Here is a 103,983-nt window from a genome sequence, read left to right on the forward strand (position 1 = left end):
TTATAATGCTCTTCTATTGATAAATGTACATCTCGATGTATCGGCTCATTGATATCCATAAACTTCAAAATGGCTGTCCAATGATCTTTTTCCATCCCCCCAAAAGTGGCAATGGTTGGTCGCCACCAAAACTTAGCTGGGTATTTAGTCAACACTAAACCACCCGTTCCCATTTCACCTCCTCCTCTCGCCGCTTGAATGATTGGGCCTTCACACATTTCAACGTCTTCAATCGGGACATAAAATGGCCGTCGCAATAGAGTATGTGAGGTACGCACAAGTCCGGTATGGCGGTTAAACTCAATTCTGTCTAACCAATCCAGCTGTTCCCATAATTTATAAGTCAACCAAGGGCCGATAATAAATAATGCTATACCTGCCAGAATCCACCAAGCGGGCCCTGTAATTAGTCCAAAAACAAAAAAGCCAAAACCACCCAAAAATCCAAAAAGAGAAAGAAAAAAACAAACAAGCCAAATGCCGGGGGCTCTGCGCAAAGCCACCACTTGTCCATCACAATCGCCAATATGATGGAATTCATCAGTATGTTCTCTATCACTAAATGGTCTTTTAAAAGGTTTTGCAACTTTGAATTCACAGCCATTAAGTTTTGCAGCCATAGCTAAACGGTCTTCATAGTTACTATGATGCAAATACTCTTTTGATAAATCTAAATAATAAAAGCCTAAATCTGTGTATTTTGAAACATTGCTACTTCTCAAGCGCATTGCTTCCAGCTGCTGCTCTCTAATTTCCTCTTCTGTTAATGCTTCTTTATTCATAATTTTCCTTTTTTGGTTTTTATTCTTATTTGGCTGCTTTAAAAAATATCTTTACAAGGCTAGCAAACCGGTTGGCTGAGTATAAAAAGCATTCATCGACAAGCCGCCATGGCGCTGCTCAACAACCCCTCCCTGCTTTCGGTCAAACCTAATAGGCAATACAAATTCCTGCTTAGTGCCATGAATGATTGGCTCGCTTACCCCTCTTGGATACGTGGCATAAAGCACTTTAAATTCAAGCCTCATGTCTTGTGAGATTCCTAAAGCGAGCTTAATTTTTGAATAAGTTGTGGTAAATTCCCAACCAGTGCGATTGGGATAGAGTTCAATCGTATCGACCATTTGACTAATTTGGTACCTTGATAAAATACTAAATTCGTCGTCATCTTGTCTTTTATACATAAATACCAATTTTGCGCCATTTTCAGGGTATGAAAGAGGTACGATGAATGAAAACTTCACAGAACCAATCACATTAATAGAGGTAATCGACAAATTGGGGCGATAGAGTGTGTTGTATAAATCATGCAAGGCCAATTCTGGGCTTTCCTCCCACTGGGCAGCACGGATTGTGGCATCATGACTGTCATCGTTTTTGAAGCGCGTCTTGCTTTTGCCCCAGTGGCAAGCCTCAAGCCAAGCTTCTATCGGCTCTTCCGAAAATGCCCATGCGATACCTGCTCCGATCAGTAATATAATCACGCCCACGATCGCAAGCCCCGAAGCCAGTGACACAAGCGCTGCGCTCTGAAATACCAAACTCGACTTAGCCAATATCCCTAAAAGGGATGACAAGGTCATACTCGCTGCCCCAGTCATCATTAAGCCTTGGGAAAGTGCTTGTGCCCCATCGCCGCGCTCATATGCTGACATCATATTGTTAAAAGCAACGTATGTACTAACCGCACTGGCAACAAAGGTCAATGCGTTTGCCGCTAACGAACCATATACCTTAAATTTTAATTGAGATGACCACCAAAAGCGCTTTGATAACGCACTAGGAGGGACAGGTTTATTACGAATAATTGCGTAGCACTGTTTAGGGGACGGCAAACCTATTTTTCTTTCCACCATATTAAGGCCAATATTGCCCATAATATCTGCTGCATCTAAAAGCGCAGAAAACTTAGCTATTGCAGGTGCATTAGGGTCGTTTATAGTACTGTAAAGATTAGCCACTTCGAGGATAGCAACAACAGGTAACAGGTTTCTCAACACCACATCAAGTGTCGCTGGATTAATGTTCATTCGGGCCATTTTGCTCAATGCCTCATTTTCGTGGCTGAGGCCCTTTAACTTCCATTCAGCTTCTAGTTTCTTCAACCTATTATCATCAATTTCACCTGTATTTCTTTTGATAGCATCTTTTAGCTCTTCCACAGCCGACAAATCCATCACCACTAGAGTTTTCTTAATGCGTGTTTGCCCAGCCTCTATATCAGCTTGCTGTTTTTCCATCACTTTAAGCATTTCATCCAAAGAGCCATCCAGCTCTAGAATGTGATCTAATCGCGCTTCAATAGAAGCAAATTCGTCTATTTTTGCTTTTACTAAAGGATCTGTTTGCGGGCTCTCATAGGCACTATCAAACCCTTCTGCAGCCCGTTCAAGCTTTAGCAAGCTCTCTTGGGCGCGTTTGGCTTTATCTAAAAAGTTAAGCGGTACTTTGCCATCAGGTAATTTGTTAGAGTAATAATCGTTAACATCAATATCTATTTCTGTAAGCAAATCGCCTGTCATCACTTTAGCTAAATGCATATAGCGAGTGTGTGGCACTTCACGTAATAAAAGGTCCCGAAAAGACCTACCTTGATAATACTCACCGCTTTGATGTAACAGCTTTAAATTTTGCTTGGTGCGGATCAGCCTAGCACGCGCCCGACTATGGTTATCATGAAGCGCTTCTAACTCTTCCATTCTGTTGGCTAAAACCTGATCCATGCTATCCGGTATTGATTTACCCTCTCCAAATAGCCCAGACTGTAACTCTTGACGCACTTGTGCATTTGCAGCTTGCCTTGCACTGATCTCCTGTTGCTTTAATGCAATACTGTCGTGTAGGTTGTCTATTTCTTTTTGAATCTCTGAACGTTGCGATCTCAACCTCTCTTCTTGTGTGTTTCTATCAGCACTGTGTGCTTTAAAATCTTTGCCAGATCCCCCAGCAGCATAATAGCTGGTTGGTACGGAAAAGCTCACAGCCAATACGCCCCAAACGACATGCGAAGCACGGCGCCAAAACTCGCGTTGCTCGCCAGACATTAAGCCTTCGTCTATGTCTTGCTGAATTTGTTGCTGTAATTCAACTGAAAAAACCGTATCGAATGGGTCACTGCTTTCCCTGCGCGCGCACTCATAATCGCTCAATGCAGTGCCGGTCTTTTTCGGGTACATCAGCGCGGTCAGTTTTAAACTGTTGGCTGCGTTTTCCGTATCTAGGGGGTGCGTGCCCAGCACTTTTAACATCAGCTCTTGGCCCATGTCCTCTTCGTCGATTTGCTTGGCAGCCCTAAAATCTGAGTCATGTACCAAAAAGCTTTCAATTAAGGTTTTGGTGAGATCGGTGTAAGGCGCGGTGACATCACTTATCAGCTCATACACAAAGTTTCGTCTTACATCTTCGTAATAGCCATAGTCCTTCACCGCTTGGTAAAAGCTCATTGGCTCGTCTTCGCGGGTGATATGATCAAAGCCAAATGACTTTTGCACATTGATGGCGCGGGCAGAGGTCAGTGCCTGTTCGGTTTTTAAGTAGCGTCTAAACTCATACTTTGAAAAACCAGCACGCACCCAGCTTTTGTAGTTTTGTGCCATGTCTTGCTCGTGCTCAGAGACCGACATGCCAAGGTCTACTTTTTGCTGAGTGGTATTGGGAAACGCAAAAAACTGCGACTGAATGGTGGTCGCCAGCACATGTTTAGAAATGTTCTTTTGCTCTGGTGCAAAGTCTTCAAAATCATCGGGGGTGAGGGGCGACCCTTTGATAGACTCCATCGACAATTGCTGGATGTTTTTACGCTCTGAGACGATTTCAGCGGCAAGGTAACGGGCCACGCCTATTGGGTCTTTTAAGACCGGGCGGTGCAGGCCATTTTTTGGCATACGCGGCAGTGGGATGTGCTGTGGCGCCTCATCATTGCTATAGCCTTGTGCATAGTTACCCAATTTATCAAGCACTTGCATACGTTGGCTGCGGCGCTCGCTCGCTGCGTCATCATTGGTGCCCGGCTGAACTCTTGGGCCATAGTTTAAGCGCGGATCATTTTCGCTCATGCCGCCAAAGGCTTCAATTTGTCGCCAGCACCACTGGGTTTCACTGAATGCAATTTCTACTCGGCATGGCTGACCATACAATTTGTTGGGCACCAGCACTTGCTTAAGCTGCTCACCCGTTGCCACGCGCTCACCAACTTGGCCGTGCTCATCAATGCGCCACACTTGCGGGCCTTTTTGGTACGCAAGGTTCACATCTTTAAAATAAGAAATGTCTTCTTCTTCGTGCTCTGTGACTTCAAGCTCGCGCCATAAGTGACCGTCTACATAAATGTATAAATATCCGGGTCTTAAGTTGGTTAGTTTGCGCTCAGCGGCGCCATCTGGGGTGCACTCACACAAGGGGTAAATGTACACCAACTCAACATCGGCGTTATTATTGTTTTGTGTGGTGTTGGCAAAGCCCAGCGGAATTTTATAAAAACCGGTTTTGGCCTGATCTTCGCTGTAATCTTTGATCATCAATGAGACTTGCTCTGAGTCACTGGCATAGCCTTCAAACACCAATTCGCGATAAGCGCCTTGCTCATTGACGCTAGTGGGAGCTGTACTTGTCATCCGATCCTGATCCTTTCCTGTGAATTACTGATCCCCGATACCACCAAGGTGATATTTTTATCGCCCTCTTGCGGTGCTGGGGTGGGGCGGTTTTCAACGCTGAGTCGCTGCACTGGCATACTGCCTGACTGCATTAATGGCGAAGGCGGGGTATTTTTGTTGTTCGATATCATGATATCCCCTTGGCGCACCGCTGGCTGGTTTTCAATAAACACATTGAATGAGCCCAACATAAACTCCGCTTTGCCTTCGGTCACGCCGCTCATAATGCCTTTTTTGTCACCGGGTTGATCCCCTGTGCTCTCGGTAAATTCGCTATCTCGTGTCCCTGCTGGGTTACCGTTAATTTTCACTGAGCTGGCGGTGTTGGTGATGTCATCGGTTTTTGCCACATTGCAATAGGGAATGGGCACCACAGGAATGCCAATGGTGGTTAAGCAAATATCCAAACTCATCAGTTTGCCTTTGCTTTCAACATGGACTGCGGAGCGGCCATTGATCAGTACATTTTTCCCACTGGCCATGCGCACTTGTTGCTCATTTGCCTCAGTGTCTTTAGTTATCTCACTTTGCTCACCGGCCTCCCAGCCAAGTTCTTCGCTGGCAAGGCGTAATAAGGCATCGGCATCGTTCACTGGCTTGTTAACGTCCATGCCCGTTACAGGCTCGATGTGTGGCAAGATGGGCTGATTGGCTTCTTCATCCCATTCCGGGGGCGGAATAATGTAGTCAGGAATAAACTCTGTGATCAGATCGCCCAAAGTATGGTCGCTGTATTTGGGCCTATCTATTTCGTCACGAAATGCACTTTCGCCACTGCTTTTATCAGCAAATACCGCCACGCCACTGGCTTGGCCTAGTGCGCCATTGCGCTTTGCCGCTGCGGTTAAGCCCAGTAAAACAGGGTTGTTGTGACGCCAAGTTTGGCTGCCGCCACTGCGCAGCTCTGCACTGGTGGCATCAATGTCATATTGAACCGTTCCGGCTTGCTTTCCTTGGCCGGCATTAATGTAACTCATCATCACTCCTTGTCAGTTGCCAAAGTTGTGGCTGCGTGTGCTCAACTATCAACCACACTTTGGGGGATGTGTACTGAATGGGTAAATCTAAATAGGCAAAGCCAAGTACCAAGGCCATTAAGGTTTGCGCGACCCCTGCATGGCCACATAACCTGCCCGGCTCTTTTAATTTAATCAAAGAGGCGGATCCGTTGCTATCCGACTGCGTTGCTGCTTGATATAGATGACAACTGGCATCAAACCACATGTTGTGCCATGCCTTAGTACTCGCCATATTGGAAATATAAATGTCTTTTAAGTCTGCTTTTACCTGTTTTAACTGGCTTTTTAACGGGTTATTGCTGCTTTTTAAGCACATGGCTTGCTTGTTTTTACCGAGCAGTAACGCACAGGCACCTTCGCTCATGATCATGCCTTCAGTGCCATCTTGGCGCTGTAGCTTGTCTTGCCAATCACTGTCATACAAAATTTCATGCCCTGTACAGGCATCTGCCGCCACCACCACAGTGCCATCGGGCAGGGTTAAATCAATATCGTCACTTTGACTTATCAACACATCTTGTAACTCACATTGCTCGCAAAGTGCGCTGAGGGCTTCATCACTGATTAACGGATCTGTGCCTTGCTGTGGGAGCACAAAATGAATGCGGTTAGACCATGCAATGGCACCCGTTTTTTCTCCTCGCAGCAACGCAGGGATGGCCAGTCTTGTCATCAAGTCGCCCAGCATCAACTCAATACGGGCAGCACGCGGTAAATTGGCCAAAGGTCCAAGCTTGGCGACAATGGCTTTCGCCATGCCTTCTTCTTCCTCTAGGTTACTGGTGGCGGTATAAGTCATGCCATTTTCAATGGCGCTATAAAATGCGCTTAAGGTTGTGCCCGACGTATTTATATGGCCTAAATAGCTAATGTAGCATTCGCTGCTCATACGCTTGACTCTGTATCCGGCAGTGGTGCTTGCTCTGGCATGACTATCAAGGTATCCATTGGGTGGATCCCGTCTTGTTTCATCGTGGTGCGCCATAGCAAAGAAAATTGCTGCGTATGGGTGTCAAGAATTAAGCTATCACACACCATATTTAACGGCGTTTGCATGGCGCCGCGCATCATCACCAACTCAGGTTTGATATAAGGCAATTCAAAAGTGACTTTTTGGCCATAAGGCTGGCCCTTAGTTAAGCCACTCAGTGCGATTGTGGTATGCGGCTTTAAGGTGCAAGGCAAGCACTGATCCGCTGGCGCATAGTTATAATAATTGGCACATAAAGCTTCAACATATGGGTAGTCACCTGCAACCACGGCCTGAATATCCAACTCAGGCTGCAACTCTAAACGCGGTGACCAAAAATGCGGAATGGGTGCAAAGCTGGCAACCGGTGTGGTATCTCGCGGTTTTCTTAACACCTGATCAGCATACTCCACTTGCGGTAATAGCTGTCCGATCCCGTCTCGGTTTCTGAGCTTAAAGCCTCGACCTATGGGGTTTTCTCTGTCCATACTTTGTGGGTTATTCGGTGCTTGACCACCATACGCCACCGCGTAATTGAGCAACAATGGCCTCAGTGGCTGTAAATCCTTTGCCACCGCACCAAATAAAGACCAGCGCCAGCGTCGCTCTCCGGTCACTCGCAAGGTTTTATTCATCAGTACGGCATTGTCACTCAGTAGGTCAACGCCCACCTCCATCACATGGGCAGCCCGATCACTGGGCGGAAAACAAGTAAAACGTCCATACCATTCAAACCCTTGCTTAAACGGCACCATGTCATTGGCGGCGATCAATTCACACTGCGCGCCTTCGCCTTGAAAGCCATCGCCCATGGTGATCTCAGGACCATTTAGCTCTTGGGTGACCTTGCCTTGCTTGTCGTATTCAAAGTTTTGCTTTACCACCACCACATAACAAGGCTGAGAGTCTTTATCCCAGCTTGGGGCAATTTCAGCAAACCATGCTGAGTCATTTACTAACATCCGTTGTTCTCCTATCTATAAATTCCCAGTGTCTTGGCGTGCAGGGTAAAAAATACAACATCGCAGCGATTTTTTGCTCATACTGCGCTGCCACCAGCTTTTGTACTAATATGCCCTTAAATTGCTTTATCAACTGAGCATCCAAAGCCGCAAAGCTTTTTCCTTGCAGCACATAGTCGCCTTGCTCCTGCAACACTGTCTGACGGCATGTCTCTGCATGTTTCACACAAGGGATCTGCAACCCGTCTTCGACTTGCCCCTCCCCTTTTGCCAAACTGATGGCCGCCACCAACTTAAGCTCTTTATCTGTGAGTATTTGCCATGCCTGATAAGCAGGCTCACTCATAGGCTGCGTATCGAGCCAATTGACTAACAGTTTGAGCGTTTTTTTATGAGCAAAGTGGCTAAGTACATGGGCACTGTGTAAGGGGTAATGCTCACAAAATGCCACACAGGCTTCTTGCCAATCTGGCAACTGTGCAATACCTGCAAGGCAAAGTAGTTGCGCCTTATGCTCCGCCTCATCGGTAGCACTGAAGGTTTTTAATAACTGCGCCGCAAATTCGTCATGTGCAAACAGCCACATGTTGACTAACGCCGCATGAACAAACTCAAAATGCGTGCTTTGCAGGGCTTGCTGAAGCTGTAAAGCATTTAACGGTTGGCCTGCAAACGCCAATCTCACTAACCAAGGCTCTGGCGTTTCAATACTGGTCAGCATGGTCTGGCGCTCAGCGTCGCTAAAATCGCTCAGCCACGCTTGTGTACTCATTGCAAACAGCGCACTTGCGCCGCTTTGACGCCAAATGGGCAGATCTGTACTGGGCACCTTGGCCTCTGCCAGCCACATTGCTAAAAAAGTATCTAGCCAAGGGGCTTGCTGCGCGTTTTGTTCATGCCAAGGCAATAACGCCTGCCAATCGGCTTTAATCATGACACTGAGCGCTTGCTCATCTAGCCATTCAAACTCGCTGGGCTGTGCGTGTGACAGAGTGTAAACATGGTTAACCAGAAAGTAGTGCAAATCATCAAACCTGTGTTGACGCACAATCCCTGACTTTTCAAGCTCGCAAAGCTGTCGCCACAACTTTTTTATCTGTTGCTTGTGAAGTGGCACCTTGGTGACTGCTGAAAACATACCTGCCCTGCTAGTTCAATCTAATTGGCCAGCCTTGCAGGCTCAGATCTTTTTTGGTTTCAGCGGATAAGCTATCTCCTTCCAATAAAATCGAGCCATCGCCATAAATCTCAATCGAGCCTTTGGGCGTTTTAATGCAAATGCTTTGGTCGGCTTTGATGCTCACTTTGCCTCGATTATCATCAAACTTGGCACATGGAAAACTGCCGCTGGTTGCCAGTTTGCCAATCACCACTGGCTCTTTAATGCTAAGTAGCACCACTTGATCGCCTTTTTGAGCACGCGACACACTTTCCAGCTGACCCACCACGTCGACCTCTCGGCCACTGTTGGCCAACATCACACTGACTATTTTGCCCACCTCATCCACCAGTAATACGCTGGCCACCAACTGACTGGCCGCAGGTAAATACGCCAAATTATGACTGTGCATTTCCCATCTCCTCTTAATTGTTCGCTAATGCATTGCCAGAAATAGAAATGTTGCGCGCGCTTAAGGTCAGGTTAGTGCCGTTAATGGTAATATTGCCAGCCCCATCAATTTCGATGCTGCCACGCCCTTGTACCAATTGAATAGACCCTTGACCTTGCGTTGATAACGTCAGGTTATTACCACTACTTAAGGTAATTTCACCGGCGTTTGCGCTCATTTCGATGTTGCCTTCCTGGCTGTGAACATTGATCTCTTGGGCTGCTTCCATACTCAATGCTTGTGTTGCTTCGAGGTCAATATCGCCATCCGTTGCTTGAATTTTAAAGTTTAAGTCCGCGGTTAAACGGATCCCCCGCGCACCGTGCAGTTCAAGTTCTGCATCTGTACTTTGAATCGCAATGCGATCTGCGGCTTTGACTGTTAGCTCGTCAGAGGCGGTGACATTGAGGTTGCCACCCGCTTGCATGGTCAGATCTTCTTGCGCCTGCAAGCGCATTTCTCCTCGGCTAGATTGCAACATGACCTTTTCTTGTCCATCGGTTGCATCTAACAGCAGGCTATTGTCATCACTGGCCGTGGCCACTTTAATTTTGCGCTCTCCCTCTTTGTCACTCATCACCAGCGTATTGCCAGCACGGGTAACAATTTTGTTTTCATAGGGATTATTGCTGCTCACAGGGCTTGGTGCTTGGGCGTTATAAAGCGCGCCTAAGATCACCGGACGATCCAAGTCGCCATTTTCTCCACACACTAAGACCTCTGTGCCTTGGGTGAGCGGAAAGTGCATGCCATGGCCTTGACCACCATAGGTTTGTGTTAATCGGGTTGGTCTGCTTTGCTGGCCTTCGCCATCTTGGTTAAAAGGCAGTTTGACTTGATATTGACCTGTCTCATCCACCTCTTGCTCAATGGTGGCGTTAAAGGTGGCAAAGACCCGTCTTTTTGGGCTGGGCTGGGCACAGTAATCTTGCGCAATTGGCAGTAACACGGCCTGATTTTTATAAGTCAGCCCAGTGACTTTGCTGCCATATGCCACGCTGCCAGCCTGACAGCCTTGATGTGACACATGAGTCACTAGGTATTCACCGGAATAGCTGGGATGATCTGTGACTGTTAAGCACACCCCTGGGCGCAATGCACGGCAGTCCGTATCTGCGATCAGGGTTTCTCGCTGGCAATCTAGGCTGCGTTGATGCACTTCAGCTAAGTCATTGCCATCACCGTCACTGGCCAAGTTGTCACCAAAATGCGCGCTTTCGCCAAAGCCGCTGATGTCAGTGTTATTGCGGCTACTGCCCTGTATCTGGGCGCCACGCTCATAATGGCTGTCGTAATAGCGCACTTGCTCGCTGAGCATGGTGGCTTTTTTAGAAAACGCGAACACGCTTTCGCATGTGCGCACCTGCCCGCTCGGTGAAACAAAAGGCAAGGTGATCTCTTTAAGCGGTCTGGCAAATTTATCACTCGACTCGCAAATGGCCAGCTTGGCAATGCCATAGTCGGTTTCTCGCCAGCCATATACATAGCCGTATCGGCGCATCAAACGTGTGATAAAGTCGTAATCACTTTCATCATATTGCACCACCATATCAAGCGTTGGGCCGCTGACTTGTAAGTCGAGCTGAGCCGATGGGAAATCACACTTTTGCAGCACGCTTTGGATGATCTGCCCAGGATTCATATCGGTAAATATCCGGTTTGAACGGTGTTGCTTAAGCTTTGCAAGACCTGATTGCAAAGTTAAGGTATACACATACCCCTGATGAGACTGACCATGGCAAATATAATTGGTTAAAAATCCGGTCACGGTGAGATCTTCAGTGCTCCACGCAATGATCAAGCTGATGTCTTTGCCGATCAATACATCCGGCTCCACCAGCTCTTCGCTCAGTACTTGAATGTCAAATATGCAATCATCACACAGGGCATCAAGATCCGCTTGAAAGGATTGCACCTGAAACAGCGCATCACTCAGCCCTGCAATCGTCACCCCAAAGTGGCTTTCATCGGCGCCGGTCAGTTTTCCCGCATCTAGTCCAAACATGGTGCTGCTCCCTCAGTTAGGCCAGATCGGCAAATACAGCTTCAATTTGCCCGTCATCATTTAAGGTTAAAGTCAGCAGATCTGGCATATCTTCTTCGCTCAAAAAGCCTAAAATTGAGCGGGCAACACCCGGCAATATTTGCTGTTCTATGGTGGCATTAACCAAGCGAGCGCCGCTGTCAGACAGCGCACATTGCTTTGATAAATGGCTCAATACACTCTGATCAACCCGCAGTGTAATTTGATGATTCTCACTTAAGCGCGCAGCCACTTTCTCCAGCTTTAAAGCGACAATATTCTCTAGTGCATCGCTGTCTAGCGGCTTAAATGGGATCACCTGCATACGCGCCAATAATGCAGGCGCAAAATGATTCAGTAGCTCAGGCTTAATCAAGTTATTTAGCTCAGATAGGCTTGGCATGGTCCAAGGCGTTTGCGCCTCTTCGTCGCAGTCCTCGTCAGCGGTTGGCGTCTCATCTGCTTGCTGGTTTAACAGACCTTGCGCCTCATTGATGGCTTTGGCTAACACGTCTTCGTCGTCTTGATTTGGCGCACGGCATGCCTTGGCGATTTGCTCAGCGGCGATGTTAGAGGTCATGATGATCACGGTATTTTTAAAATCGATTTCGCGGCCTTCGCCGTCGCGCATCATGCCCAGCTCAAACACCTGATAAAACATGTTTAATACATCTGGGTGGGCTTTTTCAACTTCATCAAGCAGCACCACAGAATAAGGACGCTGGCGCACCGCTTCGGTCAACACACCGCCCTCACCATAGCCCACATAACCCGGTGGTGAACCCTTAAGCTGCGACACCGTATGTGACTCTTGGTATTCGCTCATATTGATGGTGGTTAAAAACTTATCACCGCCAAATAGCACATTGGCTAAATGTCGAGCGGTTTCTGTTTTACCCACCCCAGATGGGCCACTGAATAAAAACACCCCAAGCGGGCCTGAAGATGCCGACACCCCAGCTTTGGCCACACGCAGTGACTGCGCCAGCGCACTTAGTCCTTGCTCTTGGCCTACCACCTGCGCACCTAAGCTTTGCTCGAGCGCAAGGAGGTTTTGCAGCTCATCTTTGACCATATTGCCCACTGGGATCCCTGTCCAGTTAGCAATCACTTGTGCCACGGTATCTTGATCAACTTCGCAAAAGACCGCATTGCCCTCTTCGTTTAACGATTTCAATTGGCGGCGATATTCTGGTAATTGGCTTTGCTGTGCACTGGCAATCGAGGCATGGGTGTCTAGTTGCTCAGCGCGGCGCGTTTGCATTGCAGCAAGCTCTGATTGCGCTTGGTCAAGTTCAGCGGCTAACTCTGCACTGACCACATCGCTCTCAATGCCCAGCTCTGCCTCTTGCTCTAATCGCGCCAAACGCTCGGTTAAATAGGTGACACGCTCTTGGGCATTTTCGATGATCACAGGAGAGGTGGCGGCGCCCATTCTCACTGCTGCTGCCGCAGTGTCGAGTACATCAATGGCTTTGTCTGGCAACTGTCTGCCCGTGATATATCGCGCCGATAAACTCACCGCCGCTTCAATGGCGCTGTCGGTAATATGAATTTGATGGTGTTGCTCGTACTTTTCTTTAATGCCACTCAACATCAGTTTGGCATTTTGCTCGCTGGGCTCGTCGACTTTAATCAACTGAAAGCGTCTTTCAAGGGCGGCATCGCGCTCAAAATATTGTTTGTACTCGCTCCAAGTAGTGGCCGCCAGTGTACGCAGCTCGCCTCGTGCCAGTGCGGGTTTCAGTAGGTTCGCCGCATCGCCCATGCCGGCATCGCCACCAGCGCCGATCAAGGTATGCGCTTCATCAATAAAGAGAATAATGGGCGTGCTGGATGACTTCACATCGTCAATCACTTGCTTTAAACGGCGTTCAAACTCGCCTTTTACCCCAGCGCCCGCTTGCAGCAAGCCCATATCTAACACCATGATCCGCACACCCACCAATTCATCTGGCACCGTTTTGGCAACGATGCGCTGTGCAAGGCCTTCCACCACCGCCGTTTTGCCAACCCCTGGGTCGCCGACAAAAATCGGGTTATTCTTGCGCCTTCTGCACAACACATCGATTGCCAAACGGATCTCTTCGCTGCGTCCAAGTACCGGATCAATGCCGCCACTGGCCGCTTTTGCGGTTAGGTCTTCACAAAATGAGTCCAATGCCGTTTGCTCTGCATCTTGTCCATTTTGCTGCAAAGTGCTCGCTCTGCCCGTATCCACAGGTTGAAACGCCATGCGCTCAGTCGAGCCTTTGCAAATTTTATCGAGATTGTCTTTTAAAAAGTGAATATCGAGCTTATCAAGCTCTAGCGCCAACCCAAATGCAGGGCTAAACGGGACGAGATCTTTAAACGCATCAAGCAAGGCAGCCCCAGTGATCCACTCACTGCGGTGCTTCACATTAGCAGTGAGCCAAGCACGCTCTAATAATTCATATAAACGGCGAGAAAACACAGGTTTGCCCTGATTGGCTGCGTCTTGTTGATTAATAAAGCCGAGCGCTTCGTGCCACAGAGTATCTTGGTCAATTTCAAAAAAAGGCAGAATTTTAGCCACATCACCTTCGTGGTGATCTTCCATCAGCTTAAGCAGTAAATGTTCAGGCAAGACTTCATAGTGCTGGCGGCTAGCGGCAAAGCCTGCCGCTGCTTCAAGCGCGCTTGCGGTATGTGCGTTTAATTTATCAATAAGTTGCTTAATGCCTGTCGCGTCCATTTTATTTCCTTGCGATTTAAAATTATTCTGACTCTTTCCTACTTCAGAGCGCGCTCTGAAGACGCCTATTTATGACTGATAATCACTGTCTAAAAAGTTTCTTTGCGCAATGTGCGCTTCTACAATGCCCATACAACTACTGGTGCCAAGCTCACATTCCCCCAAGGGCACTGGATGCTGCTCTTTCACTTCAATTAAAATTTTGACCTGCCATGCCATTTTGCTGCCGGTATGCCAAGTCAGTAACTTATGCATTTTTTTCCCTTCGTCGCCATTTGGAAACAACGCGCGAGCCTGTGCTTCACTCAACGGGCCAATGTCAATTTGCACACGATTACCTGTGATCAATACCTGCCCGCCCAGCAAGCTGTCTTGGCCTAATGTGACGCTATTCTCAGCGCTGATTGGTGGTTTTTCTGTGACTTCTTGCCACTCCACCATGTTGTCAGCAATTTGCAAATTCGGTTGCTTTAGCCCTTGGCGCAGCACTTGTTGCAAGCCAGCAGCACTGGTTTGGTTGGCGCTGGCTAAGTTAAGCTTGCTGCTTTCGCCTTGGCTATTTTCATAAATCGCCGCCACCATTTGGTCAAACTGACGCGCGCCGACGCCCGCTAAATTGATCTGTGATTTTTTCCATGCTTGGTACAATTGGCAGTACAAAATATGATTAAAAATATCTAAAAATGCCCGTGTACGTGCGCCCATTTCTTCATCGTTAGCAGCCTGCTCAAGCAGGTAATGGGGCATCGGCGCATCCACGCCATACAAGCCTAAAAATGCGGTTTCTAGCTTCAGCTTACCGCGCTGGCTGAGCAGCAATTCACAAGCGCGAATATCCGATGCTGGAAAGCCTAACTCTTTGAAGGTGCTCACCAGTACACGTTGGCTTGCGCCTTGCTCTAACTCTCCCTCCATCGCCCAATGCTTTTCGATTAACGACATGGCTTTAAACAAACTAAATTGCCATGGCGCGTCCAGCAATGCGGCGATCGGGGCGGGCAATTTGGCCCAAATTGGGTGTTTTTTTTGCTCTGTCATGGCTATATCTGATAACTCTCGCCGGAACTTATCTGCCAACACCAAGTGTGGTAGCTAGGTACACACGTCACCTTGGTTTGCAAACACTCGTTAATGGGCGCATAAAGCTTAAAAAACTGATGCAATACATCACAAAAATGATAAGCATCTGACAAGCACACAAACTGCTTTTCATTGATGGTCAAATGAATTTCTAGCCCTTTCACAAACACCCCTTTTTGCAGCATTGAAATTGGCTTTGAGTGGGCATCAACAATACTGGCGATCCGGCTTTGATTTTCTGAGCGCCCTGACCAATCAAACAGCGCTAAGAGTTTTTTTAATTGGATCGGATCGGCAAGTTGAGAAAAGCGCATATTCAATAGGCCAATCAACAGCCAGTGTTTTTGCTGCTTGGGGCAGTGCAGCATCTTGCTTGGGCGGATCACATTTTTCATCGTCAGCGCAAAAGGGGCATTGGCTTTAGGAACATGAATGTCGCCCTCTTTTAACAGTTGCCTTGGCCACACGGCATTGTGTGCCAGGGTGCTCGCTGACAGCGTTTGCACAGCATCAATATCATCCATAGAGATCTGCACATACACCTTGGGGGCAGCGCCGCCTGTATCTTTGGATACCAAGCTGTAAAGGTGCTTTTCGTCTTCAAATACACTGGTGTAACGAGACTGAAAATCAACGCTCTCTCCTGAGCTGCGGTTTTTCCCCTTGAGCTCAGTGACCTCAAAGCAAAATGCCTCTGCGGACTTTTCTTGTATTGGCGTAATCGGGTATTCGGTTTGATTATCTAAGCAGCGCATTGGCTCTGCATCACACGCAAACAAATTGACTGCGGGCACACAGTTGAGCATGATATTTTCATGGCTAACTTTATGCCCTGGTGGCAGCTTAACTTGGCTGGTGATCTCAATATCGAGGGTGTTGAGGTTGGCATCAAACTTTAAAAGATGGAAGTTGTTTAGCTCTACAAAATAAAAGCGCTCACGACTATTAAAGTAATCAAGCAGTAGCGCGTAGCCTGGATGGCACTGATCACTGTTGGGTAAGATACCAAACTCGCCATGACCAAAGGCACTGCTCACCGATGACTTAGGGAGCAGCTGGGTGAGTTTGTCAAAGTGACTGCCATAACTGACTTCAATGTGTTCACTGGCGTTGGTCATTAGGTGATATAAGCTGGCACACAGTGGCGTGTCACCACACAAGTAAAAACGCAAAGATTTTAATTCATAGTCACTGACCACACCTTGGCCCAAGCGCTTGAGCTTTAAACTTAACTTAGCACCACTGTGAAACTCCTGATAATCCACTGCATACACTTCAAACGGGGCAATTGGTGTATCTGTCGATGTGGTAAAGTGGCATACCACTGGGGTGGTTTTATCCCCATGGGAGCTAATTTGCGTACCCGATTCGACCGTTGTGGCCCCTTGCATCGTCATCTTAGGGGTGAATTGCATAATGGTCGTGGACGGATAATTACTCAGCATCAGCGGACACACTTGACGCAACACTTGCTCAGAGACTTCTGGTAATGACTCATCAAGGCGCTTTTGCGTATATGCCGTCATATAGGCAACGCCTTCTAATAAGCGCTCAACATGCGGATCGCGGTCTTTGAGCGCATCAATATTAAGCTGCCCCGCATGCTCTGGATATTGCTGAGCGAACTCCTTGCCAGCTTGTGTTAGGAGACGCATTTGCGCATCAAAATACTGTTGCATATCCATGTTTATTCGTCCTTGATCTGAGTATCTACATCGGCTTTGCCGCCTGATGCAAAACGGGTATTCAGTCGAATGATCTCACCGCTTTTTAGCTCTGCGCGAATATCAAAGCGGATCACGCAATTATGTTCTTTAATCTCCACTGGGCGCACAACAATATTGGCAATACGTGGCTCGTATTTTTCTATGGTTTTTTTTACTTCGTTGGCCAACGTATGTTGTGAATAAGGCAGTCCCTCGTAAATATCTTCTACATCGGGTAAACCGTAATCTTCTAAATGCCCCAGCACGCCGCGCCGTGCATTGAGCAACTGCGTTAGATGCTCACACACACTCAATGAGCGCGTCGCTGTTTTATTGGGGTTATATGCTTGTTGTTGAGACTGCGCCAACAGATCAAATAAAGCCATATTGCGTCACCATGGAGTTGTTTAAAAAGAGGCAAAGCACTGCTTTGCCTCTGATGAGTGGTCTTAACGACCCTCAGTCCAAGAATCAGAAAACTCAATGTTTCCGTCTAGGTAAGTCCAGGTGATACGCTTATAACGCATGTTCACTTTCTCAAGATGCGGATAACGCTCTTTGTCCAGATCTTTTACGTTGTGCATGGTTGGCGTAATAGATGTGATCTTTACATCTTCAAGCGTGTGGCGGAAATACTCGCGCTCAGTACCAGTGTCATCAATACGGTACCACTTAAGCTCTAATTGCTTTAGTGTTTGACCATTTGAACATGCTTTGTACAAATACGGTGTAGATGCATCCACAGCTTTTGTGATGATGAAAGGTTCGTGCTTACGAGTCCCTGTTAGCTCTCCTGTGTCATTGTCCGTTGGGATACGGAGTTCATGGTCAAAGTGTAAAATTTCAATTGACCCTTCACGCTCAGCCACAGTTACTGAACCTTTTACTTCATTCCCTTGGTCATCCTTTAACCACAAATACGCTGGAATTGCCATTTCTATATTCTCCTTTTAATATAAGTTGTTTCCTGATAATTAATGGCATCGCTCTAACACCGCCTCGGCTGTGTTAGATCCCAAAAAAAGCGCCACGCTTCATGCCAATTTGGGAACATGTCCTGGGTTGGTTGCCGCCAACCCAGGGCAATCTTTCAATACTTTATAAATCCGTTTATTTCATTAGCGGCCTAACGCACACCAAGCTGTAATGGCTTATGCAATCAACTTTATTCATGTCTTCGCTGTATCACTTACAAAAGCGCCATACTTAAGTACAGGCAAAGAAAATAAAATTAAAATCCAAATTATATTCCCCATAAATAACATTTCAGATGAGGTATAACCGCCCAAGTAAAACTCGTTTAATAAACAAAAAACATTAACAAGCCACCATAGTAAAACCGTTAAAATCCACGCATTTTGACTTAGAACACGCACTTGTAAAATCAGACATATGTTTGCTGCTAAAACTAAAAAATCTGTAATAAAAAGAACACCTTTTAAAAAAGAAGCGCTCGTTTCATAAATAGCTGAACTTTGATTTTCGTATATTGAAAACAAAGTTACAGCCACTTGCACCACACATATAATTTTCCAAATAAAATGATCTGCTTTTAGATTCATCAGTACACCAATTAGCGCAGCTCACCATGCTCATCACCGCTGCTATTTCTTCTTTTTATATGCAGTGTGTCCAAACTAATAAGACTTAACTTAACTTAACTCAACTCTGAATTTGTATACGCAATCACTTTTATAGATGCCCCTTCTATACAAGCTCAGAGTAATATCCACCTCTTTTACAAATCACCACGTAATTCCATCACTAGCGTGGCCACGTCAAATGGCACTTTTAGTACATCCAGCTGTAAAAAGTGCTGCTGGACCTCTTCTGGCAGCTGTTTAAATTCTAACTCCCCTTGTACCTCCTCTTTTAAGGAGTCAGTGACAAAACTTCCAACGGTAAGTTTTTCATCACTACTGACAAGGGAGTTATAAAACTCAACCGCGCTTAAAAAACGAATATATTCGTCTTTCATGCAATGATTAAGTGCCACGTAATGCAAATAATTTACTGCATTTACAACTAATTCTGTTTCAAGCCTATCTATCTCTAACTGTTTTGGCCTAACTCGTGGAGTATGTTCAAAACACGTTTCCATCGCCTTGGTATAGGAGATAGTTGTTTCCTGTAATTTATTTTTTGCAAAAAGCATCTCGGGTGTTACGGTTTCTGCTGACAAGCTCAGCGAAAAAAACAACACTAATAAGTAATAAAGTTTATTCATTCCGACACCCATTTATTAATACTTTCCAACATTCTCTTAATGTGCGAGTTAGCATTCTTATGATGCACTATATGAGAGTGTCGCTTTCAGTAAGCTTGCTTTACTTTGGTACAAGATCTAAAACTTTAACCTTAGACACGTATTAATATTCTTCGTTGTTCCTCTAACCTATTTAAGGTTTTCAAAAACTGTTCTAGTAATCCCCAACCTATTTATATTTGAATAACCATACTCTTATTTTTAAGGTGACTTGAAGAGAAGGCAGGTTTCCCCGCCTTAAATACGCTTCACTGAACTCATGTCTGGTTTTCATTTCTCACCAGGCATTTGCCCCACCAGAGCTAGGCGTACATCAATGCCTTCAACTTGGAAGTGCGGCACCACATAGGTGCTGACTCGGTAATAACCTGGGTTACCAGGGATCTCCGCAACATTGACCTCAGCATCTTTCAATGGGTGTGTCGCTATAAGCGACTCATCAGGGTTGTTCATCTTAGTGACTAAGGCACCCAACCAATCATTGAGCTGCTGCTCAAGCTCATGCCTTGGCTTACTCGAGCCGATGTTTTCGCGCTGCAATACTTTCATGTAATGGGCTATGCGCGACACCAAGTAGATGTATGGCAAACGTGAGTTAATGCGAGCGTTTGCAGAAGCTTCTGGCGTTTCATAAATCTGTGGCTTTTGCGCACTGTTTGCCGAGAAGAAACACGCAAAGTCAGAGTTTTTATAGTAACTCAGAGGAATGAAGCCCTGATTCGCAAATTCCAGCTCCTTGGTTTCGGAGATCAGGACTTCTGTTGGGATTTTGGTTTCTTGACCGCGACCGGCTTCAAATGAATGAAGTGGTAAATTCTCTACGCGTCCACCTGATTGCGGCCCGCGAATGTTCACTGACCAGCCATTTTCGTGGAAGCTGCGGATCACATTGGCTGCAAAGGCAAATGTCGCATTACCCCACAAATAACGCTCATGATCTTCACTGGTCACTTCTTCTTGGTAATTAAAGTTACGAATTGGGTTTAAATCCCCATACGGTAAGCGCAGTAAAAATCTCGGGAACGCAAGACCGATATAACGCGAGTCTTCAGACTCTCTGAAGTTTTTCCAGCGCTGGAACTCCGCACGTTCCATGTAAGAGCGTAAATCTTGGATCTTAGACACTTCTTCCAGTGAATCTTTCAAGAAAAACTTCGAGCCAACACTGGCTAAAAATGGGCAATGTGCGGCCGCAGACACGCGCGAGATCTCTTGCAAAAGGGAGACATCCGGTGCTGAGCAGTCAAATTCAAAGTTAGACACCATGGTTGAAATTGGCTCGCCCCCCGGCGTGTCATATTCAGCCGTGTAGACCTGTTTGTATAACACAGACTGTGTGGTATCTGGTGACTCTTCAAAGTCATCACGCAAGGTTTCTTTATCTACATCTAACAGCTCAACTTTAACGTTGGCATTGTTAGGACAGCGATTAATTAAATAGCGTAAAGAGCGCCATGCCGATTCAACTTTTTGAAAGTTCTCATGGTGTAAAATCTCATCTAACTGCTCTGAGATAATGCGGTCAACTTTAGCAATGTAATCATCCAATAGCAGCTTATCGATACGGGATACTTGCTGGCCATCTGAGCTTGCCATGTCTAAAAAGACGTTGATAGCCGCGGTTAAACGCTCATTGGTATTGGTTTCAGCCAAGTTGTTCGCATCTCTGAAAGTATCTATGCTGATCTCACTGCCGACCGGATCAATATCCACTAAGTCACAAATGGCTTCATACGTAGAAACCGCTTCGATTTCTTCTGCGCGTGCAGCCACATTTAGGTTTTCTTGCATATTCATAGGGTGTCCTTACTCCTGCGGTTGCTTAGGCTGCTTGTCTTGTTCAGAGGCAAGCGGTGCCAGCTCATCCAGTTTCGCCTTGAGTTCATCGAGCTCAGGCTTGCTCTGTAAGATGCGCTCTAACTCTTTTCTCAGTGATGAGTTATCCAATAGGTTTGATTTCAAATCCCGTAACAAGTTACGCATCGACATCATTTTGTTGAGCTCAGGTACCTGTGCGGCAACCTGCTCTGGGTCAAAAGATTTAAACTCGTCAAACTTTAAGTTCACGCTGATATCGCCATCGCCTGCAATGCGGTTGCGCACCTGAAATTGCGCCTTGGGCGAGATATCTTTGAGTACTTGCTCGAGGTTATTTTTGTCGATCGAAATACGTTCACGTTCAGCTAAGTCTGCGTCGTTTTGACCATTTGAATAGTCACCAACGACCAGCACTTTCATTGGCAGCTCACTTTTTTGTGTGGCGCCATCCGTGTCCAGCTCTAGCGCGATATTGATCCGCGCTCTGGGTATTTCTTTTTGAAATGTATCTGTCATGCTCTTCCCTATTGTTACTCTTTACGCTTTCCATAAAGAAAGGTCATCGTGTATCGATTTACACCCAGTCGATCGCTGAGCTCACTTTGGTTACCAATAGCTGCGACTCAATGGCAGCCACTTGCAAATCAAATTCATCTCCTTGCGTTTGAGACATCTCCTCAAAGCATTGCTTGGCGTAGCGCCAAACGTCCATTGCAAAATCCTCTTGCCACAAATCAAGGCGATGGGTTTGAATATCTGACAGTAATTGCTGAAAAATCGGCACTGCCAAGCTGGCTCGTTCGGCTCTCAGTAGCAGTCGCCCTTGATTAAGGCGCGCACAAGCTTTATCAAAGGCCGTGCTCATCGGCTGGGTATCTATCAGCTGCAATGCTTTTTTTAGTTCGTTATCATCCACCAGCTTTTGTGCTTCACTCATCGCCGCCTGCCACTGCTGCTGGCCAGCGTCTTGGCTTTGTCCGCCTTGAAACAGCGCGTGCTCTTGAATGCGCTCACGATTTGCCGCGCTGCAAAAGTCACTGCCATCTTCATATTTCAGTTGCAATAATTTAGGAAATTGCTGCGCAATTGCCGCTAATTGCAGCTCCAACCAGCCTTTTAAAGTGGACTTTGATAGTCCTGCCAACGCATCCAAGGTGAACTTTTGTAAGTCCAAATTAAAATGCATCGCCCCTTCCATAAACAGCGCCTCTGCTTTTGCCAGCGCTTCGGTATATTCTTCGTTTGCCAACGCGTTTTTTATTGGTGCAAACGCGGTTTCTCGCGGTGCGGGCAAGCGTGTTTTTAAATTATCGTCATGAGGCGGTAAGGCCAATGCGCCCCAACGCACTGCGCGTGCTAAGTGCATGGCTCTTGGCCAGTTTTGCTGCGCTCTGTCATGCTTTAACAAAGTGCGAACCTGCGCCATATAATCGCTGTCAGAATCTATTGCTTGCGTTGTCACCTTAGGCGGTACCACAATCGGCTCTGCGGCCTTGGTAGCTACCGCCGCAGGCTCAGGGTCAGCAACAGGCGCTGGTTGCGGCTGCTCTTGGGTAACTGGTTTTGGTTCAGGTTTAGGATCTGGCTTAGGCATCGGCTGACTGATCCTGCCTTTTTCACACCACGCCCCTAAATCTGCCAAAGGACCAGCTTGGTCATCTAAAAATGGCACAACCTCTTTGGCATAAATTTGCAATATTGCATCGAGTGTTTGCCAATGCTCAGGGGTCGTGCCGCCAATGTTATCTGCCACACTGAGCAAACGCTGCTGTTGCTGTAAGAACCACGTATGTACTGATGCCCGCGCTCGCGGCTTTTCAGGGTACAGGGCATTATCAAACTGCTTTACCAAGTCATTGAACAGCCTCAAGCTGGGCAATAAACCATTGATCCCGAACTCTTGTGTGGCTGCTAAACACAAATAAGATGCCACCCGTAAATCTTTGGTTTTTTCCGCCAGTAATTTACTAGAGATGATAAATATCTCTTTAAAATCAACTTCTGACGCGCCTGATGACGAGGCTTTCACACATTTAAAGTCATCGTCATAGCGCACATCTTCACCGCACTTATCTGGCTCAAATTCGCTCAGAAGTGCGCTGCTCCATGCTTGCCAAGACGGATAACCATGTGGTTGTGCCATTACACTTTGCTCCAGCTACGCAAGGTATCAAACACACTCATATTGGTGGCTTTTGCCAGCTCTAATGCCTTGCTTGATACCGGCTGATTGTCATTGAGCTTGGTAAAATCCATCACCGTTGAGCCTGTTGCTAAATCAAGCCAAACCGATGCAAAAAAAGAGGCCGGCACAGGTCGGCAATACACCACCAAAGAGGCTGAGCAGCTGAGCTGTCCAAAGTTGTAAAAGCACCAAGGCTGCCAGTGATTATCTGCCACCGTATTGGTGATCAAATGTAGCCAAAATGCGGCGACCAGCTTGCTGTCATCACCTAATTGTGGCATCGGTAACTTGATCCCAAATTGGCTGCGTTTGCAGCCCTGCGCCGATAAGCCTTTAAGCGCATGCATCAACTGCTCAATGAGTGCGCCGCGCTGCTCAACAGTCGATAAGCCCAGTGCAAACCAGATGCGCTCAATGGGTTGCTTTCTTAGCGCTTCCATCGAAGTATTAAAGTCCAATTCCTGATCGCACATCTCACCCAAAGGCTGTAACTCATGTGCTGTTTTTTGCATCATCTCTAAAGAGCTCGCACTTTTGATCAGCTCATGATTTAAAATTAAGGAGCGAATAATGTTAAAGCGTTCATACAATAAAAACGCCGGATGCGTTTTAAAGTCCGCATTACTGCACAAAATAAATGAGCTAAATGGATACTGCCTACCGCTTTTGTCTTGGCTTGGCTGCAATACTCCCATCATGCTGTTGTCAGCCTCACCACCAGCAATAAAAAACAGCGTTGTCAATTGGTCGTCAAAATGGCTGTCGCCTTGCAACGCACTGCGGCACACATGTGCGTAGCCCTCTTGCAGCCAATGATCCATGTTGATGACTTCACGCGAGTCTACGTGATACTTCACAAAATCGGCTTGTATCGGGCTTTTGCCCATAAAGCCAAAAGGCAAGCTCACGGGTACCTTGTTGGGTTTTTTATTGGAAAAAAAGCTGAACATACTCATCCCTTACTGCACCTGCTTTGCTGCTTGACTGGCCAGTTGCACACGGCCTGTGAACAAGGCTTCTGGCAAGGCAAAAGACGACATAAAGTACTTGCTGAAGATACCGCTATTGCGACTAGATTTAAGCGCTACCTGTACCTGAATATGTTCATGAGCTTCGCTACTTTCTTCTTCAGGCAATAGCAACTCCCACGTCGCCATATACTCTGTGCCTTTAACCCATTTAACACGCGCTTCGTTGAGTATTTTCAATAACGCCCATGGGCCGTCTTTTTGGATCTCTATCCGATTGCCTTTGCGATCCATGCCATAGATGGTGGCCTTTTCTGCCCCTGTTCTTGCGGGCCAAGTAAACCTGCGCCACTCTTCAGGTTCGTTGCGATAGCGATAGCTTTGGTCACTGTAACCTATGTAGGTTTCACGCACACCGCGCTGCGCAACAGGCATCATTTGGAAACTGATCCCCACTTCAGAGCCCTCTCTTGGGAACAATGAACGCGTTACTTTGCGCGCCTTGGTCAATTTATCCAGTACGGGCTTGTCAAAACCAAGGCCGATGCCATTCCAAGTTTTTTCTACCCACACACCGCGTTTAAGCTTTAAAAACGGGGCCAAGTTTGCATCCATAAATTCCCAAAAAATACCGGAGTCGCGATTAAGTAGCTCAGAGATGTCCTCAACTGCGGCATCTGGCCCAGTTAAGTTAAACGGGTATTTACCTTTGAGGTTGTCCTTGTAGCTGATATACACATTGTTGTACCAACGATCGTTTAGCTGACTTCTTGCTTCGTTCATCACGGTTTGCACACTGGCTAATAACGGCGCTTTTAATAGTCGCTCCAGCACTTGCTTACTGTCTGGGTCAAGCGCTCTCACTTGGCTTTCTACCACCACCCATGCACTTTGCAATGCGTTCTCTTTGTCTTCACCCGTTAATAGCGAGCGTGAAAACTCCATCGCCATGAAGTCATCATCATTACTGGCTGCAATGTCTTTGATATCCGAGTGGAAGGCACTTAATGCACCTAAATATTGCTGCAGATAATCTGAAACCTGTGCCTCTTCAGAGACTGAGGTATAGCGTCTTAAATCCGCGAAACGCTGTGCCAATTCAGGTACTTTTTTGCTGCTTAAGCTTTCAAGCCCTTTACTGTTGCCAAGCAAGGTATCTGACTTCACTTTATCAATGATTTTCTCACTCACACCACTGAGCTTTTCAGGCTCTTGAAGCGGTGCATTACTCAAGTTAATGTTGGCGTCTATGGCCTTCATTAAATCCACCAAAGGCCCTTGCGTAGAAGACAATTGCCCTAATGTTAGGCTGGCTGCGTTGCTGGTATTAAATGGTCTTACTTCAACAGCATTAATAAAATCAAACCACGCCGTGGCGTACTCTTTAAAATATAAAGCCCGAATAGCGCTGGCCAGTTCATTGGCTTTGGCTTCATCAATGGCGCCTTCAGCACCTGCTTGCTCAGTCCCCATCACCCAATCACCAGAAAAAGCAATGTTTGCGCGACGCTTTATCTCGCTGTATACCTCTGATTGCCATGCCTTTTGAGTAAAGACATACGGTACAGTCAACTCACTTTTCAAAAAGGTTTTATTATTTTGGCTCATCATTTGATCGAGCGTCAGTTCAGGGTTGGAAACAGAGACTTTGTCCTTGATCTGCCCGTAGATCACATCAGGCTGCGGATCTGTGGTTAAGTTGGCTCTGGCCTGTGCAATGAGGTGCTCCTGTGACGTCCACACATCCAGCCCTGGCGCTTCAGTGTCTTGGCGTAATTGTGCGATGTAAAAATTAACCAAGGCACGCATCTTCTCTGTGGTTTGCGCCGTTTCATCCGCCTCGATATCCAACTCTAAGCGCTGTGCCACCATGCTCAAAATAGCATTGCTCACAAACGCATGATCTAAACGCGCAAACTCATCACTCATCATCAGCTGAAACTTCATCAAGTTGTAATAGCTGTCTCGCAGTTGCGGTTCGACACGTTTGATCACTTGTTCTTCAGCGATTTGCAAGTCTTGCCACTGAGTGTGTGAACTGGCCAAAGCCGTTGCAATTTGCTGTGCTGCTGGTCCGCCAATTAATGATTGCACGCGCTGCTGCAAGATATGTTTTATCGGTGCCTTGGTGGTGTCCGCTGAATACACGCCCAATAGAAAGTACCAAGGTAACTTCTGCTCATACGCCTCGAGTGTTTGATAGTGCTCAAACAACGCCAACACAGCATTAAACTGCTCAACCTCAGATTGATGTTCCACACTGGTGGCAATTACGTGCTTACTCAATAGCTCACCGGTATTAAGCAATTGCGTGTTATGGGTGTACGAGTTAAACAACAACCCCGACATCAAGCCAATCGCTGTGATGCTGGTGCAGATTGCCAAGCCTTTGACCCATTTTTGTATCTTGCGCTTTTTGCGGTTGCCTTTAGTGAGGTCTTGCAATTTAAACATCACTTCATTGAAAACTTTATTGACAAAAAATGCGCTGGTTAAACTTTGTTGACGGTACTCAAATAACACTGAGCGGAAGGTCGCCAGTTTGGTTTTAGAGCTGCGCTCAATGGGCACCCCTTCTTGCGTGCCTGAGGTAAAATAGACGCCCGCAAACCAAGGGATCTCTTGGAATGGATTTTCTTTGAATAAGATCTCAACAAACTCGCTGACCTTATCAGATGCCGCTTTAAACTGATTTGGAAAGTCGTAAATAAGCTGTTTACGCTGGGTATCTCGCTCGCGCGTCATCTTGACTAATCGCTGCTGACACAGACGCTGATACATACTCTCCATTTCAGCATTAAAGGTGTCACAAGCCTCATCGCTGGTTGGCGTTTGATTTTTATCCAGTAAGTAAGCGCCCCATGGCTGCAAGCGCTCTTGCTCTGATAGCTCGTTAAAAAACGGCTCAAACCCGCTAATCAAATCGGTTTTGGTAAACACGATATAAATCGGGAAAATAATCCCAAGTTGGTTGATAAGTTCGTCAATACGAGTGCGAATTTGCTTAACATGGTCTCGTACTTGTTCAGTATCTGAAGTTAAAATATCCGCGATACTGATGGCGACCATTACACCATTGATGGGTAGCTTTGGACGGTTTTTCTTAAGCAATTTTAAAAACGACAACCACTGCTCTTTGTCGCTCTCTTCAGTGGTATAGCGGCCTGCCGTATCAATTAAAATCGCTTGATCTGAAAACCACCAATCACAATTACGCGTACCGCCAAAGCCCTGAATATGCATTTGATTCGATTTAGAATAGGGGAAATGCAGTCCAGAATTAGCAAACAAGGTGCTTTTACCGGTCGCAGACGGACCGATGATCATATACCAAGGCAGCGCATATAACGCCGTATTACCACGATATCCAGCACCGAGGTGAGACGCCTTTAATGCAGCCAGAGCGTCTTGCATCTTTTCTTTAATTTCTGCCACTTCCGCTTCAGAGCTGGCATTGTGATTAGCCAGTTCTGACGCCAGCTTATCACCAGAGCGCTTTGCCCACAGCCAACGCACAAACAGCACCAGCATGAAGACGACAAAAATGCCGCCCATCAACCATAGTCGCTGATCAACGCCACCTAAGCCAATGAAACGGCCGCCAAACCAAGCCAAGCTTAGTAGAGCAAAAAGTCCTATCCATTTGGCTGTTGCTCGTGAAGAAAAGAAATTAAGTAAGAGGTGAATTAAACCACTTTTATTAACTGAACCCGCCATAGCACTACCTAATATTCCCTGTTTTTTCTAACTGCGTTAATACTGCAACCTGTTGCTCTAGCTCAATAAACTGCTCGTCTGCTTTGCCTTGCAAATATTGGTGAAAGCCCAAATACATCAACAACAACACCGCCACGGTGATACTGAAGATCACCCAGTAAGGAAGCCTTCTGCCCAATTGCGTCACAACATGCTCAGCAGGCATACAGGTGTCTGATAAATTCAGCGGTACTTTGCCTGATAGCTCTTCCAACTGGGCGCGCACATCTAACATCAGGGCTTTAAGCTGCTCTACACCCTTAATTTTATAAACTCCTTCAAAACCCAGCTGCATACAGACGAAATACACTTCGATAACCGCCCGCTTGCTGGCACCGGCTTGACGAATGTGAGTCAGCTTTTCAAAAAATGCTTCCCCAGCTCTTGAATTACCAAATAGCTCAAGCTGCAGAGGACGAGCCATCCAAGCCATTCTTGATTCCATTTCAGAGGCCATAATTTGCTCATCAAGATAGGCTGTGAGTGCAAATTTGGCTTCTTGCATGTCACTTGCGGTGATCCCATTGGCGTAACAATCGCGCTCAAATTCATCAAAGGCATTCAGCGCTTGCTCACGCAATGCCTCGATGTCTGTTGACTGGCAACCCCCTTGCCTGACCGAATGCACTATGTCTAGCACGGGCGAAATACACGCCAATAATTCAGTGTGTGTTGATGTCCTTGTCATAACTGTCATTCACTCCTATTTGGTCACGCTCACCAATTCAATTTGTACGCTTTGCAAGCTATATGGCACAAAAATACGCAGTGAAAGCTCTTGTTTTATTTGCGCCCATGCCGCACTAGAGGCATTGATCTTGAAGTATTCATAACCGCCTTTGAGTGACACCTTGCTGGGAGGTCTTTGGCAGTGGGTCAGCTCAGCGCCGCCCAGAGCTGATGCGATCAGCATTTCAATTTGCGACGATGCCGCCACTTTCACTTGGTCGGCAAACAGCTCTATCCACTGTGTTGATTCGTGCTCAAAGAATGCCGCTAAATAGAACTCATTATTTCTAAACTGATCGGCTTCAAAGCCAGTGACTTCAAACATCGAATCAGAAAGCTTTTCAAGTGGTAAATTAGCGGAGCGCTTGGTACTAATGCTGCCGATAAGCTGCTGTATTTGAGATTCAAAATAGCCAAAAATTTGTCCCAAATTGTCATGCTGATAAGGCGGTATATCTATCTGTTGTTCTGCTTCAAAATGAGCCAATTGAGTCAGTAATGTACTCATGGCAATGTACATGTCTTCTGGATGGGTATACTGGGACAACAGTAAGTGATTCAGATAAGGCATATTTGCAGACATGGCTTGTAGCAGCATAAATTGCTTTAAATCGCTGGGACCAAAATCTTCAACGACGCCCATCTGTGTACGACTTGATTGCAGCGCTTGATACTTGGCGTTTAAAATATTACCTGCACTATTTAGCCGAGAAAATGTCGGTGCATGGACACGCACGTTAAGTAGTGAGGGCACAAAATGTGTATCAAATGCAAACTCCCCTTGCTCATTCGTTATCACCTTTGCACACTGCAACTGTTCAATAAAGCTTTGGCTGGATGAGCTTTCAATCAGCATTAGTTTGGGCTTGGCCACCATGACCTCTTTGCCTCGTGCAGGGTCATGCTCATCTTGTAATTCTACAAATTCACATTGGTAGGCACTGAGTTGGCCATTTTGCGGATAACCTTTTATGTCACTCACTGCGTGATTGGTTGCCAGTGCTAAACTCAGCGTCACAGATTGCTGACCGTCATCGAGCTCATAAGTGAGCGCATCTGAGTCAGTAAACGACATTTCGATTAACCGGCCACTTTTGAAAATAACGCTGACAGCCAATAGTTTAACCACGCCTTTTGCAATAGCGCTTTCATCAAACTGCAGGCGATAGAATCCATAAGGCACTTTTTGCGATAAACGACTACGCGCAGCCATTTCACTTTGCAAGTGCTTATCCAAGTGCTGAAAGTGCTGCTGACTCAACATCACACCTTCAGCCCACACTGGCTTAAAAGACAGGTTATCGAATATCATGAGCTAGTCTTCCGCACCCGGTACATACAATGCATTGCTTTGGACTTCGATATCAAGCGACGTTGATAATGGTACTGGCCAGTCGTTTAGGTCGTAGTAGGTGCGCCACTTACCGTCGGTGCGCTCACGAAATAGCGCAACAAAGCCAACATACTTGGCAGAGTCAGCTCGCTCGAAATTGATTTTTAGGCGTTCAGAAGGGTTAATGGTGCGCTCTTCAACTGTGATCAGAGAGCTGGCCAAAATAGACCTATCTTCTTTCCACAGTTGTTCAAACGTCGCGTTTCTAAAGGCTTGTACATCAGTAAGCTGATACACCTTCAACACCACAGGCAATGGCTCATCAAACTTATTTAAGTTTATGTTATCGGTCGCCTGAACATCTAATTTTACCTGAGTCGTCATACATGCAGACAAACTTAGCAGCGCCACAAAACAGACAATCAACCTCGCCATGATTTTATTCCTTGTAGTGAATTACATAAGTTTTATTGTTTTGGTACAGGTGTTCACAGCTGCGAATGATGTCCATTGAAGCCCTGCGGCATAAATGGCCTTAAATTAGCGGATTGCAAATCGTCTTGCTTATAAACCGCAACTAAATACCTAGCTTAAACTTCAACATCAATGCTTGATTAAAATCAAAAAGCAGTAATAAAGAATCATTTATTGTTAATTTATTGATTCAATAATTACCCACATTTGTACCCTTGCCAAAAATCGACACAGACAATACATAAAATAAATCTCCAGATCAAACCATTTAATCAAAAATAAAATATTTGATTAACAAAAACACGTACTTTATGATCAAAAACAAACTTAAAGTATGAGTTTAACTCATATTAAAGCGTTAAAAACACAGTTTAAACCCGAAATTTGATTACATAAAAGTTACATTCAAGTGAAACAAAAATGAAAAACTTCAACGATTAAGGATAGAAAAATGGCACAAACAAGGATGCAAATATATGGACTGAGTCATCAAGCTTTTGTTACATACTTTGAATTAACTTCATGTATTAGTGAGTTTTTTTTATTAAACGTCAAAATAGAGTCTAAACTCAAAATTGATAATGATTTAGTACTAGGAAATACTGTTACTTTTGAAACAATACATAAGGATGGTAAGAGTACATTTTTTACTGCAACCTTGAGCGATTTTTCAGCTCAGCATGTGCACTCACAGCTTTACCAATATCAGCTTACGCTCAAACCTAAGCTCTCAAGGTTGGTCGACTCTCAACACAGCCGCATTTTTGTAAACTCCGATGTACGCTCTGTCATCCAGCAGCTACTGACTCAAGCGGGCTATCAAGCCGATCAAATTGATTGGCGGCTGTCACACCCTCTCCCTTTTGAAAAAATCAGAGTGCAACCCCTTGAGCAAGACCACCAGTTTTTACTTCGAACCTTGCAGCAATATGGGCTGTTTTACTGGTTTGAGTGCACTGGCTTAAACGAAAAAGTGGTGATCAGTGACAGTAACCTCAACTCGCCTTATGTCAGTCGAACTCAGTTAAGGCTGCGCAGCAGCGATGGTATAGAGCGCAATAACACCAGTCAGCATGTCGGCTTTTTTGAGTTTAATCGAGAAGTGGCATGGCATTTAGAGGGCAGTCAAGTTCACCAATCCACCAGCCCACCAAGCACAGGAACGAGTGTCACAAAAAATTACTTTGAGCCCAACTTAAATGCACAAAGCACAGTCCAGTTAAGCACAGATTTTGAACTCTCAGCACGCGCTAAAAATGATGTGCTGCGCCTCACAGGTAATGTGCCAGACGCTCTACCTGGGTATTCATTCTCACTCGTATGCAATGCCATTGGCCAAGTCAGTGGCGATTATTTATGCATTGAAGCAAAGCACATATTCAGTGCAGGTAGCAGCGAAGAGCCAGATAGTGCCCGCCATCATTGCAAGATTACCTGTATTCCTCGCAGCAACCCGTTTAAGCTCCCCATCCAACCAAATTTACCAAAACCTATGGTATTTCGCGCGCATGTAGTCACCGAGCAAGCAGGCAATGATCCGACTCAAGTGGCCCTAGATAGCAACGGGCACTATAACTATAAACCCCAATATGCAGAAGATATCTCGGTTGTGCCGCACGCAATTAAGGCACTCACACGCTATGCCTGCAGTGGCCAAGCTCAAGCCACAGGTTGGCATTTTCCACTCTTGCCGAGCAGCCAAGTACTGATAGGTTGCATCAATAACGACCCGGACAATACCTATATCATGGGGTTTGCCCCCGACCAGCAACAAACAAGTTTGGTCACCAGTCAAAATGCTGAACACAATATCATGCAAACGCGCACCGATAACCAACTGCTTTTTGATGACAATGAGCGCACACCTAAGGTACTGCTCAAAACCCTCAACGGCGAGCAGCATATCGAGCTAAACAGTGACCGTAGCGCCCCTTTTATTCAAGTAGCCGCTCAACAAGGCGCAATGACGCTGATCAGTGCTGATGACTTCACCATCCAAAGTGATAACCGCATCCAAATGCAAGCACGCGCAAGTGCGCACCTCAAATCAAAAAAAGCCGTCGCTATGCGCACAGATAGAAGTACCATTGAAACGCACAGCAATAGCATTCAAAACCTTATCGGTAGTAAAATAGAAGCCAGCGCCAATACCCATAGCAGCATCAAATCAGGGAAACATATAAACTGCGTCATTGGACAAGACTGTAACCTTGAGAGTGTCGGTGGTATTGTGCTCTGTGCGCCTAATGGTAGCCAAGTGATCCACGGTGATGATGGTATCACCATACGCGGCCTTGGTATGGGTACGCTCGGTCTGTATAGCCAAGGCGCTTCTATCACCCTAGATACCAGCGGTAATATCGATATTATCGCTTCAAAACTACTGACGTTAAAAGGTAAGGCCGCAACCATACTAGATGGACCGGTAGAGTATGACTTTGAATCACCGCAAAGTCCTTCTGAGTCTGAAGAACCCAGTATTTCTGATGTCCAAGATAATAGCCGCGTCAGTATTCGCGATATTTAAAGACCAGCGGCGAAATCGCCGCTACTCTCCTATGCCAATTTAATAACTATGTATCATTTTAGAGGCAAAGCTAACAATGCGACCAGCTCATTGCTATCCAAAAGCGCTTTATTTTTTATGTGAAAACTCAGCCTAAAGGCAATGAAACACTCACCACAACCCCTCGGTCTGCGCAATTACGAAACGCTAATTTTCCTTGGTGCGCATCAATAATTTCCCGACATAATGCCAGACCTAACCCTGTTCCAGCGTGCTTGGTAGAGTAAAATGGCAGTAATGCATTTTCCAGTACTTCTGCTGCCATTCCTGAGCCAAAATCTCGCACTGCAATGCTCACATTGTGCTGTCCTTGTTCTGTAAAACTCAACTGGACCGGTGGCGCATCACTTTGCTCACTTTGCGCTTCATGGGCATTTTTTAAAATATTGATAAGCACCTGCTCTAACTGATGCTCATCTGCAACTACCTGCTTGGAGGGAAGCGCCGTTGTGAGTTCAAACGGATATAATGCGTTTAATTGTTCAACTAAAGATTCCCAGTTAACAGGCTTCTTATTCGGCATTTTTAGTTTTGATAACTCGCCATAGCCTTTAATAAATTCATTAAGGTGCCCAATGCGTCGAGAAATCGCGCTAAACACTCTATCTAATCTTGGTTCAGATAAGTTTTGTGCCAATAATTGCCCTGAGTGGCACATAGAGCTAATGGGAGCAATGGAGTTGTTCAATTCATGGCTGAGCACTCGGATCACTTTTTTCCACGTTTGTACTTCTTGACGCCCAAGCTCATGAGTGATGCTTTTTAGCAGGTAAAGCGTATGGCTTGCTTGATGAATACGCACACTAGATTTAGCCAAGTGCCAAGCTTGCTCATCACCGTTTTGATCGTTAAGGGTAAAAATACTCTCTCCGCTATTTTGCAAGGCGTGCGCAAAGTCATCATCTAGCGTTTCACTGATATCATGCCAACTGTGACCTAACAAAGAATCCCCTTCTTTAAACATGAGTTCTGCAGCGCGATTGGCAAAAATAATTTTATGCTCAGGACTAACCAGAAACGTGATCACAGGAGAGGTGTTGAGCACTTTATCAAGCAACATCTCACGTTGATAAAGATGCTGACGTTCCTTTCTTAGTTTTTCAGTACATTGATTGAATAAATTAAACACACGGTCATAAGTAGGATCATTTTTGGGCGCGATACTAACCGAAAAATCACCATCGATCAGGCTCAAAAACCCCTGTTCAATACTGCGCTGAATATTGGCCTGAGTTTGGTTGTAAGCACGGTACAAATATCCGATAACAGTAAACAGTACTATACCTAAAATCAGAAATATCCAAGGATATGACGGCCCATAGAGTGCAGCGGCTATGGTAAATGCCAGTTGGCCAATAAAAAGCAAAGCAATCACTTTACTCATCATGCTTTTCCAATTTGAACTTTTCAATACGACGATACAAAGTTTGACGGCTGAGACCTAACTCTTGCGCCGCATGCGCAATCGTCCAGTTATGCTTCTCGAGTACCTGCTGCATGTGCTCTTTTTCGCTCAATGTTGTTGTTTGCTCATGTCCTTGAAAAGCACTGACATCAACTTGATTTTTATCCGCAAAAATTAATGCTCGTCGACAGCTATTTTCCAGCTCTCGAACGTTACCAGGCCATGTTTGCTGCATTAAAAAGTGCTCTGCTTCTTTGGTAAGCGTATGCGCCACACCAATGAAGTGTTGAGCCAATGGAATAATGTCTGCTTTGCGTTTATTGAGCGGTAAAATTTGCAGTTCCATTCCGTTGAGGCGATAGAATAAATCTTCTCTAAACGCGCCACTTTTAATATCGAGCAATAAGTTGGCGTTAGTCGCACTTATCACTCGTACATCTACCTTTTGCGTCACATTAGAGCCCAATCGCTCAAATTCACCGGTCTGCAACACGCGCAATAGTTTCATTTGGCCTGCAAGTGGTAAGTTGCCAATCTCATCTAAAAATAATGTGCCGCCATCAGCTGCTTCGAAACGCCCTGCCCTTGCTTGATTTGCACCGGTAAACGCGCCTTTTTCTGCACCAAATAATTCGGCTTCCATAAGCTCCTGTGGGATAGCGCCCATATTCACTTTAATAAAAGGCGCATTCGCACGCTGCGATTTTTGGTGAACAAAGTCAGCTAACTTTTCCTTACCTGAGCCATTCGGGCCGGTGATCAACACGTTGATATCCGCAGCGGCCACCTTAGTCGAGGTAAAGATAAGCTCACTCATTTCACGACTTTGATAAATCAATTTGCACTCGGGGGTAGGCGCAGCTTGTACTGAGATATTTTCTTCGATAGCTTGTAATAACTTCTTATCATCCCAAGGCTTAGGGAGATAGTCTGCGGCACCTGATTTGACTAACGTTATCGCCGTTTCTAATTGGCTCCAAGCGGTGATGATAATGATGGGTAAAGTGGGGTTTAGCTCTTTTAATGTACCAAATAACTGCTTTCCCTCATCTCCTGATGTGGTCCCTTCGCTGAAGTTCATATCTTGAATGACCAAATCCACTTTTTGTCGAGAGACGGTCAAAATGGCATCTTTAACGTTAGTGACTGTCAATACAGTGTAACTGTGAATACTCAGCAATAAATCTAACGCATCTAAAATATCAGGGTTGTCATCGACAACAAGAATTGTGTTCATAACCATTTAAATGTCATGTAGTGACCGTTTTAACTGGTCACTACATGTCTTTCCTTCATTTTTATAACGTGCGGGTTGCAACCACTGGCGCTATTTTTGTTGTTTTCCATGCAGGCAACCAGGTTGCCGCAGTACCAGATATAAACACGATGATAACACAAGACAAATAACTGATAACATCCGGTTTTGGTATCACAATGACTTTTGCCAATAACATATTCACTGCAATCACACTCGCGACCCCAAGTAGTGCGGCAATACCACTGACCAGCCAGTTTTCGCTCAACACATAGACTAATACATCCTTTTTCCGTGCGCCCAATGCACGCCTAATACCAATTAAACGCTTTTGCTTAGACACATGAAAGTGTGCATGAGCAAAGCAACTGATCATGGTCACCAATAACATCATCCCGGTCAGCAAGCTAAATAAGGTTGCCAAACTGCTCGACTCTTTAAAATAATCACTGTGATGTTCTTCCATGGTCAGGATCTCTCGGATCTCTCGTTCAGGGTGTACTTGATTAATGGCCTCAGTGATCGCCGTTTTAGTCTTTTGTATATCACCTGAGGTGACTTTCACCATATACATTAAACGCATTTGAGAGCGAGCCATATTTCTATACATGAATATGCCATGATGTGGGTATTTACTCGAAGGCCTAATTGCAATATCCGACACCACGCCGATCACTCGCCCTTCAGAGGTATGCTTGCCAACCGCGCTTTCTCCCGGGTACAGTGCCTCAGCTAAGCTACGAGTTAAAATGATATTGGCTTCAAATTCATGATTCTCTAAATAGCCATGTGTTGCATTGTCATCAAGCGTAAAATCACGCCCAAGGTGCATTTGTGCGCCGAGTAAGTCAAAAAACTGTTCGCCTACATAGTACATTGGCACACCTGTAAACTGCCTTTCTACTGGCGCATCTTCGGGTTGATTTACATCTTCAATAGAGTGGAAGTTACCGCCTTTCATCAGCGGCAATTGGTTGGTAAAACTCACCGTTTCAACTACATCTAGTTTATTCAAAGCCGCCATATCTTCATCTATTACAGACAAGAAGAAATTGGCATCTAAAAAGGCTTCTGAAGTTGGACGGACCTGAAATACCAATACATTTTCCATATCAAAACCCACATCTCGGGCTAACTTTTCATTGGCTTCAATACTTAACAATAAGCTGTTACAAGCCAGTCCTATGGTTAATACAAGTTGGAAAATAAGCAAACCTGTTGCAAATTTACGCAGCAACATAGATTTTAATAATGCTTTTAGATTCATAGTGCTACTCCTTACTTCAAGATGCTAGCTAGCGGCGTACGTGCGCCCTGCACAAGCGGATATATGGTACTTAACAGGCTGGAAGTCAGTGCCACACCCACACCAATCACTATCATGTGTAGCGGCAATTCTGCTACAGGTGCCAAGTCTTCGAATAACTGACGGTACAAGGCCAATAAACTCATGGCCAACACCAAAGATACCAAGGCACAGGTGATCCCTAAAATCACACTCTCTATCACGCCTTGATAAAACACTTGCTTGCGACTGGCGCCAACCGCTCGACGCAAGTTTGCTTCAAACTGCCCAGCCTGATAGCGAGATAACATCAAGCTATTGGCATTAAAAATACACACCAGCAGAAAGATACCCGTGGCAAAAGTAAACGCTAAAAGATCTTTATTGACGACTTCGTTCTCATCCAACCAAGCGTTTACATCATAAAGTCGGTTATCCACTTCATGGCGGTGATTACCTTTCTCTTTTTGCTGCTGCGCATAGCTATCGATAAAGGTTTGAAAAGCCAATCGCTGCTGCTCATCTACCAGCTCAACAAATGTCTGAATGTAATACGCATTAATCTGTCTCGTTTCACTCAGTACTGAGTAGCTATCTGTCGATACCGCTCGCGCATAGATGGCCCAATTATTGTCTATGGCCACTTCAATGGGTACAAACAAATCATCTGTTTCATCAAAGGCGTTTCCTTCAGAGGCATGATAAAAAAGCGGCCTCATATGCCAAGGTTTCAATACACCGACAATGTTATAAATTTTACCTTGTAGCTCAACTTGCTTGCCGACACTATTCTCGCCACCAAATAAGGTCATGTTGAGCTTATGGCCAATCACAACCTCTGTACCATGCTCATTTTCCCACGCTTTACCATGGGCAAACTCAGCGCCCATCATGTCAAAAAATGAGGCGGTGGTCGCTCGCGTACTACTTGAGTAACGTGTCAAATCATCAGAGTCTGCACGGCGACTATAGACATGAGTTGCATAGTGCATGGTTGCATTTTCTGCGACACCAGCATCCAGTATTGCTTTTGCATCGCTGTATCTGATCGTATGCATACTGCCAAAGTTATTCGTTGAACCTGCGTAAGTATTCATATTCACAATGAATATTTGATCACTTTTACCGGGTATAGGATCTTGTGACATCAAAGACAGCATAGATAAATTAGCTAACAAGGTGCCGATCCCAATCGACAGGGTTAAAATAATCAGGGAAAAAAACAGCGGTGTGCGTTTAAAGTTGCGCACGCATAGCTGCACATAATAAGAAAACATATCCATGTTTACCTCCTAAGCCACTGGCTGGTTCTGATTTATGATTGGTGCCTGTTCAACTGGCGCATAAATGCTGTAGTCCGTGATTTGACCATCAATGATTTGTATATTGCGGTTCACTTCTCTGGCTTGATCTGGGTCGTGCGTGACCATGATGATGGTACTGCCTTCTTTATTAATGGTTTTTAGCAAGTCCATGATTTGCCTTGCCATTAGTGAATCAAGGTTACCCGTCGGTTCATCAGCCAATAAAATCTTAGGCTCACCTGCCAGTGCTCTTGCAATGGCAACTCGCTGTTGTTGACCCCCTGACAGCTGACTGGGTAAATAACTATGGCGACTTGATAATCCGACCAGCTCAAGCGCATGCTCAATGCGATTACGTCTTTGCTTAGCACTTAAGCCACGATAACGCAGTGGCATATCCACGTTATCGTAAATACTGTAGTCTGGGATCAAGTTATAGTTTTGAAAAATAAACCCAATTTTCTCGTTTCTCAAACGCGATAAATCATCATCTGATAGCCCTTTGACAGAAGTGCCATCCAAGACATACTCCCCCTCGTTAAACTCATCAAGTAACCCCGCCACATTCAAAAATGTCGACTTACCTGAGCCTGATGGGCCTGTCACTGCCACAAACTCTCCGGCATCCACTTGTAAGTTAAAGTCACGTAGCGCATGCGTTTGAATCGTTTCACTGCGATACACTCTGCTGATATTGTTCATTGAAAGCATAATTAGGTCCTTAATTTTTGTTGTTTATTTTGAAATCTTAAAAGTTTGGCTTTGGCTAAATGCGTCGTAGTCAGAAATAATGATTTCTTCACCTTCTTGAACGCCGCTGATCAATTCGACATAGTCGACACTAGATACCCCTATTTTAATGTCGCGTACCTGAGCCATTTGATCTTGAATCACGAAGGCTTGCTTGCCTCCAAAGCTTGATAAAAACGGGCCGCGCTTGACTTGCAGTACCTGCGCTTTTTTCTCAAATTCAATACGTCCATTTACGCGCTGATTCTGACGTAGCTTTAAATCACTATCGGCATCAATCTTCACTCGCACGGCAACTTGGTTTTGTTGGATCTCTGGAGATACTGAGCTCACCGCCCCCTGATAAAACTGCCCGCCAAGAGATATCTCAACATTTAGCCCGATACCTAAATCGTCAGCATAAAACTCTGGTACTTGTAGCTCAGCTTCATATTCAGATAAATCCACAATGGTCATAAGTGCTTGGGCATCTGCAACTTGCTCTTTTTGCTGTACTAACCAGCTTCCGACGACCCCAGTCACAGGCGCTCGAACTTCCAGTGCACGTTGTCTGCGCTTCAATTCGTCTAAGATTTGCGTTTGACGCTGTACCGATAGTTCTCTTGTTTGCGCCTCAAAATCTAAGCGCTTTTTAGCCATAGAAACACGCTGTTGCGCATGCTTGTGCATCAGTTGTGCCTCAAGGAGCGTATCTTTACTGCGGGCAAAGTCCAACTCACTGATCACTTGCTTGTCATAAGATTCTTTGGAGCGACGCTGTTCGCGCTGAGCTGCATTTAAACGCACAGTCGCTTCATCTAAACTGCGCTCCAATTCAAGTTGTGCTTCATCGTCTGCTAATAAGCCTCTATTGGACTCCAACTGTAACTGAGTCAGCAACGAACTTTGCTGATCAATTTGGGCATCGAGTTCTGGGCTGTGGATTGTTGCAAGCAACGCATCTTGCTCCACTCTATCACCGGGTTTAACTAACAAGGTCGCTTGACCTGGCTCCGGGCTATATACTTGCGGCGCATTGGCTGCCACTAAACGACCAGAGACAGACACATCTCTCACTAGATCTTTTTTTATCACTTTGGCTGTAATCAACTGCGCGTAAGATACCGTTTTTATACCTGAGTACCACTGGCTAATCGCTGGGATAGACACTACGGTGATCAGCGTCATCAATACCGCTGAAACAACGAATTTAAGTTTACTTGAACGCGTGCTTGGCGCGATGACTTCATCCTGGGACTGAGTTCCTTTAATCATTTTATACCACCTGTTGATTTCGATACTTAGATATAAGCGAGGACAGTGCCAACAATTAAATAAAAATAAACCTTTGATTTTTAATGACTTTTATAATTTGTATTTTTATCGAGTGTCCGAATGGACACATCTGTTGTCCAGATGTGTCACTGTGACACGATTGTGGACACTTGCTGTCCACAGGGTAATTTACTCTAAATTGGTAGTGAGCTTGCACCGGTATGGATACAACAAACGGGGGTTTGCTTTAAGAGTGGGAATCAACCAAACGGGAAAAGTCTATTACGATGCATTGCGTATATTGGCATGCTTATTTGATCTTCATATTCGTTTTCATTTCAGACAAAAACAGGGTTCTGTTTAGCGCAGTTTATAAAAGCTGTTTTAACTCCGTATGTTTTAAACAAGCCTTGTTATCTCAAATTTGCTCACTTAAGGGTGGTAAATCAAGCCTCCAGCTAGAATGTCAACATCTCAAATTAATATCATTCAATTACATTGAGGTAAAAACCTATCGAATAACTGGTTATTAATTGTACATCATTTCAAACCTTCTAAAGTAACAGTCTCAATCGTCTGGAAAGTAAAAATAAAAGTGAGGAAACAATGTCTAAATTAAAATTAGTATTTTTTACCATGATCTTAATGTTCGCAGGTGCAGCCAGCGCTTGGACAACAATACCCAGTGGTGTAGTAGACAATTGCGAATGGAGATTTGTACGTGCTTATCAAGCGCCTGGTGTCTCTATTTTCGTGTACCGCGCCGCAAGCAGCTGCCAATATAGAACTAAAATAATTGACTACCGGGTTAGAGAAAAACGTTACCACTAATATGGTAAATACGTAATTCGAAACTTCCTAATTATGCTTGTAACACCAAGGGAGCTAGCTCCCTTTTCTAACACTATGCGCATCAATCCACAACTTGTATTGACTCACCCATGATGTCGTCGTATGTGTTTTATCAATCCATCACTATTAAATTCTAGCGAGACGACATTGGTCTTTTTATATTCGACTTCATTGTCTAAATGTGCAGGTTTCACCTTACCTGACTCCGTCATTTTGATAAAAACAACGTTAGCACCTGTCATGATATCAAGAATGTCTATTTTACTGTGCACCACTTTATCTTTGAGCTTGGCAACCATGTCTTTTCGCAACTTTACTTTATCCGTGTAGGTAAAATTGTATCTCACGTGCTCATCCACAAATTCATCTGCCAGTAACGCGATAAAGTTATCTATGTCTTGTACCGTTGTTGCGGGTTGTTGGCGAGCATTTTTGGCAGCCACAAATGCGTGCGCCTTCTTAACCATATCATTTGGAGTTAACTCCGTCTGTGCCGAGACAAAACTCGGTAAAGCGAAGGATATAAAGACGAGCGCGTATTTATTCATGTGATTTCCTTATTATTATTTTAATTAACCATCACGCTTGTTTAGTTAGCATAATGTGGTCATTAGATATAACTAGATGATTAATGTCTCAAAATGGTGTTCAAATGTGATTGGTAATCTTGCAATATCAACTGGCGTGCTTTATGGCTTTTTTGCTGTACACCATGGGCAATAAACGGCGGCACGATTTCCCACCCTATAAAGCCAAATACGTCTTGGTATAATCCATCAATTTTGCCTTTATAATACGCCATTTCATCTTGATTGGCTGCTCCCCCAGTTGTGATTGAGTACATCACCTTTTTTGGCGCTAATATGGCCCCCTGACCATAGGCAAAACCTGAGGTTAATACGCGGTCAATCCACCCTTTGAGAATGGCAGGAAATGACCACCACCATAGTGGAAACTGAAGGATCAATAAATCACACGCAATTAGATTTTGCTGCTCCTGCTTAATTTGTTCGCAAAATATCCCATTATCTAAAGCATATCGCTGTGCTTTGGCTAAGTTGAACCCCGAGGGCTCTGAGAACCCCATGACATCTTTGCTTCCCGCCACAGCATCAAATTGCTCAGCATATAAATTGGACTCAGTAACGACAGCGCCAAATTCATTAAATGTTTGCTTAGCAATCTGATGCAACGCAAAGTTAAATGACTTCTCTTCAGGGTGAGCAACTATTAGATGAACGCGCATCTTACTTCCTTGCTTTTCAGGTAATTAAAATTATTGTTATTGACCAGTTCATGCTCGATAAGTTCAATTTAGGTACAAATAACTATCTACTCTTTTCACACCTACATTAACCGTAACAACTGCTAGAAAATGCGCATGTAGCTCTTTAGACTATTTCCTCCAATTAAAACGATCATGCCTTAATTTTCGCAAATACACCTAGGTCATTTTTCACTAAAACGATGCCTTCACTTGTCTAAGTTGGCTTTTTTTTTAAAAAAAATATGTATTTTTTTGCATGTTATTTCTGCTATTCAAAACTCACTTAATGGTAAAAATTTAACCTTTTAAAGCATTAACTTAGCCAAAATACAAACAAGTTGATGAACGTAAAGTCAGTACTTCACAGAAAAAAAGAGACAGCTCCCGTAAAACTTTTTCTTGATCTACTGGCGTGCCAGTCGCGTATTGCCGGAAAATTAACCACTCCAATGGAGATGATCGTGAAAGTACTTGCAAAACTGGCACTTGTTGCCATGGTGGGCGTACTGTCCGCCTGTTCTGATGATGACGACCCGGTCGTAATTACTCAACCTCACCAACCTGAAAACTCAGTTTATGATGCAGCAAAAGCAGCTGGCTCATTCACTACCTTGGTCGCAGCACTCGACGCAACGGGTCTAAATGCAACACTTGATGACACAAACAACAAATTTACAGTGTTTGCACCGACTGACGCAGCATTTGAGCTACTCGGCACAGAAACGATAAACGGCTTGCTTGCCGACACCGACCAACTCAGTAGTATTTTGACATATCACGTACTCGCCTCAGAAGTAAACGCCGAGACTGCACTGGGGTTAGCAGGGCAAACAACAGCAACCGTCAATGGCGCCAAATTAGCCTTATCTCTGTCAGGTGAAAACCTACTGATTAACACCGCGACTGTTACTCAAACAGATATCCAAACTGACAACGGTATTATTCATGTCATTGATGCGGTATTAATGCCGCCAGCTGGCACAACGTCCACCCAAAATATTGCTGAAGTCGCAACTGCTGCGGGAAACTTCATGACGCTATTGAAGGCAGTAGAAACAGCAGGTTTGACAAGTGCCCTCACAGGCTCTGATCCGCTAACTATTTTTGCCCCAACAGATGCCGCATTTGCAGCACTTGGCACAAAAACAATTAATACCTTGTTGGCTAATCCCGAGGTACTAGGCGACATCCTCAAGCAACACATTGTTGCAGGCAGTGTCGACTCCATCACTGCGATGTCACTCAACGGTAAAGACGCAACGACCTTGTTAAATAATCAACAAAGTGTGTCCATTGACGCAGCATCAGACATGTTGAAATTTGCAGGCATTACGGTCACTCAAACGGATATTCCGGCTTCTAACGGCATTATCCACGTACTCGATGCTGTCGTGGTCGGCAGTGTGGCGGTGCCTGAGTCACTGGGTTTGATCCCCGAAGTTGCCACTGCGGCGGGCTCTTTCAATACGTTAGTCAACTTACTTAGCGCAACGGAACTTGATCAAGTGTTGTCAGATCCAACCGTTAAGTTCACCGTTTTTGCACCGACCGATGCTGCGTTCGCGGCACTCGGACAAGAAACCTTAGATGCGCTTGGAGCTAACACAGAAATGTTGAAAGACATTCTGTTATACCATGTTGTATCTGGGCAAAGCGTTATGTCAGATGCGGCATCTGCTATCGCTTCGTCAGAGTCTAATATGGTCACAATGGCTAACAGTGATATGGCTGCATTAAGCACCGTAGATAGCAAATTATTCATTGATGATGCGGTCATTAGAACTGCAAATGTGCAAGCCGACAACGGGGTTATCCACGTGCTTGATAAAGTGATCATGCCGCCTGCGGAGAAAGTTGCTTCTGAAAAAACCATCGCAGAAGTCGCAGTCGAAACTGACGATCTATCTACGCTCGTGCAAGCTTTAACTGCAGCGAACCTTGTGGACACGTTATCAAACAAAGAAGCGACATTTACAGTGTTTGCGCCGACTAATCGTGCATTTCAAAAGATCCCAGCTGACACACTCAATGCATTGCTCGCCGACACCGCTGGGTTAACACAAGTGCTGACACAGCATGTGTTGAACTTAGAAGCGCCTGCTATGACAGCGCTCAAGCTCAACGGCAAAAAAGTGGAAACACTTGCTGCAAATATGCTAGATATTCGCGTTGTTGATTTTGCAGGAACCAACAACGGCGAAAACGACGCAGTCGCATACGATTCGAGCAAGCAAATACTGGTCGCTGGTAATGGCAGTGAAAAATCAGGCTTTACACTCTACACATTTGACAATGATCTCACTTTTGCACAAAGCCAGTGTAACGATGCATGTGCAACAGCTTGGCCGCCGGTGATTGCAACGCAAGCGCAAATTGAAAATATTCCAGGACTGTCTTTAATCGCTCGTCAAGACAATATGATGCAGGTTGCGTATTTAGGGCGTCCTTTATATTTATACGCCGCGGATACTGCAGCAGGAGATATGATGGGCAGTAGCATAGACAATTGGTCACACGTCATGCTACCCACGTCAGGTCTGCAAATCGAAGGCAGCAATGTGATACAAAAAGACATTTATACAGCTAATGGTGTTGTGCACTTGATAGACACTGTGATAACTGCCGTCGATTAATTTCCCTTCCTTTGAGCTAGGTATGGCTGTCTATTCGACATGCCATACCTTTTTAGTTGATATTCAAGCGTGTTCAAACAGCGACGTCGCAACACAATACTTTTGCTCAAACAGTGCAAAAGCGCCAAGCAAGGGCGCATATGGCAATTGGCTAATACGAATATTCAGCTGCTTGCACTGCTCATATTGAGTAAATGTAGACAGCATGGATTCACCAAATAAATCATAAGACTGTGTCACAGAGCCTCCCATAACGATGACATCCGGATCATAAGCAAGCTGCATATGGGCAAAGGCTATCCCCAAATGTGTGCCCAGTTGCTCAAATAGCTTAAGCGAAGCCGTATTACCGGCTTTTGCTGATAAATACTCTAACTCCCCATCGGTACCGCGCTGTTTAAAAAATTGGCCACTACAATAATCTTCTATGGTTTTATCCAGATAAGGTGCGCTGCCAAACTCACCAGCCAAGCCATATCGACCAGTATAAAGCTGCTCTTCTATCACCACACCTGCACCGAGCCCTGTCCCCAAGCAAACACCTAATATGTTTTTACAAGGGGAATTTACCCTACCATGCTCACCGTAGCGGTATTCACCGTACGTAAAGCAATTTACGTCGTTGTGAACCAGTACAGGCACATTAAAACGCCGACTCAATATTTCTGACAACTGAACATCACGCCACGCAGGAATATTTGTGACTTCAAACACTTCACCTGTGTCACTGTTCACGACCCCTGGAATCCCAATGGCGATACCAACACATTCATCCGTTATCGTTTTTTTGACTAATTCAATGACATAATCTGTTACTGCTTGTTTTGTGCCAGATGCAGGCACAGGGTAACGTTTCACTTGAGCAATTCGACCTTGTTTGGCAAGACCGCACAAAGCTTTAGTGCCCCCTAAATCAATACATACAACCATCCCTGACATCTCTATGCTTCCTGCTCTGGTGATCTTTTCGCGAACAATTTAATTGTGTGATTATTGACAATAGGTTTTGACGTGTAGGCCACATGCAGCATATAGCCCAATGGGACAAATAACAGCAAAAGAGACAACTGCAACGACCCTGATACTTGTGCCAAAGCACCAATCAAGGGCGAGATAACTGCCCCCCCCACAATACCTGTGCACAAAATACCCGCGATGGCACCATGCCCGTGAGAAAATGAATTGAGCGCGAGCGAAAAAATCGCTGACCACATTATCGATAAAAAGAAGCCAGCAACAGGGAATGCCAATAATGCAATCTCTACAGAGCCAAATATAGCAGCGACCAAACTGATACCCGCTCCGATGCAAAACCACGCAAGTACTTTGCGTACATCAAACAGCTTCATTAAAATCAAACCAGCCGCGCAGCCCACAGTCAACATCAGCCAAAATTCACTGACAATACCGGCACCGACTTGCTTTGCATCCAACCCATGGACCTGCTCTAAAAAGAGTGATGTAGTATTTGCGATCCCTTGCTCAAGAGCAACATAAGCGGCAATCGCAAAGAAAAACTTAATCACCACTTTATTTTTGAACAGTGCCAAACTCTCTTTTAGTGTGTAAGCTTGCGACTTTTCTTGTTCATCATTGCCACCCTCAAAGCGAGTCACAGCCCCCCAAATCATCATGACAATACACACAGCAGCAAACAACCAGTACATACTTAACCAACTCATTTGCGCTGGTACCAGTGTATTTAATACATTTCCAGACTGCTGCGACATATCTGCTAAATTAACGTAGACAATAGGGGATAAGGTCGCGCCAGCGCCAAATAGTAGCTGAGCAACAATAGATAACACTGCGAAATGCTCACTCCCGCCGGCTTTTCTTAACAGCGGATTGATGGCCACTTGCAAGAACGCCATGGCACTGCCGATTAAAAACAAGGCGACCATCGCAAACACGAAACTAGGTAAGAGTGCAAATAGCAATGAGCCTGTGGCTGCAAGCGCAAAAGCCAATGTCATTACAAACTTTTCACTGAGACGCTGCGCTAATAACCCAGCAGGAATTGACATCACACCATACGCAGCAAAAAAAGCAAATGGAAAAAACCCTGCCAGCGCTATGCCGATATCAAAGCTTTTAATCAATTCCGGAAAGATAGGACCAAGAATATTAGTGATAAAAGAGATCGTAAAGAACGTCGCAAGAATCACGAAAACTGCTGGCAAATTCTTATTCATTAAGTGTACCTTATTTAATAAAAAGGTGATGGCAAAAATAGGATCTGTTCGTTGGCAGACAAATGATCCAAGGGGAATCCGCCATCACCTTAACTCGTCAAATAAGGTTAGTTTGCCGCCAAATAGACGCATATTGCGGCACTTTTCAAACCTTTATCAATACAATTCAAGCTCACCGAGAAAATAGAAATAATTTATACCTAAAGAACCCAACTAAGGAACAATTCAGTCTACTCTGAACGGCGATGAGTAAAAGGTTTGATTTCAATAATGATTTAGTTATGCTTATTAGTATAGCGGCTGAAATTACAACCTGTGCCGGTTAAACTAGGCACAAGACTGCTCAGAAATTGGAAGTTGATTTAATTTAAACTTACTTTAAGAAAAACCGATAGAATCAAATAATCCGTTTCCAGACTAACGACATGATAATGAAAAATGGTATAGCCCCGGATAAGGGCTATAGATCCATATTTGGATTGTTTTCCAGTGCTTGCGCTATTAAGTCGTTCATAGCCTCATTGGCACCTGCGGCGATTTTTACAACATGACTATCGCGTACAAAGCGCGCAAAAATATGTGAGTCTACATACCCTTGCGCACCATGAAATTGTGCACATTGCGTCACAATTTCTTGATGTAGCTCCGTCGCGGCCACTTTCAGCATTGCAATTTCTTTCATCGGCATTTTACCCTGCTCGAAAGACCATGCACAGTGATATGCCAGTTGCTCAATTGATGCCTGCTGAGTACTCAATCTTGCCATAGCATGCCTGACCACTTGATACTTGCTCACCGAAGCCCCACCAAGTTGTCGGGATTTTAAATGGTGCCAAGTTTGCTCAAGACAGCAGCGGTTTGCCGCTAAAGCCATCACACCAGCGCTCAGTCTTTCAAGCTGCATGCCTTTAACTATCAATTGAAACCCTTGTCCCACTTTGCCAATCACATGCGACTTGGGCACAAATACCTGCTCTAGCTTCAACTCGGCTACATCCGCACTGTGCCAGCCCAAACAGTTTAAAGGGGTTCGATGCACACCAGGTGCATGCGCATCAACAACAAACAAGGAAAGGCCCGTTGCGCCAAAGCGACTTTGAGTTGCTTCAGACGTTCTCGCTAACACCACAAAAAAATCACATTCAGTGCCATTGGCAACAAATTGCTTGTGCCCGTTCAACACAAAGCCATCTGCTTGCGCTTGGGCGTTTAATTTTAACGCATTGAGATCTGTGCCTGCATCAGGCTCTGTAAGCGCTAAAGCCGCCACTTTTTCCCCTCGAATAGCGCTGTGAAGATACACTTCTCGGGTATGAACATCTGCCAGTTTTGTTAAATAGGGCAACGTCATATGACTGTGCACAGCAATTGCAGTTCTAAGGCCTGCACTGCCCAATCGACCAAGCTCCTCAATAAATATCATCCCATGAAAGATATCCCAACTAGATTCTTGAGGCTGACTTGTCGAGTCCATCGCAATACCGAGCCACCCAGTTTGGCCAAGTGCTTGCCAAAAGGCTCTATCGACCTTGCGCTCTGACTCCCAACGATCAATGTTGGGCACTGCATGTTGGTGCAAAAATTTCCGCACCTCTGTGCGGAAATTTTTATGAGATTGGTTGAAATAAATGCCATCAGACATACTATTTCACCTGCACAACTTGCCCATTTGTCAGCTCAATTAATTTATTTGCTGGTAGTGAAAAAACTGCATGAGGCGTACCCGCAGCAGCCCATACGGTCTCGTATTCAAGCAAATCTTCATCAATAAAAGTAATCGGCGTCTCCAGATGACCTAAAGGCGGAATGCCGCCAATCGCAAACCCTGTTACTTCACGTGTAAAATCTGCATCCGCTTTACTTAATTTTTCACCTAAATGCTTTGCCACTAGCTTTTCTTTCACTCGGTTTTTTCCGCTAACCAGTAGTAAAACTGGCTTACCACTCTCTTTACCTTTAAAAATAAGCGACTTCACGATTTGCCCCAGTTCACACCCAATCGTGTTTGCCGAGTCTTCTGCTGTGCGCGTACTGCCCGGTAATTCAACCACAGAAAACTCACAACCCGCAGCGACTATGGCATCTTGAACGCGTTGCGCACTTTTGCTTAAATTCATTGTCTTTCCTTATTATTTAGCTGTATCACGATATTTTGAAAGCAAAGCAGCTTTGTCCACTTTGCCGTTTTTATTTAATGGCATATCCGTTAGAACCACATATTGCGACGGTATCATGTAATGTGGTAACCGCTGCTTTAATGCCTTATTCAATTCCCCAGTGTCGATAGACTTATTGAGTAATAAAAACGCGATTAAGCGTTTTTCATTGCCATCAACCGCACTCGCTAAAACATGCGCACTCATCACAGTGTCTAAGCTCTCTAGCTCTGTTTTAATTTCCGCCAGCTCTATCCTAAAGCCTTTGACTTTCACCTGATCATCCGTTCGGCCTAAAAATGCTAAATCACCACTTGCTAGCATTTTTACACGATCGCCAGTGCGATAAAGACGCTCCCCCCCTAATGGGGTTTCAACTTGATCAACAAAGCGTGCCCGAGTCAGTTCAAATTGACCTATGTAGCCCAGAGCTACACCATCGCCCGCAATGTATAGCTCTCCTTCTTGTCCTTGTGCCACACATTGCAACTTATCATCTAAAACATACACACGGGTATTCGCTATTGGTTTACCGATTGGCATCACATCCAGCGGTAAAGTAAGCCGACAAGCCGTTGCAAAGGTCGTGCATTCCGTGGGTCCGTATATATTGCTGATATTTGTATTGGGCAGTACCGCCAAAGCCTTGCGCATATGCGCTAAATTGTGTGCTTCTCCCCCAGTAAGAATGGTATGCAGAGGTTCAAATATTTCAGGCTTTTCCGCTATTACTGTGTTAAACAAGGCTGTGGTAATAAACAATGTATTCACCTGATGCGCACTAATACATCTACCTAGATTAGCAATTGTTGGCAGCGCATTTGGGAATATCACACAGCACCCACCATTTAGCAGTGGCCCCCAGATCTCAAAAGTCGCCGCATCAAAGCTGACCGTCGCCAAATGCAGCACCCGCGTTTGCTCATTGAGCTCAACATAATCAACATCACTGACTAACCGCAGCACACCAATATGCGCAACAGCAACTCCTTTTGGCTCACCCGTAGAGCCTGAAGTGAAGTTAATGTACGCCATTTCTCGGTGTGCAACTTCAGGCTCACTTGCATCTGCAAACTGACATTCAGCGTCAATATCTTCTAAATTGATAAAGTGAACGGGCAGAGGTAAAGCTTCCACTTTACTGTTCTCACACAGCACCAGTCGTGTGCGACTTTGATAAATCATGGACTGCTGGCGTTTAATAGGTAAGTTCGAATCCAACGGCAAGTATGCTGAACCCAGCTTTAAGATTGCCAACATCGCAACCACCATACGTGGGCTTTTATTCAAACTAAATGCAATACTCGTATCTTGCTCATGACCGCGCATTTTAAGTACATTCGCCAGCTGATTAGCTTGCCTTTCAAGTTCGCCGTAGGTCACTTTCACATCACGCCATTCAAGTGCAATCGCATGTGGTGTCCGCTTTGCTTGTTTGTTAAATGCTTGGGCAATGCTTATTTGGCGGTCAAATTCAACATAGGTATCATTCACTTGCGCTAACAACACCGATGCTTCAGTCTGTTTATTGACTGTCATTATCCTTATCCCAGTTATTCCATCAGTTGCTTGCACTCGTTTTCAATCTGTCTAAGCAGTTGATTTTGGTGTGAGTGCAAAAAGAAGTGCTCTCCCTCAAAGCAGATTAACTCAAAGTTGTTGTGGGTATAGTTTTGCCAAGCTTGCATGACCAAAGGCGGGTCTATTTTGTCGTGCACCCCACTCAAAGCCGTTATTTTGACATTAACGGGTGTCCGCTCACTATCGGGCCATAACTCGGACAAGGCCATGTCTGATCTTAAAATCGGCTCAAGCATACGCATTAACCTTTTATCTTCGAGAATATGAGCGGGAGTACCGCCCATTTTCGCGACTCGAGCATAAAAAGCACTGCTGTCCAGGTTATACATATATGGCAAAATACATGGCTCACTCGGTGCTCTACATGCTGACAAAAACAGTTGCAGTGGTAACGGCTTTTGTAACGCTTCTAACTTGCGTGTTAACTCAAATGCAATGCGAGCCCCAAAACTATGACCAAAAATAACATACGGACATTCGCCATAGTCTTGGTCGAGCATACCAATCGCATCAATTAACTCATCCAATAATGTCGACCAATCGGCATATAAAGCAGCTCTTAACCGAGACTCTCTGCCAGCCAATTTATAGGCCAACACCTCTATACTTTCACCCAACTCTGTTTGCCAAGGGAGGAACATCCGCGCTCCTCCACCGGCATAGGGAAAGCAGATTAATCGCAGCTTTACATTTTTTGTCTTTGTATTGGCACGTAACCAATACGCATCAGCATGCTCAGCTTTTGTATTTATCTGCAGTGTCATCAGTTACGCAGTTGCTGTTTGGTTTTGGGTAATAAACTCAGCAACAGCGCCCAAACGACCATCCTCAAATAATGCATCTGCGGTCAGCGCGTCTTCGCCATAAAGAGCATCGGTGCGAGATAACAACTTAATCGCACTCAATGAATCACCACCGATGTCAAAAAAGTCATCTTGTAAAGAGACCGACTCTAAGTTCAATATTTCTTGGCACAGCGCCAATACTGTTTGTTCAATGTCTTTCATCATCTTTCCTTAATTGCATTACCACTCACGGCGGTTAAACGGCGTGTTATTAAACGTTTTTTCAATCAGTGCATTATGGCCAATTGAATCTGTACCTGAAACTAACACTGAACCATGGTTATCAAGGCTGGCATTCGCACCAAACTCATCCAAGCTTTGCGAATACGGATATACTTTTACATCTGTCGGGACATAACGCGCGGCATAACCTAAACGCATATTTTTTTCACCCGAATGAGGGTAAGAAGCGTGCATGAGGGTAGACCAAAAGATAACAAATTGGCCGGGCTTCATAACTAATGGAACCGCTTGAGATTCATCAGGTTTCCAGTTCGGATCTTTTTGCAGTTGGCGATAGTCATATCCAAAAAAGCCGCGTTTAATACCATCTTTTTCCACTGAATTGATCTGAGATTCATCATAAGTGAGTTCTTTGGTTTCGTCATAATTCATGGTTTTATGCGTTCCTGGCATGATCTGCAGGCAACCATTTTCAATTGTAGACTCAGTAAACGCCGTCCAAACTGTAATTGTACCTGAGTGCTCAGAACCTTCAGGCCATTCAATTTGTGGCTTTTTCGACGCGGCAACATTGGCAAATGTACCCGCTTGGTGCCAATCGGTACCTTCATCACCCGGGTATTTAGGAAAAAATTCCGTTCTCCAACATAGTAAGTCACGACCTAAAATGCTTGCAACACGGTCAACGATTTCACGCTTACAGATGTGATCTGCAAGGAAATCAATATCGAGGTGACGATCATAATTGGATATATTGGTACTACCTGAGATACCGTCATCTCCACGGTAAATTGACTTTCGACTGTCCACCAGCTTCGGGCGAAGCTTTTTGAATTTTTCAGTCATTTCTTCTGGCGTGTATGCGGTGAATGGACCAGCAAAACCTTGTCTGCGAAACTGTTCTAATTCTTCTTTCGAAAATGAAAAATCCTCTGCTAAGCAGGGCTCGATTTGTTCTTCTAACATCATTATTCCTTTGACTATAAAAGTTTAGGCTGAGTCAGCCTTTTCATTATTTTTTTAATAATTACCCATTTTTTTTATGGACATGCGTCCATGAAAAAGAAACATACTACATAAAATAAGGTACAACAATACAAATAACAATTTTAAACATTTAATACACATAATTATGAGTTATCTTCATGACGAGAAGTTTTTATTCCATTTGGATTGACTGCTTAATCACCAATACACTAATGTGTGAAAAGTTACTCTTCAGCGAATTAAAAATAAAACATCCAATAAAAAACAAAAAATAGATTATAAATACAAAATAAAATCTAATTCAGTTATTTATTGACTTATTTATTCTTTTTTACTGGTGTTACTTTTCAGGTACACGCGATCTATGCATAAAGTATTCAAGCTGATTTTAGTAATAACACAGGTAAAGCATTTACTCTAAAACAGTTTTATTGAAGACAACATTGGCATAATTCACAAGGAGGATCGATGTATTTTCAAACTGAACAGTTACCCGCTCCCATCATGGCATTTGCTTATTCATATGCACACGGCATTAATGAACCTCAACATGCGCATACTAGCGTACAACTTTTACATACGCTGACTGGCGTTTTGAGAGTCACAACCCCCCAAGGTCGATGGATCATTCCACCAGATAGAGCACTATGGATCCCTGCTAACGTACCTCATAGCATCAAAGCCCATGGTCAAGTAGAGGTAAGAACCTTGTTTTTAGACCCATTTGCCAGAGCAGATTTGCCTAGTGACTGTGGTATCTTCCAAGTTCCGGAATTGCTTAAAGCATTAATAAATAGCGCCGTTGATATTCCCACTCCTTGCCCAAGGGGAGGCAAAGAGGAGCGTATCCTAGAGCTTGTTTTAGATGAGCTACGCGACTTGTCACTACATGATTTCAATGTCCCCTTACCAGAAGATAAGGCACTTTTAAAATTATGTGAAAAAATCACCGCTCGCTTGGAACACCCGTGGTCATTAACCGATGCCGCTTACATGCTAAGCGTCTCAGATCGCACAGTATCAAGGCGCTTTCATCAAGCCACAGGCCTAAGCTTTGGCGAATGGCTGAGACGAAAGCGCCTTATGCGCAGTATGGAGCTGTTGGCCCAAGGCAACAATGTTATCGATACAGCACTGGCAGTCGGATATGATAGCCCGGGCGCTTTTAGTGCCATGTTTAAGCGTCGTGTCGGATTAGCACCGGTTGACTTTATAGCGCAGCCACAGACAGTCGCTTAATTTAGCTCCACAACGCAGTCCCCGCGCGGAAACGTCATGCAAGCTAAACGCACGCCAGCGTCAAAGCTGGCGTCATCTAGCGCTTCTCTTCCTTCAGAATGACAGGGGCCTTTAACCGTCACACTGCATGCGCCGCACAAGCCACTGCGACATACTGACGGAATTTCGACGCCTTGTGACTCAGATAACGCCAACAGTGTTTGCGTGCCATCTGTTTTCCATTGCACACCATGTGGCATCAACTGAACGTGCATTGATGTCAGCTCAGCTTCTATTGTATTGTGGGTATTCACCGCAAAAAAGGATTCAACCATCACATTTTCTGGCGCCATACCTAGCGATATTAACGCTTGTTGCATATCAGTTGTAAATGCCGCACCACCACACAAATAAGCCAAACGCCCATCTAGATCAGAACATATGTCAGCAATGCGCTCTGCCGTCCACCTACCAAACTGCTCACTCGACACGTCAGCCTCTGAGGTGAAAGTCGTCACTAACTTTACGTTGGGTAAATGCTTAATGAGCGCTTCAAGTTCGTTACTGCCAATTAAATCTTGACGTTGTTTGACAGATATCAGCATCACCACATCACAAGATAATTGGGTATCAACCAGCTCATGTAACATTGCTATGAAAGGCGTTACACCACTGCCTGCCGCCATCCATAACAGCTTCTTTTTCGACTCACTTGGCAAAACAAATTGCCCTGTAGGCTCACCCACATCAAGTCTCAACCCTATCGCAGCATGATCACACAACCAATTTGATACTAGGCCTTGATTGACCCGCTCAATGGTTAATCGGATAACACTGCTATCTTGCGATGACGAGGAAATGGTGTAACAACGTCGAAGCGATTGTCCCTGTACTACAAGATTTAGCGCCACATATTGACCAGCTGAGAACTGCAAAAAGGGTAACCCATCAACACGACGTAAATATATCGAAATACAGCTTTGAGTTTCAATCGCGATCCGTGAAATTTGGCATTCAATGCTGGGCGCTTTATTCATACTAGACATACGTTTATTCCTCACACCATTTATGCCGTGACACTGGCAGGGCGAAGCCAAGACCAGGCCCTAGCGCCGTATTGAATGATCGCAATACCCGCAACCGTAATAATCGCCCCCAAGCAATTCGCTACAGTCACTTGTTCATCCAATAGGAGTACACTACCTATCATGGCAAAAAATGGCATAAGCAAACTAAATGGTGAGATCTTGTCGACACTAAATTTTGCCAATAATTTATACCATAAAATAAATGCCAAAATGCCGCCCAAAAATGCGGTGTAAAGTAATGCACCCCAAGCAGGTAAACTGGCTTGTGTGATCGACTCCCATTGGCCTTGTTCAATTAAGAACGATAATCCTAAAAGCATAGGGAATGCATACATAGCGACGGCTGCGTTTAAGCCCACAGAGTCAAAAGGCCCCAGCTTACGTACACAAATATTACCGATTGCAAACATCAAAGCAGAACAAGCGATAATGACCAGTCCCAACACACTGGTATTTTGCTGCGGTAAGCCGAGGATCAAAGAGACGCCTACCAAACAAACCGCTGTGCCAACAAAGCCAAAGCGCGTCAATTTTTCACCTAATAGGACTGACCCTAAAATCAAGGTAAAAATGGCATTCGTTTGATAAACAATCATCCCAGAGGTCACATCAGCGTATTGAAAGCCGATATATAGCAATGCAAAGTGCGCAACTCCTTGAGTTAAGCCCACTGCCGATGCTTTTCCAAATTGCCCCTTTAATCTTGTCAAAAAAGGAGCCAGACACACCAACATCAATAAAAATCGCAGAGCCACCATAAATACAGGGGGAAACTCGCCGATCCCAAATTTAAGCATGACAGCCTGAACTCCCCAAATACACGGAACCAGCAAAGCAACAAAAAACCACAGTGTGCTCATAGCCTTCTCCTAAGCTGACTCAGTTTCTAACACGCATAGAGACGCCACATTTTTCAATGCTGCCTTAGCAAAGTCAGTCAAAAATGTCTCTAATTGCTGCTGCGAAGTTTGGCTGTCTTTCGGCTCACCCGCCATTTCCCAAACCACACGGCATTGCTGATCTGAGATAGACTCGACTCGAATATGCTCCCACAAATTACGAATATCTAATGATGTTAAAATGATATTCCAATGCATGGACATGCTTGCGTCATCTCGCTCCATTAGCTGATCAATAACAAAATCACCGGAAGCAAAAAATTTTCGGCGAACGGCTCCCTCGCCATCACTGAGCATTTCAATCCGCTCTAATCCATCAGTAAATCGGTCAAATGCTGAAAAATTCCCTACCACAGACCAAGCCGCTCTAGCCGGTGCATTAATCTCAATATCGTTATATACGGTGCCTGTATTGGGGATAGTCGCATATGCTTTGCGCTGTGTTTGACTCGTTGTTTTCATGATTATTCCTTTCAATTGCTACATCTAAAATCAGGGTGTAACGCACTTGCGATTCATTACACCCCCAAAAATTTAAGCTGCTTGCTCGATAAGCCCTTTAGCATTATTCAATGCCGCCGCAGCAAATGTTGCGATAAAGTCCTCAAAGTCCGGTTGCAATGTGTCTTCATTTGCAGGCTCGCCAGCAATATCCCAGTACACGCGAGCTTGACCATCTGGCAAAGCTTCAACTCGCATAGAAGACCATAAGTTATTGATATCCATATTGGTAAATAATAGGCTCCAACTCATGATATGCTTCTGCTCGTCGTAGCTATTCAGCTGCTCTAAAACTAAATGACCATCAGCAAAAAACTTTTTGCGAACAGCACGTATCCCTTCACCTGTCATTTCAATGCGCTCAAGACCGTCGACAAATTTGTCAAAGCCGGCAAAGTTGCCAACAACTTCCCATGCCTGATCGGGTGTCGCTTTGACATCGACAGACGTACTAATAGTACTTGTTTTAGGTACATAAATAAGCGTTGAACGCTGCTCTTTATAAGGGGTACTCATAACAGTTTCCTTTGTTTAATTATTAAATTGTTTGTTAAATTGGCTGTGCTTCTTCTTTGGGGCATTCAATAAATTGACTAGCAATTAAAAAGCCCAAATTGGCATCGACCAGTGCCAAATCTTTATCAGGATAAGCTAGCCCAAATTGCGCTAACCTTGTCGCAGTAGCGGCGCTATCAATATGCGAGATATCACCAATATCTTCATTATTTTCATCAAGATAAAATGAGACAACTTGAAATAGTGCATTGCTCTCATCCAGTGTCATTAACGTATCTCGCCACTCTGTATCACCCACAAAATGGATGGGAATGCCAAAGTTGGACAGTCGGCCAACATATTGCTTCCAAGTCAGAGGGTTGGGATTATGAAAATGTAAAACAGGCTGATGCCTATCTTCACATAAGGTTGCAGCAACCATGCCTCTGGCAATGAAATCCACAGGACACAGATCGAAATTCAATGACCAATCTGGTGCCATACCCAATTGCGCAGCGCCCTTAAGCAGCAGTAGAATCCGATTTTGATCAGGAACACACTGGCCGGTTTCAGAATGACCGCAAATGTTGCCAGGCCGTACTAAGGTCACTGGCAAACCTCTCTGGTAAGCTTGCCATACAAGCTGTTCAGACACCCACTTTGTCAGGTTGTAACCATTATTGACAAACGCAGGTAATTGCTCCGCTGGGCCATCTTCGACAATGCGCCCGTTTGCATCTAAGTTGCTCGCAGCTGAGAGCGTTGAAATATAAACCATCTGCTTAACTTTGTGCTGGCAGGCCATTTCAAGTAGCTCTATGGTCGACTGTACATTTGCGTTGTAGAGGTAGTCGTAATCATAGATATGATTTACTTGTGCACCATTATGATAGATAACATCAACCGATTGACTCAGCTGATCATACTGAGACTGAGTCATACCCAAAAGCGGCTTGGCTAAATCGCCACATACAACTTTAACTCTAGTAGGGCAAACCGCCGGTTCAATGCCAAACATTTGCCACGCATCATGTATTTTTTTCCATCCATATTCCACAGAGGTGGCACGCACTAAGCAATAAATCGTCGCGTCAGTTTGTGTAATTAACTGCTCCAAAATATGGACCCCCAAAAAGCCATTTGCACCAGTTAGCAAAACAGTTTGAGGGGAAAATGCGTTCGGGTTGCTCCCATCCAGAGGTTGGATCTGAAAATCTAACACCATATCCGCATAGATCCGATCTGAGATCTGTGCGCCTTTATCCAGATCAGATCCACTCAACAATACCGCAAGTGCACTAATGGTTGGGTTTTCCATAAAACGTGCCAAGGTGAAGTTACCTGGAAACTGGTTTTTAACCGCCAAAAGCATTTTTGACACAAGGAGTGAGTGACCACCTAATTCAAAGAAAGACATTTCTCGACCAACATCTAACTCATCAACTTCAAGTACCTGAGCCCAAATTTCCCTAAGCGCATTCTCAATTTCACTGAAGGTTTCATCTGCTCGCTGAACACTTGTGGCTTCCGGGACCATAGCCAACAGCTTTTGACGATCAACCTTGCCATTGCTGGTTGCTGGAAAGGTGGTTATCTCAATTATCTGGCTGGGCATCATATAATCAGGCAAACTGAGTGCTAAATCATGTCGCAACAACGTGGTATCCGCCGCATATTCTGCTTCACTCACAAACGCATGAATGCGCTTTTTATCATCAGCTAAAACCACACACTGATGATATAACCCAGTGCGTAAAATGGTGTTCTCAATTTCACCTAATTCAACTCTAAACCCTCTTATTTTAAGTTGATTGTCTTTGCGACCAACAAAGTTTAACTCGCCCTGCTCATCCCAATACGCGATATCACCGGTGCGATATAGCTGGGCACCTTGTGACCATTCGCTCGGCGCTAAAAAGCACTCTGCAGTTTTCTCTGGCTGCCCGAAATAACCAGGTCCAACGCCAGGTCCGGCCAAATAGACTTCGCCTTGCTCTAGTGTATGACAAGGGTTGCCTTGCTCATTGACCACATAGATCTGTGTATTTTGTATCGGCTTACCGAGCACTTTGTTATTACTGCTTGGCGAAAAAGCTTTATACGTTGCCAATACCGTGCATTCAGTGGGGCCATAAATATTAATTAGCTGGCTCCGCGGTGACCAATATGCAATCGTTCTAGCATCACAGACATCTCCACCTGTGATGATATAGCGCATAGATGGCCACTCATAATTTGGTAATGCGCTCAGCATGGCTGGCGGGATAAAGCAATGGCTTGTCTGCTCTGAGCGAATTAACTCATCTAATTGCGAAAAATCATGGCGTGCTTCTTTATTTGGTACGACTAGAGATGCCCCCACCAATAACGTCGGGAAAATATCCAGTAGCGATGCATCAAAAGAGACCGTCGTAAACTGCAAGCATCGAGAGTGTGTATCCAGCTGCGTGTAGCGGCTATACCAATCACAAAAATGAAAAATATTACTATGTGTTAGCTGCACACCTTTTGGCATACCCGTTGAGCCTGAAGTGTATATAAGCACAGCGTTCGCAGATGGGTTTTGTGCCACCTTGGGTAGCTCACTATTAACATCCTCACCTTCATTCATTAAGGTGTTAATATCAGCGAAGTTATCGGCTAAACCTGCTCGATGACTGATGACAAGATCCGCAGAGGCACTGTTTAAAATATTATCGATGCGATCTTGAGGATAGTCTGGATCGATAGGCACATAACACGCCCCCAGTCTTAATACGGCTAGAATACTGGCGTATAACTCAAATGATTTATCTAATGCAATGGCTATCACAGGTTGAACCGACGCTGAAGGTAAACGCTTATATAGCTGCTTTGCTATTCGTTCACTCAATCTATCTAGCAATGCATACGACATCGTTTGGCCGTCAAAGCGTATTGCAATATTATCGGGATAGCACTGGCAAGCTTGTTTAAAACCAGCAAACAAAGTCGTCGTTTCAATGAGCGGTGTACATGCGGTTTCATTCGTTTTATGCCAAGCACGTATTTGCGCTAAATCCTGATTGATAGGCCAGTTTTTTGGCGACCATTGAACTAGGGTATCTAATTCACTTTGTGCAACACGCGTGAGTGCAACGGTTAAATTGTCTTGTAACTGCTCAACCAATTCACTGTATATATCTGCGCCATTAATCGCATGGCTCGCCGCAATTTCGGCTTCACTCAATACCCACCAACGGTTATTTTTAAACCAGATACACCTCAACCAATAACTTGCATATTGCTCCCGCTTTTCAACATTGAGATACAGCGTGTTCTCCTCGCCCAGTGGCGAATCCGGTAACGCACAAACAGTCAGATCCAACTTATCTTGAGGTTGCAAAATTTGCCAAAAATTCTGCTCCCTCGGTACATCTTGATCACAAAATACAGTGTGACCAAAATCATATGCAAGCTGTCCAAGCTCTGCAAAACAGGGACTATCATTGCGGAGCAAAATAGAGAGTAATTTCATATTCGCCTCTCATTAACCTGCGAGATATTGTTGAAGTTGCATGCGTGTAGGTTCGTGTTCAAGCAAGCCTGACGCATTAAAAAAGCGACGAATATTTGCAATCATTGGATGCTGGCTAGTAATAGGATAGCTGCCCACCAAATTATCCATCACACGCTTTTGCACCACTTGAGGCAAGCTCAATTGCGCAATTAATGCCGTATCAAACTCTTTTTGAATTTCATTTGTCAGGTATTGTGCTAAAAACTTAGGAATTGCTTCACCGATAGCTATGCGTGTCACTTCGTCTACCTCTTGCCAATAAATCTTCACAAGTTCGATCCAAAAGCGAGAATGGCGACCCTCGTCAGCTAAATGATCTGCCATGATCCCTTTAATAGATCGTTTAACCGATTTATCACTGGCAAACGCTGCCACATCTGACGTCACTGTATTTTCTGAAATAGCCACTGCAATCAATTCCATACCGGCCTTATGCGCGGGATCACTGAGTGAGTGAACTGCGCGAGGGATCGCCCTGCTTAACTCTATTTCATCAAATGTTTGAAAGGGTTTTATGCCCGTTTGTAATTCAAGCTGGTTTTGAAAGTCCATCGCAACAAAAGCATGATAGTCTTCGTCAATAACCACTGACATCGCGTCGTATCTGGCATCAAATGAAAACTCAAACGGAAATCGGCCTTTAGCAATATCTAGCGCTGTTTTATTTACGATTTCAGTTTCAAAAATCACGATATCATTAATATATTTATACAAACTCTGAAGCAAAATTTGATCTCGTACCTCATCACCTAACTTGGCGATGATGGGATCAAAACAGAGCGGCTGTCGTTCTTGCGGGTAAAATGATAACTCATCATCCTCGATCATCCGCCGTGGCCTAGTTCGGATCGTAGCTCTTTGTTCCCAGGTCTGGGCGTGGGTTTGGTAACTCATTTCATTTCCTTTTGATTCAATCTGTAAATGTATTAATTGTTATTTGTTGTAATAATGAACTTCGAGCAGTATACAACCGCTGTTACTGCTAAATGGACCGTGAAAGGTTCCCGCGGGACGAGTAAAATAGTGGCCCTGCTGATATGCCTGCAATGGCTGTAATTCCCCCTCATCCAGCAAAATTTGATCTCCTTGCACTAAGTACACTTCTTCATGGTAATCGTGTATAAATTTAACCTGTGTTTTCGCCCCCGGAGCAAAACGTACAAACCGCGTACGTATGCCCTTTTTATTGGTTTCATCTAGAGTGTCATTGACAACGATTTGCTCTATACCTGGATCAAACCCCTTTGGCTGCTCCCATTCTTGTTTGATAACATCCAGTATGCTTTCCATATTTTACCTGCTGTTTTAGTTAGTTAAGTTATTTGAGCAGATACAAATCTAAGCTGTTCGGTATCAAACCGACTATCGTGGATAAGATAGTTTGCTACCGCGTTTAAAATTGCTTGAATTGAGGCTCGACTCGTATCTGCATCGATTGCCACACCAAAATATTGCGTATGATCTGGCGCTTCACACTCCACATAAGTGACTGCTTTACTTTGTGTTTTATGACCTAAAGTGTGTTCAGAATAGTTTTTGATATTAATATTGATATTAAAATGTGTGCGCACCGCATTTATCAGTGCACTTAATAACCCATTTCCACTGCCATTGAGTTGAATTTTTTGTCCGCCAAACAAGACATTGGCTTCTATTTGCTGGCCTGTGGTAAGCGGCTGACTGGTATAGTTAATTAATGCCAATCTAGGTGTGGACACTACGCCATAGCTCTCTCTAAATAGCTGCCATATTTCTGCGAGAGTCATCTCAATTCCAGTTCGATCGGTGTAAGATTTCACTTGCTGGCTAAAATCAACTTGTAAAGTTCTAGGCAATTGCAATCCATGATTTTGCTCCAATAACCATGCAGCGCCACTTTTACCTGACTGGCTGTTGACGCGTATCACTTCTTCATAATTGCATCCCACATCTTTGGGATCTAACGGCAAATAGGGGATCTGCCAATATCCGCTAGCATCTTGCTCTCGTTGCGCAAACCCCTTTTTAATGGCATCTTGGTGTGAGCCAGAAAATGCGGTAAAGACCAACTCACCAGCATAAGGGTGGCGTGGGTGCACAGGTAAGCGATTGCAATACTCTGTCACCTCTACTGACTTTTTGATATCAGAGAAATCAAGCTGCGGCGCAACTCCTTGACTATATAAATTCAATGCCAAAGTCACCAGATCAACATTGCCAGTACGCTCTCCATTTCCAAACAAACATCCTTCAACACGCTGTGCACCAGCAAGTAAAGCAAGCTCTGCAGAGGCAACGCCTGTACCACGGTCGTTATGAGGGTGAACACTGATAGTAACATCACTTAAATCACTAAATTGATTAATAAATAGCTCAATTTGATCGGCAAACACATTTGGCGTATTCACTTCAACCGTGGTCGGTAAATTAAGAATAAGTGGTCGTTGCTGGCTAGGTTGCCACACCTCTTTAACGGCTTCACATATCTCTAACGCGAAATCCAATTCTGTGAAGCAGAATGTCTCTGGCGAGTATTGCAAGCACCACTGGGTTTCGGGTTGCTGCTCTGCTAATTCTTTAATTTTTTTCACACCCGCAACTGCCAGCTCAATAGTTTGGGCTTTACTTTTTTTGAATACCAACTCTCTAAACACCGGCGCTGTCGCATTGTATAAATGCACGGTTGCTCTTGGTGCGCCAATTAATGACGCCATTGTCGTTTCAATGAGATCAATACGCGATTGAGTGATCACTTGGATCCATACATCATTTGGGATCTTATTTGACTCAATCAAGTGACGTACAAAATCAAAGTCTGTCTGCGAAGCAGAGGGAAATGCAATCTCAATTTCCTTAAAACCACAGCGTACCAAATGCTCAAAAAAGTGTAACTTTCGCTCATGGTCCATCGGTGTTGCCAATGCCTGATTGCCATCTCTGAGATCCGTGGACAACCAGCGTGGAGGTTGTGTTAAACGGTTGTCTGGCCAACGTCGATTCGGGTTTTTGACGATTGTCGCCGGGGCATATTTTGTCGCTGGGATATTGATCACTTGGCATCTCCTCTATGTTTAAGATGAGTGTAAACAATTCATAAGGTGGCGACTTCTGCAACTAGGACAGAAACATGCGCAAATGGGACACAGGATAAAAACCACTCTCGATCTGGTAACAAAAACACGTTAATTCAGATGGCTAGGTTCAATGAAATCTAAATAGCTCAATATATGACGCAATCACAGTTTAGATTTGTGCATCAAGTGAGTATTTACAGCAAAGCAGGTGCGATGATTAAGAGTGGCAGTTGGAAAGGCAGAACTTGATGGTTAGATTCAATAATCAATAAAAAAGGGCCTCGCGGCCCTATAGAGTGTAATGATTAAAGGAAATCAATCGTTACCAACGACCGCGCACGCCTAAGGTAAAGCGGCGCTCGTAGATATTTTGTGCCATGCGGTTATCCTTCCACTGTGCATATTGTGACTCATACTCTTCCGTTAAATTACTGCCGGACATGTAGACCGTCAGGGAGTCATTGATATCATAACTTGCTGACATATCAATGTAGGTTGTTGGTTCAGTCCAAATGCCCACATTACCCATACCGCCAGGTGTCGAGACCGTATGCAAACGCTTAGAGCGGTAGTTCGCCGCCAATCTAAATTGGAAACCATCTTGCTCATACCATAAGACCGCATTACCGGACTCTTTAGAGTTATCTTCTAATGGCAGGGCTTCTCCACCAAATCCAGTTTTACCACTCTCACTTTCTGAATACGTGTAGTTAAACGCAGCACCAAACCCGCTCCAAAATCCAGGTAAGAAGTCAAAGGCTTGCTGATAACTAAACTCAGCGCCCTCCATCGTGCCACCTGCGCCATTAACCTGACCGTTTACAGTAACATTACGGCGCGTTACGCCATCGCCATCTTCAGCAGATATTTTCCATTGCGCTGATTCAATAAAGGATTCTAAATCAATCTTGAACAAGGCAACACTCATTAAGCCACTTGGAGAGAAATACCATTCCAATGTCACGTCAGTATTGTCTGCACGCCATGGTTCAAGTTCTGGGTTACCCTGCATATTGCCCTCAGTGGCAATCAATAAGTCTGGGCTAACGCCTTCTTCGGCAGCAATGTCATCCCCTGCACGAGCACGACTAATACTCAGTCCTCCAGCGATTGCACCAAGATCCAAACGCGTCATGGTCTTACCCCATGATGTACGCAAAATCAGATCCTCTCTGAGATTAAATGCGACATTCACCGCTGGTAAAAAATCATTGAACGAACGCTCTGTCACAATATCACCACCATCAGTTGCAACAGCGCCTGGACAATTAGTACAAATAGACTCGCCAACAATATTTTGCACAATATCCAACTCAGTTTTTATATATTGAAAACCAACATTTGCACGATAGAAATCGTTGGAAAGATCGGCACTCCAATAAACTGATTGAGTCATTTCCTCAACCGTATATGAGCTACCTGGCGCACCGCCTTTGATATTGCCCGCGTATAACGCATTTTGGGACGCAAAAGGATCATCAAGCTGGCGAGGATCTATAAAGTAATATTCATCCATAGACACAGGGCCAAAGTCACTGCTCTTCGATACCCAGCCACTTGGTAAACCACTAAAGTATAAAGGATTATCTGCACTTATCGTGATATCACCCTTTTCCGTGTTAATTTCACCATTACCATCGGTGTCAAATGCTGCCAACCCTTGGTCTTTCCACATGACATTGACTACCTCGTCACCGACTGGGTTAGAAAATGGCGCAAGTAATACATATTGCTCACGAGTAACATCACGTTGGCTTGCACGAATACCAAATGTCATTTTTTCTAAATGGCCAAAATCAAACAGATACTCGCCATCAAAACGTAAAATGTCTAAATTCGCATCTTCATCATAGTTATTTTCAGAGTATGTGGAGACAATCGAATAGCGGTCAATATTTGACCCAAATGCTTCCCCTTGCAATTGCGCTGGGCCACGTAACGATGGATGTTTTCCGGCAAAATTTAAACGCATCGGGACAGGATCTGGACCATAACCGTTTGGGTTTACCGCAATTGCACCAGTCCCATCATTTCGCCTCAAACTATGAGCAAGACCGCTGGTTATATAGCCTTGCGCGACATTTTCTGTGTGACTGCGCGATGCCTCGGCAGTAATAAACCGTGCTTTACCCGAGAAGTTACCATCTCCTTTGTACTCTAATTCAAAGTTAAAGTTGGTCGATTCGCGTTTATTTGTATGACTCTCAGAGTGTGATACAACACGTGGAGAATGGAGCGTAATATCTTGCGCTGTATGCAAATTATGACCGTTGTCTAACTTTCCGCGATTGATCGGATCGTGTTGCTCTTGCCAATCCCAATGACCATTCCATGCATTGTCGGCCGTAATCCCTTTTTGACGGTCCGCATCGTCCATATCGGTGTAAAACACATCACTACTAAGTGTCCAATTATCATTTAACTGCGCTTGAAAACTGACTGTCGCGCCTACACGCTCACGTTCGGTAAAACGGTTCATAATACCGTAGTTTACATAGGTAAATTCGGCATCATCTGAGTCTCCATCCCCATTCATATCTGACTGTGGACAATACCAACAGTCTGCTTTTTCATGATTCTCATATGGCGCATAACCCCATTTGTCATTTAAAGTACCAAAGCGGTAGTTAGCGAGGTTTGCCTCATCATATGAAACGGTCGCTAACACGGCAAAACGATCGCCGTTGTAGCCACCAGAAACCATAAATTTAGGGTCAGTTTCTTCGGAGTATGAACCTGAAGAGGCTTCAAGCAATGCAGCACCACTAAAACCATCTTCTAGATCGAATGGCTTACGGGTGATCAAATCAACCGTACCGGATATACCGCCCGCCAAGGTGTCGGCGGTTGGTGACTTCATCACATTCATTGCACCAACTAAGCTTGATGGTATGTCGGTAAAATCAGGCTGTACTTTAGTAATCGACCCAGCACTTAAAAATTGCTCGCCATTGAGCAATGTTGTGACTTGAGGCATACCTCGTACATTAATCGTCGCACCTTCACCTGCGCTACGGCGGATCTGAATACCTGGTACACGCTGAAGTGAATCAGCAATGGTCACATCAGGTAACTTACCAATATCTTCAGCGGTAATTGAATCAACCACGCCATCGGCAAAGCGTTTGGTATTTAGACTTTTTTCGGTTGAAGCACGAATGCCTCGTACTTCAATTACTTCAACTTGCTCCGCTTGCACGCCAGCATCTGCTGCCATAGCACCCAAAGGTAACATGCTGACTAACACAGCCAACGATACCTGCGACAATTTAAATGGAGATAAATTCTGTTTCATCATGATTCTCTCTGATCTATTTTTTATCTGTTTTTGCAAAAGAAAATTAGAGAAAACTCAATACTTAACACCAAGTAAGTACATTGACCTAGTCACTCGATAATGCGGAGCTACTGAAAAAATCACTTAGCTATAATGCTACTTAAAATTAACAACTCTAATTTAATTCATTACCTATTTGAGCAGCATGAGCTTCAAGATGTTTGCATTTTCTATCCCATACAGGTACAAATCTATCAATGAACAGCGCTGTCATCGCAAGAAACGCACCTTTTTAAAGTATTTTTCCTGTAAAGGTAGGTTTTTTTAGGAAACCAAGTAAGTGAATAGATAAGTATTATTATCAAGTTGAAATGTATCACCACTTTGCGCCTAGGTGATGAAATATTTAAATATATGTAACAGTGAAATGAGGGGTAATGGATGTCACCAACATAATATTCCCTCATAACATGTGCTCGTTAAAATATTTTAATAACAATCAAATAATAAAATTAAGGATAATATTATGAGAGCGATGTGCGAAAAGATTATTCCCTCGACAAATTGTTCTTGGCGATATTGCTTATATCAGTTAAATGAAATCCCGTTTAACTGGCATTACCACCCTGAATACGAGGTTTGCCTGACTCTAAATAGCAAAGGGGTATGTCATATTGGTGATTACATCGCGCCTTTTTCTGATTACGACTTAGTTTTACTCGGGCCGGAATTACCCCATACTTGGCAATCCAAGCCTAACTTAGACGGCAGTATGCAAAAAGTATACGTTGCCCAGATCCCAGCACTATGGCTTGAGCAACAACTCAGACTAAATAAAGAGTTCGAAAGCCTCCATTCACTGCTTCATAAGGCAAAATGTGGCTTAAAATTCAGTACTCAATTAGCAAGGGCAACGGAGCAAATCTTTATCAAAATGGCTGATGCTAACCCGCTTGAACGCTATGTTTTATTGTTCAATATGCTTAATTTGATGGCCACCAGCGAATATAACACTTTATCAAGCATGGAGTTTAACTATGCCAATCAACAAGATCCGGCAAAAGATAAGTTTGATAAGGTGATTAATTTTATCTATGAGAACTACACTGAGCAGCTCAATGCGGACTTATTAGCAGAGCAAGCACATATGAGTACAAATCACTTTCACCGCTTTTTCAAAAAGCGCACAGAAAAAACAGTCACAGAATTCATTAATCAATTGCGCATTGCCAAAGCCTGCAAATTACTGATTAATTCGAAAGCGCCTATTACCGTGATCAGCGACCAATGCGGGTTTAACAATTTGTCTAATTTTAATCGCCGTTTTCTCGCGATAAAAGCCTGTACGCCAAGCCAATTTCGTTCGCGTATTCAACACAAGGCACTGTTGTGATAGCACAAAGATCTCAGCTTTATATGAATTCGAAAGTCGCCATAGTTCAGGATTAATTCAGCATATTTAATATACTTTTCGCACAAAATAATAATAGAACTAAGGAAAATTATGCGATTACCATGGCCGTCGTTACTCATTTCAGGGGGATTACTGTTTGCGACCAATAATGCCATCGCCATTGAAGGGTGTAAAAAAGACGAGCAATGCACCATGGTTGTGTACAGTGAGCAATCTGATAAATGGCAAGTTATAAATAAATCCCGCGCTGAGCGTGCATTTAGCCCCTTTTCAACTTATAAAATCCCCAATACACTCATTTTACTTGAGCAAAATAAGATAGATACCAAAACGACGTATCAAGTTAATACGAATGTATACTCCCCTGAAAAATGGTGGCCAAAGGCATGGCATCAAGAAAAGATCGTGCTAAAAGAGGCATTCAGCTACTCTGTGCTGCCACTTTATCAAGATTGGACGAATACCCTAAGTAAGCCAGATATTAAAACTTACTTATCTCAATTTGACTATGGAAACCAAGACATCAATGGGCCCTTAGATGGCTTTTGGCTCAACTCCAGCCTACAGGTTTCAGCATTTGAGCAGGTTGAGTTTTTACGCCGTCTAGATGCTAAATCCTTAGGGTTAAGCGAACAAACTTATCAAACCTTTGAGTCTATCTTTTTGCAAGAAAGTCGCCCTGACTATCAACTATATGCAAAAACAGGAACAGGCCCGATTGCTCGAAAGACCTATATTGGCTGGTATGTAGGTAAAATCGAAAATGCACAAGGCACGCACTACTTTGCCTTTAACATGCATGCACCGAGCTTTAATGACATGGTGAAAATACGTGTAAATAAAGCACGAGCAACACTCAAGCAAATTGGCATTTTGTAATATGCCACGGTGAATAGACCTAAAAAAAGAGGTAACTTAGTTACCTCTTTTTTACTTTAAGCTAATTTCCTAAGTAGGCCTTGCGTGTTTTGCCGCATCGTACTGGCCACCATAAAGTAGCCGATAACAGCGACAAATAGCGCCCCCGTGGATGGGCCTAAAACCCACACATATGGGTGTAATTTACCTTCTACCTCAAATAGCTCACGCTGTATTATTAGCAAAGTGACATCACTCACTAACGCCGCGACAAACCCAGCTAATGCCCCAAGCAATAAAAACTCATACAAGGTCGCCAATTTAATTAACCGACCTCTGGCGCCTAGGGTACGCAAAATCACAATTTCCTGCATTCGCTCAGCAAGGCTAGCCTGAACTTGAGAGATCAGCACCAAAGCGCCGCTGGTCAGTACGATGGCAAGTACAAAACTAATCGCTAAAGAAACTTGAGCAATCATTGACTGCGCTTGCTCCAAACGGCTTTTTATATCAATCATACTGACCGTTGGATGATCTCGTAATAATTGACTGACCGTTTTTTCATCGCCCTCAGAGAATTGCGCTGCAGTGAAGTAGGTCACTGGGAACTTGCCTGCCACCTTGGGGTTAAATATCATCACAAAATTTGGTTTTAATGACCCCCAATCGACACTGCGCAAGCTCGTAACATTGGCTTCAAAGCTCTGTTCATTCACTAAAAAGGTGAGTCGATCACCTATTTTTATGTTCATGCCCTCAGCCATGCCTTTTGAGATAGAGACTTCAAGCTTTTCACTGTTCGGGTCAAACCAAGTGCCTTCAATCACTTCATTGCCTTCTGGCAGCTTTGTCATCCATGTTAAATTTAACTCTCGACCGGCGCCCTCTGCTGCATCTTCATCCTGCTCTTCGCCCTCTTGCTTAGACGCCGTACGAGCAAACTTTTCACCGTTAAGGGCATTAGCTCGGCCACGGAATACGGGATAAAAATCAGCATGAGAAATATTGTTTTGCACAAAAAAGGATTCAATACTTGTGACCTCAGGCTCGCTGATATTAATCAAAAACGCATTGGGCGCGTCCTCAGGTACTTGCATTTGCCAATCAGAGATCAAGTCATTTTTTAATACAAACAAAAACAACATGAGCTTGATAGCCAGCGCGAAACTGATTAATTGAACCGCATTGGCATTGGCACGTTTTTGCAAGGTTGCAATCGCCAGTGACCAACTACTTCCTGGGCTTAAGCCCAATTTTCTGCCAGCGCTAAACAGTAACCTTGAAACTCCAAACAGCACTAACATCAAAATAGCCGTGCCGCCAAATAACAGTAACGTTGTTTTGAGTTCACCACTAAAGAACCACATGAGCACAAAAATAGTCGAGACAGATAAAGCCATATGCACTCGGCTCACTGCCAATTTATCACCTAAATTGCGGCGTAATACGCGCAGCGGCGGAATATCAAATAAGTCTAACAATGGCTTCAACGAAAACATCAATGCGCAAACAACACCTATTGTGATAGACAAAAGCCATGGTTTAAAGCCCGCTTGTGGCAGCTGTGTATCCATAAAGTTTGCGAGATAATCAGTTGCAACCGCTTGCAACACATAGCCAATCGCGAGCCCAATAGCGACCGAAAACATGGTCACCATACACAGATGCAGAAGGAAGATATTGCGGATCGTCGCACGGCTTCCGCCCAGTGTTTTCATCATAGCAACCGGATCATACTGGCGCTCACAATAACGCTTTGCAGACACTGCCATCGCCACCGCAGCGAGCATAATTCCAAATAAACCCGCCAGTAGTAAAAAGCGCTCTGAACGTTCTAAGTTTTCCCCAAGCGGTGATTGACGGTCTTTGATCCCTTGCCATCTCTGATTGTCTCGCATTTGCGGCTTTAACCAACCGTAGTAATCAGTGAGAACCGCTTCTTCACCAGCAAATAACATGCGATAAAACACGCGGCTGCCAGGTTGTACCGCTTGAGTCGTGCCAATGTCTGTATAGTTCAGCAATACACGCTTGTTGCCAGCCAAAGAGAAAAATGGCGCATCAGGTTCATTCACCAAAATTTTACTGGCACGAAAAACCCCCGCGCCTATTTCGACTTCATCGCCAAGAGCCAGCCCTAAACTATAAAATAAGCCTTCACTGAGCCAGACTTCTCCCCGTTGTGGGACACCTTGCACCTCATAATCGGCTTGATCAAAGCCATCTTTCAGTGTGACTACACCTCTTAACGGGTACCCCTCAGATACAGCTTTGATTGACCCGAGTACAAGCTCATCATTGGCAAATAGCATAGAGTCAAAAAACATCTGTCGCGCGGTTTGCAAACCTTGCTTTTGCGCTTCTAAGATAAATGCGTCATCCAGTGGGTGGTTACTCGCCAAACGTCTGTCAGCTGCAATAAAATCTGCCGATTTCTGTTCAATATTCAGTCGAATGCGCTCGGTGACTGAGGATAAGCTAAACACAGTTAACACCGCCAGCGCTATCGCGGCGAATATAATCGTTAACTCCCCTCGGCGCAGTTCTCTTGAAAATAAAGTAAGTGCTAACTTAAACCACATGAACTGTTGCTCCTTCTCCTTCACGGATCTTTTCGAGTTGCCCAGCTTCAATGTGAATGATACGGTCGCACTGCTGCGCAAGCGCCTCATCATGTGTCACTAAAATCAGTGTTGTCCCATTTTGCTTATTGAGATCAAACAACAACTTCTCGATTAAATGCCCGTTTTTGCTATCAAGATTTGCGGATGGCTCATCAGCAAATAAAATTTTTGGTGAGCCGATAAATGCACGAGCAATGGCCACACGTTGTTGCTCACCGCCAGATAATTGAGATGGATAGTGGCTCACTCGATGGGACAGGCCCACTTTTTCTAGCAACTCACTGGCTTGCTGTTTAGCACCCTTGTCTCCTGCCAACTCAGCCGGCAGCATCACATTTTCAAGCGCGGTTAAGCTTTGCACTAGCATGAATGACTGAAAGACAAAGCCAACTTTTTCTGCTCTCAAGCGCGCTCTTTCTTCTTCGTCTAGTTTGTGTAGCGCTGCACCATCGAGAAAAACTTCACCTGCAGAGCCGGTATCCAAACCTGCAAGTAAGCTAAGTAGTGTTGATTTACCAGAACCTGACGTACCAACGATTGCGACAGACTCACCAGACTTGACAGTGAAATTGATATCGCTAAGGATATCTAAGTCACCCTCAAAGGTACTGACTGTTTTGTTAAGCCCTTTGACCTGAATAACATTTAACTGAGAAAGTACTGACATGATTCGAATTTTCCTAAAACTTGTGCTATTCCTCGCCTGTCTAACTCAGCCTATTATGGCGTTTGCAAGCGAAACTAAAATTATGATCATAGGTGATAGCTTAAGTGCGGGTTACGGACTTAAACAAGACCAAGACTGGGTTAATTTGTTACAAAATAAGTACGTTGAAAAGAAAAAATCGATCTTATTGATCAATATGAGCGTATCGGGACAAACAACCGACAACGCACTGCTCAACATTGATGCTCAACTCAAAGCACACCAACCCAGCCATGTATTGATTGAATTAGGTGGCAATGATGGTATTCGAGGCTTTCCAATCAAGCTTATTCGTAAACACCTGACGCAATTGGTCACCAAGAGCCAGAAAAGCGGCGCAAAGGTCGCGTTAATGGAAATTCAGATCCCACCAAATTTAGGCCCTAGATATACCAAAATGTTTACCGGCAATTACCAAAAAGTTGCCGAAAAGACAGGCGCCTATTTAATGGATTATTTTATGGTGCCGGTCGCTGTCGATAAAACCTTAATGCAAAATGATAACTTGCACCCCAATGAAAAAGCACAGCCAATTATTAGAGACTTTATGGAAAAACAAGTCGATTCTTGGTTGAAAGAGTCATAACAGCTTTAAAAACCATTTAAATCATTACATTCAATGTACCCAAAGCAATATTTTGGGTACATTTCATTGATAAATTCAGTATAAATGTACCCATCTAATACTCAAAGCTAGCTCCCCTTAAAGGAAGTTCAATTTTAAGGGAATCAAAATGAAAAAGGTTTTAGTAACTGCAATGACCGTTGCGACTTTATCAGGCTGCGCATCGGTAGATATGCACAGTTATGTGGATCCGCAATTTAACTCTACTCAGTATTCCAGTTTAATGGTTGAGGCAGCCGTTGCTGATTTAAAAATGAAAACACTGATTGAAGAGAGAGTATGTAAACAAATCAACCTTAAGTTAAGTACTGTTAAGTGTATCAAAGCAATCGATATCTTTGCCCCAACACGAGAGTATGACCAGCAAACTTGGCAGCAAACATTTGCAAAAACAGGTGCACAAGCACGATTGCAAATAGAGCTACTTTCACAACATAAGCAAACGTCACATTCCACCACCACACATACAACACCAGCGTATTCGTCGTTAAGCTCTTCGTATTCAGCACCATCAACTAGTTATACCACCCATAACACCACTGTACATCTGACGGACAAGTTTCAAATTACCCTGTTTGACAAAGGTGATCAGAGCAAAGCCATGGTCACTACAGGCGCAGTCAATGCGCAAAAAACGATGCTTGATCACAATAAAACTATCGCCTCACTAATATCAAAGCACATTACCAAAGAGCTCATCAATAAGGGATTGGTCCAACAAGCCACACCTGAGCTAAAGTAGACGCATTCACCCGACATAAAGCTTGTAGCAAACGCTGCAAGCTTTTAGCTGTCTGCGAAAGTTAAGTGGAATGCAGTTCCCTGCTGGTTGCTTTCGAGCGATAGGTCAATATCCAATCGCTGGCACAACCTATATACGATGGACAACCCCATTCCTAGCCCTTTACTGGATTCGCTCTTTATTCCTGATTCAAAGATCCGATCTAATATCTCATTTGGGATCCCTTGACCCGTGTCGATAATACTTAATGTGTTGTCTGTAAAACTCACTGTCACAGATCCACTTTCTACGTGAGAAAATGCATTGCCAATCAGGTTACTCAATATCAAGTTTAAGGCGCTTTCCCCCACCGCAATAGCTGCATTACTTGATACATTAACTTCTACTGAAATATCTTTATTGGCAATTTTAGGGGCTTGTTGTAACACGCAGCTTTCAACAATGGGTAACAACTTAACGTTTGTTTGTTGAATCGTCTCCTCTCTCGCTAACGCAAGTAATAATTCAACACTTTGTGTCATTTGCGCTTGGGCAGCAGCAGCACGATTAACCAATTGCAACTGTTTCTCGCTTAATTTCTCTTGCTTTAGTAACGTTAATGCACCCTGTGTTACTGCAATGGGGGTGCGCAACTCATGTGAAGCATCCCGAGTAAAAGCTTGCTCTCTATCGATAAATTTACGTATACGGTCAAGAGCTTGCTCTAACGTACGTGCAAAGCCGCCAATTTCATCTTTGACGAATTGATCAGAAAAATTTTGAGGTAGCTTTTCAACAGGCGCCTCTGAGACAATCTCAACTAATTTATCTAAAGGTTTCAAGAGCTTTTTGGCCATCGCCAGTGATAAATACGCCAGAATAATGGCTACAAGCAACACAATGCCCAACGCAACGAGCATAAAGTTAAACATGCCAAGCTTTAGTTTTCTAACGACGAGCTGCTCACTCACTTCCGCCAATAATAGCCCTTGATCTAGCCACATCAGATGATAATGCAGATCTCCCTGAGACGAAAACTCACTTGCATTAGGTGATTCTTGCAAGATATTTTGAATAAACTGTGGAAGTTGCTGTTTATCTTCTAGATACTCAATAAATTCCAACCGAGGCACAGGGGTATTACCCAAGCTGAGCTGCTGAGAAACATAATTGGCTTCATCTTTAAGGATGACATTAAAGAGATGGTCTTCGATTGTGTATGCAAATAAAAAGCATACAACCCCAAACAAAACACTAATAAAGAGTGAAATCCCAACAAAGTAGGCAATGATCCGAGTACGTAACTGGCGAGCTTTCATAGGGTCACGCTATATCTAGTGCCAAACCGACACTATGAATTGTTTTTATCAAGGCTTTTTCAAATGGTTTGTCTATGGCTTTTCTCAACTGGTAAACATGAGAACGCAAAGCATCTGAGTCTGTTGGTTCGTCACCCCAGATTTTATCACTGAGTTCACTTCGGCTCAGCGGCCTCGGATGATGTTCCATTAAAAGTTGCAGAATTTTTAAAGGGATGGGCTGCAGCGAAATCTGCTGTCCAGCTCGTTCTACTTGCTGTGTTTGCGCATTGAGGCTTATGTCACCTAACTGCAAAGTTTTTTCACAGTTAAGCAAATGGCGTTTAGCCAGAGCAAGGCATCTCACAAACAGTTCCTCAAGCGCAAATGGCTTGGTTAGATAATCATCTGCACCGGTATTAAAACCCACCAGCTTATCATCCAATGCATCGCGCGCCGTCAACATAATAATGGGAATATGTCGATTTGCTTTTGCACGTAATATTTCACATACAGCTAAACCATCTAATTCAGGCAACATAATATCTAGAATAATGCAGTCATAATAATGCTGCAGCGCCAGATCTACCCCCTGTCTCCCATCATATGCAAAGTCTAGAATGAGACCCTGAGACTCAAAATACTCTGCAATATTACGGCTGATCTCAAGATTATCCTCAACCACTAACACTTTGAATTGCATTCCGATTTTATGTGAAGCTAACTGTATATCCATAGTAGTGCCATCTCTGTATGATGTGTGCAAAGCTTACCATGGCGGCGCGTGAAATGAATGTGAAATAACGAAGTGCTTGGTAAAAATACAGCACGTCGCCATATTCTATTTTTACCAAGCAATGTTGTAGTAGGCGTCAAAAATGCAAAAAGACTTACACCTTGACTTTTTAAGCACGAGAAATGAATATTTTTATACTTGTTGTTATATTCAAGAGCAATTAGCTCCGTGTTCGTCAATACCTTGTGCTCATTTACGTTAATTTTCCTTTTCTCATAGGGGACTGATTAAACAGTCGTGACAGCCATTGAAACAGGCTCGGACGAGGGTCTAATTTCACAGCTAAATTAAAACTATACCCTTTTTTGTAGTGGGTTCTGATTACTTCACCTTCTAAATTGTGCTTTGAAATACTACGACGAAGCTCTGACACAGCGCGGTTTATCGCGTTGTTATCAACGTATTCTTGTTGCCAAATTTCTCGACACAATTCATCGCGGCTAATCACGCGATCTCTGTGCTGAATAAAGTAAACTAACAGATCGTAGATCAGGGGTTCAACTTTAACCCTTTCACCGCAGAATGTTAACGAACGTTTCCTTTTATTCAGTGCATAATGACCAAATACCGCAAAGGTAAAGTCAGTATTTTCTTTATCACTTAAATTCATGATCAACAATATACTTCCTTTATATATGACTTTAAAAGCACCTTTATTTTATCGTTCAAATCAGTATATTGGAATGAATTACATCATATTTTCACATGACTTTTGTTAATAGAAACTTATTACCCAATTGAGTACAAAAGAAACAAAAAAGCTTAACAGTACACCTTCAATAAACAAAATCTATACAAAAATAACACATATACGAACAAAAAACCCTCGCTTTATTTTGGAAAAATGCAGTTTATTCCGGTATTCATCACAGTCAATTATTTAGCTTTTTTTCGCTCGTATTAAGAAAATTCATGATGTAGTAATTTTTTATTAATTTTTGCCAAAAGGGCCTGTTTTTTGACCCTTTGTTCAAACTTAAAAAGATGCAATAAAAGATTTTATTTTTTGATTGTCTGGAAATTTTTTGATTCCTAAATCAAGCACTTTTGATGCGTTTTCAAATTGATTCAAACGTACATAAGCCTTTGCAAGTGTCATAATGATAATTGGGTGAATAAATTGGGGTAAGATATATTCTAATAACGCCGCACTAGCGCTAACTTGAAATTCACTCGTGGCATTATTAATTTGCACAACACTTATCATTGCAAGCATCTTAAAATCATATATTTGTGGTTCCTTTTGCAGCTTATCAATCGCTAACTGCCTATCGTTCAAGAACAATTCATACAATTTAACCGTGGCATCATCACGGTAATATTGCTCCGGTAATAACTTAACATCAAGTGCAGATACCATAGCTCGGGCAGTATCTACAGTAGAAAAAGGGTTTTGTCCGGTGATCACTCTACCGTCAACAGTCACTTGATTCAGCATGACTGAATCTTGTTCAAATATGCCGCCCCTTTCCACCAGTTTGTCTTGCAGTAAAAATGGAAAATCCTTTAACCATTTTGATCCAAAAGCCGACTCTTCTGCATTGGTAAACCCGTTGACGCGTTTACCTGAAACCAAATATTGACCATCATTTAACTGCACATCGACTAATGCCGCTGGGCCGTGGCATACAGCCCCGACTACGCCCTCACCTTCATATATTTTTGCGATGACCTTTTTCAATGGTTTATGTTGATGCAAATCGAACATTGGGCCTTTACCACCGACAACGAATACACCATCAAACTGATTGGCATTAATTTCATCCAATTTATAAGTATTAGCTAAGGATGATAATGCAGCCTCATCTTTTAAAAACCTTTCATTATAAGGCGCTGATTTATCATAACTATCTGCAACCGGTTTACCACCTAGAGGTGAAGCCAAAGTAACCTCTATACCATGACGTTTAAATACATAATAGGCCTTAGTTAGCTCCCCAAACTCAAACCCAGGTTTAATCAAAGTTTGATTCTCATCCACTGCGCCGTAGCTGCTCAGTACCATCAATACCTGTCTCTGCTCATCAGCAAAAGCTATTGAACTGCACAGTGAAATACCTGCAAATAAGACAAAATTTTTCATAACGACTCTCCTTTGGTTAGGAGTACTATAGTAGGGTGAGGAATGTGAAAGGCCCGTGAAGCCGATACGAATTGAAAGCTGAATCGATGAGAAAATTAGTAAAAACCAAATAATACCCAATTATTATCAGCTCATACTTTAGGAGTAAAATACTTCCCACGTGGGTCCGTGATTTATGCTATTAAAACTGAATTTTTTATAGGTTAGTATCGCAACGCACTTTTGCATCACAGTTAGGAATGGTCTTAATGAAAAATTATAATAGTAATAATGGCAATATGGTTATTTCTGAACCGCTTTGGCAGTTATATCAAGATGTTTATTTTTACCCTTTCATGTCAACATCTCATTATGTAAATGGTGCCATCATCAGCTTATGGAATGAGCATGGTGACATTTTGAGCAGTTATAAAAATAAGAAAATCCAAAATAGAGCCATAAAATTAATTTCTCGTGTACCTGCTCCCATAAAATACCTTTATGGTGGCAACCACGATATGTCTTATCGCGAGTTGAGTATCTCTCTGAATATTTCTCTATCACTTGCTCAAAAATTATCACAACGTTTTAATCAGCGAGCTTTTTACTTCGTTGAAAATGATAAGTTCACCTTATATAACAGTTTTAACCTAAAGCAATGCTATACATTTAAAGAGCCAATTGCGAAAAGAATGAAGCGAGTAAATTTACCAACTTTTAATTCAGCTCAGCTCTAATCACATACCCATAAGTCAATTATTCTTGTTATAGCTACCTTTAAAATACGCGTTGTTATTCTTTGTTTTTATCACGTTCAACTTGAGTACCAAACTACACTATCACTTTCATTAGATGCTTTTATTGATTTAGAATAAGAAATATTATCTCAGCGCTTCTTTACAACTTGAAGAATCACACTAAAAATATGATTTCACTATTTTTGGTGGTACCCAAGTGTTTTAGATGAACATTCCCACCACTTAACCTGCATTTATTGACTAAACTAATTAGTAAACACTCAGCTAAGCAGTACCTATGCGACTCAAAACTAGACTCCCCCTCGTATTAGCCATCACTGCTTTAGTCCCCATGCTTATCATTTTTTTCATCGCCATGATACACAGCACACGCCAGGCAGGTGAGATGAGTATTCGAGCTGCACAATCTGAAGTACTTAATGCCGCCGCAATTTTCAATGCATACTTTTCACAGCGCAAATCAGAAATAGCGACCTTGGCCCGCCAACCTGTTTTGCAAACGATGAATTTTGACCAAATTAGACCCATTCTGCTCGCTGAAAAAAACGCACACAATGGAGTTTATGAGAAGTTCATCCTTGGCAGGCAAGATGGTAGCTTTCACAACACTGAAGGGGGCAATCCACATCATGGCATGCGAAGAACCTTTGATGACAAAAATCCTAATGCAAAAGTTAAAACCATTATAAAAAGAGACTATTGGCAAAATACAATTAGCAATAACGTCGATGGGCTCCCTCTAGTTTACGTCTCAGAACCGATGATTTCTTACACCACTGGCGTCAAACAAATAGTAGTCGCAGCTTCTATTTTAGGACAAGATAATCGGGTTACGGGGTTATTGGGTGGCAGTATTCCCTGGCGAGAAGTTGACCGTCTCGTTGACAATGTAAAGGGCCATGTTCTGGCACAATTTGGAGAGCAAGCCAAGTTAATGCTGGTTTCCAGTACCGGCGTATACATGTACCATTGGGATATGGACAAGACCATTCAATACAAACATATCGACGGCAAATATGTACTCAATGACATTGGCGAAAAAAGCAGTGTCATCACACGCATCACCAAAGAGCAAGATCCGTCATTACAAAAATTGGGACTTAAAATGATCGCAGGGTTCGAAGGGCATGGGCAGTTTATGCTTGACCCGCACACACAAGCTTTTGTTTTTTACGCGCCCATTCTCGCATCCAACTATAGCCTAGCAGTCGTCTTACCAGAAAACGTTGTATTTGCCTCCGCCTATGCAATAAAAGAAAAGTTAATTGTAATACTGACGCTGGCCACATTAGTCAGCATGTTAGTCTCTTGGTGGATTGCATATAGATTATATAGCCCTATCTCGCGGCTCACTTTTGCAGCTAACTCTCTCGCAAAAGGGCAATATGATGTGCATTTAAAAGCAAAAGGGGATGATGAGATCTCTGAATTAAGTCGCACTTTTGAGGTCATGCGAAACACCATTTATGCACGAGAAAGTGATCTAGAAAGCAGAGTAGAAAGACGTACACAAGCGCTTGAAAAAGCGATGCATGCTGCTGAAATGGCAGTTTCTGCCAAAAGCCGTTTTCTGGCCAATATGAGTCATGAAATTCGCACACCCATGAATGGCATATTAGGCACAATTCAGTTATTAGAGCAAGAAGCCAACTTTAGTAAAGAGCAAAAGCACCTATTAAAGCTTGCCAACGTATCGGGTAGTAACCTATTAACACTTATCAACGATATTCTCGATATTTCGAAATTAGAACAAGGTCAAATCAGTTTATACGAAGAACCATTCGAGCTTAAAAAAACCGTCGACCATTTACTTCATTTAACCCAATCCAGAGCGCGCTCAAAGCCAATAACAATGCTTTATACCATAGTGCCAAACACACCATTAGAAATTGCCAGTGATAAACATAGACTGCAACAAGTCCTACTTAACCTGCTCAGTAATGCATATAAGTTTACGACGCAAGGGGAAGTTGCCTTATTTATTCAACTCAATCCTAAGAACAACGCGCAGCTACTATTCACAGTGAAAGACACCGGTATTGGGATTAAAGCGGAGCAGCAAGAAAAGATTTTTGACCCATTCTGTCAGGAAGATGACAGTACGACAAAGCGCTTTGGAGGCACTGGACTGGGCTTAAGTATTTGCCAACAACTCGTCACCCTTGCTGGCGGTACACTATCTTGTGAATCACGACCAGGCGAAGGCGCGACATTCACCTTTACTTGGCCGTACTCGCCTTGTTGCTTAATAGAATCAAGTGAGGGGGAACATACACAATGTGCTCGACTCAATGGCCATGTGTTACTGGCTGAAGATAACGCCATCAATCAAGTCGTGATCTGCGCTATGTTAGAAAAGCTTGGACTGCGCGTTGATTTAGCAAAAGATGGTCAGCAGGTGCTAGAAAAAATAGAGCAAGATTATTTTGATTTAATCCTGATGGATGTTCATATGCCCAAAATGGATGGCATTGAAGCAACTAAACACATCAGAGCCCACCCCAAGTATAGTCAGATGGTGATCATCGCCATCACCGCGAACGTATTTTTAGAGGACATAGCGACATACTATAGTGCAGGTATGGATGACTTTGTCGCCAAACCTGTCGAAATGACTAAGCTCGAATCAGTATTGAGTAAATGGTTAGGAATAAAAAACAGCTAACCACACAGTCTCTTCATCCGGCTTGGTCCAACTGACTTTGTGTTTACAGTGTGCAGGAATATTAATATGTTCTCCAACACCGAGCTTTATTATCCGTCCGTCAGCAAAGGTTATCTCTCCCTCACCTTGCAATACAATGACCCATTCATGTTGTGCTTGATCATACCACCCTGTCTCTGGAGACGTATGGCCACGAGATATAATGCGCTCTATTTTCACTTCATCATTACCGGCAATAAGCTCAAAAAACTCATCCGATAAATCTTGTGGCCTCGCATCAAATACGCTTTTCTTAATTTCGCTCATAAGGAAACCTCTATACAGATTAACATAATCGTAAAAAATGAAGATAAGGTAAGTATTAGTAGAAGGACTTGGTGGAGCTAGGCGGGATCGAACCGCCGACCTCTTGCATGCCATGCAAGCGCTCTCCCAGCTGAGCTATAGCCCCAAGTTAGCGAGTAAGAGTTTATTATATCTTGTTAATTTGTAAAGCAGTTTTTTCCTAATAATCAAACTACCCAACAAACATCATTTCTCAATAAAGCAGCGACCAGCTATAAATTGGTCGCTCTAGTTACTGCTTAACCTTAGTGACAACGGGAATTTTAGTTTGTTAATTTTTTTAATGCGCTTTCTAATGATGCAGTCAATTCATCATTAATCAGTGTATTTTTTTCCAAATCAAAGTTGTCAAAAAAGCTTGGAATAGACAAGTGCGCTTTTACATCTGCCGCAAAGTATGGGGCTGAATTAACAGCGGCATTTAAAACACTTTGTGCACCACCTGGGCCTGGTGACGTCGCCAACAATAGCATAGGTGTGTTTTGATATACTTTCATATCAATGCGTGATACCCAGTCGAAGATATTTTTATACGCAGCTGTATATGAACCATTATGTTCAGCAAATGAAATGACAATGGCATCTGCGCCGCCTACCTTATCGTAAAAGCGCTGAGCCTGCTCTGGGATACCATGCTCTTTTTCTCGATCAATGCTATAAATTGGCATTTCAAAGTCATTTAAATCTAAAATTTCTACTTCAGCTTGCTCAATGCGAGACGTGGCATATTTCACTAATGCGTTATTGATTGACTGACGACTGTTACTTGCTGCAAATGCTAATACTTTCATGATGCGCTCCAAAATAGTTGCTTTATTTATCGTGATTAATGGCTCAACTTGATGACAAACAGTGTAGATTAAGTTTTAATAAACATTAATAGGGCAAATGAAAAGTTACTATTTCCATATGAATCACAATCTATTTGAAGGGATCGAGGTGTTTGTCAAAGTTGTGCAATGCAATAGCTTTGCCGAAGCTGCACATCAACTCAGGCACTCCCCATCTCATATCAGTAAAGTCATTAATCGATTAGAAGCTCGACTTGGCATGCGACTATTAAATAGAACAACGCGTACGCTGGCGTTAACACCAGATGGTGAAGTCTATTTTCAGCATTGTGTGCAATTGATTTCAGATGCAGAACAAACAATACAGTTACTGACAAACGAAGAAAACAAACCAAAAGGCGTGCTAAAAATTAGTTGTCCGGTGGCGTTTAGTTTAGATTATGTCCGACCTGTCGCGGCTGAATATTTAAAAAAATACCCAAATGTCACTATTGAGTGGGATATTAACGATCGCGCAGTTGATATCGTAGGCGATGGCTTTGACTTGGCACTTAGAGCCACTACTAATTTGGAAGAATCTAGTTTGATCTGTAAGCGGATCTATAAGTGCAGAACACTCGTCGTTGCTAGCCCAAGTTATATTGAACAGTATGGCAGGCCACATCACCCAAGGGAGTTAACTAAGCATCATTGTATTTGCTACAGCAACCTAAAAACCCCAGATCGTTGGGACTTTACAGAGCAATCGGGAAAATCATTCACCGTCGACGTGAGAAAACGCGTTAATTGTAACAACGGTAAAATGCAAGCCGCGCTTGCTATAGATGGGATTGGTATCACCAGATTACCTGAATTTTACTTAGCTGATGCGTTAAGGGCCAAGCAGCTAGAAATACTGTTTGAGTGTTATGAACAAAAACCGGTTGAAGTATATGTAATGTACCCAAGTAGAAAACACTTGTCCCCTAAAGTACGCTATTTTATTGACATGCTTGCACAGCAATTATCGCCCTAGCAATCACACACTAATTGGATATTGCACCATAACTTTGATAAATCGTCTCTATTTCTTTATTGTGCACCATGAATGAGAGCGCTTTATCAAGCTCCTTTTGCAATTGTTTTAAATGGGGTTGTAATCGCATATGCACAGGCAACTTACTGATTTCATATAGCGCTTTAAACTCCGCATATTCTGAATTGTGCTTTTGATAATACGCTGCCGTAGCATCACCTATCATCACACAGTCAATGCGCTTATGTGCAAGCTGAAACAGTAACTCTTTTTCTGATGTATTGTCATACACCATAATTTTTTCTGTACCAAAGTGTGATTCAAATGCGCCGTACCTATAACCACGTACACGCCCAAATACCTTGCCATAAAACGCAGTAGGATCCTCAACAACAAGGGCATCTTTCCTACCTAAAACAACCTCACGAGAATACGCATAGGCGCGAGAATAGATTGCAGATTTAACCCCATCATCTCTCCAGCTTGGGTTCACACCTGGTTCAATATCAATCTTACCTAAATCAAACTGCTTTTGCCCACGCGCAACTGACCAAGGTACCAACTCAAATGTATGCCCTGTTAACTCACTTAAGCGCGCAAATAAATCACTAAAAATACCGGATTGCCTGCCTTTTACGATGAAGTTATACGGCGGATTTGCACCATGATAGACCAAAACAGTGTAATGCTCAGCAATAGCGACTGAAGAAAATAACAATGCAAAAAAATACAGCAAGTAACGCATGATCTAGCCAAATTAACCTGTTAGTTATCAACTTAGCACAAATTTTACATAGATTATGAATTCGCACCTTTTTTGGGCAAAAAAAGAACTATTTCTTTCCTTATTGGTAACACCACTATTTTTGGCACTAAATACAAAGAAACAATATTTCCATTTTTAAAATGAAATGACTAAATAATACCCATAAATTTCAATTTATAAATTTTTTCTTCATTTTTTTGACTTTAATCATAAATATTATATTCATTTATTCGTTTAATAATTATGTACGAACGCAAGGTCTCTCACTTTGTAGTTTACGTTGTGAAGGAAACAACACGACAACAACTCCGTACATGAAATTTATTGCGAGCCAATTAGGCTCTTTATTCTCAAGAAAAGGAAAAAACTATGAAAACTGGCGTATTATTCTCACTAATTGCCGTTGCTGCCGCTGCTAACGTTTCAGCTGAAGAGCTGCCTGCTGATGCTGGTTATGCGAGTGTTCAAGAAGTGCTTGAATATGGTCGTAAGTATCAAGCTATCAGAACACAGCTTAAAGAAGCAGGTTATCGCTTTCATAACTGTCACACTCAAGTAATCAATTACTTCGCGACACCAATGCAACCTGAATATCTTTATGCACAAACTGAATGCACTTACTCGACGCCAAGTGGTGGAAACTACTCTCTACAAACCGACTATGCAAAAGTCACGATTGATGTAAATTATAATCAAGAATTTGGTTTATATAGAGAAGGTGATGTGACAGTAAACTATATGACAGTTTACTAGTCATAAAAATACATAACAGCTATTAATACCGGTTACAGTGGCTGTTATGGACCAAAAAATATTGGGGTGCCTTTCGGCACTCCTATAAAGATCGTCTTTATTATCCAATAGGCTCCTGTGCCTTATCTCAAAATTCTCTCCATAAATATATGCACTTAGTGCATAAAAGTATAAAATACAGCGCTATTATCTTTCTATAATAATATTCATAGCCTAGAAAGCACCTTGAGTAACATCAACTGTCTAGGATCAGGGAATGGAATTAAGGTAAAAATACACGGAGTTTCAATGTGTAACGGAAAAACTGCACGCATATCTATATTAATCGCAGATGATCACCACCTGGTTAGGCAAGGACTGAGATCGCTGATAAATCAATCACAAAACCACTATCAAATAGACGACGTCGCAACAGGAGAGCAGGCGTGGCAGTTTATTTTTGAAAAAGAGCCTGATGTGGCCATATTAGATATCGCCATGGGGGAACTCAGTGGTATACAGGTATGTGAGCGCGTCAAACAAAGAAACCTAAAGACTCGTATCATTTTTCTCAGTATGCATGAGGACCTCAAGATTGTTGACCGCGCATTTGAAATAGGGGCTGATGGCTACTTGTCAAAAAGTGAGGCTTTTGACACACTTAACCAAGCCTTAAAGCATGTCGCTACTGGCAAGACTTTTATTAGCCCAAGTCTCGAGGCTAAGCTAGAACACTACCAAGCCGAAAAACAACAAAATATTCTAACCACAAGAGAAAAACAAATTATTAGCTATATAACTCTTGGCCATACTAATAGGCAAATTGCCGACATACTATGCATATCTGCCAAAACAGTTGATAACCACAGAACGAAAGCAATGAAAAAAATAGGGGTCAAAAAAGCAGCTGAATTAGTCGCGTATGCCATCAAAGAAAGGCTTGAAATATAAAATTCAAAATCTTTTAGTACAATTAGGGTAAACACCCTATTTATAATTTAACGGTTAAGTACTAATTTACCCATCTCAACAAAACAAGCATCAATGCGAGCCCTGTAAGATGGAACTTTAAAATTGTCTGACACGCAATAGCTTAAAGTCAAAATTAAGAGTTGCCTAAATAACCTTGGATAAAATGGACTATCTAATGAAAAAAATTATCAGCGTACTGTTATTTTTTCTAGCCAACCTTGCCCACGCCAATAGCACCATATATATCGATGTACGAAATTCGAAAATTAAAACAAATAGTGAGTTTTATGTCGATATAATGGCAAAAGATTTACCCGCAGTGTACGGGGTTCACTTATCCATAAAGTATGACCCGACACAGCTCACAGTATTAGCCGCCACTTCATACAATGAAAAGCCTCATATAGAACATGGTAACTTATTTAAACAACAAGCCATTGTAGAATTAGTTAACAGGGCACATACACAGCAAGGCTTAATCGAATATTCGGTTGAACAAGCAGTCCCTGCACGTAACCTGTCTAATACCAATAGAATTGCTCGTGTTTTTTTTAGAAGCAAAAGCAACAGCACAACGACACGTGTAGAACTTGAAGAAACTTACTTTAAGACCAATAGTGGTAACAAAGTACCTTATTCAACACAGTCCTCTATTGATCTGCAATTTGCGAATTCATTTCATAAACCAATACACCCAACGGACGACTTTTCTTTCTCTCGCTATTTAATACTTGTCGCGCTAGCCGCACTATTTGGTCTACTCACCCTGCGCACTCGTAAAACGCCTCTAACGCCACTACATTGGTTAACCCGGGTCTAAGCTAGTTAGACCCAGGCACTCAAAAAATTTGCATGATTGTTTTAAGAATGCGACGGCAGTTAGGCATAAAAAGCCTAATAATTGAATAGCCAAACTATTGAGGGTCGCATCAATTATGCTCTTTTCAATAAACTATTAGTCAATTACTGCTCATATACATGAATAAAGCCATCCAAGTCTGGTACCAAAACCTTGCCTGACCCCGCTGCTGGTGAAGCATATACACCACCATGTACAAAGCCCGAAATCATATTTGGTTGATAATGCCAAACTGTTTCACCTGACTCCTTGGCCACAGCCATAAAACCACGCTGAGTAATATACCAACCAGGCTCATCATGACCTGTGGAACCGATATAAACATGCTTGTCATCAATAATTGGTTTTCCCCAACTCCAACCAGAAGTTGCTACCTGCCAAACAATGTCACCAGTTCCTGCTTCCATCTTAAACAATAGCTTGGCATCTGAACTGCCGATATAAAAGTAATCATCATCGCTATCAGCAACCGCACTGGACTCAACCCAAGACCCACCTGGTAGTGCCTTTTTCCATAAGACCTGACCTGAATGAGGCTCAAGTCCATACAAGTTGGTATCTCTAGATCCAATCACGACAACATCATCAATCACTGCAGGGCTTGAGGAAACAGCACCTTGTGTTTGATACTGCCATGCCAGCTCTCCTGTATGTTTATTTAGTGCATAGACGTGACCATCCCAGCTGGCAATAAAAACTTTGCCTTGATATAAGCTAGCTGTCGCACGGATCATGCCTTGTGTTTTAAACTGCCATTTAACTTCACCAGTACGCTTAGAAACTGCATAAAAATGACCATCGGCACTGCCAACATAAACGAGTCGGTTATCTGCAACTGGGCTCGACTTAGTATAATCAAATTCCCAAGGCGCGTGATTCGCAGGTAAGATCCTATGATGACCACCATCATTTAAACTTACTTTCCATAGTAACTTACCGCTCCAGCGATTTAATGCGTATAAAAACCCATCATCACTTGAGAAAAACACGCGATGATTATCAACAAAAGGCTTTGAACGCACCTTACCTTGTGTTTCATGTGTCCAGCGCAATTTTACTCGGTCAATATCAAAAGCATACAGTTTGCCATTATCACTGCCAAAATAAGCGAGATGGTTTTTAAGGGAGATACCTCCCCAATTTTCACTGCCTGTCTGATAGCTGTATAAGTAATCTCCACTTTTAGCAAGTGAGGATACACTGATGAAGGCAGATAATAGTCCCGCGCATAATGTGGTTGCCACCTTTTTTATTTTCATTGTTTGCTCCTTATTTAAATTCCGAAGCAACACTAAATAACCCTCAAAAATAAGTCCTGAATTTTAACTTAAACTTTCTAATAAAATATTAAATATCTGATATATCTACTTTTAAAATATGATTTTGTACAAGCTGGATAAATTTTTCATCCTGTCTTAACGACAAAAAATGCGGATCTGCGGCAATCCATAAAAAGGCATATTGCCCAGCAAGCCGCGACTGCTCCAAATAATGCAGCGCGAGTTGTTTATCCCCGATCGCCGTTGCATATCGAGCTTGGGACATGGGTGCATCATAATGCCCAATGTCCGCTCTTCGCGTATCCTGATAAAGCAACCAACGGTAAACCCCTTCCATACCTTGATTGGCAAACAGCTGCTCAATCATGGTGATTTCAGATTCTGTGTACCCTTCGTACTTCATAACCCAAATTAACTCTTGCAATGCCAAGTCAAACCGCCCCAGCTGTTCATAAATCGCTCTTAAGCAAACGTGGTAAAATCGATTACTCTGTGAGTAAGGGCGCAACCTATCCAACACTTCAAATGCTTTGTCAAACTGTTGGCTCATCATATAAACCCACGCCACACTCTCGCTTGAGTAACCATCAGGCTCCATCGCCTGATAAGAGCGAATGTGGTACATCGCTTCGTCAGTTCTGCCCAGTGCAAGTAAATACTGCCCATACATATGATGCGCTTCACTATTAGGTAATGCATTTAAAAAATAAGCTTCAGCATCTTGAGTATTCATCTCCCCCATAAAAATGAGCTTTGCGTATAATAGATTGGCCTCTTTATGCTCAGGATAGTCAGATAAAACCCGCTCTAAAATCGTTTTTATATGCTGCTTGTCCTCTAAATAATTGTCACTTTTGGGCCGTAGCTGAGAAAAGTGTGCTTTAGCAAGCCAAAATATAGGTTCTGCTAACTGAGGCTCTTCAATAGATATTGATTTTAGTAAACTTATCGCTCTATCAAGTTGCTCTGGGTGATTATTAATAATAAAGCGCGCATGATTAAATGACTCCGTTAAGTGCTCTGGTATCACTTGCTTGACAGGTGTTCTAGGCATTTGCCAAAAAACCACAAAAGCAATAGCAACCAAGCACAGGGCTGCTTTTAACAAAAAACTATCTAATGAAGAAGGCAACGCATCGCAAAGCGGTGGACCTACCCAACGATACCCTACGCCTGAAATGGTTTTTATGTATTTAGGTGACTTAGCATCATCCCCTAATAACCTGCGCAGCCCATTAATTGCCACATAGATTGCATCTTCACTAACAACACGTTGCCCCCATACTTCGGATAAAATTTGTGATTTGCTGACATCTTGATGCTTAAACTTTAAAAGTAAAACTAACAGCGCATACTGCTTAGGATCCAATTCCACTACTTTTGTGCCATCTTGTAAGCTCAACTGCCGATGATTTATAACCCATTGTCCTTTATTGGCGGTCTTCAGCATAATTCCTACCTGAGAATAAAAATCTATAGTTATCTAAGTTGAAAATAATATTTGGGTAAAATATCGCCATTAGCATAATGGACTTGACGTGTGTTGTTAAGGTTTTGTTTACAAAAATTACAAAGGTAATAATTTTGCAATATAAAGGGCTGAGAAATTCTCGCCCTTTGTTAGCTAAAATTAATAATGGCTGGTACTTAAAGTGCCTTGCTGAAGGTCTTGAGTTATTTTCCACTCATCAAAAAGCATCGTTGAACCACCAGAGTTTGAACAACGAACAGCGTACGTCATGGAAGAACTGAATGCATCATAAAGCACTTTGCCAGTTTGGTTAAATACATCGCTATAGAGATTATTTACATGCACCTGGCCATTGAATAATCCGGGTACATCACTATTACCAAACTCAACGACACGACACTCACCGTCAGGTGCATGTGTATTTACTGACAATTGCGCTGTCAAAGTAACAGATTGAAAATATCCCGGGTGCCTATCACCTGCGTCAGTCCAGTTATCAAACTGCAATGACCTATCGTAATTAATTGACGGTGCAGCAGGCACTTTGTGATGTACTAAATAACTACGATTATCATCATGACAAGTCAATTTGATCACCTTGGCCACGGTTTCATTGCCATGTTCCACAGCACCAAAAACCACTCGATTATCTGCAACGGCTAACGGCGCTATTAAAGCCCCACTGGCTTCATTATACAATGCAGCCGCGTTACAATTCGCTTGTGCTGCTGTTTCAAAAAATGCGGTCAAATAATGCGACGAAGTCGTCTGCACCATCACACTTTTGACCGGGCCATATGGGTAATGAGTCGCTTTACCAGCATTACTATCCGCATCGTAAATTGTCTCAAGCGCGTAGGCATTACCCGTCATCAAAATACCTACAGCTAGGGCGTGAATTACTTTCATTTTACTCTCCTTTAAAAACAGCCACTCAATAAGTCTATTATTTTTACTAATTATTATGGGCACAAAAATGGCAACCAGCGCTGGTGATAAACACCTTGCTTGCCCGCTCGCTACAAAGCACATCATTTACTTTACAACCTCAACTCGACAAAAAGCCGATATAGGTACGATCTGCCACTATGTGCTATTCCATAATGACCGCAAAAAACAATAAGTCAAATGTTTTTACTTAAATAAAATATCGACATTACAGTAATTACTAACCCTTAAAATAAATATTAGCTATTGATATTTATGGATATATTATTTATTAGATGCGTCATTTTGAAACCGTGCATTTTTTTGCCCATTAAATACGTTACCTTATCCTGACAAGATGGATAGCTTGATACACCTTTATCAGCATGTAGGGAAGACAATGTATTTTTGGAATATATGGGCACTCAAATCAGATCTCAGAGCGAACCTGCTCACCCCTAGATGCGATTTAAAATACCTCATTGCAATACTCATTTTGATGTCATTGCGAAATACCCCAACAGAAACCTCAAATAGCTACGACTATTTAAGTTTGTTATTCGATGTTTTAATGGTTGTGGTCGGTACTTGGTATTGCTTCAAAATAAACGACGGTAACAACGGCAAAGATTTTTTACGCCGATACCTATCTATTTGTTGGGTTGTAGGTGTTCGCGTTCTCGTTTGTACAGTGCCAATTTCCGTGTCTGTCTATTCGCTAGTTTACATAGCAAGAGGCGAAGTATTCGAAGGGACCACACTGTTTGACCTTCTGTTCACTTTGTTATTTTCAGGTGTGTATTACTGGCGAGTCATTGTCCAAATGAAAGACGTTCAAAACTTGGGAATGCGAGAGTAATGCGCACTATGTTAACTCGTAGCACAATGGCCAAAAATCACTGCAATAATAAATCGCCCATATCAACAGATCATTATTCAACTAACCAAACAACGACATACAAAAGTTATTTATACTCGCTTGAGTATCACAAATTACGTTGTTCAGATTCATATCTTTTATATTCAGCGACTTCTATGTTCCACTCTTATAATCACCTTAAAGTCTCAAATTATCAATGGGCTAAATACAGTAGCCGCTATTAAATTAAATAATTCAACACATAGAAAAACGCGTTTATTGCTTTTAACTTAACTAAATCACCGTGTAATAAATCGTAATATTTTTCCCTTTTTTCCGCGCTTACTATTTCAGTGTCGTAGTACACGCTGCGATCAATACACAATTGAAAATTAACGCTACGGAGTAACATCAAATGCGTATACGGAAAAATGTAAACGAAATAAAAGACGGAACCCTTTTATGGTATTCAAAAGCCGTCGAGGAAATGAAAAAACGCGATATCTCTGATCCAACCAGTTGGTGGTATCAAGCTGCAATACATGGGATCGGATTTAAAACATATACAGAAAACCCGTTGGGTCATAATAACATGCATGAATGGAGTGAAGATAGTATATGGAAAAAAGCTAAAGGCATCCCGCAGAATACTATACAAGCAGAAGCGCTTGCGGATGAAATGAAAGACAAGCATTTTTGGCAACAATGCCAACATGGTTCCTGGTACTTTCTACCTTGGCACCGCATGTATTTATACTTTTTTGAACGCATTGTCAGCAAAACAATTCAAGACTTGGGCGGGCCTGACGACTGGACACTACCTTACTGGAATTATTTTAACGCGTTTAATCCAAAGCTGACCCCAAAACTGAAAGAGAAGGCATTATTCATTCCACAAGAATTTGGCTTTTTCTGCAATGATACTCATCAGACACAACCAAACCCAGATTTCCCAGGACTTTGGATAGAAGAGAGACAGAGTTACAAGCTAAACCCAAGAACCCCAGATCACCCAGGCGACCTTTGGGACACATCCAGCATGCAGTCTACAGGGTTTGTAGGTGAAGGCCCAGATGGTTTTGGCGGAGAAATAACCGACTTCAGTCACAATGGTCGCTATTTTGGCGCGCTGGAAAACAACCCTCACAATACTGTACATGACGAGATAGGCGGAACAATGGGTGATCCAAATACTGCCGCACTAGATCCGATTTTCTGGTTGCATCACGCCAATATAGATAGATTGTGGCAAAGCTGGATAGAAAACGGTAATACCGATACAACTGATAAAAAGTGGTTAAACCAAGTTTTTTATTTTCATAATGAGCATGGGGAAAAGGTCTCACTTTCCCCCTCTGATGTACTAAATACGCAACAGCTTGATTACACCTACAGTGAAAACTACTCAGGTTTAAATCAAACAGAACCAGTAATTCATAAATCATACTTAAGAGGTACCTTCGTATTGGATACCATTGCTGCTTCAATTAAACCCTTGTCACTTAACTCAACGCCAATATCAACCAGTCTTGATTTTATATCCAGTGAAAAAACCAAAGTCGTACTTACACACATAGGCACCGAAAGCTCTCCTGCACCTACTGCTGTTTACGTGTCACTAGAGAATATTACCGGTGCTGGAAACATTGCACCTGTTCATATCTTTATAAAACTACCAAATAGCAAAGAACGGTTCTTTGTCGGGAGTTTGGGACTATTCGGACTAACACAGGCATCATCCCCTAGCACACACAGTGCGGGGCAAGGTCTTAATGTACAATTAAACGCAACCGAGATCGTCCACCAATTGAGAGCACACCCGCAATGGAAGCTAGAAGACATACATATTGAAGTAGAGCCAAGTAGGGCGCTAGGTGCAGCAAATGCGACTATTGGTCGGATCAGCATAAAAGCTGAAGTTTAGTTACTGATTATGGCTACGCTAGTTTTTAAAAAAGTGAGCGACTTTAGGGTTGCTCACCCTCACTGGTTCGTGCTGTGCCTTGCCGCGTTAATATGGATGTATTATCTATCCACTTTAATTGGTACCAGCACCGCACACCACCACCATCATGCTCACCATGACATGCACGCCCAAGCAGGGTTTGCCAGCATGACTTGGCAGTGGATGCTGATGGTGTTTGCAATGATGCTACCTATGACCAGCGGGACCATTAGAAACCTGGTAAACAGTGTACCAATATACCGCCAGCAGCTGAGCCTAGCGCTGTTTATTGTTGGCTATTCATCTGTTTGGCTAGTTTTTGGTGTCGCTTTACTCTTGGCAACACATATGATCCAAACCGCCTCATGGACAGCACAATTACACGTGCTGCCCATGGCTGCCTTAGGCTATTTCGCCGCGGGTATGCTCAGTGATGCAGCATTTAGAATGCGTTTACTGAATGCGTGCGGCAGTATTTGGTCACCTAGGCTGAGAGGTTTTAAAGCTGACTTAGATGTATTAACAATCGGTTTAAAAGAAGGGGTTAAATGCGTCAAAACCTGCGCTCACGTTATGATTGCCATGCATATTGCCGGTCACGATATTGTAGAAATGGGCATATTAACAGCAGCGCTGTTTTATGAAGCAACGCTTTATCGAAATAAAAAGCATGTCTTGCGAAACACTTGCTATGTACTTGCCGCGTATCAATTACTTGTTTTTTATTTACCGCACTTTGGTCATTAGGTGTTTTTTTGTTGCCGTACTCTCACTTAGATTACGGCAACAAATATCTTCAACACACTAAATCTTATTAACTACTTTTCTGGTGCATCAACATAGCTTAAGCCACTTGCGAGTCGCAATGCCATCATCGTTCGTTTTTATGTGTTAACAATAATCACTCGGGATATGCCTAAGCATGTGTCAAAAGGCACGGATTGACAATTTAAGAAAATATTTTTACGTGACAAAAATTACAGACCACTTTTATGAAATAAACCAATGCTTTATTTATATTAAAACAAAATAAAATATTTTTATTTTAATAATTACTAAACCATCAAGTAGAAAATTGACAAGAAGAGATTTTATATATATTGTCAACATAGGTTAAATAAAAAACAATAAGAAGGAAATTTAAAATGAAAGTTAAAATAAATAAAAAGAAAATAAAATGCTTATCTCTTAACGCTAAAGATTTACCCTCTAATGTTACTCCTCAAGTAGGTGGTGCATGGCAAGTACCTACAAGAGGTCGCCCTGATTGGGCACCAGGTGATTCTGATTGCTGCTGGGCACACTAAAACCTATTAAAACAAAGCATAAAATATAACATTAGAATTACCATCAAGATCGCTTTATAAAAATCATATAACATATTAACTATGCTATATGATTTTTATATCAATGGATTTTAATTTAATCAACTATACTATGTCGCGATTATAACGACTTTATTTAAAACTTTATTATTCAGCACATCAATGGGAGCAGAGTTGTTGATTTCATATCTGACCTTAATCTCATAACCTACAGACATCACCTTTTTCCTTTTAATCAACCATTAAAATAATGAGTTGATGAGCAATGTGCTCACACGGCGAAATTTATGTTGCCGATAAACCCCAAGTACCTAAATCCCTTTAGGCAATGCGAGGCAAGCCTTGCTTGTACATGGGCGTACCTTCATAGCATGTACGTTCATATCTATTTATTGTAGGAGTTTTTGTGATGAAGGGCGCCGTGGGGTTCCAAGTGCAGATAAGCGCCAGACTAGGTGTGTTTTTGTTGCCGTACTCTGCTTTAGATTACGGCAACAAATATCTTCAACACACTAAATCTTATTAACTACTTTTCTGGTGCATCAACATAGCTTAAGCCACTTTCAATCCGCGCAAACCAGTTTGCTATATGAGGAAAGTCACTTAAATTAACACCCGCTTTTACAGCCAGTTTTGGGTAAGTATACAAGGCAATATCGGCAATGCTTGGTTTGGCACCTAACAAGTAGTCGCGATCACTTAAATGTTTGTCCAAATAAACAAAAAAGCAGATTGTTTTATCATAGGTTTGCTCAAGGTCCCCGGGTTTACCAATGACCTTAATGCCACGATATAAATTAGGACCGCTGAGTACCTCACCAGCTGACATGGATAAAAATTTTTGTACTTCTGCTCTCAGTAAAACTTCCTCTGGATACCAAGTGTTATCCGCATCATACTTTTGAGCGAGGTAAACTAAAATCGCATTCGAGTCACAGATCACAGCGTCACCATCAACCAACACAGGCACCTGTCCAAGAGGATTTAGCGCCACAAACTCCTCTCTCTTGTGTTCCTGCGTATGTGGGTCTAGCAACTTGAGTTCATATGGAAGCCCAAGAATAGATAAAAAGTGTCTTATCTTGTGACCGTTACCCGATAAAGAAAAACTATAAAGCGTTATACCTGACATAAGGATCCTTTTACCTGTTAGTTAGTTTATCTTGAATGCCGTTGATGCATTCAACAATTCGGCTTAGTTTTTCACAGACTTGCAAATGAGTAAATTAAGTATTTTTGAAGATTTCAGTCTAACCTAGTCACTGTTTCGCTGTGCTGGTATATCACTGAGATACTCTACAAACTCAACCTCAAATCCATCGGGATCAATAAAATACACATTTTTTCGATATGCATGGACTGGACCTACTTTATCCACCTCAAAACCAGCTTGCTCAAGACGCTTTACCACCCCGTCAATACTGTTGACCACATAAGCGAAGTGACCCAGACCAACTTGGTGTTCCTTCAATACTCTATTTTGCCCTTCACCATGGTCACTAAAAGCAAGATAGTGGTGATCATCACCAAAATGCAGCCATGTTCGCGGTTTACCAAACCACTCGCCATTGCCTTTGCTCCTGACTTTCCAGTGTGGAAAAGCAGCTCGATAAAAAGTTAATGCAGTGTCTATGTTCTTAACTACTAAATTGACATGTTCCAAATACATATGTGCCTCCTATTTATTTTCCATGGTGAGCTTAAACGTGGCACTTTTATCAGCAGTTAATTGTTCTATATAAAGTTTAATAACGTTTTTCATGGTCTTCCCTCCGTAAGTTGAGTGGCACTTTAAAATCTCAACTTAACTTGAGGTAAAGACTTATTTTGATATTTTTTGAAAAACTGGCCACACGAGCTAAAACCTCACTTGCCAGAGTGCTGAAAAAGCAAATACGCTATTGGTATCAGGCCTTAGAAAATGTAATATTTATGTTTAAAATTCATTTTTAGAGGGAACACTATGTGGATGATTAGAGCCGGTGAAGGCGCATATTTAGTTGACGATTTTGAGAAAGCAGCCTGCGTTAGTATAGGCTGGAACGAAATCGGAGATTTATCTGACATCGCTAATGAATCAGATTTAAAGTCTAAATACTTGGCATCCTTTCAAGGCCAGCATACATCAAAATCGAGTAATGCCGTCGCCATGATTAAGAAATTTCGCTTTGACATGAAAGTGGGCGATCTGGCAATTACCTACAATCCATCTAGCAGGGAGTATTTGGTTGGCGAAATCATAAGTGACTACACTTATGTGCAAGATATTATTGATGATGAGAGTTTCAATCATATTCGTAAAGTCAAGTGGCTTGGTCATGTCAGCCGCGATGCATTGAGCGTATCTTCTCGCAATACTCTCGGCAGCACACTCACCGTCTTTGCCGTTAACCAAGACGTCGCATCCGAAATTAAAAGAAACTTAGACCATCAGCAACCAAACCAAGTGGAAGTGCTTGCAGAAGAAAATGAAAAAGCAATTGAGCAATCTCGAAACGATGTCATTGAACAATCAAGCGAGCTTATAAAAGACCGCATCATCGCTATCTCACCAGAAGATATGGAATACTTAGTTGCAGGTGTATTAAGAGCGATGGGGTATCGGACTCGTGTGTCAAACAAAGGCATGGATCGAGGTGTGGATATATTCGCCTCTCCTGATGGGATCGGGCTTGAATCTCCTAGAATAAAAGTCGAGGTAAAACACCAAAAAAATAAACGTATGACCTCGCAACACTTACGAAGCTTTATTGGCGGACTCCGCGAAGGTGATCGTGCTTTATACGTCAGTACAGGTGGATTTACTAAAGACGCAAAATATGAAGCCGATCGTTCAAATATCCCTTTGACCCTCATTGATATTGACGATTTAATGAAACTCATCACTGAGCATTACGACGAGTTCGACATAGAAACCCGTGTTTTACTGCCCCTCACCAAGGTGTATTGGCCGAGGTAAAGTAATTAAAGCGTCACTCTTAAAACCTGATTTCGCATCAAAATCACTGAGTAATGCACTCAAAATTGCACTTTAACACGCATCAATACCAAACTTGGTGATTTTTATTTCCGTAAAAGCCTCTCAGAAAACACAGCCTGAATAAACTCAACAAATGCGGCAACTTTAGGAATATGCAGACGGTTTTTAGGATATAGCGCGTAAACATCCACCGCTGGTAACTCCCAGTGAGGCAATATAGGCTCAAGCAGATCTTTTTCAGGACTTTGCGAACACATGTAATCTGGCAGTATGGCAACGCCAATGCCATCGACGACCATTTGCTTAAGCACAATGTAATCATCCACCCGCATTCTAGGTGAAATAGTGACATCGCATTGCTGTGTGTCATTAACCAAACTGACGACCTCAGACTTTTGAATACTGCTCATCAACAATACATCTAAATGAGCTAACTGTTCTGGATGACTGATAACGCCATGCTGTTCAACAAATTCTCGACTTGCATAAAACCTTCTCGAAACACGCCCTAAACGCTTAGCAACCAAACGTGAATCAGCTAACTCTCCTATTCTGATCACCAAATCAAACCCTTCTTCAATCACATCAACTCTGCGATTTAGCAGGCTCAATTGCAAATTAACCTGATTGTACTGATGCATGAACTTACTCAATACAGGTTTTAAAATTTCGTGTCCCATGCCCACAGACATGCCCACTTTGAGTTCACCAGCCACCTCGTTGAGTGCTTTTGCAACACTGGCATGAGCCAACTCAATATGCGCTTTGATCTGCTTGCAGTGTTCAAGGTAAACACGCCCCGCTTCCGTTAAATGCTGCGTTCGAGTTGTGCGCTCTAGCAAAGTGATACCTAAGCTGGCTTCCAATTGCGCAACCTTTCTACTCAAATTGGCTTTTGGCATATTTAGTCGCTCTGCTGCCACCGTAAAGCTGCCAGCTTCCACCACAGCCAAAAACAGCAGCATGGCATTCACATCGGTTTTTTCCATCGCCCTCACCTTATTGTTGTTATATATGGAAAAGTAATTCTATTTTATAGGTATATATAAAACAACTATCTGCTCGTACACTTTACTCATCACTTCGAAACAAGATTAAAAATTAGGAAATGACCATGAAAACTCTTTCAAGAGACTCTTTAGAACTAGGCGGTTTTGCAGGCATTACAGAGCACAGATTAGTCACAGATAGCCGCGTTTTTGCAGGGCGTAAAAAGCCAGAAACATTTGAAGGGCTTGGCAGCATGGTGTACTTAGCAGATGCGCGTTACTTACCAAAAGGCCAGTCGGGTATGCACCCACATAGCGAAATTGACGTCATTTCGATTGTCTTAGAAGGCCGAGTAAGCCACGAAGGGTCGTTAGAACATGGAAAAGACTTGAGCGCAGGTGATGTGCAAGTGCAAAGAGCAGGCGGTGAAGGCTTTAGCCACAATGAGATTAACCCAGATGACAAACCAAATCGCATGTTACAAGTGTGGGCACTACCCGAAGTTGCAGGCCAGCCAGCCCAGTACAAGTCATACACACCCAAAAGCAATGGCGTCACACGTATTTATGGCGGTAGCGACAGTCAAACAGAGACTTTTGCTAGCGCAACCACCATGGATATTGCACATTTGGATGTCACACAAAACCTTTTCTTAGAAAAGACCGCTTTAGTTTACGTGATTTCTGGACAAGCACAGGTAGAGCAGCAAGGTCAATTAACGCAAGTGAAAGAAGGAGATTTGATTGAGGCTGGCAATCTAGCAATAACAGCCACTGAGCAATTACATTTACTGATTGTGTCACATTAATGTGGCACTGAAATAGGAGCACATACACAATGCAAACTAAGGCCCCCAATACACACATAATGATGTTGATAAACTATCTTGCGTTGTTTCCCTTGGTCTATTTTATACCCGAGTGGTTAGCACCCATGATAGGCAGCAACAAGCTCGTTCATACCGCACTGGTACTCGCGATTATCGTGCCGATTATTTCTTACTTTGTGATGCCATTGGCCGTAAAAGCGCTGACGAGAAAATGATGAACACATATACGGCCACCAGCCTAGGTGGCTTGCCTGCTGCATACTAAAAAGCATGGTATTGCTGCCAAGCACCTTGCTATCAAACCTGTATAAAATTTCTTGCTCTACCGTCATATTTCCCAACTCCCTTAATAAAACCCCTTGGGCTCAGGGTACACGGTCAATGATACACAATACTGACCTCAACTGAGAACTCAGCACCTTGACAGTCATATAAAGAATACAACTATACGCCTGAAAAATGTGTCAGTTAAAACTGAGAATTAAGTGATGGACAGGTACAAGCATGCAACGTACAATATGAAACTCATATAAGTTACTGAAAAGTAACAAAAATAAATTTAAAGTTACCACTTTAAAAGCTCATTTTAAAAGGACATCATTATGAACGCCATCAAAGCAATCGCCCTTACAGCTGTCGCAGCAGTTACACTCACTCTAACGGCGGTTTTTACCCTAGGCCATGGAAATCACACTCTCAAAGCAATGGCATTTGGCGACCAAGTGATAGAGTATAATATTTACAGAAGCGGTAGCAGGGATACCAATTTCGAAGATACGATTGACTATATTGAAATGCGTCTAAAAGACATGCAAGCAGACGAACACTATGTGCAATATAAAGTTGATACTGCAACAACAAAAACACCGTTTATTGCGGAGCACCAACGTATAAAAATCACTTATCATCGTAACCTAACAGCCACGTTGTGCGGAAAATTTGGTGGGTATGTTGGCATTTATGCCAAAGATAAAGATGAGCCGCTAGAAGATAAATGCATCACAATTTAACCCTGCTTAATAGGTAAAGGGCACGATTAGAGGTGTCCTTTTACCCTAGTCTACTTGGCCCTTTCGCTTGTCCATGAGCTCAAACCCCAGCTTAGCGACTTTTTGCCCTTTTAGTTTATGCATACCCGAAATGTTAGACAAAATGATATACCCAGCGCGGTTTTCTACATCCATGATCATCACAGAGCTATACCCACCTGTACCACCATCATGAAAATATACTGTGTCTGATTGATTATCTCCTTGAAAAACATACCAACCCAAACCCATTTGGGTATGGCCTTGCTTAAACAAGACTTGGCGCTGTAACATTGCCCAAGCATGCATGTCGTCAAAATGAGCCTTCATAAACTGCCCGAGATCTTGCACAGTCGACAGCATGGCCCCCGCACCTTGCAACACACCTAAATCCCAATTTTCGGTCGGGTCGCCGCGCTTATTTAAGCCCATCACTAACTCGCCATGCACATCACGCCAATTACAAAAGCTGCGCGACATGCCAAGCGGTTCAAAAAGACGCTTTTGCAGTAACTGTGTAAAGTTCATGCCCTCTATTTTAGCTAAAACATAACCCAGCAACCCCACTCCTAAATTTGAGTAGTTATGCTTTTTTGTGCGATTAATTTTGATATCGCTGGCAAGATGTGCCAGCAAGTCGGCTTCTAAATAGGCCTGATAGGGGTTGTCTTTACGCTTAAATAACGCCTGCCATAATAGCCCCGGTGGTAATCTAGGCAAGCCTGACGTATGGGTCGCTAACGACTCAAACGTGATCTTTTCATTGTCAGCAATAGCCAAGTCAAGATGAGAAGTAATCGGATCGGTTAAGGCCAACTTGCCTTCACACACCATCTGCGCCAACACAGCATTAGTAAACAACTTGGTGAGCGAACCAATCTCAAATACAGAAGCACGATTGTCAATTTGCTCAACGCCTTTGTTGCCATGCCTTGCACCATAATACTGGCATTGGCCTGCGTCGAACTTAGCCACCGCCAGCTCGGTGTTGGGCGAAAACGCCTTGGCGACTTTATGAATTGACTGTATTTCGTGATCCGCAAATTGCATAGCTGTCCCTTTACTTTTGTCTCCTATTTATTGGAGCATAAGCACAGAGACACTACAAAATGAATAACGTAAGTAAATGTTTATAGTGAAATAGTTTGTAATTTATTGGCACCTCAAAGGGTTAAGATGCCAACTGCTCACGATAGCTGCCTGGCGACACACCATGCCAGGTCGTAAATGCGCGAATAAATGAATTCGATTCTTGATAGCCCAATAAAAACGCCACTTCACTTAAGGATATGTGTGACTTTTGCAAATAATGCTTAGCTAATTCAGAGCGCACGTCTTGCAATACACTGTGAAAGCTCGTGTCTTCATCACTCAATTTTCGCTGCAAAGTGCGCTTACTCATGGTCAGCTTTTGCGCCACCATGTCAACTGAGCTTTGCCCAACAGGCAAGGACTCGATCAACACCGCACGAACCCGCTCAACCGTTGTTGCTGTTGCCGTTAAATCAGCCAGTTTTTGATTTAAGCCCCCTTCAAAATAAGACCACATGCTGGCGTTTGCCGTTAAAAAGGGTCGTGCGGCATCTTCGGCCTTGAATACCATAGAGAGCTTATCACCTTGCTTGAGCTGACAACCAAAAAACGTCTCATATGCACCAATATTACTGGGCAACTCAGGTAGGGTTACCGCTAACGGCGAGGCATGATGGCGCGTTGCCATCCGCAATAGCTTGGTAAAAAACACCATTTCAGTAAGCACCAATACAGCAGGTACAGGCCCTTCATAGCCATAACATGATAGCCCCATTTCAGTGGCAGTGTCAGTGACATCCAGATCCATTTTCATCGGGCCAATTAGGGGTTTGTAATGCTGTATACGTGATAGCGCAGTATTTAAATCAGGGCTACATAAAACAGCAAACAACAACGCATCAAACACTTCTACAGATAAATACTCCGCTACTAATAAAGGCACATCGCGACCATCAGCGGCCTTTTCAATGGCCAACCACCAATCAAAGTACTCTTTTGGCGAGAGCATCACAGGTTCACGGTTGAATACATCTGCTGGTAACTTGGAGTACGCCACCACAGTTTCAACATCAATGTCCATGTCTTTTAATAAAATTTTACAGTTTGCATGTACTGTAAACTTGCTCGCTATTTTCATATCTTGTTACTTTTCCATTGATTGGCGTGACAACTTCAATACCATTTTACGAGGCAGTAACGGGGTGATCCAGTTCAGTAAAAACTGCAGTTTTCGTTCGTTAAACGCCACCAACTGACCTTTTTGCATGGCTTTATAACCGCACTCGGCCACTGACTTTGCCGACCTTGCGTTTTTCCACACATCAACCCCTTCCAAATTACCGGCCGCCACAAAACCTGTATTCACCGCCCCCGGGCACAATGCCGTTGCAGTCACGCCAGTACCAGATAACTCTTCAGCCACCGCCTGCGTGTATGAGGTTACATACGCTTTTGATGCATAGTATACCGCTTGCAGTGGGCCCGGTAAAAAAGACACCGTGGATGACACATTTAAAATACGTCCACGCTGACGCGCCACCATGCCTTTTGAGTATAGATGTGTGAGATCGGTCAATGCGGTGATATTCACTTGCACCATTTGCTGATCTGCCACCATATCACGTTGGTAAAACACGCCATGACCACCAAAGCCAGCGTTATTAATAAGCACATCCACCTCAATATTCAGTGCCGATGTTTTATCAAAAATACGTTGCGCAGCACCCGGCTGAGATAAGTCTTCACTAATCACGGTCGTTTTAATACTGTGCTTAACCTCAAGCTCTTTTGCCAAGGCATCCAACTTATCTTGAGAGCGCGCTACCAAGACTAAGTCACCCCCTTGCTGTGCATGCAAGTGTGCTAATTCAAGTCCAATACCGCCCGATGCGCCTGTGATTAATGCTGTATTTGCCATGTGTTTTACCTCTGTTTAAACCCCGTTGATTCAATGTGCTCAGTATAAGCATTCAAAACGCGCCACACACTGACAGATCGTGACACTCAACATGCAAAAGGTGACAAGCTGCATCAAAGGATGCCAAAGTGGAAACCCCCATTACAGTTTTCGCGGGTTGGTAAATATCGATTGCAGCGAAACACCCATATATGGATCCCGGGGCAAGCCCGGGAAGACGGCCAAGGGAGCACTTAAATAAAACCAACACACCAAGAGAACCCTCGTCATCCTGATAAATATCGTGCATACGGGGAACACGCATGGACGTATTGGCACCATAGTCCTGAGATTCGATTTAGCCCCGTGTGTACGGGGAACATTCTAACAAACGATGGCAGGGAGTTTGTTGTCACGGTTTAGCCCCGTGCATGCGGGGAAGACGTACACGAGGTGCCAGTAGGTATCGACCCTGGCGGTTTAGCCCCGTGCATACGGGGAAGACAATGGCTGTTCAATACCGCGAAATTGTCCGTGCGGTTTAGCCCCGTGCATA

Annotated in this window: 88 protein-coding genes and 1 tRNA gene; 21 read left to right on the top strand and 68 right to left on the bottom strand. The window is 43.4% G+C overall.

From position 1 onward, the window contains the following. The 23 genes from N477_RS14430 to tssJ form a co-directional block, all read right to left on the bottom strand. Positions 1 to 782, bottom strand: a 782-nt coding sequence (locus N477_RS14430; RefSeq protein ID WP_063379450.1) for a hypothetical protein, incomplete at its 3' end; no start/stop codon positions are given. Positions 783 to 833: 51 nt separating this feature from the next. Next, the gene (locus N477_RS14435) at positions 834 to 4,613 is read right to left on the bottom strand and encodes a toxin VasX (RefSeq protein ID WP_063364368.1); all 3,780 of its coding nucleotides are present in this window, start codon (positions 4,611 to 4,613) and stop codon (positions 834 to 836) included. Next, positions 4,610 to 5,635: a DUF4150 domain-containing protein gene (locus N477_RS14440; RefSeq protein ID WP_419555242.1), complete on the bottom strand. Its 1,026-nt coding sequence runs from the start codon at positions 5,633 to 5,635 to the stop codon at positions 4,610 to 4,612. The genes N477_RS14435 and N477_RS14440 overlap by 4 nt, the downstream gene beginning before the upstream one ends. Continuing rightward, positions 5,619 to 6,563 (bottom strand): hypothetical protein, encoded by a 945-nt coding sequence (locus N477_RS14445; RefSeq protein WP_063364370.1) that lies wholly within the window; start codon positions 6,561 to 6,563, stop codon positions 5,619 to 5,621. Before N477_RS14445 ends, N477_RS14440 begins: the two co-directional genes overlap by 17 nt. Further along, entirely contained in the window at positions 6,560 to 7,606 is a 1,047-nt protein-coding gene (locus N477_RS14450; protein ID WP_063364371.1) for a DUF2169 domain-containing protein, read from the bottom strand. Before N477_RS14450 ends, N477_RS14445 begins: the two co-directional genes overlap by 4 nt. After that, on the bottom strand, positions 7,593 to 8,744 hold the full coding sequence (locus N477_RS14455; protein ID WP_063364372.1) for a hypothetical protein: 1,152 nt from the start codon (positions 8,742 to 8,744) through the stop codon (positions 7,593 to 7,595). Before N477_RS14455 ends, N477_RS14450 begins: the two co-directional genes overlap by 14 nt. A 10-nt stretch (positions 8,745 to 8,754) precedes the next feature. Continuing rightward, the gene (locus N477_RS14460; protein ID WP_063364373.1) at positions 8,755 to 9,177 is read right to left on the bottom strand and encodes a hypothetical protein; all 423 of its coding nucleotides are present in this window, start codon (positions 9,175 to 9,177) and stop codon (positions 8,755 to 8,757) included. 13 nt (positions 9,178 to 9,190) lie between these two features. Then, positions 9,191 to 11,221, bottom strand: a complete 2,031-nt coding sequence (locus tag N477_RS14465) for a type VI secretion system Vgr family protein (protein ID WP_063364374.1) — start codon at positions 11,219 to 11,221, stop codon at positions 9,191 to 9,193. Between the two features lie 16 nt (positions 11,222 to 11,237). After that, complete coding sequence (gene tssH / locus N477_RS14470; protein ID WP_063364375.1) at positions 11,238 to 13,955, bottom strand: type VI secretion system ATPase TssH; 2,718 nt, start codon at positions 13,953 to 13,955, stop codon at positions 11,238 to 11,240. 69 nt (positions 13,956 to 14,024) lie between these two features. Beyond that, positions 14,025 to 14,993, bottom strand: a complete 969-nt coding sequence (tssG, locus tag N477_RS14475) for a type VI secretion system baseplate subunit TssG (protein ID WP_039610627.1) — start codon at positions 14,991 to 14,993, stop codon at positions 14,025 to 14,027. Between the two features lie 2 nt (positions 14,994 to 14,995). Beyond that, on the bottom strand, positions 14,996 to 16,720 hold the full coding sequence (gene tssF, locus N477_RS14480; protein WP_052262396.1) for a type VI secretion system baseplate subunit TssF: 1,725 nt from the start codon (positions 16,718 to 16,720) through the stop codon (positions 14,996 to 14,998). Between the two features lie 2 nt (positions 16,721 to 16,722). Next, positions 16,723 to 17,127: a type VI secretion system baseplate subunit TssE gene (tssE, locus tag N477_RS14485; RefSeq protein ID WP_039610626.1), complete on the bottom strand. Its 405-nt coding sequence runs from the start codon at positions 17,125 to 17,127 to the stop codon at positions 16,723 to 16,725. A gap of 63 nt (positions 17,128 to 17,190) precedes the next feature. After that, positions 17,191 to 17,676, bottom strand: a complete 486-nt coding sequence (locus tag N477_RS14490; RefSeq protein WP_039610625.1) for an Hcp family type VI secretion system effector — start codon at positions 17,674 to 17,676, stop codon at positions 17,191 to 17,193. Positions 17,677 to 17,910: 234 nt separating this feature from the next. Then, positions 17,911 to 18,303 carry a hypothetical protein gene (locus tag N477_RS14495; protein WP_063364376.1) on the bottom strand — a complete coding sequence of 131 codons (393 nt, stop codon included), beginning with the start codon at positions 18,301 to 18,303 and terminating at the stop codon, positions 17,911 to 17,913. A gap of 176 nt (positions 18,304 to 18,479) precedes the next feature. Continuing rightward, on the bottom strand, positions 18,480 to 18,968 hold the full coding sequence (locus tag N477_RS14500) for a hypothetical protein (protein ID WP_231098179.1): 489 nt from the start codon (positions 18,966 to 18,968) through the stop codon (positions 18,480 to 18,482). Between the two features lie 309 nt (positions 18,969 to 19,277). Then, positions 19,278 to 20,804 (bottom strand): type VI secretion system contractile sheath large subunit, encoded by a 1,527-nt coding sequence (gene tssC, locus N477_RS14505; RefSeq protein ID WP_039610624.1) that lies wholly within the window; start codon positions 20,802 to 20,804, stop codon positions 19,278 to 19,280. Between the two features lie 9 nt (positions 20,805 to 20,813). Next, positions 20,814 to 21,341 carry a type VI secretion system contractile sheath small subunit gene (gene tssB, locus N477_RS14510; RefSeq protein WP_039610623.1) on the bottom strand — a complete coding sequence of 176 codons (528 nt, stop codon included), beginning with the start codon at positions 21,339 to 21,341 and terminating at the stop codon, positions 20,814 to 20,816. 58 nt (positions 21,342 to 21,399) lie between these two features. Then, positions 21,400 to 22,968, bottom strand: coding sequence for a TssA family type VI secretion system protein (locus N477_RS14515; protein ID WP_063364377.1), 1,569 nt, complete (start codon positions 22,966 to 22,968; stop codon positions 21,400 to 21,402). Next, positions 22,968 to 23,960: a type VI secretion system-associated protein TagF gene (gene tagF, locus N477_RS14520; protein ID WP_063364378.1), complete on the bottom strand. Its 993-nt coding sequence runs from the start codon at positions 23,958 to 23,960 to the stop codon at positions 22,968 to 22,970. Before tagF ends, N477_RS14515 begins: the two co-directional genes overlap by 1 nt. Positions 23,961 to 23,969: 9 nt before the next feature. Continuing rightward, complete coding sequence (tssM, locus tag N477_RS14525; RefSeq protein ID WP_063364379.1) at positions 23,970 to 27,695, bottom strand: type VI secretion system membrane subunit TssM; 3,726 nt, start codon at positions 27,693 to 27,695, stop codon at positions 23,970 to 23,972. A gap of 4 nt (positions 27,696 to 27,699) precedes the next feature. Next, entirely contained in the window at positions 27,700 to 28,422 is a 723-nt protein-coding gene (gene icmH / locus N477_RS14530) for a type IVB secretion system protein IcmH/DotU (RefSeq protein ID WP_063364458.1), read from the bottom strand. 15 nt (positions 28,423 to 28,437) lie between these two features. Then, entirely contained in the window at positions 28,438 to 29,775 is a 1,338-nt protein-coding gene (gene tssK / locus N477_RS14535; protein ID WP_063364380.1) for a type VI secretion system baseplate subunit TssK, read from the bottom strand. Between the two features lie 3 nt (positions 29,776 to 29,778). Next, positions 29,779 to 30,231, bottom strand: a complete 453-nt coding sequence (gene tssJ / locus N477_RS14540) for a type VI secretion system lipoprotein TssJ (RefSeq protein WP_063364381.1) — start codon at positions 30,229 to 30,231, stop codon at positions 29,779 to 29,781. 490 nt (positions 30,232 to 30,721) lie between these two features. Here tssJ and N477_RS14545 point away from each other — a divergent pair, with 490 nt between their 5' ends. After that, a complete protein-coding gene (locus N477_RS14545) occupies positions 30,722 to 32,797 on the top strand; it encodes a contractile injection system protein, VgrG/Pvc8 family (RefSeq protein WP_063364382.1) in 2,076 nt (691 codons plus the stop codon). A 127-nt stretch (positions 32,798 to 32,924) separates the two neighbouring features. Here the strand turns inward: N477_RS14545 and N477_RS14550 are convergent, their stop codons facing one another. The 6 genes from N477_RS14550 to N477_RS14575 form a co-directional block, all read right to left on the bottom strand. Further along, the gene (locus tag N477_RS14550) at positions 32,925 to 34,223 is read right to left on the bottom strand and encodes a sensor histidine kinase (protein ID WP_081216652.1); all 1,299 of its coding nucleotides are present in this window, start codon (positions 34,221 to 34,223) and stop codon (positions 32,925 to 32,927) included. Continuing rightward, a complete protein-coding gene (locus N477_RS14555) occupies positions 34,213 to 35,478 on the bottom strand; it encodes a sigma-54-dependent transcriptional regulator (RefSeq protein ID WP_063364459.1) in 1,266 nt (421 codons plus the stop codon). The genes N477_RS14550 and N477_RS14555 overlap by 11 nt, the downstream gene beginning before the upstream one ends. Before the next feature lie 61 nt (positions 35,479 to 35,539). Beyond that, the gene (locus N477_RS14560; RefSeq protein ID WP_063364384.1) at positions 35,540 to 36,763 is read right to left on the bottom strand and encodes an FtsX-like permease family protein; all 1,224 of its coding nucleotides are present in this window, start codon (positions 36,761 to 36,763) and stop codon (positions 35,540 to 35,542) included. 11 nt (positions 36,764 to 36,774) lie between these two features. Next, positions 36,775 to 38,064 (bottom strand): ABC transporter permease, encoded by a 1,290-nt coding sequence (locus tag N477_RS14565; RefSeq protein ID WP_063364385.1) that lies wholly within the window; start codon positions 38,062 to 38,064, stop codon positions 36,775 to 36,777. Between the two features lie 9 nt (positions 38,065 to 38,073). Then, positions 38,074 to 38,796 (bottom strand): ABC transporter ATP-binding protein, encoded by a 723-nt coding sequence (locus N477_RS14570; RefSeq protein ID WP_063364386.1) that lies wholly within the window; start codon positions 38,794 to 38,796, stop codon positions 38,074 to 38,076. Between the two features lie 24 nt (positions 38,797 to 38,820). After that, positions 38,821 to 40,089 carry an efflux RND transporter periplasmic adaptor subunit gene (locus N477_RS14575; protein WP_063364387.1) on the bottom strand — a complete coding sequence of 423 codons (1,269 nt, stop codon included), beginning with the start codon at positions 40,087 to 40,089 and terminating at the stop codon, positions 38,821 to 38,823. A gap of 606 nt (positions 40,090 to 40,695) precedes the next feature. Here N477_RS14575 and N477_RS26090 point away from each other — a divergent pair. Then, positions 40,696 to 40,920, top strand: coding sequence for a hypothetical protein (locus N477_RS26090; protein ID WP_155731908.1), 225 nt, complete (start codon positions 40,696 to 40,698; stop codon positions 40,918 to 40,920). A gap of 104 nt (positions 40,921 to 41,024) precedes the next feature. On the opposite strand, the gene N477_RS14580 is transcribed toward N477_RS26090, so the two are convergent. Both N477_RS14580 and N477_RS14585 read right to left on the bottom strand, forming a co-directional pair. Beyond that, complete coding sequence (locus N477_RS14580; protein ID WP_063364388.1) at positions 41,025 to 41,489, bottom strand: hypothetical protein; 465 nt, start codon at positions 41,487 to 41,489, stop codon at positions 41,025 to 41,027. Between the two features lie 80 nt (positions 41,490 to 41,569). Next, complete coding sequence (locus N477_RS14585) at positions 41,570 to 42,187, bottom strand: NAD(P)H-dependent oxidoreductase (RefSeq protein ID WP_063364389.1); 618 nt, start codon at positions 42,185 to 42,187, stop codon at positions 41,570 to 41,572. Positions 42,188 to 42,663: 476 nt separating this feature from the next. Between N477_RS14585 and N477_RS14590 the strand changes: the two genes are divergently transcribed. Next, positions 42,664 to 44,841, top strand: coding sequence for a fasciclin domain-containing protein (locus N477_RS14590; RefSeq protein WP_063364390.1), 2,178 nt, complete (start codon positions 42,664 to 42,666; stop codon positions 44,839 to 44,841). 63 nt (positions 44,842 to 44,904) lie between these two features. On the opposite strand, the gene N477_RS14595 is transcribed toward N477_RS14590, so the two are convergent. The 8 genes from N477_RS14595 to N477_RS14630 all read right to left on the bottom strand — a co-directional run bounded on the left by N477_RS14595 (position 44,905) and on the right by N477_RS14630 (position 52,770). Further along, the gene (locus N477_RS14595; RefSeq protein ID WP_081216653.1) at positions 44,905 to 45,780 is read right to left on the bottom strand and encodes an ROK family protein; all 876 of its coding nucleotides are present in this window, start codon (positions 45,778 to 45,780) and stop codon (positions 44,905 to 44,907) included. A 2-nt stretch (positions 45,781 to 45,782) separates the two neighbouring features. After that, positions 45,783 to 47,036, bottom strand: a complete 1,254-nt coding sequence (locus tag N477_RS14600; protein ID WP_063364391.1) for an MFS transporter — start codon at positions 47,034 to 47,036, stop codon at positions 45,783 to 45,785. A 460-nt stretch (positions 47,037 to 47,496) separates the two neighbouring features. After that, entirely contained in the window at positions 47,497 to 48,678 is a 1,182-nt protein-coding gene (locus N477_RS14605; RefSeq protein WP_063364392.1) for an acyl-CoA dehydrogenase family protein, read from the bottom strand. 1 nt (position 48,679) lies between these two features. After that, positions 48,680 to 49,153, bottom strand: a complete 474-nt coding sequence (locus N477_RS14610; RefSeq protein WP_063364393.1) for a YbaK/EbsC family protein — start codon at positions 49,151 to 49,153, stop codon at positions 48,680 to 48,682. Between the two features lie 12 nt (positions 49,154 to 49,165). Beyond that, entirely contained in the window at positions 49,166 to 50,731 is a 1,566-nt protein-coding gene (locus N477_RS14615; RefSeq protein ID WP_063364394.1) for an amino acid adenylation domain-containing protein, read from the bottom strand. Positions 50,732 to 50,745: 14 nt separating this feature from the next. Beyond that, complete coding sequence (locus tag N477_RS14620) at positions 50,746 to 51,537, bottom strand: thioesterase II family protein (RefSeq protein ID WP_081216654.1); 792 nt, start codon at positions 51,535 to 51,537, stop codon at positions 50,746 to 50,748. A gap of 3 nt (positions 51,538 to 51,540) precedes the next feature. Continuing rightward, positions 51,541 to 51,780 (bottom strand): phosphopantetheine-binding protein, encoded by a 240-nt coding sequence (locus N477_RS14625; RefSeq protein WP_196760632.1) that lies wholly within the window; start codon positions 51,778 to 51,780, stop codon positions 51,541 to 51,543. 18 nt (positions 51,781 to 51,798) lie between these two features. Beyond that, positions 51,799 to 52,770: a chlorinating enzyme gene (locus N477_RS14630; RefSeq protein ID WP_231098180.1), complete on the bottom strand. Its 972-nt coding sequence runs from the start codon at positions 52,768 to 52,770 to the stop codon at positions 51,799 to 51,801. 486 nt (positions 52,771 to 53,256) lie between these two features. Here N477_RS14630 and N477_RS14635 point away from each other — a divergent pair, with 486 nt between their 5' ends. Then, positions 53,257 to 54,027, top strand: coding sequence for an AraC family transcriptional regulator (locus N477_RS14635; protein ID WP_063364397.1), 771 nt, complete (start codon positions 53,257 to 53,259; stop codon positions 54,025 to 54,027). Here N477_RS14635 and N477_RS14640 read toward each other — a convergent pair. The 9 genes from N477_RS14640 to N477_RS14680 form a co-directional block, all read right to left on the bottom strand. Beyond that, complete coding sequence (locus tag N477_RS14640; RefSeq protein ID WP_063364398.1) at positions 54,024 to 55,052, bottom strand: iron-sulfur cluster-binding domain-containing protein; 1,029 nt, start codon at positions 55,050 to 55,052, stop codon at positions 54,024 to 54,026. The genes N477_RS14635 and N477_RS14640 overlap by 4 nt on opposite strands. Positions 55,053 to 55,072: 20 nt before the next feature. Further along, a complete protein-coding gene (locus tag N477_RS14645; RefSeq protein WP_063364399.1) occupies positions 55,073 to 55,954 on the bottom strand; it encodes a DMT family transporter in 882 nt (293 codons plus the stop codon). A 9-nt stretch (positions 55,955 to 55,963) separates the two neighbouring features. Then, positions 55,964 to 56,455 carry an SRPBCC family protein gene (locus N477_RS14650; protein ID WP_063364400.1) on the bottom strand — a complete coding sequence of 164 codons (492 nt, stop codon included), beginning with the start codon at positions 56,453 to 56,455 and terminating at the stop codon, positions 55,964 to 55,966. Positions 56,456 to 56,527: 72 nt separating this feature from the next. After that, entirely contained in the window at positions 56,528 to 57,010 is a 483-nt protein-coding gene (locus N477_RS14655) for an SRPBCC family protein (protein ID WP_063364401.1), read from the bottom strand. A 34-nt stretch (positions 57,011 to 57,044) separates the two neighbouring features. Then, on the bottom strand, positions 57,045 to 60,485 hold the full coding sequence (locus tag N477_RS14660; RefSeq protein WP_063364402.1) for a non-ribosomal peptide synthetase: 3,441 nt from the start codon (positions 60,483 to 60,485) through the stop codon (positions 57,045 to 57,047). A 12-nt stretch (positions 60,486 to 60,497) separates the two neighbouring features. Then, positions 60,498 to 61,421 carry a diiron oxygenase gene (locus tag N477_RS14665; protein WP_063364403.1) on the bottom strand — a complete coding sequence of 308 codons (924 nt, stop codon included), beginning with the start codon at positions 61,419 to 61,421 and terminating at the stop codon, positions 60,498 to 60,500. A 39-nt stretch (positions 61,422 to 61,460) separates the two neighbouring features. Then, on the bottom strand, positions 61,461 to 61,817 hold the full coding sequence (locus N477_RS14670; protein WP_063364404.1) for a cupin domain-containing protein: 357 nt from the start codon (positions 61,815 to 61,817) through the stop codon (positions 61,461 to 61,463). A 23-nt stretch (positions 61,818 to 61,840) separates the two neighbouring features. Then, positions 61,841 to 63,559 carry a 2-isopropylmalate synthase gene (leuA, locus tag N477_RS14675; protein WP_063364405.1) on the bottom strand — a complete coding sequence of 573 codons (1,719 nt, stop codon included), beginning with the start codon at positions 63,557 to 63,559 and terminating at the stop codon, positions 61,841 to 61,843. A gap of 343 nt (positions 63,560 to 63,902) precedes the next feature. Continuing rightward, positions 63,903 to 66,878: a TonB-dependent receptor gene (locus N477_RS14680; RefSeq protein ID WP_231098181.1), complete on the bottom strand. Its 2,976-nt coding sequence runs from the start codon at positions 66,876 to 66,878 to the stop codon at positions 63,903 to 63,905. Between the two features lie 505 nt (positions 66,879 to 67,383). On the opposite strand from N477_RS14680, the gene N477_RS14685 reads away from it, so the two are divergent. After that, positions 67,384 to 68,250 carry an AraC family transcriptional regulator gene (locus N477_RS14685; protein WP_063364406.1) on the top strand — a complete coding sequence of 289 codons (867 nt, stop codon included), beginning with the start codon at positions 67,384 to 67,386 and terminating at the stop codon, positions 68,248 to 68,250. A 111-nt stretch (positions 68,251 to 68,361) separates the two neighbouring features. Continuing rightward, on the top strand, positions 68,362 to 69,150 hold the full coding sequence (locus N477_RS14690; protein ID WP_063364407.1) for a penicillin-binding transpeptidase domain-containing protein: 789 nt from the start codon (positions 68,362 to 68,364) through the stop codon (positions 69,148 to 69,150). A 56-nt stretch (positions 69,151 to 69,206) separates the two neighbouring features. Here N477_RS14690 and N477_RS14695 read toward each other — a convergent pair whose 3' ends face one another. Together N477_RS14695 and N477_RS14700 are read right to left on the bottom strand one after the other, a co-directional pair. Further along, positions 69,207 to 71,711 carry an ABC transporter permease gene (locus tag N477_RS14695; protein ID WP_063364408.1) on the bottom strand — a complete coding sequence of 835 codons (2,505 nt, stop codon included), beginning with the start codon at positions 71,709 to 71,711 and terminating at the stop codon, positions 69,207 to 69,209. Further along, a complete protein-coding gene (locus N477_RS14700) occupies positions 71,701 to 72,420 on the bottom strand; it encodes an ABC transporter ATP-binding protein (protein WP_063364409.1) in 720 nt (239 codons plus the stop codon). The genes N477_RS14695 and N477_RS14700 overlap by 11 nt, the downstream gene beginning before the upstream one ends. Here N477_RS14700 and N477_RS14705 point away from each other — a divergent pair. Both N477_RS14705 and N477_RS14710 read left to right on the top strand, forming a co-directional pair. Further along, complete coding sequence (locus tag N477_RS14705) at positions 72,419 to 73,045, top strand: arylesterase (RefSeq protein WP_063364410.1); 627 nt, start codon at positions 72,419 to 72,421, stop codon at positions 73,043 to 73,045. The genes N477_RS14700 and N477_RS14705 overlap by 2 nt on opposite strands. 148 nt (positions 73,046 to 73,193) lie before the next feature. Beyond that, positions 73,194 to 73,826, top strand: a complete 633-nt coding sequence (locus tag N477_RS14710; RefSeq protein WP_063364411.1) for a hypothetical protein — start codon at positions 73,194 to 73,196, stop codon at positions 73,824 to 73,826. Between the two features lie 44 nt (positions 73,827 to 73,870). Here the strand turns inward: N477_RS14710 and N477_RS14715 are convergent, their stop codons facing one another. The 4 genes from N477_RS14715 to N477_RS14730 form a co-directional block, all read right to left on the bottom strand. Next, complete coding sequence (locus N477_RS14715; protein ID WP_063364412.1) at positions 73,871 to 75,124, bottom strand: sensor histidine kinase; 1,254 nt, start codon at positions 75,122 to 75,124, stop codon at positions 73,871 to 73,873. Between the two features lie 4 nt (positions 75,125 to 75,128). Further along, positions 75,129 to 75,839, bottom strand: coding sequence for a response regulator transcription factor (locus N477_RS14720; RefSeq protein WP_231098182.1), 711 nt, complete (start codon positions 75,837 to 75,839; stop codon positions 75,129 to 75,131). A gap of 253 nt (positions 75,840 to 76,092) precedes the next feature. Continuing rightward, positions 76,093 to 76,509, bottom strand: coding sequence for a winged helix-turn-helix domain-containing protein (locus tag N477_RS14725; protein ID WP_063364413.1), 417 nt, complete (start codon positions 76,507 to 76,509; stop codon positions 76,093 to 76,095). Between the two features lie 366 nt (positions 76,510 to 76,875). Beyond that, the gene (locus N477_RS14730; protein WP_063364414.1) at positions 76,876 to 77,982 is read right to left on the bottom strand and encodes a type 1 glutamine amidotransferase domain-containing protein; all 1,107 of its coding nucleotides are present in this window, start codon (positions 77,980 to 77,982) and stop codon (positions 76,876 to 76,878) included. Positions 77,983 to 78,230: 248 nt separating this feature from the next. Between N477_RS14730 and N477_RS14735 the strand changes: the two genes are divergently transcribed. Both N477_RS14735 and N477_RS14740 read left to right on the top strand, forming a co-directional pair. Then, positions 78,231 to 78,698, top strand: coding sequence for a hypothetical protein (locus tag N477_RS14735; RefSeq protein ID WP_063364415.1), 468 nt, complete (start codon positions 78,231 to 78,233; stop codon positions 78,696 to 78,698). Between the two features lie 298 nt (positions 78,699 to 78,996). Continuing rightward, positions 78,997 to 81,384 carry a hybrid sensor histidine kinase/response regulator gene (locus N477_RS14740; RefSeq protein ID WP_063364416.1) on the top strand — a complete coding sequence of 796 codons (2,388 nt, stop codon included), beginning with the start codon at positions 78,997 to 78,999 and terminating at the stop codon, positions 81,382 to 81,384. Here N477_RS14740 and N477_RS14745 read toward each other — a convergent pair. The 3 genes from N477_RS14745 to N477_RS14755 form a co-directional block, all read right to left on the bottom strand. Beyond that, positions 81,364 to 81,690, bottom strand: a complete 327-nt coding sequence (locus N477_RS14745; protein ID WP_063364417.1) for a cupin domain-containing protein — start codon at positions 81,688 to 81,690, stop codon at positions 81,364 to 81,366. The two genes, N477_RS14740 and N477_RS14745, sit on opposite strands and share 21 nt — an antisense overlap. Positions 81,691 to 81,759: 69 nt before the next feature. Continuing rightward, a tRNA-Ala gene (locus N477_RS14750) sits at positions 81,760 to 81,835 on the bottom strand. A 157-nt stretch (positions 81,836 to 81,992) separates the two neighbouring features. After that, entirely contained in the window at positions 81,993 to 82,520 is a 528-nt protein-coding gene (locus tag N477_RS14755; RefSeq protein WP_063364418.1) for an NADPH-dependent FMN reductase, read from the bottom strand. Positions 82,521 to 82,638: 118 nt separating this feature from the next. On the opposite strand from N477_RS14755, the gene N477_RS14760 reads away from it, so the two are divergent. Continuing rightward, entirely contained in the window at positions 82,639 to 83,535 is an 897-nt protein-coding gene (locus N477_RS14760) for a LysR family transcriptional regulator (RefSeq protein WP_063364419.1), read from the top strand. 10 nt (positions 83,536 to 83,545) lie between these two features. Here the strand turns inward: N477_RS14760 and N477_RS14765 are convergent, their stop codons facing one another. Next, on the bottom strand, positions 83,546 to 84,280 hold the full coding sequence (locus N477_RS14765; RefSeq protein WP_063364420.1) for a substrate-binding periplasmic protein: 735 nt from the start codon (positions 84,278 to 84,280) through the stop codon (positions 83,546 to 83,548). Positions 84,281 to 84,670: 390 nt separating this feature from the next. Between N477_RS14765 and N477_RS14770 the strand changes: the two genes are divergently transcribed. From N477_RS14770 to N477_RS14780, 3 genes are all read left to right on the top strand, one after another. Further along, positions 84,671 to 85,054 (top strand): hypothetical protein, encoded by a 384-nt coding sequence (locus N477_RS14770; protein WP_063364421.1) that lies wholly within the window; start codon positions 84,671 to 84,673, stop codon positions 85,052 to 85,054. A gap of 288 nt (positions 85,055 to 85,342) precedes the next feature. Beyond that, entirely contained in the window at positions 85,343 to 85,984 is a 642-nt protein-coding gene (locus N477_RS14775) for a response regulator (protein WP_063364422.1), read from the top strand. 196 nt (positions 85,985 to 86,180) lie between these two features. Beyond that, positions 86,181 to 86,825, top strand: a complete 645-nt coding sequence (locus N477_RS14780; protein ID WP_063364423.1) for a cohesin domain-containing protein — start codon at positions 86,181 to 86,183, stop codon at positions 86,823 to 86,825. 143 nt (positions 86,826 to 86,968) lie between these two features. Here the strand turns inward: N477_RS14780 and N477_RS14785 are convergent, their stop codons facing one another. From N477_RS14785 to N477_RS14795, 3 genes are all read right to left on the bottom strand, one after another. Then, positions 86,969 to 88,123 (bottom strand): PQQ-binding-like beta-propeller repeat protein, encoded by a 1,155-nt coding sequence (locus N477_RS14785; protein WP_081216655.1) that lies wholly within the window; start codon positions 88,121 to 88,123, stop codon positions 86,969 to 86,971. Positions 88,124 to 88,211: 88 nt separating this feature from the next. Further along, on the bottom strand, positions 88,212 to 89,594 hold the full coding sequence (locus tag N477_RS14790; protein WP_063364424.1) for a winged helix-turn-helix domain-containing protein: 1,383 nt from the start codon (positions 89,592 to 89,594) through the stop codon (positions 88,212 to 88,214). A 180-nt stretch (positions 89,595 to 89,774) separates the two neighbouring features. Then, positions 89,775 to 90,524 carry a hypothetical protein gene (locus N477_RS14795; protein WP_063364425.1) on the bottom strand — a complete coding sequence of 250 codons (750 nt, stop codon included), beginning with the start codon at positions 90,522 to 90,524 and terminating at the stop codon, positions 89,775 to 89,777. A gap of 418 nt (positions 90,525 to 90,942) precedes the next feature. Here N477_RS14795 and N477_RS14800 point away from each other — a divergent pair, with 418 nt between their 5' ends. The 4 genes from N477_RS14800 (at position 90,943) to N477_RS26095 (ending at position 94,653) form a co-directional block, all read left to right on the top strand. Continuing rightward, positions 90,943 to 91,401, top strand: coding sequence for a hypothetical protein (locus tag N477_RS14800; RefSeq protein ID WP_063364426.1), 459 nt, complete (start codon positions 90,943 to 90,945; stop codon positions 91,399 to 91,401). 415 nt (positions 91,402 to 91,816) lie between these two features. Next, entirely contained in the window at positions 91,817 to 93,325 is a 1,509-nt protein-coding gene (locus tag N477_RS14805; RefSeq protein ID WP_081216656.1) for a tyrosinase family protein, read from the top strand. 9 nt (positions 93,326 to 93,334) lie between these two features. Beyond that, complete coding sequence (locus N477_RS14810; RefSeq protein ID WP_063364428.1) at positions 93,335 to 94,093, top strand: DUF2182 domain-containing protein; 759 nt, start codon at positions 93,335 to 93,337, stop codon at positions 94,091 to 94,093. 398 nt (positions 94,094 to 94,491) lie between these two features. After that, entirely contained in the window at positions 94,492 to 94,653 is a 162-nt protein-coding gene (locus N477_RS26095) for a hypothetical protein (protein WP_155731910.1), read from the top strand. Between the two features lie 544 nt (positions 94,654 to 95,197). Here N477_RS26095 and N477_RS14815 read toward each other — a convergent pair. Both N477_RS14815 and N477_RS14820 read right to left on the bottom strand, forming a co-directional pair. Then, complete coding sequence (locus N477_RS14815) at positions 95,198 to 95,803, bottom strand: glutathione S-transferase family protein (RefSeq protein WP_063364429.1); 606 nt, start codon at positions 95,801 to 95,803, stop codon at positions 95,198 to 95,200. 123 nt (positions 95,804 to 95,926) lie between these two features. Continuing rightward, entirely contained in the window at positions 95,927 to 96,340 is a 414-nt protein-coding gene (locus tag N477_RS14820; protein WP_063364430.1) for a VOC family protein, read from the bottom strand. 294 nt (positions 96,341 to 96,634) lie between these two features. Here N477_RS14820 and N477_RS14825 point away from each other — a divergent pair, with 294 nt between their 5' ends. Then, on the top strand, positions 96,635 to 97,630 hold the full coding sequence (locus N477_RS14825; RefSeq protein ID WP_063364431.1) for a restriction endonuclease: 996 nt from the start codon (positions 96,635 to 96,637) through the stop codon (positions 97,628 to 97,630). 104 nt (positions 97,631 to 97,734) lie between these two features. Here the strand turns inward: N477_RS14825 and N477_RS14830 are convergent, their stop codons facing one another. Further along, positions 97,735 to 98,640 (bottom strand): LysR family transcriptional regulator, encoded by a 906-nt coding sequence (locus N477_RS14830; protein ID WP_063364432.1) that lies wholly within the window; start codon positions 98,638 to 98,640, stop codon positions 97,735 to 97,737. A gap of 125 nt (positions 98,641 to 98,765) precedes the next feature. Here N477_RS14830 and N477_RS14835 point away from each other — a divergent pair, with 125 nt between their 5' ends. Beyond that, the gene (locus N477_RS14835) at positions 98,766 to 99,449 is read left to right on the top strand and encodes a pirin family protein (protein WP_063364433.1); all 684 of its coding nucleotides are present in this window, start codon (positions 98,766 to 98,768) and stop codon (positions 99,447 to 99,449) included. A 116-nt stretch (positions 99,450 to 99,565) separates the two neighbouring features. On the opposite strand, the gene N477_RS26100 is transcribed toward N477_RS14835, so the two are convergent. Next, positions 99,566 to 99,802: a hypothetical protein gene (locus N477_RS26100; protein WP_063364434.1), complete on the bottom strand. Its 237-nt coding sequence runs from the start codon at positions 99,800 to 99,802 to the stop codon at positions 99,566 to 99,568. 270 nt (positions 99,803 to 100,072) lie between these two features. Between N477_RS26100 and N477_RS14845 the strand changes: the two genes are divergently transcribed. After that, a complete protein-coding gene (locus tag N477_RS14845) occupies positions 100,073 to 100,480 on the top strand; it encodes a hypothetical protein (protein WP_063364435.1) in 408 nt (135 codons plus the stop codon). 45 nt (positions 100,481 to 100,525) lie between these two features. On the opposite strand, the gene N477_RS14850 is transcribed toward N477_RS14845, so the two are convergent. The 3 genes from N477_RS14850 to N477_RS14860 all read right to left on the bottom strand — a co-directional run bounded on the left by N477_RS14850 (position 100,526) and on the right by N477_RS14860 (position 103,448). After that, the gene (locus N477_RS14850; RefSeq protein WP_063364436.1) at positions 100,526 to 101,548 is read right to left on the bottom strand and encodes a serine hydrolase domain-containing protein; all 1,023 of its coding nucleotides are present in this window, start codon (positions 101,546 to 101,548) and stop codon (positions 100,526 to 100,528) included. A gap of 121 nt (positions 101,549 to 101,669) precedes the next feature. Beyond that, positions 101,670 to 102,668 carry an AraC family transcriptional regulator gene (locus N477_RS14855; protein WP_063364437.1) on the bottom strand — a complete coding sequence of 333 codons (999 nt, stop codon included), beginning with the start codon at positions 102,666 to 102,668 and terminating at the stop codon, positions 101,670 to 101,672. A 6-nt stretch (positions 102,669 to 102,674) separates the two neighbouring features. Continuing rightward, on the bottom strand, positions 102,675 to 103,448 hold the full coding sequence (locus tag N477_RS14860) for an SDR family NAD(P)-dependent oxidoreductase (RefSeq protein WP_063364438.1): 774 nt from the start codon (positions 103,446 to 103,448) through the stop codon (positions 102,675 to 102,677). Between the last annotated feature and the right edge of the window lie 535 nt (positions 103,449 to 103,983).

The organism is Pseudoalteromonas luteoviolacea H33-S (assembly GCF_001625695.1).
Classification (GTDB): domain Bacteria; phylum Pseudomonadota; class Gammaproteobacteria; order Enterobacterales; family Alteromonadaceae; genus Pseudoalteromonas; species Pseudoalteromonas luteoviolacea_B.

Bases quoted from the DNA above. Each gene is read 5' to 3' on its own strand.
- N477_RS14435 (WP_063364368.1), bottom strand. From the start codon at position 4,613: ATGACAAGTACAGCTCCCACTAGCGTCAATGAGCAAGGCGCTTATCGC.
- N477_RS14440 (WP_419555242.1), bottom strand. From the start codon at position 5,635: ATGATGAGTTACATTAATGCCGGCCAAGGAAAGCAAGCCGGAACGGTT.
- N477_RS14445 (WP_063364370.1), bottom strand. From the start codon at position 6,563: ATGAGCAGCGAATGCTACATTAGCTATTTAGGCCATATAAATACGTCG.
- N477_RS14450 (WP_063364371.1), bottom strand. From the start codon at position 7,606: ATGTTAGTAAATGACTCAGCATGGTTTGCTGAAATTGCCCCAAGCTGG.
- N477_RS14455 (WP_063364372.1), bottom strand. From the start codon at position 8,744: ATGTTTTCAGCAGTCACCAAGGTGCCACTTCACAAGCAACAGATAAAA.
- N477_RS14460 (WP_063364373.1), bottom strand. From the start codon at position 9,177: ATGCACAGTCATAATTTGGCGTATTTACCTGCGGCCAGTCAGTTGGTG.
- N477_RS14465 (WP_063364374.1), bottom strand. From the start codon at position 11,221: ATGTTTGGACTAGATGCGGGAAAACTGACCGGCGCCGATGAAAGCCAC.
- tssH (WP_063364375.1), bottom strand. From the start codon at position 13,955: ATGGACGCGACAGGCATTAAGCAACTTATTGATAAATTAAACGCACAT.
- tssG (WP_039610627.1), bottom strand. From the start codon at position 14,993: ATGACAGAGCAAAAAAAACACCCAATTTGGGCCAAATTGCCCGCCCCG.
- tssF (WP_052262396.1), bottom strand. From the start codon at position 16,720: ATGGATATGCAACAGTATTTTGATGCGCAAATGCGTCTCCTAACACAA.
- tssE (WP_039610626.1), bottom strand. From the start codon at position 17,127: ATGGCTTTATTTGATCTGTTGGCGCAGTCTCAACAACAAGCATATAAC.
- N477_RS14490 (WP_039610625.1), bottom strand. From the start codon at position 17,676: ATGGCAATTCCAGCGTATTTGTGGTTAAAGGATGACCAAGGGAATGAA.
- N477_RS14495 (WP_063364376.1), bottom strand. From the start codon at position 18,303: ATGAATCTAAAAGCAGATCATTTTATTTGGAAAATTATATGTGTGGTG.
- N477_RS14500 (WP_231098179.1), bottom strand. From the start codon at position 18,968: ATGAATAAACTTTATTACTTATTAGTGTTGTTTTTTTCGCTGAGCTTG.
- tssC (WP_039610624.1), bottom strand. From the start codon at position 20,804: ATGAATATGCAAGAAAACCTAAATGTGGCTGCACGCGCAGAAGAAATC.
- tssB (WP_039610623.1), bottom strand. From the start codon at position 21,341: ATGACAGATACATTTCAAAAAGAAATACCCAGAGCGCGGATCAATATC.
- N477_RS14515 (WP_063364377.1), bottom strand. From the start codon at position 22,968: ATGGCACAACCACATGGTTATCCGTCTTGGCAAGCATGGAGCAGCGCA.
- tagF (WP_063364378.1), bottom strand. From the start codon at position 23,960: ATGTTCAGCTTTTTTTCCAATAAAAAACCCAACAAGGTACCCGTGAGC.
- tssM (WP_063364379.1), bottom strand. From the start codon at position 27,695: ATGGCGGGTTCAGTTAATAAAAGTGGTTTAATTCACCTCTTACTTAAT.
- icmH (WP_063364458.1), bottom strand. From the start codon at position 28,422: ATGACAAGGACATCAACACACACTGAATTATTGGCGTGTATTTCGCCC.
- tssK (WP_063364380.1), bottom strand. From the start codon at position 29,775: ATGATATTCGATAACCTGTCTTTTAAGCCAGTGTGGGCTGAAGGTGTG.
- tssJ (WP_063364381.1), bottom strand. From the start codon at position 30,231: ATGGCGAGGTTGATTGTCTGTTTTGTGGCGCTGCTAAGTTTGTCTGCA.
- N477_RS14545 (WP_063364382.1), top strand. From the start codon at position 30,722: ATGGCACAAACAAGGATGCAAATATATGGACTGAGTCATCAAGCTTTT.
- N477_RS14550 (WP_081216652.1), bottom strand. From the start codon at position 34,223: ATGATGAGTAAAGTGATTGCTTTGCTTTTTATTGGCCAACTGGCATTT.
- N477_RS14555 (WP_063364459.1), bottom strand. From the start codon at position 35,478: ATGAACACAATTCTTGTTGTCGATGACAACCCTGATATTTTAGATGCG.
- N477_RS14560 (WP_063364384.1), bottom strand. From the start codon at position 36,763: ATGAATCTAAAAGCATTATTAAAATCTATGTTGCTGCGTAAATTTGCA.
- N477_RS14565 (WP_063364385.1), bottom strand. From the start codon at position 38,064: ATGGATATGTTTTCTTATTATGTGCAGCTATGCGTGCGCAACTTTAAA.
- N477_RS14570 (WP_063364386.1), bottom strand. From the start codon at position 38,796: ATGCTTTCAATGAACAATATCAGCAGAGTGTATCGCAGTGAAACGATT.
- N477_RS14575 (WP_063364387.1), bottom strand. From the start codon at position 40,089: ATGATTAAAGGAACTCAGTCCCAGGATGAAGTCATCGCGCCAAGCACG.
- N477_RS26090 (WP_155731908.1), top strand. From the start codon at position 40,696: ATGTCTAAATTAAAATTAGTATTTTTTACCATGATCTTAATGTTCGCA.
- N477_RS14580 (WP_063364388.1), bottom strand. From the start codon at position 41,489: ATGAATAAATACGCGCTCGTCTTTATATCCTTCGCTTTACCGAGTTTT.
- N477_RS14585 (WP_063364389.1), bottom strand. From the start codon at position 42,187: ATGCGCGTTCATCTAATAGTTGCTCACCCTGAAGAGAAGTCATTTAAC.
- N477_RS14590 (WP_063364390.1), top strand. From the start codon at position 42,664: ATGATCGTGAAAGTACTTGCAAAACTGGCACTTGTTGCCATGGTGGGC.
- N477_RS14595 (WP_081216653.1), bottom strand. From the start codon at position 45,780: ATGTCAGGGATGGTTGTATGTATTGATTTAGGGGGCACTAAAGCTTTG.
- N477_RS14600 (WP_063364391.1), bottom strand. From the start codon at position 47,036: ATGAATAAGAATTTGCCAGCAGTTTTCGTGATTCTTGCGACGTTCTTT.
- N477_RS14605 (WP_063364392.1), bottom strand. From the start codon at position 48,678: ATGTCTGATGGCATTTATTTCAACCAATCTCATAAAAATTTCCGCACA.
- N477_RS14610 (WP_063364393.1), bottom strand. From the start codon at position 49,153: ATGAATTTAAGCAAAAGTGCGCAACGCGTTCAAGATGCCATAGTCGCT.
- N477_RS14615 (WP_063364394.1), bottom strand. From the start codon at position 50,731: ATGACAGTCAATAAACAGACTGAAGCATCGGTGTTGTTAGCGCAAGTG.
- N477_RS14620 (WP_081216654.1), bottom strand. From the start codon at position 51,537: ATGACACTGCAGATAAATACAAAAGCTGAGCATGCTGATGCGTATTGG.
- N477_RS14625 (WP_196760632.1), bottom strand. From the start codon at position 51,780: ATGAAAGACATTGAACAAACAGTATTGGCGCTGTGCCAAGAAATATTG.
- N477_RS14630 (WP_231098180.1), bottom strand. From the start codon at position 52,770: ATGATGTTAGAAGAACAAATCGAGCCCTGCTTAGCAGAGGATTTTTCA.
- N477_RS14635 (WP_063364397.1), top strand. From the start codon at position 53,257: ATGTATTTTCAAACTGAACAGTTACCCGCTCCCATCATGGCATTTGCT.
- N477_RS14640 (WP_063364398.1), bottom strand. From the start codon at position 55,052: ATGTCTAGTATGAATAAAGCGCCCAGCATTGAATGCCAAATTTCACGG.
- N477_RS14645 (WP_063364399.1), bottom strand. From the start codon at position 55,954: ATGAGCACACTGTGGTTTTTTGTTGCTTTGCTGGTTCCGTGTATTTGG.
- N477_RS14650 (WP_063364400.1), bottom strand. From the start codon at position 56,455: ATGAAAACAACGAGTCAAACACAGCGCAAAGCATATGCGACTATCCCC.
- N477_RS14655 (WP_063364401.1), bottom strand. From the start codon at position 57,010: ATGAGTACCCCTTATAAAGAGCAGCGTTCAACGCTTATTTATGTACCT.
- N477_RS14660 (WP_063364402.1), bottom strand. From the start codon at position 60,485: ATGAAATTACTCTCTATTTTGCTCCGCAATGATAGTCCCTGTTTTGCA.
- N477_RS14665 (WP_063364403.1), bottom strand. From the start codon at position 61,421: ATGAGTTACCAAACCCACGCCCAGACCTGGGAACAAAGAGCTACGATC.
- N477_RS14670 (WP_063364404.1), bottom strand. From the start codon at position 61,817: ATGGAAAGCATACTGGATGTTATCAAACAAGAATGGGAGCAGCCAAAG.
- N477_RS14680 (WP_231098181.1), bottom strand. From the start codon at position 66,878: ATGATGAAACAGAATTTATCTCCATTTAAATTGTCGCAGGTATCGTTG.
- N477_RS14685 (WP_063364406.1), top strand. From the start codon at position 67,384: ATGAGAGCGATGTGCGAAAAGATTATTCCCTCGACAAATTGTTCTTGG.
- N477_RS14690 (WP_063364407.1), top strand. From the start codon at position 68,362: ATGCGATTACCATGGCCGTCGTTACTCATTTCAGGGGGATTACTGTTT.
- N477_RS14695 (WP_063364408.1), bottom strand. From the start codon at position 71,711: ATGTGGTTTAAGTTAGCACTTACTTTATTTTCAAGAGAACTGCGCCGA.
- N477_RS14705 (WP_063364410.1), top strand. From the start codon at position 72,419: ATGATTCGAATTTTCCTAAAACTTGTGCTATTCCTCGCCTGTCTAACT.
- N477_RS14700 (WP_063364409.1), bottom strand. From the start codon at position 72,420: ATGTCAGTACTTTCTCAGTTAAATGTTATTCAGGTCAAAGGGCTTAAC.
- N477_RS14710 (WP_063364411.1), top strand. From the start codon at position 73,194: ATGAAAAAGGTTTTAGTAACTGCAATGACCGTTGCGACTTTATCAGGC.
- N477_RS14715 (WP_063364412.1), bottom strand. From the start codon at position 75,124: ATGAAAGCTCGCCAGTTACGTACTCGGATCATTGCCTACTTTGTTGGG.
- N477_RS14720 (WP_231098182.1), bottom strand. From the start codon at position 75,839: ATGGATATACAGTTAGCTTCACATAAAATCGGAATGCAATTCAAAGTG.
- N477_RS14725 (WP_063364413.1), bottom strand. From the start codon at position 76,509: ATGAATTTAAGTGATAAAGAAAATACTGACTTTACCTTTGCGGTATTT.
- N477_RS14730 (WP_063364414.1), bottom strand. From the start codon at position 77,982: ATGAAAAATTTTGTCTTATTTGCAGGTATTTCACTGTGCAGTTCAATA.
- N477_RS14735 (WP_063364415.1), top strand. From the start codon at position 78,231: ATGAAAAATTATAATAGTAATAATGGCAATATGGTTATTTCTGAACCG.
- N477_RS14740 (WP_063364416.1), top strand. From the start codon at position 78,997: ATGCGACTCAAAACTAGACTCCCCCTCGTATTAGCCATCACTGCTTTA.
- N477_RS14745 (WP_063364417.1), bottom strand. From the start codon at position 81,690: ATGAGCGAAATTAAGAAAAGCGTATTTGATGCGAGGCCACAAGATTTA.
- N477_RS14755 (WP_063364418.1), bottom strand. From the start codon at position 82,520: ATGAAAGTATTAGCATTTGCAGCAAGTAACAGTCGTCAGTCAATCAAT.
- N477_RS14760 (WP_063364419.1), top strand. From the start codon at position 82,639: ATGAATCACAATCTATTTGAAGGGATCGAGGTGTTTGTCAAAGTTGTG.
- N477_RS14765 (WP_063364420.1), bottom strand. From the start codon at position 84,280: ATGCGTTACTTGCTGTATTTTTTTGCATTGTTATTTTCTTCAGTCGCT.
- N477_RS14770 (WP_063364421.1), top strand. From the start codon at position 84,671: ATGAAAACTGGCGTATTATTCTCACTAATTGCCGTTGCTGCCGCTGCT.
- N477_RS14775 (WP_063364422.1), top strand. From the start codon at position 85,343: ATGTGTAACGGAAAAACTGCACGCATATCTATATTAATCGCAGATGAT.
- N477_RS14780 (WP_063364423.1), top strand. From the start codon at position 86,181: ATGAAAAAAATTATCAGCGTACTGTTATTTTTTCTAGCCAACCTTGCC.
- N477_RS14785 (WP_081216655.1), bottom strand. From the start codon at position 88,123: ATGAAAATAAAAAAGGTGGCAACCACATTATGCGCGGGACTATTATCT.
- N477_RS14790 (WP_063364424.1), bottom strand. From the start codon at position 89,594: ATGCTGAAGACCGCCAATAAAGGACAATGGGTTATAAATCATCGGCAG.
- N477_RS14795 (WP_063364425.1), bottom strand. From the start codon at position 90,524: ATGAAAGTAATTCACGCCCTAGCTGTAGGTATTTTGATGACGGGTAAT.
- N477_RS14800 (WP_063364426.1), top strand. From the start codon at position 90,943: ATGTATTTTTGGAATATATGGGCACTCAAATCAGATCTCAGAGCGAAC.
- N477_RS14805 (WP_081216656.1), top strand. From the start codon at position 91,817: ATGCGTATACGGAAAAATGTAAACGAAATAAAAGACGGAACCCTTTTA.
- N477_RS14810 (WP_063364428.1), top strand. From the start codon at position 93,335: ATGGCTACGCTAGTTTTTAAAAAAGTGAGCGACTTTAGGGTTGCTCAC.
- N477_RS26095 (WP_155731910.1), top strand. From the start codon at position 94,492: ATGAAAGTTAAAATAAATAAAAAGAAAATAAAATGCTTATCTCTTAAC.
- N477_RS14815 (WP_063364429.1), bottom strand. From the start codon at position 95,803: ATGTCAGGTATAACGCTTTATAGTTTTTCTTTATCGGGTAACGGTCAC.
- N477_RS14820 (WP_063364430.1), bottom strand. From the start codon at position 96,340: ATGTATTTGGAACATGTCAATTTAGTAGTTAAGAACATAGACACTGCA.
- N477_RS14825 (WP_063364431.1), top strand. From the start codon at position 96,635: ATGTGGATGATTAGAGCCGGTGAAGGCGCATATTTAGTTGACGATTTT.
- N477_RS14830 (WP_063364432.1), bottom strand. From the start codon at position 98,640: ATGGAAAAAACCGATGTGAATGCCATGCTGCTGTTTTTGGCTGTGGTG.
- N477_RS14835 (WP_063364433.1), top strand. From the start codon at position 98,766: ATGAAAACTCTTTCAAGAGACTCTTTAGAACTAGGCGGTTTTGCAGGC.
- N477_RS26100 (WP_063364434.1), bottom strand. From the start codon at position 99,802: ATGACGGTAGAGCAAGAAATTTTATACAGGTTTGATAGCAAGGTGCTT.
- N477_RS14845 (WP_063364435.1), top strand. From the start codon at position 100,073: ATGAACGCCATCAAAGCAATCGCCCTTACAGCTGTCGCAGCAGTTACA.
- N477_RS14850 (WP_063364436.1), bottom strand. From the start codon at position 101,548: ATGCAATTTGCGGATCACGAAATACAGTCAATTCATAAAGTCGCCAAG.
- N477_RS14855 (WP_063364437.1), bottom strand. From the start codon at position 102,668: ATGAAAATAGCGAGCAAGTTTACAGTACATGCAAACTGTAAAATTTTA.
- N477_RS14860 (WP_063364438.1), bottom strand. From the start codon at position 103,448: ATGGCAAATACAGCATTAATCACAGGCGCATCGGGCGGTATTGGACTT.